Origin of the sequence: Nitratireductor aquibiodomus (assembly GCF_900105565.1) — a bacterium.
GTDB classification, from domain to species: domain Bacteria; phylum Pseudomonadota; class Alphaproteobacteria; order Rhizobiales; family Rhizobiaceae; genus Nitratireductor; species Nitratireductor aquibiodomus.
In genome coordinates this window covers 3,606,651-3,721,993 of record NZ_FNSL01000001.1, presented here as the reverse complement: position 1 = coordinate 3,721,993, position 115,343 = coordinate 3,606,651, and the positions used below count along the sequence as shown (strand labels likewise).

General features: G+C 61.7%; 98 protein-coding genes and 1 pseudogene (2 of these 99 cut by a window edge). 45 read left to right on the top strand and 54 right to left on the bottom strand.

Going from position 1 to position 115,343, the window contains the following annotated elements; genetic code table 11:
• Positions 1–1,246, bottom strand: the 5' portion of a protein-coding gene (glyS, locus tag BLW55_RS17540) for a glycine--tRNA ligase subunit beta (protein WP_090329647.1). It extends 956 nt beyond the left edge of the window; the window shows 1,246 of its 2,202 coding nt (coding positions 1–1,246); its start codon is at positions 1,244–1,246; the stop codon falls past the left edge of the window.
• A 142-nt stretch (positions 1,247–1,388) separates the two neighbouring features.
• Between glyS and BLW55_RS17535 the strand changes: the two genes are divergently transcribed.
• On the top strand, positions 1,389–1,634 hold the full coding sequence (locus BLW55_RS17535; RefSeq protein WP_090329646.1) for a hypothetical protein: 246 nt from the start codon (positions 1,389–1,391) through the stop codon (positions 1,632–1,634).
• A gap of 88 nt (positions 1,635–1,722) precedes the next feature.
• Here the strand turns inward: BLW55_RS17535 and BLW55_RS17530 are convergent, their stop codons facing one another.
• The 5 genes from BLW55_RS17530 to BLW55_RS17510 form a co-directional block, all read right to left on the bottom strand.
• Positions 1,723–2,106 (bottom strand): VOC family protein, encoded by a 384-nt coding sequence (locus BLW55_RS17530; protein WP_007006841.1) that lies wholly within the window; start codon positions 2,104–2,106, stop codon positions 1,723–1,725.
• Positions 2,107–2,192: 86 nt separating this feature from the next.
• Entirely contained in the window at positions 2,193–3,119 is a 927-nt protein-coding gene (locus tag BLW55_RS17525) for a glycine--tRNA ligase subunit alpha (protein WP_081784625.1), read from the bottom strand.
• 97 nt (positions 3,120–3,216) lie between these two features.
• Positions 3,217–3,855 (bottom strand): TylF/MycF/NovP-related O-methyltransferase, encoded by a 639-nt coding sequence (locus tag BLW55_RS17520; protein ID WP_177175103.1) that lies wholly within the window; start codon positions 3,853–3,855, stop codon positions 3,217–3,219.
• 139 nt (positions 3,856–3,994) lie between these two features.
• Positions 3,995–6,049: a tetratricopeptide repeat protein gene (locus BLW55_RS17515; protein WP_090329644.1), complete on the bottom strand. Its 2,055-nt coding sequence runs from the start codon at positions 6,047–6,049 to the stop codon at positions 3,995–3,997.
• Between the two features lie 134 nt (positions 6,050–6,183).
• On the bottom strand, positions 6,184–7,197 hold the full coding sequence (locus BLW55_RS17510; protein WP_090329643.1) for a polyprenyl synthetase family protein: 1,014 nt from the start codon (positions 7,195–7,197) through the stop codon (positions 6,184–6,186).
• A gap of 180 nt (positions 7,198–7,377) precedes the next feature.
• On the opposite strand from BLW55_RS17510, the gene BLW55_RS17505 reads away from it, so the two are divergent.
• The 8 genes from BLW55_RS17505 (at position 7,378) to BLW55_RS17470 (ending at position 13,387) form a co-directional block, all read left to right on the top strand.
• Positions 7,378–7,617, top strand: coding sequence for a putative signal transducing protein (locus BLW55_RS17505; protein ID WP_007006836.1), 240 nt, complete (start codon positions 7,378–7,380; stop codon positions 7,615–7,617).
• Complete coding sequence (locus BLW55_RS17500; protein WP_090329642.1) at positions 7,610–8,392, top strand: tRNA1(Val) (adenine(37)-N6)-methyltransferase; 783 nt, start codon at positions 7,610–7,612, stop codon at positions 8,390–8,392. The genes BLW55_RS17505 and BLW55_RS17500 overlap by 8 nt, the downstream gene beginning before the upstream one ends.
• A gap of 83 nt (positions 8,393–8,475) precedes the next feature.
• Positions 8,476–9,351 carry a S49 family peptidase gene (locus tag BLW55_RS17495; protein ID WP_090329641.1) on the top strand — a complete coding sequence of 292 codons (876 nt, stop codon included), beginning with the start codon at positions 8,476–8,478 and terminating at the stop codon, positions 9,349–9,351.
• 49 nt (positions 9,352–9,400) lie between these two features.
• A complete protein-coding gene (locus BLW55_RS17490; protein ID WP_007006833.1) occupies positions 9,401–9,586 on the top strand; it encodes a hypothetical protein in 186 nt (61 codons plus the stop codon).
• Between the two features lie 24 nt (positions 9,587–9,610).
• Positions 9,611–10,522, top strand: a complete 912-nt coding sequence (locus tag BLW55_RS17485; protein WP_090329640.1) for a 4-(cytidine 5'-diphospho)-2-C-methyl-D-erythritol kinase — start codon at positions 9,611–9,613, stop codon at positions 10,520–10,522.
• On the top strand, positions 10,500–11,054 hold the full coding sequence (gene moaB / locus BLW55_RS17480; protein ID WP_007006831.1) for a molybdenum cofactor biosynthesis protein B: 555 nt from the start codon (positions 10,500–10,502) through the stop codon (positions 11,052–11,054). The genes BLW55_RS17485 and moaB overlap by 23 nt, the downstream gene beginning before the upstream one ends.
• 221 nt (positions 11,055–11,275) lie before the next feature.
• Positions 11,276–12,430, top strand: coding sequence for a PA0069 family radical SAM protein (locus BLW55_RS17475; protein ID WP_090330047.1), 1,155 nt, complete (start codon positions 11,276–11,278; stop codon positions 12,428–12,430).
• A gap of 213 nt (positions 12,431–12,643) precedes the next feature.
• Positions 12,644–13,387: a ribonuclease HII gene (locus BLW55_RS17470; protein ID WP_090329639.1), complete on the top strand. Its 744-nt coding sequence runs from the start codon at positions 12,644–12,646 to the stop codon at positions 13,385–13,387.
• On the opposite strand, the gene BLW55_RS17465 is transcribed toward BLW55_RS17470, so the two are convergent.
• A complete protein-coding gene (locus BLW55_RS17465) occupies positions 13,313–13,882 on the bottom strand; it encodes an NnrU family protein (protein WP_090329638.1) in 570 nt (189 codons plus the stop codon). The two genes, BLW55_RS17470 and BLW55_RS17465, sit on opposite strands and share 75 nt — an antisense overlap.
• A 69-nt stretch (positions 13,883–13,951) precedes the next feature.
• Here BLW55_RS17465 and BLW55_RS17460 point away from each other — a divergent pair, with 69 nt between their 5' ends.
• Positions 13,952–14,689 carry a TetR/AcrR family transcriptional regulator gene (locus BLW55_RS17460; protein WP_244509122.1) on the top strand — a complete coding sequence of 246 codons (738 nt, stop codon included), beginning with the start codon at positions 13,952–13,954 and terminating at the stop codon, positions 14,687–14,689.
• 64 nt (positions 14,690–14,753) lie between these two features.
• On the opposite strand, the gene BLW55_RS17455 is transcribed toward BLW55_RS17460, so the two are convergent.
• From BLW55_RS17455 to BLW55_RS17420, 8 genes are all read right to left on the bottom strand, one after another.
• Entirely contained in the window at positions 14,754–15,233 is a 480-nt protein-coding gene (locus BLW55_RS17455) for a F0F1 ATP synthase subunit B (RefSeq protein WP_007006826.1), read from the bottom strand.
• A gap of 9 nt (positions 15,234–15,242) precedes the next feature.
• Positions 15,243–15,824, bottom strand: a complete 582-nt coding sequence (locus BLW55_RS17450; RefSeq protein WP_007006825.1) for a F0F1 ATP synthase subunit B — start codon at positions 15,822–15,824, stop codon at positions 15,243–15,245.
• Between the two features lie 65 nt (positions 15,825–15,889).
• The gene (locus BLW55_RS17445; RefSeq protein ID WP_065816112.1) at positions 15,890–16,114 is read right to left on the bottom strand and encodes a F0F1 ATP synthase subunit C; all 225 of its coding nucleotides are present in this window, start codon (positions 16,112–16,114) and stop codon (positions 15,890–15,892) included.
• A gap of 127 nt (positions 16,115–16,241) precedes the next feature.
• Positions 16,242–16,991, bottom strand: coding sequence for a F0F1 ATP synthase subunit A (locus BLW55_RS17440; protein ID WP_025029461.1), 750 nt, complete (start codon positions 16,989–16,991; stop codon positions 16,242–16,244).
• A 39-nt stretch (positions 16,992–17,030) separates the two neighbouring features.
• Positions 17,031–17,384 (bottom strand): AtpZ/AtpI family protein, encoded by a 354-nt coding sequence (locus tag BLW55_RS17435; protein ID WP_025029460.1) that lies wholly within the window; start codon positions 17,382–17,384, stop codon positions 17,031–17,033.
• Between the two features lie 244 nt (positions 17,385–17,628).
• Complete coding sequence (locus BLW55_RS17430; RefSeq protein WP_090329637.1) at positions 17,629–18,813, bottom strand: cell wall hydrolase; 1,185 nt, start codon at positions 18,811–18,813, stop codon at positions 17,629–17,631.
• Positions 18,814–18,982: 169 nt separating this feature from the next.
• Positions 18,983–20,413, bottom strand: a complete 1,431-nt coding sequence (der, locus tag BLW55_RS17425) for a ribosome biogenesis GTPase Der (protein ID WP_090329636.1) — start codon at positions 20,411–20,413, stop codon at positions 18,983–18,985.
• Positions 20,414–20,432: 19 nt separating this feature from the next.
• Positions 20,433–21,098: a tetratricopeptide repeat protein gene (locus tag BLW55_RS17420; RefSeq protein ID WP_025029458.1), complete on the bottom strand. Its 666-nt coding sequence runs from the start codon at positions 21,096–21,098 to the stop codon at positions 20,433–20,435.
• A gap of 215 nt (positions 21,099–21,313) precedes the next feature.
• Here BLW55_RS17420 and BLW55_RS17415 point away from each other — a divergent pair, with 215 nt between their 5' ends.
• Positions 21,314–22,303 carry a polysaccharide deacetylase family protein gene (locus tag BLW55_RS17415; RefSeq protein WP_244509181.1) on the top strand — a complete coding sequence of 330 codons (990 nt, stop codon included), beginning with the start codon at positions 21,314–21,316 and terminating at the stop codon, positions 22,301–22,303.
• Positions 22,304–22,473: 170 nt separating this feature from the next.
• On the opposite strand, the gene BLW55_RS17410 is transcribed toward BLW55_RS17415, so the two are convergent.
• The gene (locus tag BLW55_RS17410) at positions 22,474–24,063 is read right to left on the bottom strand and encodes a BCCT family transporter (RefSeq protein WP_007007870.1); all 1,590 of its coding nucleotides are present in this window, start codon (positions 24,061–24,063) and stop codon (positions 22,474–22,476) included.
• Between the two features lie 424 nt (positions 24,064–24,487).
• Between BLW55_RS17410 and BLW55_RS17405 the strand changes: the two genes are divergently transcribed.
• The 3 genes from BLW55_RS17405 (at position 24,488) to BLW55_RS17395 (ending at position 28,151) form a co-directional block, all read left to right on the top strand.
• Positions 24,488–24,757: a YMGG-like glycine zipper-containing protein gene (locus BLW55_RS17405; RefSeq protein WP_007007869.1), complete on the top strand. Its 270-nt coding sequence runs from the start codon at positions 24,488–24,490 to the stop codon at positions 24,755–24,757.
• A gap of 328 nt (positions 24,758–25,085) precedes the next feature.
• Positions 25,086–26,051 carry a sugar-binding transcriptional regulator gene (locus tag BLW55_RS17400; RefSeq protein WP_090329635.1) on the top strand — a complete coding sequence of 322 codons (966 nt, stop codon included), beginning with the start codon at positions 25,086–25,088 and terminating at the stop codon, positions 26,049–26,051.
• A 45-nt stretch (positions 26,052–26,096) separates the two neighbouring features.
• The gene (locus tag BLW55_RS17395; RefSeq protein ID WP_090329634.1) at positions 26,097–28,151 is read left to right on the top strand and encodes a bifunctional aldolase/short-chain dehydrogenase; all 2,055 of its coding nucleotides are present in this window, start codon (positions 26,097–26,099) and stop codon (positions 28,149–28,151) included.
• A 424-nt stretch (positions 28,152–28,575) separates the two neighbouring features.
• On the opposite strand, the gene BLW55_RS17390 is transcribed toward BLW55_RS17395, so the two are convergent.
• Genes BLW55_RS17390 through BLW55_RS17380 form a run of 3 tightly spaced genes read right to left on the bottom strand, consistent with a single transcriptional unit; the run spans position 28,576 to position 32,260 of the window.
• Positions 28,576–29,631 carry a substrate-binding domain-containing protein gene (locus BLW55_RS17390; RefSeq protein ID WP_090329633.1) on the bottom strand — a complete coding sequence of 352 codons (1,056 nt, stop codon included), beginning with the start codon at positions 29,629–29,631 and terminating at the stop codon, positions 28,576–28,578.
• A 40-nt stretch (positions 29,632–29,671) separates the two neighbouring features.
• Positions 29,672–30,739, bottom strand: coding sequence for an ABC transporter permease (locus BLW55_RS17385; protein WP_244509121.1), 1,068 nt, complete (start codon positions 30,737–30,739; stop codon positions 29,672–29,674).
• Between the two features lie 3 nt (positions 30,740–30,742).
• On the bottom strand, positions 30,743–32,260 hold the full coding sequence (locus BLW55_RS17380; protein ID WP_090329632.1) for a sugar ABC transporter ATP-binding protein: 1,518 nt from the start codon (positions 32,258–32,260) through the stop codon (positions 30,743–30,745).
• Positions 32,261–32,552: 292 nt separating this feature from the next.
• Between BLW55_RS17380 and mtnK the strand changes: the two genes are divergently transcribed.
• Positions 32,553–33,818 (top strand): S-methyl-5-thioribose kinase, encoded by a 1,266-nt coding sequence (gene mtnK, locus BLW55_RS17375; protein WP_090329631.1) that lies wholly within the window; start codon positions 32,553–32,555, stop codon positions 33,816–33,818.
• Positions 33,815–34,924 (top strand): S-methyl-5-thioribose-1-phosphate isomerase, encoded by a 1,110-nt coding sequence (gene mtnA, locus BLW55_RS17370; RefSeq protein WP_090329630.1) that lies wholly within the window; start codon positions 33,815–33,817, stop codon positions 34,922–34,924. The genes mtnK and mtnA overlap by 4 nt, the downstream gene beginning before the upstream one ends.
• Before the next feature lie 128 nt (positions 34,925–35,052).
• On the opposite strand, the gene BLW55_RS17365 is transcribed toward mtnA, so the two are convergent.
• The 8 genes from BLW55_RS17365 to BLW55_RS17330 all read right to left on the bottom strand — a co-directional run bounded on the left by BLW55_RS17365 (position 35,053) and on the right by BLW55_RS17330 (position 43,398).
• On the bottom strand, positions 35,053–35,820 hold the full coding sequence (locus BLW55_RS17365) for an SDR family NAD(P)-dependent oxidoreductase (RefSeq protein ID WP_090329629.1): 768 nt from the start codon (positions 35,818–35,820) through the stop codon (positions 35,053–35,055).
• Between the two features lie 83 nt (positions 35,821–35,903).
• Complete coding sequence (locus tag BLW55_RS17360; protein ID WP_090329628.1) at positions 35,904–36,686, bottom strand: SDR family NAD(P)-dependent oxidoreductase; 783 nt, start codon at positions 36,684–36,686, stop codon at positions 35,904–35,906.
• A gap of 2 nt (positions 36,687–36,688) precedes the next feature.
• Positions 36,689–37,525, bottom strand: a complete 837-nt coding sequence (locus tag BLW55_RS17355) for a purine-nucleoside phosphorylase (protein ID WP_007007857.1) — start codon at positions 37,523–37,525, stop codon at positions 36,689–36,691.
• A gap of 23 nt (positions 37,526–37,548) precedes the next feature.
• Positions 37,549–38,868, bottom strand: a complete 1,320-nt coding sequence (locus BLW55_RS17350) for an amidohydrolase family protein (protein ID WP_090329627.1) — start codon at positions 38,866–38,868, stop codon at positions 37,549–37,551.
• Positions 38,865–39,779: an ABC transporter permease gene (locus BLW55_RS17345; RefSeq protein ID WP_090329626.1), complete on the bottom strand. Its 915-nt coding sequence runs from the start codon at positions 39,777–39,779 to the stop codon at positions 38,865–38,867. Before BLW55_RS17345 ends, BLW55_RS17350 begins: the two co-directional genes overlap by 4 nt.
• A complete protein-coding gene (locus BLW55_RS17340) occupies positions 39,772–40,833 on the bottom strand; it encodes an ABC transporter permease (protein WP_090329625.1) in 1,062 nt (353 codons plus the stop codon). Before BLW55_RS17340 ends, BLW55_RS17345 begins: the two co-directional genes overlap by 8 nt.
• Complete coding sequence (locus BLW55_RS17335) at positions 40,830–42,365, bottom strand: ABC transporter ATP-binding protein (RefSeq protein ID WP_090329624.1); 1,536 nt, start codon at positions 42,363–42,365, stop codon at positions 40,830–40,832. Before BLW55_RS17335 ends, BLW55_RS17340 begins: the two co-directional genes overlap by 4 nt.
• Positions 42,366–42,387: 22 nt before the next feature.
• A complete protein-coding gene (locus tag BLW55_RS17330; RefSeq protein WP_007007851.1) occupies positions 42,388–43,398 on the bottom strand; it encodes a BMP family ABC transporter substrate-binding protein in 1,011 nt (336 codons plus the stop codon).
• Positions 43,399–43,610: 212 nt separating this feature from the next.
• Here BLW55_RS17330 and BLW55_RS17325 point away from each other — a divergent pair, with 212 nt between their 5' ends.
• Positions 43,611–43,979 (top strand): cupin domain-containing protein, encoded by a 369-nt coding sequence (locus tag BLW55_RS17325; protein ID WP_007007850.1) that lies wholly within the window; start codon positions 43,611–43,613, stop codon positions 43,977–43,979.
• 89 nt (positions 43,980–44,068) lie between these two features.
• Here BLW55_RS17325 and BLW55_RS17320 read toward each other — a convergent pair whose 3' ends face one another.
• The 4 genes from BLW55_RS17320 to BLW55_RS17305 all read right to left on the bottom strand — a co-directional run bounded on the left by BLW55_RS17320 (position 44,069) and on the right by BLW55_RS17305 (position 49,025).
• Positions 44,069–44,842 carry a response regulator transcription factor gene (locus BLW55_RS17320; protein ID WP_090329623.1) on the bottom strand — a complete coding sequence of 258 codons (774 nt, stop codon included), beginning with the start codon at positions 44,840–44,842 and terminating at the stop codon, positions 44,069–44,071.
• 482 nt (positions 44,843–45,324) lie between these two features.
• The gene (locus BLW55_RS17315) at positions 45,325–46,068 is read right to left on the bottom strand and encodes a Crp/Fnr family transcriptional regulator (protein ID WP_007007848.1); all 744 of its coding nucleotides are present in this window, start codon (positions 46,066–46,068) and stop codon (positions 45,325–45,327) included.
• 411 nt (positions 46,069–46,479) lie between these two features.
• Entirely contained in the window at positions 46,480–47,688 is a 1,209-nt protein-coding gene (locus BLW55_RS17310; protein WP_090329622.1) for a polysaccharide pyruvyl transferase family protein, read from the bottom strand.
• Positions 47,685–49,025, bottom strand: a complete 1,341-nt coding sequence (locus BLW55_RS17305) for a hypothetical protein (RefSeq protein WP_090329621.1) — start codon at positions 49,023–49,025, stop codon at positions 47,685–47,687. The genes BLW55_RS17310 and BLW55_RS17305 overlap by 4 nt, the downstream gene beginning before the upstream one ends.
• A gap of 241 nt (positions 49,026–49,266) precedes the next feature.
• Here BLW55_RS17305 and BLW55_RS17300 point away from each other — a divergent pair, with 241 nt between their 5' ends.
• The 5 genes from BLW55_RS17300 to BLW55_RS17280 all read left to right on the top strand — a co-directional run bounded on the left by BLW55_RS17300 (position 49,267) and on the right by BLW55_RS17280 (position 64,734).
• A complete protein-coding gene (locus tag BLW55_RS17300; RefSeq protein ID WP_244509120.1) occupies positions 49,267–50,121 on the top strand; it encodes a glycoside hydrolase family 16 protein in 855 nt (284 codons plus the stop codon).
• A 256-nt stretch (positions 50,122–50,377) separates the two neighbouring features.
• Entirely contained in the window at positions 50,378–52,315 is a 1,938-nt protein-coding gene (locus BLW55_RS17295) for a non-ribosomal peptide synthetase (protein ID WP_090329619.1), read from the top strand.
• The gene (locus tag BLW55_RS17290; protein WP_090329618.1) at positions 52,312–60,297 is read left to right on the top strand and encodes a hybrid non-ribosomal peptide synthetase/type I polyketide synthase; all 7,986 of its coding nucleotides are present in this window, start codon (positions 52,312–52,314) and stop codon (positions 60,295–60,297) included. The genes BLW55_RS17295 and BLW55_RS17290 overlap by 4 nt, the downstream gene beginning before the upstream one ends.
• Positions 60,294–63,101: a condensation domain-containing protein gene (locus tag BLW55_RS17285; protein WP_090329617.1), complete on the top strand. Its 2,808-nt coding sequence runs from the start codon at positions 60,294–60,296 to the stop codon at positions 63,099–63,101. Before BLW55_RS17290 ends, BLW55_RS17285 begins: the two co-directional genes overlap by 4 nt.
• On the top strand, positions 63,067–64,734 hold the full coding sequence (locus BLW55_RS17280; RefSeq protein WP_090329616.1) for a glucosamine inositolphosphorylceramide transferase family protein: 1,668 nt from the start codon (positions 63,067–63,069) through the stop codon (positions 64,732–64,734). The genes BLW55_RS17285 and BLW55_RS17280 overlap by 35 nt, the downstream gene beginning before the upstream one ends.
• On the opposite strand, the gene BLW55_RS17275 is transcribed toward BLW55_RS17280, so the two are convergent.
• Both BLW55_RS17275 and BLW55_RS17270 read right to left on the bottom strand, forming a co-directional pair.
• Entirely contained in the window at positions 64,704–65,510 is an 807-nt protein-coding gene (locus BLW55_RS17275; protein ID WP_090329615.1) for a 4'-phosphopantetheinyl transferase family protein, read from the bottom strand. The two genes, BLW55_RS17280 and BLW55_RS17275, sit on opposite strands and share 31 nt — an antisense overlap.
• Positions 65,500–66,678: a DegT/DnrJ/EryC1/StrS family aminotransferase gene (locus BLW55_RS17270; RefSeq protein ID WP_090330045.1), complete on the bottom strand. Its 1,179-nt coding sequence runs from the start codon at positions 66,676–66,678 to the stop codon at positions 65,500–65,502. Before BLW55_RS17270 ends, BLW55_RS17275 begins: the two co-directional genes overlap by 11 nt.
• A gap of 290 nt (positions 66,679–66,968) precedes the next feature.
• Here BLW55_RS17270 and BLW55_RS17265 point away from each other — a divergent pair, with 290 nt between their 5' ends.
• Positions 66,969–68,624 (top strand): GMC oxidoreductase, encoded by a 1,656-nt coding sequence (locus tag BLW55_RS17265; protein WP_090330044.1) that lies wholly within the window; start codon positions 66,969–66,971, stop codon positions 68,622–68,624.
• Between the two features lie 18 nt (positions 68,625–68,642).
• Here the strand turns inward: BLW55_RS17265 and BLW55_RS17260 are convergent, their stop codons facing one another.
• Positions 68,643–70,100 carry an oligosaccharide flippase family protein gene (locus tag BLW55_RS17260; RefSeq protein ID WP_244423403.1) on the bottom strand — a complete coding sequence of 486 codons (1,458 nt, stop codon included), beginning with the start codon at positions 70,098–70,100 and terminating at the stop codon, positions 68,643–68,645.
• 262 nt (positions 70,101–70,362) lie between these two features.
• Between BLW55_RS17260 and BLW55_RS20840 the strand changes: the two genes are divergently transcribed.
• The gene (locus tag BLW55_RS20840; protein WP_177175102.1) at positions 70,363–70,512 is read left to right on the top strand and encodes a hypothetical protein; all 150 of its coding nucleotides are present in this window, start codon (positions 70,363–70,365) and stop codon (positions 70,510–70,512) included.
• 48 nt (positions 70,513–70,560) lie between these two features.
• Here the strand turns inward: BLW55_RS20840 and BLW55_RS17255 are convergent, their stop codons facing one another.
• From BLW55_RS17255 to BLW55_RS17235, 5 genes are all read right to left on the bottom strand, one after another.
• Positions 70,561–71,238 (bottom strand): sugar transferase, encoded by a 678-nt coding sequence (locus BLW55_RS17255; protein ID WP_007007839.1) that lies wholly within the window; start codon positions 71,236–71,238, stop codon positions 70,561–70,563.
• A 154-nt stretch (positions 71,239–71,392) separates the two neighbouring features.
• Positions 71,393–72,745, bottom strand: a complete 1,353-nt coding sequence (locus BLW55_RS17250) for a glycosyltransferase family 4 protein (protein ID WP_090329614.1) — start codon at positions 72,743–72,745, stop codon at positions 71,393–71,395.
• Positions 72,746–72,754: 9 nt separating this feature from the next.
• On the bottom strand, positions 72,755–73,669 hold the full coding sequence (locus tag BLW55_RS17245; RefSeq protein WP_090329613.1) for a glycosyltransferase family 2 protein: 915 nt from the start codon (positions 73,667–73,669) through the stop codon (positions 72,755–72,757).
• Positions 73,659–75,926: a GumC family protein gene (locus tag BLW55_RS17240; RefSeq protein ID WP_244509119.1), complete on the bottom strand. Its 2,268-nt coding sequence runs from the start codon at positions 75,924–75,926 to the stop codon at positions 73,659–73,661. The genes BLW55_RS17245 and BLW55_RS17240 overlap by 11 nt, the downstream gene beginning before the upstream one ends.
• 215 nt (positions 75,927–76,141) lie before the next feature.
• On the bottom strand, positions 76,142–77,485 hold the full coding sequence (locus BLW55_RS17235; protein WP_090329611.1) for a polysaccharide biosynthesis/export family protein: 1,344 nt from the start codon (positions 77,483–77,485) through the stop codon (positions 76,142–76,144).
• Between the two features lie 324 nt (positions 77,486–77,809).
• On the opposite strand from BLW55_RS17235, the gene BLW55_RS17230 reads away from it, so the two are divergent.
• The 6 genes from BLW55_RS17230 (at position 77,810) to BLW55_RS17205 (ending at position 83,106) form a co-directional block, all read left to right on the top strand.
• Positions 77,810–79,006 (top strand): glycosyltransferase, encoded by a 1,197-nt coding sequence (locus tag BLW55_RS17230; RefSeq protein ID WP_090329610.1) that lies wholly within the window; start codon positions 77,810–77,812, stop codon positions 79,004–79,006.
• A 7-nt stretch (positions 79,007–79,013) separates the two neighbouring features.
• Positions 79,014–79,391 carry a hypothetical protein gene (locus tag BLW55_RS17225; RefSeq protein WP_090329609.1) on the top strand — a complete coding sequence of 126 codons (378 nt, stop codon included), beginning with the start codon at positions 79,014–79,016 and terminating at the stop codon, positions 79,389–79,391.
• A gap of 468 nt (positions 79,392–79,859) precedes the next feature.
• On the top strand, positions 79,860–80,849 hold the full coding sequence (locus BLW55_RS17220; RefSeq protein WP_090329608.1) for a hypothetical protein: 990 nt from the start codon (positions 79,860–79,862) through the stop codon (positions 80,847–80,849).
• Between the two features lie 100 nt (positions 80,850–80,949).
• The gene (gene panB / locus BLW55_RS17215) at positions 80,950–81,801 is read left to right on the top strand and encodes a 3-methyl-2-oxobutanoate hydroxymethyltransferase (protein ID WP_051556090.1); all 852 of its coding nucleotides are present in this window, start codon (positions 80,950–80,952) and stop codon (positions 81,799–81,801) included.
• Positions 81,798–82,655 carry a pantoate--beta-alanine ligase gene (gene panC / locus BLW55_RS17210; protein ID WP_090329607.1) on the top strand — a complete coding sequence of 286 codons (858 nt, stop codon included), beginning with the start codon at positions 81,798–81,800 and terminating at the stop codon, positions 82,653–82,655. The genes panB and panC overlap by 4 nt, the downstream gene beginning before the upstream one ends.
• 208 nt (positions 82,656–82,863) lie before the next feature.
• On the top strand, positions 82,864–83,106 hold the full coding sequence (locus BLW55_RS17205) for a hypothetical protein (protein WP_025029231.1): 243 nt from the start codon (positions 82,864–82,866) through the stop codon (positions 83,104–83,106).
• Positions 83,107–83,190: 84 nt separating this feature from the next.
• On the opposite strand, the gene BLW55_RS17200 is transcribed toward BLW55_RS17205, so the two are convergent.
• The 5 genes from BLW55_RS17200 to BLW55_RS17180 all read right to left on the bottom strand — a co-directional run bounded on the left by BLW55_RS17200 (position 83,191) and on the right by BLW55_RS17180 (position 87,214).
• A complete protein-coding gene (locus tag BLW55_RS17200; protein ID WP_090329606.1) occupies positions 83,191–84,273 on the bottom strand; it encodes an AI-2E family transporter in 1,083 nt (360 codons plus the stop codon).
• Complete coding sequence (locus BLW55_RS17195; protein ID WP_090329605.1) at positions 84,257–84,769, bottom strand: HdeD family acid-resistance protein; 513 nt, start codon at positions 84,767–84,769, stop codon at positions 84,257–84,259. Before BLW55_RS17195 ends, BLW55_RS17200 begins: the two co-directional genes overlap by 17 nt.
• A 41-nt stretch (positions 84,770–84,810) precedes the next feature.
• A complete protein-coding gene (locus tag BLW55_RS17190) occupies positions 84,811–86,364 on the bottom strand; it encodes a phospholipase D family protein (RefSeq protein WP_244509118.1) in 1,554 nt (517 codons plus the stop codon).
• Between the two features lie 117 nt (positions 86,365–86,481).
• Positions 86,482–86,847 carry an ArsC family reductase gene (locus BLW55_RS17185; RefSeq protein ID WP_090329603.1) on the bottom strand — a complete coding sequence of 122 codons (366 nt, stop codon included), beginning with the start codon at positions 86,845–86,847 and terminating at the stop codon, positions 86,482–86,484.
• Between the two features lie 181 nt (positions 86,848–87,028).
• Positions 87,029–87,214, bottom strand: coding sequence for an aldolase/citrate lyase family protein (locus BLW55_RS17180; RefSeq protein WP_244509117.1), 186 nt, complete (start codon positions 87,212–87,214; stop codon positions 87,029–87,031).
• Positions 87,215–87,453: 239 nt separating this feature from the next.
• Between BLW55_RS17180 and BLW55_RS17175 the strand changes: the two genes are divergently transcribed.
• The 7 genes and pseudogenes from BLW55_RS17175 (at position 87,454) to BLW55_RS17145 (ending at position 97,320) form a co-directional block, all read left to right on the top strand.
• Positions 87,454–88,776 carry an ABC transporter substrate-binding protein gene (locus BLW55_RS17175; protein ID WP_244509116.1) on the top strand — a complete coding sequence of 441 codons (1,323 nt, stop codon included), beginning with the start codon at positions 87,454–87,456 and terminating at the stop codon, positions 88,774–88,776.
• Positions 88,773–90,776, top strand: coding sequence for an ATP-binding protein (locus BLW55_RS17170; RefSeq protein WP_090329601.1), 2,004 nt, complete (start codon positions 88,773–88,775; stop codon positions 90,774–90,776). Before BLW55_RS17175 ends, BLW55_RS17170 begins: the two co-directional genes overlap by 4 nt.
• A complete protein-coding gene (locus tag BLW55_RS17165) occupies positions 90,773–92,134 on the top strand; it encodes a sigma-54-dependent transcriptional regulator (protein WP_090329600.1) in 1,362 nt (453 codons plus the stop codon). The genes BLW55_RS17170 and BLW55_RS17165 overlap by 4 nt, the downstream gene beginning before the upstream one ends.
• 172 nt (positions 92,135–92,306) lie before the next feature.
• A complete protein-coding gene (locus tag BLW55_RS17160; protein WP_007007819.1) occupies positions 92,307–93,659 on the top strand; it encodes an ABC transporter substrate-binding protein in 1,353 nt (450 codons plus the stop codon).
• Positions 93,660–93,764: 105 nt separating this feature from the next.
• Positions 93,765–95,468, top strand: a pseudogene (locus BLW55_RS17155) (ABC transporter permease); the annotation flags it as partial.
• 24 nt (positions 95,469–95,492) lie between these two features.
• Complete coding sequence (locus BLW55_RS17150) at positions 95,493–96,611, top strand: ABC transporter ATP-binding protein (RefSeq protein WP_210184120.1); 1,119 nt, start codon at positions 95,493–95,495, stop codon at positions 96,609–96,611.
• Positions 96,604–97,320, top strand: a complete 717-nt coding sequence (locus BLW55_RS17145) for a histidine phosphatase family protein (RefSeq protein WP_007007817.1) — start codon at positions 96,604–96,606, stop codon at positions 97,318–97,320. The genes BLW55_RS17150 and BLW55_RS17145 overlap by 8 nt, the downstream gene beginning before the upstream one ends.
• A 36-nt stretch (positions 97,321–97,356) precedes the next feature.
• On the opposite strand, the gene BLW55_RS17140 is transcribed toward BLW55_RS17145, so the two are convergent.
• The 3 genes from BLW55_RS17140 to BLW55_RS17130 all read right to left on the bottom strand — a co-directional run bounded on the left by BLW55_RS17140 (position 97,357) and on the right by BLW55_RS17130 (position 100,348).
• Complete coding sequence (locus tag BLW55_RS17140; protein WP_090329599.1) at positions 97,357–98,859, bottom strand: tripartite tricarboxylate transporter permease; 1,503 nt, start codon at positions 98,857–98,859, stop codon at positions 97,357–97,359.
• A gap of 7 nt (positions 98,860–98,866) precedes the next feature.
• On the bottom strand, positions 98,867–99,307 hold the full coding sequence (locus BLW55_RS17135; protein WP_040664955.1) for a tripartite tricarboxylate transporter TctB family protein: 441 nt from the start codon (positions 99,305–99,307) through the stop codon (positions 98,867–98,869).
• A gap of 72 nt (positions 99,308–99,379) precedes the next feature.
• Positions 99,380–100,348 carry a tripartite tricarboxylate transporter substrate binding protein gene (locus BLW55_RS17130; RefSeq protein ID WP_007007815.1) on the bottom strand — a complete coding sequence of 323 codons (969 nt, stop codon included), beginning with the start codon at positions 100,346–100,348 and terminating at the stop codon, positions 99,380–99,382.
• Positions 100,349–100,528: 180 nt separating this feature from the next.
• Between BLW55_RS17130 and BLW55_RS17125 the strand changes: the two genes are divergently transcribed.
• The 3 genes from BLW55_RS17125 to BLW55_RS17115 all read left to right on the top strand — a co-directional run bounded on the left by BLW55_RS17125 (position 100,529) and on the right by BLW55_RS17115 (position 103,681).
• Complete coding sequence (locus tag BLW55_RS17125) at positions 100,529–101,200, top strand: response regulator transcription factor (RefSeq protein WP_007007814.1); 672 nt, start codon at positions 100,529–100,531, stop codon at positions 101,198–101,200.
• A 73-nt stretch (positions 101,201–101,273) separates the two neighbouring features.
• Positions 101,274–102,635 carry a sensor histidine kinase gene (locus tag BLW55_RS17120; protein ID WP_177175101.1) on the top strand — a complete coding sequence of 454 codons (1,362 nt, stop codon included), beginning with the start codon at positions 101,274–101,276 and terminating at the stop codon, positions 102,633–102,635.
• Positions 102,632–103,681 carry an ABC transporter substrate-binding protein gene (locus tag BLW55_RS17115; RefSeq protein WP_007007812.1) on the top strand — a complete coding sequence of 350 codons (1,050 nt, stop codon included), beginning with the start codon at positions 102,632–102,634 and terminating at the stop codon, positions 103,679–103,681. Before BLW55_RS17120 ends, BLW55_RS17115 begins: the two co-directional genes overlap by 4 nt.
• A 73-nt stretch (positions 103,682–103,754) precedes the next feature.
• Here the strand turns inward: BLW55_RS17115 and BLW55_RS17110 are convergent, their stop codons facing one another.
• From BLW55_RS17110 to BLW55_RS17100, 3 genes are read right to left on the bottom strand one after another with little or no spacing between them, the layout of a single operon-like run.
• On the bottom strand, positions 103,755–104,627 hold the full coding sequence (locus BLW55_RS17110; RefSeq protein ID WP_090329597.1) for an isocitrate lyase/PEP mutase family protein: 873 nt from the start codon (positions 104,625–104,627) through the stop codon (positions 103,755–103,757).
• 49 nt (positions 104,628–104,676) lie between these two features.
• On the bottom strand, positions 104,677–105,813 hold the full coding sequence (locus BLW55_RS17105) for a PrpF domain-containing protein (protein WP_090329596.1): 1,137 nt from the start codon (positions 105,811–105,813) through the stop codon (positions 104,677–104,679).
• A complete protein-coding gene (locus tag BLW55_RS17100; protein ID WP_244509115.1) occupies positions 105,810–106,496 on the bottom strand; it encodes a GntR family transcriptional regulator in 687 nt (228 codons plus the stop codon). The genes BLW55_RS17105 and BLW55_RS17100 overlap by 4 nt, the downstream gene beginning before the upstream one ends.
• 191 nt (positions 106,497–106,687) lie before the next feature.
• Here BLW55_RS17100 and BLW55_RS17095 point away from each other — a divergent pair, with 191 nt between their 5' ends.
• The 5 genes from BLW55_RS17095 to BLW55_RS17075 all read left to right on the top strand — a co-directional run bounded on the left by BLW55_RS17095 (position 106,688) and on the right by BLW55_RS17075 (position 111,851).
• Entirely contained in the window at positions 106,688–107,677 is a 990-nt protein-coding gene (locus tag BLW55_RS17095) for a Bug family tripartite tricarboxylate transporter substrate binding protein (RefSeq protein ID WP_090329594.1), read from the top strand.
• A 62-nt stretch (positions 107,678–107,739) separates the two neighbouring features.
• Complete coding sequence (locus BLW55_RS17090; protein WP_040664954.1) at positions 107,740–108,174, top strand: tripartite tricarboxylate transporter TctB family protein; 435 nt, start codon at positions 107,740–107,742, stop codon at positions 108,172–108,174.
• A gap of 1 nt (position 108,175) precedes the next feature.
• Positions 108,176–109,690, top strand: coding sequence for a tripartite tricarboxylate transporter permease (locus BLW55_RS17085; protein WP_090329593.1), 1,515 nt, complete (start codon positions 108,176–108,178; stop codon positions 109,688–109,690).
• 2 nt (positions 109,691–109,692) lie between these two features.
• A complete protein-coding gene (locus BLW55_RS17080) occupies positions 109,693–110,754 on the top strand; it encodes an AbrB family transcriptional regulator (RefSeq protein ID WP_090329592.1) in 1,062 nt (353 codons plus the stop codon).
• A 176-nt stretch (positions 110,755–110,930) separates the two neighbouring features.
• Complete coding sequence (locus BLW55_RS17075; RefSeq protein ID WP_007007803.1) at positions 110,931–111,851, top strand: LysR family transcriptional regulator; 921 nt, start codon at positions 110,931–110,933, stop codon at positions 111,849–111,851.
• Between the two features lie 68 nt (positions 111,852–111,919).
• Here BLW55_RS17075 and BLW55_RS17070 read toward each other — a convergent pair whose 3' ends face one another.
• From BLW55_RS17070 to BLW55_RS17055, 4 genes are all read right to left on the bottom strand, one after another.
• Positions 111,920–113,350 carry an aminobutyraldehyde dehydrogenase gene (locus BLW55_RS17070; protein WP_177175099.1) on the bottom strand — a complete coding sequence of 477 codons (1,431 nt, stop codon included), beginning with the start codon at positions 113,348–113,350 and terminating at the stop codon, positions 111,920–111,922.
• A 78-nt stretch (positions 113,351–113,428) separates the two neighbouring features.
• Entirely contained in the window at positions 113,429–114,481 is a 1,053-nt protein-coding gene (locus BLW55_RS17065; protein ID WP_090329590.1) for an ABC transporter ATP-binding protein, read from the bottom strand.
• A 3-nt stretch (positions 114,482–114,484) separates the two neighbouring features.
• Entirely contained in the window at positions 114,485–115,288 is an 804-nt protein-coding gene (locus tag BLW55_RS17060) for an ABC transporter permease (protein ID WP_090329589.1), read from the bottom strand.
• A protein-coding gene (locus BLW55_RS17055) for an ABC transporter permease (protein ID WP_007009465.1) crosses the window boundary here: on the bottom strand, positions 115,281–115,343 show its 3' end. The gene runs 759 nt beyond the window's last position; the window shows 63 of its 822 coding nt (coding positions 760–822); its start codon lies beyond the right edge, outside the window; its stop codon occupies positions 115,281–115,283. The genes BLW55_RS17060 and BLW55_RS17055 overlap by 8 nt, the downstream gene beginning before the upstream one ends.

Genomic DNA, 115,343 nt, shown 5'->3' with positions numbered 1-115,343 from the left:
CGCGCACGGCCTCTGCCGGGTCCGCCCCCACCACAGGCGCAAGCTCCTTCGCCAGTGCCGCAATCCGCGCCACGCGCTCACCCTGCGTGCCAAGCTTGGCATGAAAGGTCACGCCCAGATGGTCGAGCCGCGCCATGCGCTGGTCGAGCGGCTTTGAAAGATCGAGCCCGAACGTCTTTGCCGAGCCCTCAAGCCTGCCGAGATCGGGCAGCGAGGCCTGGTCCGTCTTCCAGAAATAGAGCGCATCGGAAAGCCGCGCGCGCACCACCTTGCCATTGCCGTGGGCGATTTCCCTGCCGCCGTCCTTCGCCTCGATATTGGCGGTGATGACGAAGCGATTGGACAGCTTTTCCGTCTCGCCCTGCGGGCGGCAGACAAAGCACTTCTGGTTGGCGCGGATCGTCAGCCGGATCACCTCCGGCGGAATGGTCAGATAGTCTTCCTCGAACGCACCGAGCAGCACCACAGGCCATTCCACAAGGCCGGAGACCTCTTCCAGAAGCCCCTCGTCTTCCACCAGCTCCAGCCCGTTGGCGAAGGCCAGATTGCGCGCGTCATCGAGAATGATGCGCTTGCGGCGGTCGGGGTCGAGCACAACCTTCGCTGCTTCCAGCTTCTCCACATAATCGTCAAAACGCCGCACGGTGAGGGCGTCGGGCGCATGGAAGCGATGGCCGAAGGTGACATTGCCGGAGCGGATGCCGTCGATCTCGAAATCGACCACCACCGGCTCTTCAGTTTCGGGCCCGAAGGTGCACAGGATCGATTGCAGCGGGCGCACCCAGCGCAGGCTGCCGGGCTTTGCCGAGGCAGCGCCCCAGCGCATGGATTTCGGCCACGGGAAATTGCGGATGATGCCCGGCATGATCTCGGCAACGATCTCTTCGGCCGCCCGGCCGGGCTTTTCAATCAACGCCACATAGAAATCGCCCTTTTTCGGGTCGCTCTTCACCTCCGCCTCATCGATGGAGGAAAGCCCCGCCCCGCGCAAAAAGCCCTGAATGGCCTTTTCCGGCGCGTCGGTGCGCGGGCCCTTGCGCTCCTCGCGCACATCCCTGGAACGGGCGGTCACGCCGCGAATATCGAGCGCCAGCCGGCGTGGCGTCCAGTATTCGGTCGCCGCCTCATAGGTGAGCCCCGCATCCACCAGACCGTCCGTCACCAGCTTCTTCAGGTCGCCGGCAGCCTTGCGCTGCATGCGGGCGGGAATTTCCTCGGAGCGGAGTTCGAGAAGAAGATCGGGCATTGGGAGGTCTCTGAAAAGCGGACTATATCGCGCCCGGCAATAGCAACTCCGCCCGCCAATGTCACCCGCCACGCGGTGCGAATGAACCTTTTCAACGCCGGCTGCGACCAACAGGCATCAGATCACCACCCGGACGAGAACAATGACAGCCGCCCCCGCCCTTCTGCATTCCATCGCGCTCTGCGCCTGCCTGACCATCCAGGCCGTGCCGGGCAGCACCGAACGCCCCTCCGGCTTCCGCCGCGCTCTGCAGACGCTTTCGGCAGATCGAACACCAGCCACCGTCATCCCGGAAGCCCGAAGGGCTATCCGGGACCCATTGGAAGAACATCAAGAGGCGCGGCCCGGTTCTGTTTGGGCAACCCTTGGCGATGCTGGTATCTTCTGAGGAAACCGGCCCTGCTGCTGAATGGGTCCCGGCTCTCCCTTTGGTCGGCCGGGATGACGCGGATAAGGTCCGACCGAGAAACCAGAACCTACTCCTGCAGCGCAGGCGTCATCCAGCCGATCACGGCCCCACCCGGCTCGCGCAGAATGGCGATACGGCCCACGCCCGGCACATCGAAGGGTTCACGCAGAATTTCGCCTCCCTTGCCCTTCGCTTTCTCCAGCGCCGCATCGACATCGTCGACCGCCAGATAGGACATCCAGTGTTCGGGCACACCCTCGAATTCCGGCCCCGCCATGGTGAAGATGCCGCCAACTGGCGTTTCGCCCACCATCGCGACCCAGTAGGTCTGGCCATCCCCCATGTCCATGCCATCGAAGGTCCAGCCCACGGCTTCTCCATAAAAGGCTTTCGTTTTCTCCGCGTCACGCGTCTTCAGTTCGTTCCAGTGGAATTGGCCGTGCTGTGTCATGATCATCTCCCTTGGCCCCGCAGAACCAAGCAAAACGGGGCGCATCCATGATACGCCCCGCCGCCAGAATCACCAATGACGTTCGTTCAGGCTACTGCCATTTCCGCGCCGCCCGCATCCGTCTTCAAAAACGCCTCGCCGCAGGCTTTCGCCAGTTCGCGCACCCGCAGGATATAGCTCTGGCGTTCCGTCACCGAGATCACGCCGCGCGCATCGAGCAGGTTGAACACATGGCTCGCCTTGATGCACTGGTCATAGGCCGGGAACACGCATTTGTGCAGGTGCCCCTCATCCGCCGGTGCGCCGGCCGCGAGAATCGCCTGGCACTCGGCCTCGGCATCCTTGAAATGCTGGAACAGGATGTCCGTGTCGGCATATTCGAAATTGAAGCGCGAATATTCCTGCTCAGCCTGCAGGAAAACGTCGCCATAGGTCACCTTCGCGTCGCCTTCGAGACCGTTGAAGTTCAGGTCATAGACATTGTCGACGCCCTGCACATACATGGCCAGCCGCTCCAGACCATAGGTCAGCTCGCCCGCCACCGGCGCGCATTCGATACCGCAGACCTGCTGGAAATAGGTGAACTGCGAGACTTCCATCCCGTCGCACCAGCATTCCCAGCCAAGGCCCCAGGCGCCCAGCGTCGGGCTTTCCCAGTCGTCTTCCACGAAGCGCACATCATGCGTCGCCATATCGAGGCCGATGGCCTCCAGCGAGCCGAGATAAAGCTCCTGCAGGTTCGACGGGTTCGGCTTCAGGATCACCTGATACTGGTAATAGTGCTGCAACCGGTTCGGGTTTTCGCCATAGCGGCCATCGCTTGGCCGGCGTGAGGGCTGAACGTAAGCCGCGTTCCACGGTTTTGGCCCGAGCGAGCGCAGCGTCGTTGCCGGGTGAAACGTGCCCGCCCCCACTTCCATGTCATAGGGCTGCAGGATCACGCAGCCATGCGCGGCCCAGTAATTGTGCAGGGTCAGGATAAGTCCCTGAAACGAGCGCGTGGGGTGCGTGATGGGCAGATCGGTGCTTGGCGCGGTCACAATGCTTCTCCGGATGATGCCGGCACGTCCTATTCCGCGCCCCGGCAAGCGTCAAGGCGCGGGGCGCGTTTCATGACCGTAGCTTTCTGATAACGGCGTGCGGCAGCGTGCGCTCCAGCCGCAATGAGGCATCCTCGGCCAGCACTTTGTCCACCGCGTTTCGGCACCCCTCATAGTCGTTGTAATCGTCGACGATCACCACCCCGTCCGGGTTCAGGCAGCGGGATACCGACGTGAGGCAGAAGAGGACGGGGTCGTACCAGTCGCAATCAATATGCACCAGGCAGAAACGGTCGCTCTCTGAGGGTGCGAACGTGTCTTGAAACAAGCCTTTTCGGAGGATGATCGACTGGTTGTCGACGCGCAGCCCATACTTCTCGAATGAGGACACGACCCGGCCATACAGATCATCCATGTATCCGTAATATTCGCCATCTTGAATGCCGGTCGACTTTCCATCGGCAATCACCTTGAACCGATTGTGGGCGTCGGTCCCATCGTCGTCGGTGGGCGGGGGTATCTGGCCAAACACGTCGAAGCCGAGAAACCGGCGCCCGCCACGACGCTTGGCCAGCACAATGGCAGAGCCTCCCAGCGCCATACCAAACTCGGCGATATCTCCGGAAACGTCTTCTGCCACCACGCGCTCAAGTTCGGAATTGAGTGATGCCATGCGCTCGAGCGGCAGATAGGTCAGACCGTCTCTCATCACCTCCCGGGCAACGGGCGGTAAGGAGAGTTTAAGTCTGCGTTTCGTGAGCGATCGCCCCAGTTTCTGAAACATCCCCACGTTTAATCCGCCCGTTTTTATCGTGAAGGAAACCCGAAAACTCTAGCCGTTCACAGTCTCACTGATCCTGGGGAGGAAGCCGGATTTCCTGGCCTGCGCGAAGCAGGTCGGGATTGCGCCGGAGATCGGGATTGATCGCCAGAATTTCGCGGAACCGTTCGCCGTCGCCAAGCTGCCCGACAGCGATGGACCAGAGCGTCTCGCCGGGTTTTATCGTGTACATCGCATCGCCCATGGCGGCCTTTTCGGCTGCGTCGGGTGCCTTGGCTTCGCTCTTCGGCTCGTCTGCAGGCTCACCTGTCTCACCGACGGGTGTCGCTTCGGACACGCCCGTCTCATCAGAGACCACCGTCTCGGCCGGCGAAACCTCGGCCACCCGCTCTGGCTCCTTATCGGGCAGCCCTTCTTTCAGCTTCTTTTCCACCTCGGCCAGCAGTTCGGGCTCGGGATCGAGGTCGCGGGCATGCGACCATTGATAGGTGGCTTCCAGCCTGCGGCCCGTGCGCCAGTAAGCATCGCCCAGATGGTCGTTCAGAACCGGGTCTTCAGGACGAAGCGAAACGGCGCGCTCAAGCTCCTTCGCCGCTTCCTCGTAACGGCCAAGACGATAATGCGCCCAACCGAGCGAATCGACGATGTAACCGTCATTGGGGCGCAGTTCGACCGCACGGCCGATAAGTTCCAGCCCCTCCTCCAGCTTGATGTTCATGTCGACCCAGGAATAGCCCAGATAGTTCAGCACCTGAGGCTGATCGGGGTAAAGCTCCAGCGCCTTGAAGAAATTCGGCTCCGCCTTTTCCCACTCCTTCAGCCGCTCATAGGCGATGCCGCGCTGGTAAAAGAGGCTCCAGTCTTCGCGCTCCGGCTCTTTGATGCGCGCAACCGCGCGGTCATAGACCCCGGCGGCAGAGCGGAAATCCTTCTGCACCGCATAGACGCGGCCCAGAGAAAGATAGGCGCGGATATCGTCAGGGTCCTTTTCGATGGCGGCGTTCAGATAGGTCTCCGCCTCATCGTGCCGGTCGAGATCGGCAAGGTTCAGTCCCGTCTGCAGTTCGGCCAGACGGCGCCACGGCGAGCCCGGCTTGATCCGATCATAAAACCCAATGGCCTTTTCAGGCTCGCTCTGCTGCTCGGCGAGCGAGGCGAGCTGGATCAGGATGTCGTCATTGTCGGGGCTCAGCGCCAGCGCATAATTCAGGTAGAGCTTTACGAAAGGCTCGCCGCCACCGCGATTGAGCGCGGTGGCGATGTTGAGCAGGATTTCGGCAGCACCGGCGCGCGGATCAGGCACAGGAAACGCAACCGTTTCATCTGCCTCGATCTTTTCGCGCAGAATTGTCGTGGCAGCGCGGCCGGTGATGTAGGTTTCCCCCTTATCGAGCGCGGCAAGCGCCTTGTCCTTTTCGCCACGGCCGGCCAGCCAGGCCGCATAGGCTTCGGCCGCACGCATATAGGTGTCCGGGCCGGCCGATGCGGCTGACACGTCACCGAGCAGCGCGTCGAAAGCCTTCTCGGCTTCGGCATCCCTGCCGCTCTGCGCCAGCATGAGCGCGCGGTGATATGACTGGAACAGGCGGTACCAGTCGGGCCCTTCGAGGTCACCGAGGGTTTTGAGTGCCTCATCGGCCCGCCCCTGTCCCAGCTCCGTCCATGTGGACATGATGGACGTGATCAACCGGTCGAGATCCGATTCCAGAACGAGCTTCAGCCAGTTCTCGGCCTGCGCGTACTTCTCGTTGCGCAGCGCATCGACGGCGAGACCGAGCCGCGAAAAGCGTTCCATTTCGGGTACGGATTTCAGAGCCCTAGCATGCGGCAGCGCATCGTCGAACCGGCCCTCGGCGACCAGCGCCAGGAGCAGGCTTTGCTGGATGCCCTGATTGTCCGGCTCAAAGGCAAGCGCGCGCTCGTAATAATCGATGGCGCTCCCGAAATCATTGTCCGCCTCGGCAGCCCGCGCGGCAAGAAACGCGCCAGAGAACGAGGAAATCGCGATCAGGTCCCGATCGTCGGCACCTCCCTCCTTCGCCATGCCCGTTTGAGGAGCAAGCGCGAGGAACCCCGCGAGGCCAACCGTTGTCAACAGTCCCGAGTTGAAGCGCTTTCTCATTTACCGTCCCGCTGCATGCTGTCCTCATCTCTTCTTCCTCCGCCGAAGCGAAGAGGTTGGGAATCCCTTTTTCCCTCGCAGACAAGCATGGCCTTTTTGCGGAAACGCTTCAACGGGGACTGTCTCCCCTGATATCAGGTCACCCGGCTGATGCAGAAATCAATCACATCGAGAAGCGCATCTTTCTGCGGCGTCGGCCTGAGCGGTGCCAGCGCATCGCGGGCGATTTCGCCAAAGTGGCGCGCCCGTCCGATCGTGTCGCCAATTGCGCCATGCTTGTGCAAAAGCCCGATCGCCTTCTCAAGCGCCGCGTCGTCGCACTGATTGTCCTCGATGGCGCTTTTCCAGAATGCCCGTTCGTCTGGGCTGCCGCGGCGATAGCTCAGGATCACCGGCAGGGTCACTTTGCCCTCGCGGAAATCGTCGCCGACATTCTTGCCGAGGTCCGAGCTCTTGCCGCCATAGTCGAGTGCATCGTCGACAAGCTGGAACGCCAGGCCGAGATTGGTGCCGTAGGAGCGCAGCGCCGCGCGGTCGTTGCGGGTCGCGCCTGCCACAACGGGGCCGACTTCGGCAGCCGCAGAAAAGAGTGCGGCCGTCTTCGCCTTGATGACCGCCAGATACTCGTCTTCGGTCGTCTCGAGGTTCTTGGCGACGCTGAGCTGAAGCACTTCGCCTTCAGCGATGACAGAAGCAGCGGTTGACAGGATATCCAGCGCGTCGAGCGAGCCGACCTCGACCATCATGCGAAACGCCTGGCCGAGCAGGAAATCGCCCACCAGAACGCTTGCCTGATTGCCCCAGATCATGCGCGCTGTCTTGCGGCCACGGCGCAAATCGCTTTCATCCACCACATCATCATGCAGCAGCGTGGCCGTGTGCATGAACTCCACGCTGGTGGCGAGCTTCACATGCCCCTCACCCTCATAATCGAACATCTGGGCGGCGGCGAGCGTCACCATCGGGCGCAGGCGCTTGCCGCCGGAGTCGATGAGATGTTTTGCCAGTTCCGGGATAAGCTCGACGTCCGAGCCCGCCTTCGACAGGATCAGCTCGTTGACACGCGCCATTTCGTCAGCGGTCAGGTCCATGAGGCTTGCGACGGAGGCTGCGCCACGCTTGCCATCGAGATTCAACACTACACCCACAGATGGTCCTCCAATCACGACCGGAGACGGACCGGCACGGCCGGACCGAAACGTTCAAAACATTCCGGGCAATCTAGTGCCCTGCCCCCACGCGGGGCAAGCGGCGAATGCGCACGGGGCGTGCGCCCGTCAATCACGAAGTCGTTTACAGGGGTGGCGCAAACTGTCAACGTCACGCCCATGATAGAACTCATCCGCACCAATGATCCCGTGGTCATCTCCTTCGTGGAAAGCCTCCTGCGCGACGCCGGCATTGCCTTTTTCGTCGCCGACCAGAACATGAGCATCATGGAAGGCTCTCTCGGCATTCTGCCGCGACGCGTGATGATCGACGAGGATGACCGGGATGCAGCACGTCAATTGCTGAAAGACGCCGGCATCGAGCACGAAGCGCGCTCCGACGACAAGAAGAATGCCTGACACGAATACCCAGGCGCAGCACAGCGTCGATTCCTTCCATCGGGATGCGTTCCGGCTCGTCCAGCCCACGGGTCGCGGGCATCGCTCGGGCGTGGATGCCATGCTCGTGGCCTCTGCCCTGCCGGGCGGCCTTGAAGGAGTGGTCGCCGACCTTGGCGCGGGCGCGGGTGCTGCCGGTTTCGCCGTCGCCGCCCGTTGTCCCAAAACCTGTGTCACCCTTGTCGAGAATGCCCCGGAAATGGCCGAATGCGCCCGCCGCAGCATTGCGCTGCCGGAAAACGCCGCCTTTTCCGACCGTATGCGTCTGATCGAGGCCGATGTCACGCTTTCAGGCGATGCGCGCGAGGAGGCGGGCCTTTCGCGCAATGCCTATGCCGCCACCATCATGAACCCGCCCTTCAACAGCGCCAGCGACCGCGCCACGCCGGATGCGCTAAAACGGGCGGCCCATGTCATGGACGACACGCTTTTCGAAACATGGCTGCGCACGGCAGCCGCCATCACCATGCCCGGCGGGCTCTTGGCGCTGATCGCCCGCCCCGCTTCGCTGTCGCCCATTCTCGACGCGCTAAGGGGCCGTTTCGGCGGTGCGCGCATCGTGCCGGTGCATGGCCGCGCCGGCCACCCGGCCATCCGCATCCTCCTGCGTGCGCAAAAGGGCAATCGTGCCGGGCTGTCGCTCGAACCGCCCCTCATCCTGCGCGACGAGGACAACCGGGTAACAGAACGCGCCGAGGCGCTAACCAACGGGCAGGCGGCGCTTTTCGGCGATTGAACGAGCCCGGCCATTGCACGAACCGCGCAAATGCCTACATGCTCACGAGCAACACGTTCCTTTCTTCTGGAGTAAGCACGCCCTTGCGACGCCTTGTCAGCCGCCTCGTTCCCAAAAAGCTCCGTGGCGATGCCGTCACCATTCCGGTGATCCGGCTCTCCGGCGCGATCATGCCGTCCAACAGCCTGACGCGCCAGAATCTGTCGCTTGCCACCACCGCGACCGTGATCGAGAAGGCGTTTGCCGTGCCCGATGCGCCAGCCGTCGCCATCGCGCTCAATTCGCCGGGTGGCTCGCCCGTGCAGTCGCGCCTGATCTTCCGCCGCATCCGCGATCTGGCGGTGGAGAAAGACCGGAAGGTCTTCATCTTCGTCGAGGATGTGGCCGCTTCCGGCGGTTACATGATTGCCGCAGCGGGCGACGAGATCATCGCCGACCCCTCTTCCATCGTCGGCTCCATCGGCGTCGTGTCCGCCGGCTTCGGCTTTCAGGAGCTTATCAAGAAGATCGGCGTTGAGCGCCGCGTCCACACGGCCGGCCAGAACAAGGCGATCCTCGATCCCTTCCAGCCGGAAAAGAAGGAAGACGTCGAGCGCCTGAAAGCCCTGCAGCTCGAAATGCACGAGATGTTCATCAATCTCGTCAAGGAGCGGCGCGGTGCCAAACTCGCCGACGATCCGGAGCTTTTCACCGGCGCCTTCTGGACGGGCACCCGCGCGCTCGATCTAGGTCTGGTCGACGGTCTCGGCGACATGCGCTCCGTTCTCAAGGAACGCTATGGCAGGAAAACGCAACTCGCGCTCATCACCCAGCCGCGCGGCCTGTTCGGACGCAAGCTCGGTATTTCCAGCAGCGCCGGCAGCATTCCGGATCTCGGTGCTGCAATCGCCGGCAATGCCGCCACGGGTCTGATCGAGGCTGCCGAGGAACAGGCGCTCTGGCGCCGTTTTGGACTTTGACGAGGCGCGCCCGGGCGTTAAACTCGCGCGCGAAACCGGAGGATCGACAATGCCGCAACTGATCTTCTTTGCCGCGGTCGGCGTGGTGGCCTATGTCGGCTACCGCAAATTCGTCCGCGAGGCAGAGCGCGTCACTGCAAAGGCGCGGCGCGCACGCAGGGAAGCGGCGAATGGCAGCATGGGTACGCTCGTCTACGACCCGAAGACCGGCGAATACCGCGTCGCCAAAGACTGATACCTGAGTAGAAGCATGCAAAGCATGATCGCCCCCGCCAAGGTGAATCTGGCGCTGCACGTCACCGGACGGCGCGCCGACGGCTATCATCTGCTGGACAGTCTTGTCACCTTTTCCAGGCATGGCGACCTGCTCGAGGTGGAAGGCGGGGCGGAAGACGATTTCTTCGTTTCCGGCCACTTCGCCGCCCATGTCCCCATCGGCGAGACCAATCTGGTCACCCGCGCCCGCGATCTTCTGCGTGAAACATTCGGGGAGAGAGCCGGCGCACCCGTCCATCTGCACCTTGAAAAGAACCTGCCCGTCGCCTCCGGCATCGGTGGCGGTTCGGCCGATGCGGCTGCCGCGCTCAGACTTCTCGTCCGCCACTGGCAGATCGACGTCGACGAGGTCGCCCTGGCAGAGCTCGGCCTTCGCCTCGGTGCGGATGTCCCCATGTGCCTGTCATCGAAACCGCTTCTTGCGCGCGGCATCGGCGAAGCGCTTGAAGAACTGCCGCATTTCCCCGCGCTGCCGCTTGTTCTCGTGAACCCCAACATCCCGCTCTCCACGCCAGATGTCTTTTCAGGGCTTGAGCGGCGCGACAATGCTCCCCTGCCCGCCCTCGACACGTTCCCCGACGCCGCATCGGCCGCCAAATGGCTCGAAGCCGCTCGCAACGATCTGGAAGAACCGGCCTGCCGGCTCGTACCGCAGATCAGGGATGTGCTTGGCGCTCTCGGGGAAGCGGGCGCGCTTGCCGCCCGCATGTCCGGCTCCGGGGCCACCTGTTTCGGCGTCTTCGGCTCGCCGCACAAGGCGCGTCAGGCCGCATCCATTCTTGAAGCCCGTCATCCCGACTGGTTTGTCCTTGCCACCCAAACCACTGCCCCAGAGCACGGCCAGACCGAGCACAGCCAGATCGAGCATGACCATGCCCACTACGCCCGCGCGTGAGTTCATCCCCGTCCGCTTCGCGGTGCTGACCGTTTCCGACACGCGCGGCCTTGAGGACGACCGCTCCGGCCAGACGCTGGCCGAACGCATCGATGAGGCCGGCCACACGCTCGCCGACCGGAAAATCGTCGCAGACGATATCGAAGCCATCCGCATGGCTGTCAAACTGTGGTGCGCCGATCCAGGGGTCGATGCCGTCATCACCACGGGTGGCACCGGCTTCACCGGGCGCGACGTGACACCAGAGGCGCTGGAACCGCTGTTCGACAAGCGCATGGACGGGTTTTCGCAGGTCTTCCATCGCATCTCCTACGAAAAAATCGGCACCTCCACCGTCCAGTCGCGCGCCACCGCAGGGCTTATCGACCAGACCTTCGTCTTCGTATTGCCGGGCTCCACCGGCGCCTGCCGCGATGCCTGGGACGGTATCCTCAAAGACCAGTTCGACTACCGGCACATGCCGTGCAATTTCGTGGAAATCATGCCGCGCCTGGCCGAACATCTGAAGCGCGGCGGCGGCAAGTCCGCCTGATCCCTTCCTGACCTTGAAATCAAGTAGACTGCGGCACCGTCCCCGCGAACCCTTTTGCACGCCTGTGGAAAATTCGCGCGCCTCGATTCTGCCAAAAGTTCTTGCTTTGTTCTCATTCATCGAATAGGAATAGATTCATCGGCAGCGACGCTGATTCTGCTTTCCGCTTTAGTCCCCGCGTACTGGAAAGCCAGCGAAATCGCTCAGTCATGGAGCAAGCCATGGAACAGATTGTGAGAGCAGATGCAGCCGCCTTCGATGGCGGCGGGGCCGCGATGGCCAACACGGTGATCGACCGGTCGGGCATTCGCATCGATTCCGAGCGCCGGCGGGGCCGTGCTGCGGGCATCAATCCATCAGGCCGCTATGAGCCGGTCTCCCGTCATGTCTTTGACGATGGCTGGGGCTCGCTTGAGGAATTGCCCCCCTTCAAGACCGAGGTTCAGGTTGAAAGGCCGCGCACGATCATTACGCGCAACGCCTCGCCCGACATCTCCTTCGACCGTTCCATCAATCCCTATCGCGGCTGCGAACATGGCTGCGTCTACTGTTTTGCACGTCCCACCCATGCCTATATGGGCCTGTCGGCGGGGCTCGATTTCGAGGCGAAGCTCTTTGCCAAGCCGGATGCCGCCCGGCTTCTGGAACGCGAGATTTCCAAACCGGGTTATCAGCCGCGCACCATCGCCATCGGCACCAACACCGATCCCTATCAGCCCATCGAAAAGAAATACCGCATCATGCGCGAGATTCTCGAAGTGCTTGAGGCGCACGGGCACCCGGTCGGCATCGTCACCAAGTCGGCGCTCGTCATGCGCGACATGGATATCCTCTCCCGCATGGCCGAACAGGGTCTGGCGAAGGTGGCGCTTTCCATCACCACGCTCGACCGCAAGCTTGCCCGCACCATGGAGCCGCGCGCGGCAACGCCCCCGCGACGTCTGGAGACCGTGCGGGCGCTGAGTGAGGCCGGCATCCCCACATCGGTGATGATGGGGCCTGTCATTCCCGGCCTCAACGATTGCGAGATAGAGCGCATCCTGGAATCGGCGGCCACTGCCGGCGCGCGCGAGGCGGGCTATATCATCCTGCGCCTGCCGCTCGAGGTCAGCCCCATTTTCAAGGAGTGGCTTCTGCGCCATGCACCCGACCGTTATCGCCACGTCCTGTCCCTGATCCGCTCCATGCGCGGCGGCAAGGATTACGACGCCGAATGGGGCAAGCGGATGAAGGGCACCGGCCCCTATGCCTGGCAGATCGGCCGACGCTTCGAGATCGCGGCAAAGCGGCTCGGGCTCAACCAGGAAAAACGCAGGCTGAGAACGGACCTGTTCAGGCAGCCGCAGCCGGGAGGCGAACAGCTCATGCTGCTTTGACAGCGCCCTGCCCGACCCGCCTCCTGCTTCGGCATCGCAGATCAACGCATCAGAGCGGCACCCTGTTTCCGTAAAACGGCGCCGTTTCCGACAGCACACCCTTCCCGTCCGGCTTGCATCCCCGTAGCCGACGGAAGCTTCCCGGCCCATCCGCCCCCTCGTTGCCGGGAGGCCCTTGCGGAGAATCGGAAGCGATGCGAGCATCGCCGCATCATGGCTCGCACGCGTTCCGATTCTCCCACTCTTTTCGACCTGCCCGTTCGTCCCGACTTCCAGATGGAGGCCGGTCTTCTGCGCGAGGGGCTTGCCCCCGTTGCAGGGCTCGACGAGGCGGGACGCGGTCCGCTGGCAGGCCCTGTTGTCGCCGCCGCCGTTATTCTCGACGCAAACCGCCTTCCTGAAGGGCTGGACGATTCCAAGCGGCTTTCCGCAGAGGCGCGCGACAGGCTCTTCGAAGCCATCATCGAGATGGCCGTCAGCGTCTCCGTCGCGTCCCTCAGCGCTGCAAGCATCGACGGATCCGACATCCTGCGCGCCAGCCTTGAGGCCATGCGCCGCGCAGCAGCCGGGCTTTGTGTCACGCCGCTGTTTGCACTGGCCGATGGCCGCGATGTGCCGCCGGGGCTGTGCTGCCCGGCGCGTGCCGTGGTGAAGGGCGATCAGCGCAGCCAGTCCATCGCCGCTGCGTCCATCGTCGCCAAGGTGACGCGGGACCGCATGATGACGCGTGCGGGCGGTGTGACACCGGCCTACGGTTTCGAGACGCATATGGGCTACGGTACCAAGCGCCACCGCTCAGCCATAACGGAGCATGGCGCGGTGTCGCGCCTGCACAGGATGAGCTTCGCCCCGCTGCGCGATCTTGGACCGTCGCTACCCGCCTCAGACAGGCGAGACGCCGATCAGCCACTGGTGGAGGCCGGCGACAAACACGCCATAGATCGCCAGCCCGCCTAGAACGGCAATCGCATCCCCCGTCCAACCAACAGGCTGCCTGACCTTGCCCTTGCCGGGCTGGTTCGCAGCCGAAATCCAGTCGATTGCCGCCCAGACGGCGAAGCCGCCGAAAAGCGCTACGTCTGCCAGCGTTCCGTTCGCCATGAGATGAGCGAGGCCCCACAGAACGGTCGCCAGCAGCATGGGATGGCCGACAGTCATACAAATTCGGCTCGGCACATAAGCCGCGATGAGCAGCGGAAAGACGGGCAGAAGGAGAACAAGCGCCAGATGGCGCAGCGATAGGGGCGGTGCGTAAACCGGCGACGGGTCCATACGCGCCAGGCCATAACCCCAGACAATCAGCACCAACCCGACAAGCGAGACTCCGGTGTATGTGAGAAGCCACGCGCGTTCGCCATTGCTTGCCATCATCTGCGCGCGGAAGCCCGGCGCTACGATCCGCAAGGAATGGACCGCCAGGAAGAGGACAAGCCCGGTCACAAGTACCGACATGGAGTTCTCCGTTGCATATCGAATTTTAGTTAGATACTATAACTAAAATTAGAGACCGTAGCGATGCAAATGAAATCTGCAGAGAAATCCGGGGTGCCAAGCCGAAAAGAGGTTCAGCGTGCCGCCACGTTTCGTGAGATTAATTCCATCGCGCGAAATCTGCTTGTTGAAGACGGGAGCGGCGCCGTCACCATAAACGCCATCGCGCGTCGGATGGGCATGAGCGGTCCTGCGCTTTACCGCTACTATCCGAGCCAGTCAGCACTGATTGAAGCGCTGCGCGGTCAGTTCTTCGAAGAGTTGATCGCCTTCATGCGGGCTGCTGCGGCAGAGCCGGCAGCCAGCACGCCGGCCCGCCGCCTTGGCGCCATATGCCGGGCGCTGCGTCGCTGGGCCCTCGGCCATTCGGCCGAATTCGGCTGGCTGTTTGCCAGCCCCGTCGCATCGCCGTGCGAGACGGACCTTCCGTCCTATGGTGACGGAGCATCCTGCGGTGCCTTCGGAGAGGTGTTTCTGGAACAGGTGGCGGCGATCTGGCATGAACAGCGCTTCCCGATCCCGAATCTGGATGACATGCCGGCCTCGCAGGTCGAGCAGCTCATCGCTTTCAGCGAACGGATCAACGGCCTTCTGCCGCCCGATGCTGCCCATGTTTTCCTAAAATGCTGGATTCGCCTTTATGGGCATCTGTGCATGGAGGTCTTCCAGCAGGTCGCCTTCGCCTATACGGATATGGAGCCCTCTTTCGAAGAATGCCTGAGCGAGCTATGTGCGCTGCTTGATGTGCCCTACGAGCCGCCGGTCTGAGGCCCAATAAAAAACGCCGCCGGAAACCGGCGGCGTTTCAAAATGTTTCGCTTTCGAAAGCTCGTCAGTTCAGCTTTGTCTTCACGTCCTGAATCGAGGCCTTGAAAAGCTCTCCGCCGGTCTTGGCGTCGACCTTGTCAGCCAGAACGCTGCGGGCGGCCTCCACGGCGAGATCGACAGCACTTGCGCGCACCTCGTTCACCGCGTCCTGCTCTGCCTGCACAATTTTCTGTTCGGCAAGGGCCGTGCGACGGGCGACATACTCTTCCGTCTTCTGCTTGGCTTCCTTGACGAGCAGCTCGGCCTCGTGCTTGGCGGCGCTGACGATGTCCTGCGCTTCCTGCTCGGCTTCCTGCCGCTTGCGCTGATACTCGGCGAGCAGCTGCTGCGCGTCTTCACGCAGCTTGCGCGCTTCATCCAGCTCATTGCGGATGCGTTCGGCACGCCCGTCAAGCGCGCCGTTGATCATGCCCGGCACCTTGAAGTAGGCAAGGACACCCAGGAAGATGATCAGGGCAACAAACGCCCAGAATGTCGCGTCCATGGCCCTCTCCTACTGTTTGACGGACTTGACGGCGGCTTTCGCCGCGGTCTTGTCGAGCCGGCCGCCGACCAGTTCCTGAACGATGGATGCCGCCGTGTCCTCGGCGATCGTGCCAACGTCCTTCATGGCCGTTTCCTTGATCGAAGCAATGCGCTTTTCGGCCTCGTCGAGCTTGGCGTCGAGCTGCTTCTCGATCTCGCGACGTTCAGCGTCCGCTTCCGCCTTGGCGGCGTCGCGGGCTTCCTGGCCGATGACATTGGCCTTCTTGCGGGCGTCAGCCAGATCCTGCTCGTAAGCAGCAACCGCTTCGTCCGCCTCTTCCTTCATCCGCGCCGCCTGGTCGAGATCCTGCGCGATGCGGTCACGCCGCACTTCCAGGATACCGCCGATGCGCGGCAGCACGACGCGCTTCAGGAACAGGTAGAACAGCCCGAAGGTAATCGCCAGCCACAGGATCTGCGACGGAAATGTGGACGAATCGAAAGGCGGGAAGCCGGCCTCGTGTGCGCCGTCAGACGCAACGCCGGTTTCCGAATGGGTCGCTTCCGCGGCGTCTTGCGCCGAGGCTGCGAATGCCGATGCCACAAACATTGTCTACCTCTTTTAAAACCGGCCGGACGCCCGAGAGCGGCCGGCCACGCACACGAAAGGCGCGCTTAGGTGAAGAGGAGGAGCAGGGCGATGAGCAGCGAGAAGATGCCGAGAGCTTCCGTCACGGCGAAGCCGAAGATCAGGCGGCCGAACTGGCCGTCTGCTGCCGACGGGTTGCGCAGGGCGCCCGAAAGGTAGCTGCCGAAGATGTTGCCGAGGCCAAGTGCTGCACCGGCCATGCCGAAACAAGCGATACCGGCGCCGATGGCCTTTGCTGCTTCTACTTCCATTTTAAAACTCCTTGTGATCGCGGATTTGCGTGTTTTCTTCAGACTTGGCGGAAACCGCCGGTGAAACCTGTTTTCCTCTGACCGGCACTTCAGGCCGGAACGAAGCCGATCTTTTCAAACCTCTTGATCAGTGGCCGGGATGGACGGCGTCGTTCAGATACATGCAGGTGAGAACGGCAAAGACGTAGGCCTGCATGAAGGCGACGAGGAATTCGAGACCGGTGATCGCCACGGTCATGATCAGCGGCAGAACGGCACCGGCCACGCCGACCGCGCCAAGCGCGCTCATGGAAGTGACGAAGCCGGCAAAAACCTTGAGCGTGATGTGTCCGGCCAGCATGTTGGCGAAGAGACGAACCGAAAGGCTGACGGGACGCGACAGGAACGAGACGATCTCGATCAGCACAACCAGCGGCACCACGACACCGGGCACGCCCTGGGGAACGAAGAGCTTGAGAAAGCCGAAACCGTGCTTCCAGAAACCGTAGATGACCACCGTCCCAATCACCATCAGCGCAAGCGCGAAGGTGACGATGATGTGGCTGGTCACGGTGAAGAAGTAAGGAAACAGACCGAGGATGTTGGCCATCAGGACGAACGTGAAGATCGAGAATACGAACGGGAAAAAGCGCATTCCGTGCGAGCCCGCCGAATCTCTCAGCATGGAGGCCACGAACTCGTAGCTCATTTCCGAGATCGACTGCAGCCGGCCGGGAACCAGGCCGCGGCTCGACGTCGTCAGGAACAGGAAAGCACCGGCAGCCACCACGGTCGCAACCATGAAGGCGGACGAGTTCGTAAAGGAGAAATCCAGTCCGCCGACCTCAATCGGAATCCACTTGGAGATCTGGAACTGATGGATCGGATCGTTGGCCACCTGGCCCCCCTCACTTCTGGTCTGGCGCCCGGGCGCCGTTCACTTCTTCTCAGGACCCTGCCCATCATCGGATGAGCGGATCCCAAATTCAGCAATAAGTCCCGCCGAACGCAGGACATTGAGAACACCTGCCCCGAAACCCAGGAGCAGGAAAATGATCAGTCCCCAGGGAGACGTACCGGCAAAATGGTCGATGAACCATCCAAGAGCAGCGCCGACACCCACGCCGGCAATAAACTCGCTGGACAGTCTGAGCGCCTGCGCGGCGCCCGCCATATCGCCCTTCGTCTTCCCCTCACCGCCGTCCTGCTTCGCCGGTCGTTTTTGCGCGAGAGCCTTCTCCAGATCGGCGCGCCGGCGCTCCAGGTCGTCCGGCTGATCCTTGTCGGCCACCGCAATCTCCGTACCGGGTTTGCTGGTCAGCGGCTATCCGCTTGAAAGTCGCGCGCAACATAGTGAGCGCCCACGCCCCAGTCAAGCCGCTGTCGACGCCATTCACAAAGACGAAAATACGTTGAAAAACAACCATATAAGAAGATGCGACAATGCGCGCAGCGGCAAATGGCACGATGAAAACGGGAATCGCAGCAGGTCCTGCCGCTTTTCAACCCGTCATTTGCGCGATTTCGCCGCCCCGTCAGTTCCAGCCGCCGCCATAGGTGCGGTAGAAAATGTGCTGACCGATCTTCTTCATGCGCTGCATGGCGCCGGCCCAGCGCGGATGCACATAGGTCGCATGATAGTGCGTGGAGGAGCCCACCTCGGGCAGCCAGATCTTGCCGGCGGTCGTGGCCATAGCCACTTCCTGCGCGGTCTTGAAGTGACCCGGGCTCTTCACACGGTCGCGGATTCCGTCGCAGGCGAATGAAAACTGGCAGCGATTGCGCCACTTCTCATTCTGGTAGACGACGCCGCAGATGGTGTTCGGATAGGTGGGATTGCGCACGCGGTTCAGAATCACCTGTGCCACGGCGGCCTGCCCCTTCACGGATTCGCCGCGCGCTTCGAAATAGATGCCGGCTGCGAGGCACTGCTGCTCCCGGTCGGAGAAAACCGCCTCCGGAAGCGGCTCGCGCGCCCAGGGGTGATCCTTTGCGCCGACCGGCGGAATGAAACGGCCACCCGCCGGGTCTTCCTCGCGCAGGATGCTTGCGAACGGGGAGGCCTTTGCATAGTCGGGCTTCTGCGGCGCATAGGCCGTTGCAAGAACGTCCGGCTGATCATTGTTGACGAGTTCGGCAATCGCGCGCGGCAGGGCCGGATCGGCCTTCCTGTCCTTTTTCATGTAGAAAGCGGACGCGATGCGCACCTCCTCACCCTTGATGTCTGGATCGACAAAGGCCATCAGCTTCTGGTCGGGCTTCGGCTTTTCGAGAAGAAAGCTTGTTTTTTCAAAGATCGTGCCGGCTTCAAAGAGTTTGGGAGGCTGCACGGGTACGACCTGCACGAGACGCCCGGTCTTCTCTGCACGGTTGATGCGGGCTTCGTCCGGCGTTGTTCCGGTGAACCCTTTCTTGCCACGGAAGGCGATCTTCCCGATGCCGGGTGCAGCCATGCCTGAACCGGAGATGCTACCGGTCTTCAGGTCACCGTCGACAAAGGGCATTTCGGCCTGGTGGATCGAACCGGCGACCGATTTCTCCACGAAAGCCGCCCAGCGCGGCCCGCTGCCTTCTTCTCCTGAGACGAGCCCGGCCATGTCCTGATGCGCGACAATGCCCGGAAAACCGATCCAGAACCCCAGCGCCACCAAAGCTGGCGCCAGAAAGGAACGCGTATCATCATCCGCCTTGCGCGGCACCTTTCCAGTCCGACGAAGCACCCACACTCTCCGCTACGCAACTCAACCCAATTTCCAAAACCATATTTGGTTAACCTTGATTACTGGTTAACGGGCTGACCGGTCTCGCAGGCGCAACAGCGAACGCAAACGAAAACGGGCCTTGCGATGCAAAGCCCGTCATCTTCTGAACTCGTGGTGGATACTGCCGTCAGCGGCGTTTCTTCGCCCGCCCCGCATAGGGGTTGTCCGAGGTGCGCAGCGCCACGCGGATCGGCACGCCATAGAGATTAAACGTCTCGCGCAGGCCGTTCATGAGATAGCGCACATAGGATTGCGGCATAGCTTCAGGCCGCGAGCAGGAGACCACAAAACCCGGCGGCCGCGTCTTGATCTGCGTGATGTATTTCACCTTGAGCCGGCGTCCGGCCACGGCCGGAGGCGGATGCTGTCCCGTCGCGCCTTCCAGCCACCGGTTGAGGCGGCCCGTCGAGATACGGCTGTTCCAGGTACGGTGGGTCTTTTCCACCGCCTCCATGAGCTTGTCGAAGCCACGCCCGGTTTCCGCCGAGATGGGCACGGCCTGCAGCCCACGCACCTGCGGCAGAAGCCGCGCCGTCTTCTCATGCAGTTCGGCGAGCGTCTCCTGCCGATCCTCGATCAGATCCCATTTGTTGAAGGCAATGACCGGCGCCCTGCCCTCGCGGATGATCAGATCGGCGATCTGCAGGTCCTGCTTCTCAAACGGGATGGTCGCGTCGAAAACCACAATCACCACTTCGGCAAAACGCACGGCGCGCAGTCCGTCTGACACGGAAAGCTTTTCCAGCTTCTCCTGCACGCGGGCCTTGCGGCGCATGCCGGCCGTATCGAACAGCTTGATCTTGCGACCACGCCACTGCCAGTCGACGGAAATCGAATCGCGGGTGATGCCGGCCTCCGGCCCCGTCAGCATGCGCTCCTCACCAAGAAGCGCATTGATCAGAGTCGACTTGCCGACATTCGGACGCCCCACGATCGCGATCCGCAGCGGTTTGGACGAATCGTAGACCGCCTCTTCTTCCGAATCGGGCTCGATGTCCTCGCCGACAGTAATTTCGTCCGTGGTTACGACGGAGTCCTCCGGCTCCTCCGCCAGTGCCCGGTCCTCGCCGAGCGCCTCGACGATGGCGTCACGCAGGTCGGACATGCCGAGCCCGTGTTCCGCCGAAACCTCGACCGGATCGCCCAGCCCCAGTTCCCACGCGTCAAGAACGCCGCTGCGAGCCGCATTCACGTCCATCTTGTTGGCGACGAGGACGACCGGCTTGCCGCTGCGCCGAAGAAGATTGGCGAAGGTCGCATCGTCGGGCATCACCCCGGCACGGGCGTCGATCATGAAAAGCGCTATATCGGCCTCATCGATCGCCTGCTCCGTCTGGGCGCGCATGCGCCCTTCCAGCGTCGGTGCGGCGGCGCTTTCCAGACCGGCGGTGTCGATTACCTCGAATTTGAGGTCCTGAAGGCGGGCAGGATGCGAGCGGCGGTCGCGTGTCACGCCGGGCGTGTCATCGACAATCGCCAGGCGTCGGCCGGCAAGCCGGTTGAACAGGGTCGATTTGCCGACATTCGGCCGGCCGATGATTGCAAGCTTGAAGGCCATGGCGGCTTACCGGTTCCGGCTATTCGGCCGGGCTCGAGCCGAGAATCAGCTCGATCATCATCTCGGCACGCTGGCGCGTGTTGCGGGGTGCCTCGGCATCGCCGGAAATCTGCTGGAAGAGCTGCAGCGCGTCGTCACGCTTTCCCTCTTTCCATGCGGAGAGCCCGAGCGCTTCGCGCGCGGTGTGGCGCAGCGCGTTACCGTCAGCCGTCAGCGTTTCAACCCGCGCGGAAACATCCGTATAGGAACCGTGATCCACCAGCAGAAGCCCGGAGCGCAGACGGGCGATGTCGGCGATCACATCGGTCACGGACCTGTCAGCGGCAATCGCATCGAAGGCAGCGACAGCCCCTTCGGTATCGCCATCAGCGGCCAGAACCGTGGCGGCACGCATGCGCGCGAGGAGTGGATAGGAGCCGTAACCACCCTCTTCCAGTTCACTGAAGGCGGCCAGCGCTTCGTCGTTCTCGCCCTGCCGGGCCAGTTCCAGCGCCTGGGAGAAGGCATCGCCCGAAGCGTTTGCGCGCGAGGAGGTCCAGCGCTCATAACCGACATAGCCTGCGGTCGCGACGACGAGCAGCACGGCGGCACCAATGGCAATGGGGCCGAAACGACGCCAAAGAGATTTGAACTGATCCTGGCGGAGCTCTTCGTTGACTTCGCGAATGAAACTGTCGTCGGACATATGCGACCCATGTCTGGCGGGCATTTCCCGCGCTTTTCCGGTTCCGGGCTTTTTAGACGAAATTTGCCGCCATGGAAGGGGGGGCCGCCATTTCGTCCTGATTCTGTTGATTTGAAGTCAACATCAGCTGCGGCGCAACGGTGCTGCTTTCCAAACTCGGCCATATTTGGGCGGTAACGCTGCCCGCTTCGATTTGCATACTGGATTGCCCGATGATGCTCAAATTTCTCTGCGCCGGCGCGACCGCGCTGGCGTTGACAGGTTCCTGTTTTGCCGGCGACGCCGCGAAAGCGCAAAAGCCGCAATATGTGATCATCTCCTTCGATGGGGCGCTGCATCTGGAACAGTGGGAGCGCAGTCGCGCGCTCGGCCAGAAGACCGGTGCCAGCTTCACCTACTTTCTGTCCTGCGTTTATCTGCTCTCGCCCGAAACGCGCAAAGCCTACGAGGCCCCCGGCTTGCCGCGCGGTCGCTCGAATGTGGGGAGCGGCTATTCACGCGAAGATGTCGAGGGCCGTCTCGGCCAGATCTGGACCGCCCGTTCAGAAGGGCACGAAGTGGCAAGTCATGGCTGTGGACATTTCGACGGGAAGAACTGGAGCGCCAAGGACTGGGCGCAGGAGTTTGACCAGTTCACAACGATTGTCGCCGATGCCTGGAAACTGAACGGGATCGATGGAGAACCCCGGGGCTGGCAGGATTTCGCGCGCAGGGAGATTCGCGGTTTCAGGGCACCGTATCTGTCCACGAACAAGGGGCTTTTCAAGACACTCGAGAAAGCTGGCTTCGCCTATGACGCGAGCACCGTCTCACGCGGCCCTGCCCTGCCCAGAACACGCAACGGCGTCGCGCATTTCTCGCTTCCGCTGATACCGGAAGGGCCGCGCGACAGACAGATCATCGCCATGGATTACAATCTTTATGTGCGCCACTCCGGCGGCAAGGAAAAGCCGGAAGCTGCTGCCGCCTTTGAGCAGCGAACCTATGATGCCTTCATGGCCACCTTCGAGAAAGAGTATGCCGGACGCCGCACACCCTTCCAGCTCGGCTTTCATTTTACCCTGATGAACGACGGCGCCTACTGGAACGCGCTGGAGCGTTTCGCAGAAGACGTCTGTGTCATGGAAGATGTGAAATGTGTGAGCTATCGCGACTACCTGGCAGCAGTCTCCGAAGCCGGCACACCCGCCCAGGGGGGAACCTGACTGAATCAAAGAGCCCCGGCAGGTCCATGCCGGGGCTCATTGTACATTCAGATGGACGCACGGCGATCTAGAGCATCGGACCGAAAAGTGGAAACCGGTTTTCGGTTTATTCCGATGCTCCATCAATCGTCTAGATCGTCCTTTGTGCGTCCGGATGGACGCACGGCGATCTAGTTCCCGCTTGCCCTTTCATGCCGCAGCGCCTTGAAGGTGGCGTAGAGCATGACCATCAGAAGAATTGCGAACGGGAAGCCCGTTGCAATCGCACCGGCCTGAAGCGCGGCCAGTCCGCCACCGAGCAGAAGCACAATCGCGACCAGGCCCTCGAAGAGCGCCCAGAAGACACGCTGCGCCACCGGGGCGTCGATCTTGCCACCGGCGGTGATCGTATCGATGACCAGCGAACCGGAATCCGACGATGTCACGAAAAAAACGATGACCAGTATGATGCCGATCAGCGAGCTGATGCCGGCGAGCGGCAGGTCTGCCAGCATGGCAAACAGCGAAAGCTCGGGCACATAGTCCACCACCGTCTCCTGAACGCCCGTGTAACCCTCGGTCAGGAACTGCTCCATCGCGGTGCCGCCAAACGTGGTCATCCAGAGGATCGACACGAGTGTCGGGATGATCAGCACACAGGTGATGAACTCGCGCACGGTGCGCCCCTTGGAAACGCGGGCGATGAACATGCCCACGAAAGGCGACCAGGAGATCCACCAGGCCCAGTAGAACGTGGTCCAGCCATGCATGAAGCCCGTGTCTTCACGACCGATCCAGTTCGACAGTTCGGGCAGTTCCTTCACGTAGGACCATGTGTTGGAGAAAAAGCCGGTGATGATCGCCAGCGTCGGGCCAAAGATAATGACGAACAGCAGAAGAAGGATGGCGAGCACCATGTTGATCTCGGAAAGACGCTTCACGCCGGCATCCAGCCCCGCCACAACTGAAACCAGTGCAACACAGGTAATGCCCATGATGAGCAGAACCTTGACCGTGTCCGTGTTCGGAACACCATAAAGCTCATTCAGCCCGGCAAGAGCCTGCGAGGCGCCGAAACCGAGGGAAGTTGCAAGACCAAAGAGCGTTGCGAAGACCGCCATAATGTCGATCAAGTGACCGGGCCAGCCGCGCACCCGTTCGCCCAGAATCGGGTAGAACGCCGAACGGATGGAAAGCGGAAGCCCCTTGTTGTAGGCGGCAAGCGACAGCGAAAGCGCCAGCACGGCATAGATCGCCCAGGGATGCAGTCCCCAATGGAAGATGGTCGCCGCCATGCCCATTTCACGGGCCGCCGGCACGGCGCTCGCGACGAGCTCGCCATCGGCAAGCGGCGCTTCAAGGCCGAGCGGCGGGTTGTTGAAATGGTACATCGGTTCGAGAACGCCGAAGAACATCAGACCAATGCCCATGCCGGCGGCGAACAGCATGGCAAACCAGCCGGAATAGGAATACTCGGGCACCGCATCCTTGCCGCCCAGGCGAACCTTGCCAAGGGGTGTCAGCGCGACCACGATGCAGAACAGCACAAACAGATTGGCCGACAGCATGAACACCCAGTCGAAGGTCGACGTCAGCCAGACCCGAAGACCGCCCAGAACATCGCCCGCTGCGTCGCGAAAAATCAGTGTGACGATTACGAAAGCGACAATCAACACGGCGGAAACGAAGAAAACAGGGTTGTGAACGTCGAGACCCAGCAGACGAATATTGTCCTGGCCCGGTTCAAGCCCGTGGTCCTCCTCAATGATTTCATTTGACATGTCTCACTCCATTTCTGTCCGAGAGCTGGAAGCGAACGACAGAATGGCCACCCGTCCCCGGAACACTCCTCCACACATTGAAGGGTGGCCCAAAAACGCCATCGCACATTGTCTGTATGCGACCTCGACCGTGTGGATTGAGACCAAGGTCGGGCAAATAGAAGGCAGATGGAACCCCATGAGGCCAAATTTTTGCCCCAGAAAAGCCAAAATCTGCACTTCGCAACGGAATTCGCGTTTATTTCAGTGGCCTAACTCACACAAGAAGACGAGAAATAGACACAAACTGCGCTTGTCTAACGGAGTTTTGCCGGATTTCATGTCCATGCTATATCGCTATAGGGACATCATTATTCGGACAGCTACAGACGGAACCAAATCAATGTCTGCGGCTTATGAACAAGGAACCAATTGGAGAGGATCCATGAAAAAGTCACTGCTTCTCGTACCAGCACTGCTTCTCGGTGTCGCGGCCTGCACGCCCACCGAACAGGGCGCTGCTTTCGGTGGCGCCAGCGGCGCGGCCATCGGCGCGCTCGCCTCGGGCAACAAGGTTGAAGGTGCCATCATCGGCGGCGCCATCGGCACCGTGGCCGGTGCCCTCGTCGGCCGCGCATCGGAAAACAGCAACCGCTGTGTCTACCGCGACGAATACGGTCGTCGCTACGAGGCACGCTGCCCGCGCGGTTATTGACCAGTCGGCAACACCGGCCGCGCTGCCTGGCAACACACAACATGGCGAAGGCCGGGATGCATCGCGCATCCCGGCCTTTCTCTTGCCCGCATCCCGTGCGATCCGGCCAGCCACGTCATCCCGGACACGCGAACCGCGCCACAACGGCACCGCCGATCCCACCTCTCACGTCTTCCGCTCCCGCCATTTCCCGATCCCGCCACTTCCCGGTCTCGCCACGTCCTAGTCTCGCCACTTCCCAGTCTCCCGCTCCCCGAGCCCGCCCTTCTTCCCGACTGCGAATTGACTTTTGTCAATCACCGTGAATAATGTCGAAAGGAGGCGTGGAATGGCTTATCGTCCAGCAGAGCAGATCATACACAAGGCCGCATGGCTTTATTATACGCATGGCCTGCGTCAGGACGAAGTCGCGCGACGACTGAACATTTCGCGCGCGTCGGTGGCGCTTTATCTGCGCAAGGCGCGCGAGGCCGGCATCGTCAACATCTCCACGTCCACGCATCTTTTCAGCGGTGAGCGCCTTGCACGCCAGATGGAGGATGCGTTCGGGCTGGAGACCGTGTGGCTTGTGGGCGAGGATTCTTTCTCACCCTCACCTGCCTCTGAAATTCCGACACTGGCCGCCAATGTGTTTCTCGAAATGGTCGAGAACGGCAATCAGGTCTGCGTCGCCTGGGGCCGCACCGTCTACGACATCGCCGATGCGATGAGTTACGCCGATCGCGAGGGCGTCACGGTCGTTGAGATGTGCGGCAATCTCGGCTCGCCCTATGCCTACCGTCCCGACCAGTGCACCATGGAGATCGCCCGCCGGCTGAACGCCAAGGGCCTGAACTTCTATGCGCCCCTCGTGCTCCGCACCGAGGAACTGGCGCGCGCTCTGCGCGAGGAGCCCGTCATCCGCGAACAGCTCGACGGCATCGGCGCCTGCGATCTGGCGTTGTTCACGGTCGGCGCGCTCGACACCGACAGCCATGTCATCAAATGCGGCGCGCTCAGCGTGGCCGAGCTTGAGCGGCTGAAAGCGATGGGGGCCACCGGCGTCATTGCCGGGCAGATCATCACCGCCGACGGCACGCTGCTCGACTGCGATTACAACCGGCGCATGATTTCGGCCGATTTCGACGCCATCCGCACCATCCCCAAACGGCTGATGGTGGTGCAGGAGGACGAGAAGTTCGAGCCCCTGCAAGCCGCCATCGCCGGCCGTTTCTTCACCCATCTGGTGACCACCTCTTCCATGGCGACGAAGCTTCTGAAGCATCACACCGCCCATGAACCGACGCCGGCCTGATCCACGCCGGCAAGCGCAACCCTTCAAGATACTTACGGGACAGACATGCAGAACCTCTGGAAAGACAGCGAAGCCGAAAAGCTTGTCGAGCACTATGCGCAAAAGGGCGTCGCGCGCGATCTGGCGCTGCGCGTCTACACGACCCGCCTTCTGGGCGGCGAGCCGCGCCTTGTCCTGCATGGCGGCGGCAACACCTCGCTCAAGAGCAAGGCCACAGACATTCTGGGCCGCGAATATGATGTGCTCTGCGTCAAGGGCAGCGGCTGGGACATGGGCGTGATCGAGCCGCAGGGCCTGCCGGCGGTGAAGATGGATGCGCTTCTGGCCGCCCGCGCGCTGCCCTCCCTGGCCGACGAAGACATGGTCGCCATGCAGCGCGCCAACCTCATCGATCCGGGTTCCCCGAACCCCTCCATCGAGACGCTGCTGCACGCCTTCCTGCCGCACACATTCGTCGACCACACGCATTCCACCGCCATCCTCGCCCTGGTCGATCAGGAGGATTCCGAAGCGCTCTGTAAAAAAGTGTTCGGCGATCGGCTGGGCTTCGTCCCCTACATCAAGCCGGGCTTCGACCTCGCCAAGGAAGCCGCCGACATCTACGACAAGAACCCATCCGTGGAAGGCCTGATCCTCGACAAGCACGGCATCTTCACCTTCGCCGAAGACGCGAAGACCGCCTACGATCTCATGATCGAGTTCGTCACCATGGCCGAGGATTACGTGGTCGAAAACGGCAAAACGCCCTTCAAGCCGGTGGCGCTGCCGAAGGAGTTGGCCACCCCGTCCGAGATCATGCCCTATCTGCGCGGCGCCATCGCCATCGACGAAGGGGAAGGCAGATATGGCCGCATGGTCTGCGACTTCCGCACCTCGCCAAAAATCCTCGACTATGTGAACGCCGACACGGCCGAAGATCTCGCCACCCGCGGCGTCTCGACGCCTGATCTGTCGATCCGCATCAAGACCGGCCCCATGGTGCTGCCCGCCCCGGAGGCCGGCAAGCTCGATGAATATGGCAAGGTCGTCCGCGAAAAAGTCGCGGAGTTCTCCGACCGCTACAAGGATTATTTCGAGACCAACAACGCTGCCGACGATGTGGAGCGCACCATGCTCGACACCATGCCGCGCCTCACACTGGTGCGCGGGCTCGGCCTCATCGGCCATGGCCGCAGCATGAAGGAGGCGAAGATCGCCGCCGATGTGGGTGAGATGCTGGTGGAAGCCGTCACTGGCGCCGAAGCCATCGGCTCCTTCCATCCGCTCGCGCTCTCCGATCTCTTCGAGCTCGAATACTGGTCTCTCGAACAGGCCAAGCTCGCCTCAAACAAGCCCAAGCCGCTGTCTGGTCAGGTCACGCTGGTCACCGGCGGCGCTGGCGCCATCGGCGCCGCCACGGCAAAGCTCTTCGCCGCACAGGGCGCGCATGTGGTCGTCGTCGACCTGCACGCCGACAAGGCCGAAGAGGTCGCGAAGAACATTGGCAACGCCGCCATCGGCATCGGTGCGGACGTGACCGACGCGGCAGCCGTTCGCGCCGCCTTCGACAAGGCGCGCGATGTGTTCGGCGGTATCGATATCGTCGTTTCCAATGCGGGCGCTGCGTGGGAAGGCAAAATCGGCGATCTGGAAGACGCCACGCTGCGCCAGAGCTTCGAGCTCAACTTCTTCGCGCATCAGAGCGTTGCGCAGAATGCGGTGCGCCTCTTCAAGCAGCAGGGCACCGGCGGCGTGCTCCTCTTCAACGCCTCCAAGCAGGCGGTCAATCCGGGCGCGAATTTCGGCGCTTACGGCCTGCCCAAAGCGGCAACGCTGTTCCTCTCGCGCCAATATGCGCTGGATTACGGCTCCATCGGCGTGCGCTCCAACGCGGTCAATGCCGACCGCATCCGTTCCGGCCTGTTGACCAACGAGATGATCGCCAACCGCTCCACCGCGCGCGGCGTTTCGGAGAAGGATTATATGGGCGGCAATCTTCTCGGCCTCGAGGTGCGTGCCGAGGACGTGGCGCAGGCCTTCCTCAACCACGCCCTCGCCGAGCGCACCACCGCCGACGTCACAACCGTCGACGGCGGCAACATCGCGGCAGCGCTGCGCTGATACAGAGAAACTCGGCAGGCCCCTCATCCGCCTGCCGGCACCTTCTCCCCGTGAACGGGGAGAAGGAGGAAGCTTCGATTTTCACGCCTTCAAGTGCAACGTTGATAAAGCTCCACCGTCATCTCCGCGCTTTCCTTCTCCCCGCCAGCGGGGAGAAGGTGCCGGCAGGCGGATGAGGGGCGCGCGCCAGCGCTGCAAAGGTCGCCCCTCCATTCCGCCCTGGCCCTTCGACAAGCTCAGGATGAGGGCTTTCGTTGCCACTTCACCGCGAGCCACGTATCCCGTTCAAGCGCCCCGTGTCCCTGCCCTTTCCCTCATCCTGAGCTTGTCGAAGGGCCAAGGGAAAGGGCACGCACCATCATCTCCGCGCAAAACAAAAAGGGCGACCCGAAAGCCGCCCTCGTCGATCCATTCTAGCGCTGCCTCAGTCCCGCGCAGGCAGCGGCATCCAGTCCGGCACGGCCACATCGGCATGGGCAAACTGCGGCATCTTCGCCGAGAGATCGTCCATGTTCTTGATGTCGCCGTCGTTCAGCGCCTGCTGGGTGATCAGCGTCGGCGGAACGATGACGCTCTTGCCCGGCTCCTCGCCGGCCAGAAGCATCGCAAGCGCGCGCACCGAAACCTCGCCCACGACGGCAGGGTTCGTGGCCGCCGTCGCCACCCAAGCGCTGCCCGGCTCGCGCATGGCGGAAATGTCAGCCGTCGAAACGTCAGCCGAATAGATCTTGATGCTGTCGGAAAGGCCGGCCTCGTCCACGGCGATCTTCACGCCCTTGGCGAATTCGTCATAGGGCGCGAACATGACCTGGATGTCCGGGTTTGCCGTCACCACCGAGCGCGCCTGGTTGGCCACCGAATTGGCGATCGGATTGTCGAGCGTGCCGAACTGCGCCACTTCCTCAATGCCCGAATATTTTTCCTTGAATTCACGCCAGGTCTCGTCGCGGCGGTCGAGCGGCGCAATGCCGGCCACATAGACATAGCCCGCCTTCCACGCTTCGCCATTGTCGGCAATGGCCTGTTCCAGCGCCAGACGCGCCAGATCCCGGTCGGACTGCTCGATCTGCGGGATCGCATCGTTCTCGACATTCACGTCAAAGGCCACGACCTTGATGCCCGCATCGACGGCGCGCTGTGCGGCTTCCTTCATGGATTCGGTCAGGCCGTGCTGGATGATGATGCCATCAACGCCAAGCGCAATCGCCTGATCCACCATGTCGGCCTGAAGGGCGGCGTCCTGCCGGCTGTCGAGCACGCGCAGGTTCACGCCCAGCGCCTCAGCCTGCTTTTCCACGCCCGAAAGATAGGCCTGAAAGAAATCGCCCGTGGAAAGATAACGCACCAGCGCGATCTCCACATCGCCCGGATTGTCGAATGGCGCGGGTTTGTCCTGCGCGCCGGCGGCTGCCGGCAGAAGCATGGTGGCGCCGGCCAGTGCCGCGGCCATCTTGCCCAGAAGTCTGCGTGAAATTTCCATACTCTTACTCCTCCACTGCCTGTTTTCTCTTGAACGGGCGCTACCGGGCATTCCTCCCCAGAAGCGCAAAGGTGAAGATCAGAGCGATGACGAGCACCGCGCCCTTGACGAAATCCTGCGTGTAATACGGCACGTTCATCATGGTGAGCCCCTGCAGGAGCACGCCCACGAACAGCGCCCCGATGGCCGTTCCAAACGCGTTCGGTTTGGCAGCGCCCAGCACCGCAAAACCGATGAGTGCGGCCGCCACCGCATCCAGAAGCAGGTTGTTGCCCGATGCAATGTCGCCGCGCCCAAGGCGCGCGGCCAGAAGAATGCCGCCGATGGAAGCGAAGACACCGGAAATCACATAGGCCCAGATGCGATAGGCCTTGACCGGCGCGCCGGCGAATTCCGCAGCGCGCGCATTCGATCCCACCGCATACATCATGCGGCCGAACCGCGTGTATTCGAGGAAGAACCAGATCAGGATCGCCAGCACGATCAGCACCACCACCGACGCCGGCACGAGGTTTTCGATAAACAGATCGAACCGGTGCCGCCCAAGCGCCAGAAAGGCCTGGCTGAACGTGCCTTCAGCCGTCGAGCCGTCGGGCAGCGTCATGCCGGTGGCGATGGAGCGTCCTTCGGTCGGGATGCGCTGCAGACCGATCAGCAGAAACATCATGCCGAGCGTGGCCAAAAGATCGGGCACGCGCATGTAGCAGATGATGAGACCGTTTATCAGCCCGACCAGCGCGCCGATGGCGAGACACACCAGAACCGCGACGAGCGCGTTCTGCTCCAGCACCACCATCACATAGGCCGCCGCCATCATGGAGCTTGTGGCGATGGAGCCGATGGAAAGGTCGAAGCCGCCCACCACCAGCGTCGCCGTCACGCCGAGCGCCAGAATGCCGGTGATCGAAACCGATTGCAGAATGAACACCGCCGCCTGCGGCGAGGTGAAACCGCGCGTGGCAAGCGAGAAGAAGACGATCAGGCCCACCAGCAGGCTCAGAAAGCCATAGCGGATTGCCAGCTCGCGCAGCGAGCGGCCGTCTTTCGGCTGCACCAGCGCCTCAGCCGGGGTTTCAACCGGGGTCTTGTCCGCCGTACGGCTGTCCATTCTCTAAACGCTCCCTGCGGGTTCCAGACGCTGGCCGGCCACTTCGGCCAACAGCCGGTCCATATCCACGTCGGCATTGCGATGCTCGCCGACAATCGTGTTCTCGGACATGACGAGGATGCGGTCCGCCGTCTCCAGCGCCTCGTCCAGTTCGGTCAGAAAGACCAGTGTCGCGCGGTCGCCCGCACTTTCGCGCAGCTTGGCCGCGATGTCATGGCGCGCGGCAATGTCCACGCCCTGAAACGGTTCGTCGAGGATGAGCAACCGCGAAGGTTGCGTCAGCCAGCGCGCCACCGTCACCTTCTGCTGGTTGCCGCCTGAAAGCGTTGCCAGATCGTCGCGCTCGGAGCGGCACACGATCTTGAGGTCCGCAATCTGCTCGCGCGCGGTCTGCCGCTCGGCCCGCCGCCGCGTCACGCTCATGTTCGAGAAGCGCGGCAGAAACGGCAGGCTCATATTCTCATAGATGTTGAACTCCGGCACGATGCCGGTGGACGCGCGGTCCTTGGCGACAAGGAAAACGCCGTCCCTGACCGCGCTCGCCGGCGTTTTGGGCGCATAGGCCCTGCCATCGAGCTGCATGGAGCCGGCGAGCGGCGTATGAATGCCGAACAGCGTTTCGGCAAGCCGCGTCTTGCCGACGCCCACAAGCCCCGTCACCGCCACAACCTCGCCAGCGCCGAGTTCCATGGAAAGCGATTTCGCGCCCGGTGCGATGCGCAGATCGCGGACCGAGAAAACCGGCGCGCCGGCAGCGCGCGCATCGATGCTGTGAAGGCCGAGATTCTGGCCCAGCATGGCGTTCACCGCGCCTTCATAGTCGAGCGGCTTCTCGTCGAACTGTCCGACGATGGCCCCGTCGCGCAGGCTGACAATGCGATCGGCCAGACGGCGAATGTCCGACATGCGATGCGAAATGTAGAGAATGGCGACGCCGCGCGCCCGAAGCCGCTCGATCAGCGCAAAAAGCCGTTCGGCCTCATGGCTCGAAAGCGAAGAGGTGGGCTCGTCGAGGATCATCACCTGCGGTTCATGCGCCATGGCGCGTGCGATGGCCACCATCTGCCGGTCGGCGAGCGGCAGGTCGGTCACCTCGGCGCTGAGGTCGATCCCGAGCCCCATGCGCTCGGCCACCTCGCGCGCCTCGCGCCGCACCTTTCGTGGATTGAAGAAAAAGCCGCTACCAGCGCCATTCAGCCGGTCGAGCACCAGATTGCTGGCCACGTCGAGCGCGCCCACCACACCGTCATTGATGTTCTGGTGCACCGTCACCACGCCAGCGCGCATCGCTTCTGCCGGGGTAGCGGGAGAGAAGGGTTTGTCGCCCAGCATCATCATGCCACGGTCAGCGCGATGAACGCCGCTCATGACCTTGACCAGCGTCGACTTGCCGGCACCGTTGGCACCCATCAGAACCGTCACCTCGCCGGCGCGCAGGTCGAGCCCCACTCCACGCAACACAGCGTTGGGTCCAAATGCCTTTGTCAGGCCGGCAATGCGAAAGATGGCGTTGTCGCCCATGCTCTCCTCCCAATGTGACGCTAACAGGTAACAAGCATTTGTCAACATGATTGACAAATGACAGAGCCTTGGTAGCGTATCGCCTGAACTGACGGCATGAGAGGGTGGTGGTCACCAGTCTCGGTCTGCGCCTTTCACGCTTCCCCTTTCTGCAGGATCGGGGAGCACGATGAACAGGTTGGGCTCGTGCTTCTTCTCCCTTCCGGAGAGAAAATTTGTGCGGGAACACTGGCAGATACAGGACGCGCGCCATCCATCGCCGGTTCAGGCGCGAAAGGGAGGAGTTGGAGAGATGAAAGAGAACGCCTTCGAGGCCCTGACGGTGGAGACCCTGCCGGAGCGCCTTGGCAACATTCCGGAGATTGCCGGCCGCCTCGGCGGCGCACCGGCGGGCTGGAAGGTCCGCGAGGTGGGAGACGGCAATCTCAATCTCGTCTTCATCGTCGAGGGCGGCAGCGAAACGCTCATCATCAAGCAGGCGCTGCCCTATGTCCGCTTGGTCGGCGATAGCTGGCCGCTTCCGCTGAAGCGCTCCTTCTTCGAATATCACGCGCTGACCCGCCAGGAAGAGCGCGCGCCGGGAACCGTGCCTGCCGTGCATTATTTCGATGAAACGCAGGCGCTGATTGCGATGGAGTTTCTTTCACCGCACATCATTCTCCGCCGCGCCCTCATCGAAGGGCAGGAACTGCCGAAGATCGGCCGCGATCTCGGCCTGTTCATGGCGCGCACCCTCTTCCGAGGGTCCGACCTTTCCATGAAAGCGGCAGACCGCAAGGCCGATCTCGCCCTCTTCGCGGACAATATCGACCTATGCGACATCACGGAAAATCTCGTCTTTTCCGATCCCTATTTCGAAGCGCCGATGAACCGGCACACACCGGGTCTCGACGCGCTGGTGAAGGAACTGCGTTCAGACCGCGATCTGAAGGTCGAAGCGCAGCGCATGAAGCACCTCTTCGTATCGAAAGCCGAGACCATGGTGCATGGCGACCTGCATTCGGGCTCCGTCATGGTCACGCCGGACGACACGCGCATCATCGACCCCGAATTCGCCTTCTACGGCCCCATGGCCTTCGATGTCGGCATGCTCATCGCCAATTACTGGATGGCCTATTTCTCGCAGCGCGGCCATGAAGAGAATGGCAGCCGCGCCTCTATGCGCGCCTATCTTCTGCGCGTTATCGAGGAAACGTGGAGTACTTTCCGCGACGAGTTCGCCCATCTGTGGCGCACCGAGCGCAGCGGGATTCTCTATCAGGCCGCCCTATATGAAGATCAGGATGACGGGCTTGCCTCCGAACAGGCGCTCAACCACGTGATCCACGATCTGTGGACCGACATGCTTGGCTTTGCCGGCATCGAGATGCACCGCCGCATTCTGGGCCTCGCCCACAATGCCGACTTCGAGGACATCGCCGACGAGAGCCTGCGCGCTTCGTGTGAAGCACCGGCGCTGAAATTCGGTCGCCACATCGTCGTCAATCGCAACAAGATTCAATCGCTCGCCGAGCTCGACCGGCTGGCGGAAGCACTCGATCAGGGGAAATTGTCATGAAGGTTGGAGACAGGCACTACCGCACCATCTGGGTGAACGAGGATGGCTGGTCTGTCGATCTCATCGACCAGCGCTGGCTGCCGCACGAGTTGCGCATCGAAAACGTGCGCACCGTCGAAGGCATCGCCACGGCCATTCGCGATATGTGGGTGCGCGGCGCGCCGCTGATCGGCGTCACCGCCGCCTATGGCGTTGCCATGCGCATGCGCGAGGATGCTTCCGATGCCGCACTCGATGCGGTGTGGGAACAGCTCCACGAGACACGCCCCACCGCGATCAATCTGCGCTGGGCGCTGGATGAAATGCGCGGCCTCCTGCGCGACATTCCCGAGGCCGACCGCGCCGCGGCGGCCTACAAGCGCGCCGCCGAGATCGCCGATGAGGATGTGGAATTGAACCGCAGCATCGGCCGGAACGGGCTGGAAATCATTCGCGAGATCGCCGCCCGCAAGAAGCCCGGCGAGCCGGTCAACATTCTCACCCACTGCAATGCCGGCTGGCTGGCCACCGTCGATTTCGGCACCGCCACCTCGCCCATCTACCACGCGGTGGAAGAAGGCATTGCCGTTCATGTCTATGTGGACGAAACCCGCCCACGCAATCAGGGCGCCCAACTCACCGCGTGGGAGATGGCCGGTCACGGCGTGCCGCACACGCTGGTGGTGGACAATGCCGGCGGGCACCTGATGCAGCATGGCATGGTCGACATGGTGATCGTCGGCACCGACCGCACCACCGCCGATGGCGATGTGTGCAACAAGATCGGCACCTATCTGAAGGCGCTGGCGGCAAAAGACAACAACGTCCCCTTCTATGTCGCACTGCCCTCGCCCACCATCGACTGGACGGTGCATGACGGCGTGAAGGAGATTCCCATCGAGGAACGTTCGGGCGACGAAGTCTCGCTGGTCTGGGGCAAGGATGAGGACGGCAAGGTTCGGCAGGTGCGGATTTCGCCCGAGGCATCGCCTGCCGGAAATCCCGCCTTCGACGTGACGCCGGCACGGCTTGTCACCGGTCTCATCACCGAGCGCGGCATCGCCGATGCCTCACCAGAAGGGCTCGCCAAGCTCTTCCCCGACCGGGCGAAATCGGACGCTGCGTGAATTTCAGAAAACGATTCAGAAATCCGGGAAAATCGCCTGTTTCTGAATCGTTTTCGGGAATTATCAGGCGTTTTCCGGAAAACTGAAAACCGCCGCTTTGGCACTAACCAAAGCGGCGGTTTTTTACATCAATAAGGCGTGTCGCCACCATCAATGGTGATGGACTGTCCGCGGATGATCGTTGCCGCATCCGACAACAGGAAGACAATCACACGTCCCACCTCGACCGGCTGGATGTGACGGCCAAGCTGTGCGGGAACCATCTGCTTCATCATCTCTTCCGACTTCGCCGCATCGCCACCGACGATGAAGTCAGCCACGGTCTTGAGCATGTCGGTTGCCACGCCGCCCGGGCACACGGCATTGACGTTGATGCCGCGTGCTGCCCATTCGAGCGAGAGCGAGCGGGTCAGGTTGATCACCGCCGCCTTGGAGGCGTTGTAGCCGGCCATATTGGGATAGCCGACCTTGCCGGCATTGGAGGCGATGTTGACGATCGCGCCGCCCTTTTCCATCTGGCGCGCGGCTGCCTGCGAGGCGAGCAGAACCCCCTTCACATTGACCGCCATTTCGAGATCGACATCGTCTCCGGTGAGCTTGTCTGCTGCCCCAAGCCGCACAACGCCGGCATTGTTGACGAGCCCGTCGAGCCTGCCCATGTGGGCGACCACCTCGGCGAATGCGGCCTCCATGCTGGCGCTGTCGGTCACGTCGCTTGCAGCCGCGATGACATTGGGTTCGCCGCCAAGATCCTTGAGTGCCGCTTCGAGTTTTGGCCCCGGCAGATCGAGCAGCGCCACGCGCCCGCCCGCCTCGATGATTGCCTGAGCGATGCCACGTCCAATGCCGCCGGCTGCCCCGGTAACCGCGATGACCTTGCCTTCAAGTGCCTTCATTCCAAGCCCCTGTCATTCTTCGGAACCCACCTCACGGTCTGATTCCGATTCTTGTTGTAATTGTCTGTTTCAGCTTTGTTTTCTCACCAGGTCGAGCGGGCGCTGACGCCACCATCGACCGTGATGTTCGTCCCGCTCACCCAGCGCGAAGCCTCGGAGAGAAGGAAGAGCGCAGCGTCGCCGATATCCTCCGGCTGGCCGAGCCGGCCAAGCGGTGCCGCTTCCTTCCAGCGGTTCACACCTTCGGGCCATCCTTCCTCGATGCCGTCGCGGTGGATCAGGCCGGGCGAGACGGAATTGACGCGAATGCCAAGCCCGCCAAGCTCCAGCGCTGCCGCCTTGGTGAACATCAAGAGCGCTGCCTTGGAGGCCGCATAATGGGCATGGCCGGGGGCCGGCTGATGCCCTTCGATGGAGGCAATGTTGACGACCGCACCACCGCCACCGCGCGTCTCCACATGGTCGGCAAAAGCGCGCGTCAGGAGAAACGGCGCGCCGGTGTTGATCGCCATCATCTGCGCCCAGCCGGCCTCGTCAATCTCCCGCAAAGCCTCGACTGGCTGGAAGCCGGCATTGTTGACCACGCCGTGAACAGCTCCGAATTTTTCAAGCGCCGCTTTCATGAGAGAGGCCGCTTCGGCTTCCTTCGAAAGGTCACCGCCGGCAGCAAACGCCCGCGCGCCAAGTTCGCCGGCAAGCGCCTCGGCGGCGCTTTTGTTGCCATTGTAATGACACACCACATTCGCACCCGCCTCATGCAGCCGCCGTGCGATGCCGCCGCCAACGCCGCCGCTGGCGCCAGTGACGATGATCGTGCGACCGGCGAGATCAAGCAGGGATGCGACGGGTGGGATGGTTGCAGCCATGATCAGGCTCCTTTCAGGTTGGGCAGAAGCTTGGCCAGGATCGCCTCGATTTTGCGCCCGGCAATTTCGGCATTGGCAAACACGTCTTCGATCGTGTCCGGCTGCTGGTCGGGACCGCCGGTCGCCTTGTTGGTGATGGCCGAAAGCCCGATGACGGGCAGCGATGCGTGGCCGGCGGCAATCACCTCGGTGACCGTCGACATGCCGACGGCATCCGAGCCGGAAGCGCGGTAATAGCGACGCTCCGCCGAGGTTTCGAGGGACGGCCCCAGAACGCCCGCATAGATGCCCTGCCGCACGGCAATGCCAGCCGCATCCGCCGCTTTGCGCGTGAGCTCGAGCAGGTCAGGATCATAGGCGCGCGACATATCGGGAAAGCGCAGGCCGATGGCGTCGTCATTGGGGCCGACCAGCGGGTTCAGCCCCGTGAAATTCATGTGATCCTCGATGAGCATCACGTCTCCGGGATCGTAATCGGGATTGAGCGAGCCGGCGGCATTGGTGACGATGAGCGTTTCGGCACCGAGGCGCTTGAGCAGATAGACGGCAAGAGCGATGTCGCGCGGCGACCAGCCTTCGTAAAGATGCAGCCGGCCCTGCATCATGATCACGCGCTGGCCCTCCAGGTTGCCGATCACGAAAGCGCCCTTGTGGCCGGGTGCGGTGGAGACCGGAAAGCCCTCGACCTCTCCGTAAGGGATCGTGACGGCATCCTCCACCCGGTCGGCAAGCTGGCCGAGCCCCGAACCCAGCATGATGGCGATGGGTGCTGGCGCGCCTGCCCGCTTGGCGATGGATGCATGGGCGCGCTCAAGACGCGCGAGTTGGCTTTCGCTCATTTCATTCTCCCAGGGTTTTACTGTCAGGCCACGGTGGCGGCGATGCGCGGCGCGAGCTCTGCCACTGCGTCCAGCGTGTCGTCGATCGTGTGGCGGGTGAGCACGCCATCGCGCACCACCTGCTCGCCACCGACGAACACATGGCGCACGTCGGATTTGGCGGTGGAATAAACGAGATGGGTGACGGGATCGAACATCGGCACCGCATGCGGGCGCTTCACATCGATCAGGATCATGTCGGCGAGCTTGCCCTTCTCCAGACTGCCCAGCCTGTCGGCCGCGCCCAGCGCCCGCGCGCCGGAGCGTGTCGCCATCCCGAGCGCCTCATGGGTGGAGACGGCATCGGCCCGCTGGCTCGCGCCCTTGTGTAGCGTGGCCGCCAGCCGCAACGCCATCCACATGTCGAGGTCATTGCCGCTGATCGCACCATCGGTTCCGAGTGCGACATGGACACCGGCTGCCAGCATGTCGGGTATGCGGGCAATGCCGGAGGCGAGCTTCAGGTTGGACATGGGATTGTGGGAGACGGTCGTGCCCGTGCGCGCCAGAATGGCGATTTCCTCATCGTCCAGATGGACGCAATGGGCGAGCGTCGTACGCTCATCAAGGAGATCAAGATGATCAAGATGGCGGATGACGGAACTGCCATAGCGGCCTTCCACATCGGCCTGTTCAGCCTTGGTTTCCGCCGCATGCGTGCTGAAGAGCCCACCGTGTTTGTTTGTGATGTCTCTGGCCGTCTTCAGGTTTTCGGGCCCCACCGTATAGGCTCCGTGGGGCATGGTTGCCGGGAAGACATCGTCTGCACTCGCAAACGCTTCAAAGAACGCCTCGGCGCTGGCAATGCGGTCATCGAGTGTTGCGCCGTCCACACCCGGCCCATCGAAGAAGATGCCCCCTGTCGACACCCGCATGCCCACTTCGCGCGCGGCGCGAACCGTCTCTACCGGATACCAGAACATGTCCATCGTGCTGGTGACACCGGAAAGAAGCAGTTCGGAAAAGCCCAGAAGGCTGCCGAGATGCGAAGTCTGCGGGTTGAGGATCGCGCCTTCGGCGGTCCACACCTTCTGCAGCCACGGCTCCAGCGGCAGATCCTCCACCAGACCGCGAAACAGGCTGTCGGCGGCATGGCAATGGCTGTTGATCAGCCCCGGCATCAGGATGTGTCCGCTTCCGTCAATGACATTGCTGGCGTTTTGCGCGGCCTGTTCAAGTGCTGTGCTCTCGCCAATCTGCGTGATGCGGCCATTTGAGACCGCAACGCCGCCATTTTGGATCACCGTCTGCTTTTCATCGCAGGTCACGACAATGGCGTTTTTGACAACCAGATCGACGGTCATGAAGCATCTCCTTTTGCGCGTCTTGCCCGCCACCATGACAGGGCAACCAGCACGATAAGGGTCGCCAGATACGGCATCATGTCGGTGAACTGCTGGGCAAGCCCCAGACCTTGCACGCGGAAGGACAGGCTGTCGACGGCACCGAACAGAAGCGCGATGAAGAAGAGCGGCCACGGGCGGCCACGGGTCAAGAGCACCGCGACAACGGCGATCCAGCCGCGCCCGGCGCTCATGTTCTCAACGAAGAGATTGACATTGGCGATGGAAAGCTGCGCCCCGCCCAGACCGCAGAGCGCGCCACAGGCAATGAGCGCCAGAAGCTGAACCCGTTTTGGACTGACGCCGCCGGCCCGCAGCGCCTGAGGGTTTTCACCCGCCGCGCGAATGCGCAGGCCAAGGCGGTGACGGGCGAGAAACACATGCAGGAACGGAACGCTGAGAAGCGCCAGATAGAAGGGTAACGCCTGGCCGCTCAGGATCGGGCCAAGGAGCGGCACATTTTCGATGAAAGGCAGGCGAATGGGCGAAAACCCGGCAATCGCCGGGTCGCTGAAGGCGCCCGTGACATCAAAAATAGCGCGCAGGAAGAAGGTGGTGAGACCCGCTGCCAGAAGGTTGATGGCGATGGAAACGACGATGGAATCGCCGCCGCGCCGCACATTGAACTCGGCGAAAACAACCCCAAGCGCCATGCCGGCCACCATGGCGGTGAGAGCGCCGATATAGGGCGTGCCGGAGAAATAGGCCCCCAGCACCGCCGCGAACGCGCCCACGAGCAAAAAACCTTCCAGCGCGATGTTGAAGACACCGGCCCGCTCGCACAGCGCACCACCAAGAGCGGCCAGAAGGATGGGCGTGACAAAGCGTGGAATGGAGGCGGCGAAGGAGGGATCGGCGATCAGCTCAAACATGGCCGTCTCCATCGCCCCGTGAGGCCGTCAGCGCGCCGGAAACGCGGCTCGCGACAAAGAGGATGATGACCGCCTGCACCACCAGCGCGATCTCCTTGGGAACGCCTGCCGCCCGCTCCATGCCGGCGGCACCCGTCTGAACGGCGGCAAAGAAGAAGCCGGAAATCGGCACCGCCCAGGGCACCATGCCAACCAGCAGCACTGCGATGATGCCGGTCCACGCATAGAGCGGCTGCACCAGCATGCCGTCGATATAGCGGTGGTGAATGCCGAACACGGCGATTGCGCCAACCATGCCCGCAATCGCACCGCTGAGCGCCAGTGTCTGCAGGGTGAGCCTTCGCACCGGCAGGCCGACCGTGCGGGCGAAATCGGGTGAAAGCCCGTTGAGCCGCGTGTGATAGCCGTGGACGGTCCAATAGCTGTAGATCAGCGCAAAGGCTGCCGCCACTGCCGTGAAGAGGATGCCTATGTCGAGCCGGGTTCCCGGAAAATAGGCAAACCAGGTTTCCTGCGGCACGAGATGCGACTGCACCATGCCCGACTGCACGTCGCGATAAGGATGGGCCACCAGATAGGAGGCAATGTAGCGGATCGGATAATTGAGGAGAAGCGAACCGACAAGGAGCGGCACGCCCATGAAGAGCTGGAGCACACCGGCAAGCAGCGCCCACAAGGCGCCGGCCAGCATGGCAGCCAGGATCGCCACGACAAGCACAAGCAGCGGCGGCCCCGGCAGGAGCACGCCAACCAGCGCTGCCACCAGCCCGCCGGCGACAAGCTGCCCCTCGCCGCCAATGTTGAACAGCCCTGCCCGAAAGCTCAGCATGACCGAAAGCGCCATGCCGACAATCAGCGCCGAGCGGCTGAGCGTCGCCATAAGATAGGCGTTTCTGCGCCCGCCGAAAGCGCCGTTCCAGAAACCCGAAAGCGCCTCGCCCACCGGCGCACCGACAAAGAGCAGCAGCGCCAGAATGATCGCGGCGATCCACAGGAAGGTGAAGAGCCATGGCAGCGCGCTGCGGGTGGCCTTGCCGGCATCGAAAGCCATCATGCAGCAGCTCCCGGCGAAGCCGCGCCCAGCGCATCGGCGGCGCGCGATGTCATCAAAGCGCCGACGCGGTCGCGGCTGGCTTCGCCGCCATCCACCTCTCCGGCGATGGCGCCGTCATACATGACCAGAATGCGGTCGGACAATGCGATCACCTCGTCGAGCTCGGTGGAAACCAGAAGAATGGCGTGGCCCGCATCGCGCATGCGCATCAACTCGCCATGGATGAAATCGATGGCGCCGATATCGACACCCCATGTGGGATTTTCGGCGATCACCAGCGGCGTGTTGCGCGAAAGTTCGCGCCCGACCACGAGCTTCTGCTTGTTGCCGCCCGACATGGTGGAGGCGGAAGCGCGCGGACCGGCCACGCGAATGCGATAGCGCTCGATCAGGGAGCGCGCATATTGGGCCATGGCCCCGTGTTTCAGGAACGGCCCGACGGTGAAAGCGCCCGCATCGTCGCGGCCCGCATTGGCGTTTTCACTGACGGAGGCGCGAAGGGCGAGCCCCATGCGCTGCCGGTCTTCGGGGATGTAGCTCATGCCGCCCTGCCGGCGCGCCTCCACATCCAGTTTTTGTATCTCGTTTCCGCACAGGGTGATGGAGCCAGAACGCACGAGCTCAAGCCCTGTCAGCGCGCGGATGAGCTCGGCCTGGCCATTGCCGCTGACGCCGGCAATTCCGACAATCTCGCCTGCCCGAAGGTCGAACGAAACCGGGCCGACGTCACGGCCCCGCCGCGCGACGGTGAGGCCATCGACGGCAAGCACCGTTTCGCCGGGCGAAAGCTGCTTGCGGGTTCTGGCCGCCGGGAGATCGCCGCCGACAATGCCGCGGGCAATCTCTTCCTTCGAGGTTTCGGCAAGCGATGAGGAGGCGACAAGACGCCCTGCCCGCATCACGCTCACCCGGTCGGCGATCTCCATCACCTCATCAAGCTTGTGGGTGATCAAGACAATCGCCTTGCCCGCCTCGCGGAAGCTCTTGAGCGTTGCGAAAAGCCGGTCCTTCTCCTGCGGGGTGAGCACGGCGGTCGGCTCGTCGAGGATCAAGACTTCGGCCTCGCGGTAGAGAACTTTGAGGATCTCCACCGCCTGCCGCTCGCCAACGGAAAGGCGGCCGACGCGCCGGTCGAGATCGATGGCGACACCATGGGTTTTGGCGATTTCATCGAGGCGCGACCGCGCGCGGGCGAAATCGACAAAGCCGAAGCGACCCACCGGCTCTGCGCACAAGACGATGTTTTCAAGCACCGTCATCTCTTCCTGCAGCATGAAGTGCTGATGCACCATGCCCAGCCCATGGGCTATGGCATCCTGCGGCGAGGCCCAGCGGTGCGCCTTACCATCCAGACTGATCGTGCCGCTTGCCGGCGTGACCAGACCGAACAGCGCGTTCATCAGGGTGGATTTGCCAGCGCCGTTTTCGCCGAGAAGCGCGTGGATTTCGCCCGGCTTGATGCCGAGCGAAACGCTGTCCACGGCCGTGACCGGGCCAAAGCGGACGGTGACGTCCTGCAGGTCGATGCGCATGATGCGTGCTGCTCTGGCGCGCTTATTTGGCGAACATCGGGTCTTCGAGTTTTAGCGAGCCATCCTCGATCTGGCCTGCAACCTCACGCATCTTGGCCGCCACCTCCGGATGGTCTGCAATGAGACAGCCACTGTCGGCCAGTTCGTCTTCCTCAAGCGCGATGGTCGATACGCCCCCTTCCTTGAGGCCGAGCGCCATGGTGAGCTTCTTCTCGCCTTCGAGGATTGCGCCGATGGCCTGAACCATGGCGTTGTCGACGCGCTTCAGCGTGACATCGACCACGTGGCCGGGCGCATTGGGGCACTGGTTCACGTCGACGGAATAGACGTCGAAATCCTTTTCCTTCGCCGCCTCGAAGACCCCGAAATCACCGCCCGATGTGGCTGTAAAAATCTGGTCGGCGCCGGCAGCGTTCATGGCCACGGCCTGTTCCTTGGCGCGCACCGGGTCGGCAAACGGGTTCTCGCCACCCACCCAGCGAATATCGACAGAGGCGTCGGCATTCACCGACTTTACGCCATCGGCATAGGCATCCGTGTAGCGATGCAGGAAGGGAATATCGAGCGCGCCGACCACGCCGACCTTGTTGCTCTCGGTCAGCATGCCGGCGGCAACACCCACGAGATAGCTCGCCTCATATTCGCGGAAGACCGCGCAATGCACATTGTCCGGCCGGTCGTCGATGCACTGGTCGACGATCAGGAACTGCGTGTCGGGCGCGGTGGGCGCGACCTGTTTGACGATGTCGTTGAACTCGAAACCGAGGAGCACGACAATGTCTGCGCCTTCGTTGACGGCGGCATTGACGTTTTCGAGACGGTCGGCCGCCGTGCGGCTCTCATAGGTTTCGACATCCGCACCGTATTTCTCGCCCGCCTCCTCAATGCCGGCCTGGCCAAGCTTCAGGAACGCGTTGACGCCGATCTGGTCGGGGGAGACATAGACGAAGAACTTGTCCGCTGCAGAAGCAGGCACAGTGAATGCCGCCGTCGCCAGAAGCCCCACTGCCAACCAGTTTTTCAAACCCCTCATGACCACTCCTCCCTGTTTGGCCTTTAGATCGCCATGCGTCCAAATGGACGCATGGCGATCTAAACTATCAATGGAGCATCGGAACAATCCGAAAACCGGATTCCACTTTTCGGTCCGATGCTTTAGTCGAATGCATACTGACGCACCGACAGGGCTTTGACAATTGTCAAGCTGACTGATCATTGTGGAAGTTTGCTCGAGAGAGGTTTGTCATGCCCCCTTTATGGTTCGTCGAAAACGCCGGTCAGGCAGAGTTCTGGACAGAGGAACGGTGCTACATCACCGAGTTGATGAACACGCCGGCCTCGCCCGAAACCTCGCTGGCGATCGCCCGTGTGGAGCCCGGCGTGACGACACAGCTGCACAGTCTGACAGGAGTCTGTGAGCGCTATGTGGTGCGCAGGGGCGAAGGCGTGGTGGAAATCGGGGGTGTGCGGCAGGCCCTTGCGGTCGGGGACCAGGCGATCATTCCGGCGGGCGCGGCGCAGCGCATCGCCAATACGGGGACGGAGGATCTGGAGTTCTACTGCGTCTGCACCCCGCGCTTTAAGCCTGAGACCTATGTGAATCTCGAAGACTGAAAGAAAAAAGGTCGATCTTTCGACCGACCCGAAAAACGTTTGCTGGCCTGAGTGTTTCGCTAGACCGTTATGGTCGTGCTTCGTGGCCGTCAGGACTGCATTTCACGAATTTTGTAGGCGACCTCGGTTCTGTTGGTCGCGTTCAGCTTTTTCATGATGTTGCGAATGTGCACCTTCACGGTGCTCTCGCATAGCTGCAGTTCATAGGCGATGATCTTGTTGGCCTTGCCGCGCCGGAGCGCCTCGGCGACCTCCGCCTCGCGGGCGGTGAAGAGATTGCCAAGCCCGACCACGCGGCTGCTGTTCGAATTGATGACGTCGCGCATGGCCAGAACACCGCTGGCGGGAACGAACACACCGCCGGCGCGGGCCAGAAGAATGGCTTCTGCGGCGACATCAACGCCGACATTGCTGGGAATGTATCCCTTTGCGCCGGCTTCCAGCGCTTTCAGTATCTGCCCAAGATCGTCCGTATCGGCGATGACGGCGATGACGATGACCGGCTGCTCTTCGAACTCTTCGGCAAGATCGTGGATTTCGTTGCAGATGCCCTGTTCGGTGATCTTACGACTGCCTACAATCAGAAGCACTGCCTCGGGCTGGCGCCCTTCGGCGATCTTGTGCCATTCCTCCGAAGAGCCGACAGCGAAAATGTCGAGAGAGGGATTCTGCGTTTCCAGACTGCGTGCCAGACATTCCCGGTCCAGCACTCTGGGATCGATCAGAAGCACAAGCTCCCGATCCGTATCCTCCTGCGCCTGGTCCCAGTCTTTCGGACCGGTCGCGGCGAGTGCGCCACCCGGCGCTTTCATGATGCCGTGTAGATTGCTGCTGCTGCTCTGCCCTATCTTTGCATGTTCCATGACCAATGCTCCCCAACACTCACCCAAAACAAACCCCAGTGATATTGGAGAAGCGCATTTTTGTTTTTATTGCACGCCCCACCCTCCGCCGAACAGAGTATCGGCGGCGCGAACCCCTCAGAGAGGCCCCCAAACAGAATTATCACTTGGAGATTTATTATCCTCACGATTAGGGAGTTTGTGCATTAACATGGATCAATTTTATGCAAGAATCATTCAATATGATTATAATCACGAAATACTTTGTTAAAGTTGTGCACTCGCTCAGAGCACTAGAAGAAATTGAAAAAATCGGACTTATCGAGCCATTTTCGACGTGAAATAAGCGAATTGGCTATGTCTGCCGCCCTCAAGAGGGATGTGCTTAAAAATCATGAGTGCATTGTACCGGAGGCAGGCACAGGTCTGGCAAGCACCCAAAAGCTGTAACCACAGTCTTTTGATCTATGAGTGATATAACAGGTTATACAAATCCGAAAAAGCTACGGAGAGACCGGCTCGGCAAGTGCGAGGTAAGACCCTTCAAAGCCCGTAGCCTCGATCAATCCCGCACGGTTCTGAAACGTCACCACACCACTGCGGAAAGACACGTAACCACTTTCACGCAGTTTTCTCAAAACACGATTGACGTGAACGACCGACAGGCCGAGGGCATCGCCCAGATCCACCTGGGTGAGCGGGCAGGCAAAGGAACTCGCCCCCTGCCCTTCATAGACACCAACGCGGAATGACAGCTCGAGCAGAAGATGCGCGACCCGCTCAAATGCGCCCCGACGGCTGATGTTGACGAAATGCTCGGCCGCGCGCGCATAGCGTCGCGCCATCCCTTTGAGAATGAACTCGCGCACGTGACGCGGATAGGTCGACAGATTTTCGTAGATCGCGCCAGGAAACTCAAACAGTGTGACAGCCGTGAGCGCCCGCACCTCTTCGCGCGCCCACTCGGTGGTTCCCACGGTGATGACATCGCCGGTCAGGGAAAAATCGACCACCGTGCGCGACCCGTCTTCAAGTTCTTTGCCATTGGAAACCCAGCCCGAGACAACCAGAAGGACGGCGCGCTTCTGGCCATCCATATCCGCAATCGTGTCGCCGCTGGAATATATGCGCTTGCGCAGCCCGGTATGGTTCGACTTGCTCGCCGCCATGCCGAACAGTCCGCGAGCCGTTTCAGCCTCCAGATAGTGTAGAATTTCCCTGTAATTTTCGGTGCCCCGAACCGGCATGCTACCCCGCATCCTGCGCTCCCGATCGTCCGCAGATCGACCACTATAGCGATCTGCAGTACTCATGGAGCAAATACCCGAGTTTTAAACGCCCCATCCATAGCCCCGGTTCCACTTATAGTCGTCAGCCGGCAGTTAAACGCGCCAGAAATACGACCATCTGACCTTGGAAAGACTAGAGCATCGGACCGAAAAGTGGAATCCGGTTTTCGGGTCATTCCGATGCTCCATCAATCGTTTAGATCGTCCTTTGTGCGTCCGGATGGACGCACAAAGGTCTAGACAAGAAGGCTCCACGCCCAAATCACAAAATCGTTAGCTGGCATAAAGTGCAGCCAGGGCCATGGTGGCTGCCGAACCGGTCTCCAAATCTTCGCGGCATCATCCAGCGCGAATTCTTTGACGTCACTATCATGCGGTCTCGCGTTCCGATCCACGGATCGTCATCTTCAACCCCGCAGCCAGACCCTCAATTGCCTTCTCCGCCTTTTCAATGCACCGGCGGCGATCATCAAGGTCAAGTCCTTCTCCAAGCGTCGTCACAATCCGTTCTCCAATAATCTCCGCGTTTCCTTTGTGCGCGGAAACGAAGAATGGTTCACGGCCGATCATCTGGAAGAAGGACTCCATCTTCTGATCCCAGCCGAGACCGACCGGAGGGACCCCGAGCGCATAGGCCGTAATGCAGGCGTGCAGGCGATGCGCTGCCACGGCGTCGAACGTGCCGAGCAATGCAATCAGCTCCTGCGGAGTGTTTGGCCGAGCGGCAAAGCTGCAGCGGTCCGGCGCCCGGTTTTTTGCCCTGAAGAGCGTATTCCGGATATGTTCCAGACAGGCCTGATCTTCCACCGCACCATTGGTGAAGAAGACAATATCGCACCCTGCGTCCAATAGGCATTCAGCCAATGCGCCATACCCCTGCACGGTCCCGAGCGGAATATTCTCCCTGCTCGCACCGGCATGCCGCCTGAGAATGAGCGGATGTGTCACGCATAGACCGACCAGCGGGCGGGTGCGGTCCCGCCTCCCGTGCATTTCCACCTGCAAGGTCAGGGCCGGGTCGGGCGCGATGCCCGGACTCGGCCAATCGGGAAAATGCTGCTCCCAGTTCTGCCGTGCCCCGTGATCGCGCACCGAAACCCCAAGGACATTGCAGGTGCGAAGCGTATCGAACAGCTTCGCAGCACGCCGCGACCAGTGCCGCCCCACACCAACGGCGTGGATCGCCACGGGGCAGCTTTCCTCACGGCAGAGCTCGAGGACCTGCGCGATCTTCAACGGGAAATTCAGGTCGTCATCCTGAAAAAGATTGCCGCCGCCGATGACCACCGCATCGGCCCCGGCGATTTTCCCTCGCCACTGAGCGCGTAATGCGGCCAGTCTTGAACCGAGCACACGCGCGACCAGCATGCGGCGTGCGGGCGGCGGCATGACCTGCAAAAGGCGCAGGGCACCTGAACGCCGCGAATCCGCAATGCCATAGGCAGTGCGGCCAGCCAGGTCCAGGGTTTCGATCTCCGCGCCTGGCAGCGACACGCCAAGCCGGCGCTCGAGACATTCGGCAAGTACGCCGTCCCCCAGATTGGGGCTGTAACGGACGTTGAAGATGACGATCTTCATTGAACCGTCTCCGCTTGCTGCGGCCTGTATGCCCCGGCCTGAGCAGGAACCCACCGCAGCGCAGCCGCGCTTCCCGCCAGTATGAAAAAGAGTAGCCCCAGATCGTAGACCGTTCCGGAGATCATCGCTTCACCAAGGCCTGCAAGAACGCCTGCCCTGGCCGCCCGCATCGTCGCGTGCTCGTGGAACCCGCCGGCGCTCTTCATCATCAGCGTGTTGCCGACAAACAGCAGGAACAGAACCGTGCCGATAAGGCCGACATTGGACAGGAGCACAAGCGCATAGCTGGAAGCTCGCGCGCTGCCCAGACCAGCGCCCCACCCCCAGGTATCGAGGAACACCTGGAAGGCCACGGCGTTCCATTGCATGCGTTCGCGCGCCGACTGACTGTTCAGCTTGGAATAGAGCGTTTCATCCAGAAAATCCTGCACGGCCTTTGCGAACTCCGGAATCAGCACAAGGACCAGCATGAAGCAGAGCGGGACAGCAAGAAGAGCGAGCGCAATGGCAGCAGGCCGCCCCGTGGCTCGCCTGCCGTAGGAAGCCGGCAATGCCCGCCACAGAAGAAAGACCATCACCATCGCAAGGCTGACCAGCGCCGTTGTCGATGTCGACAGGAGAAGAGCAAGCAATAGCAGGCCGGCGATCCCCCCGGTCGCAACGGTTCGCACGCGGTCGATCCACAGACTGGCAGTGAACGCAAACAGCACGATTGTGTAGCCGGCGAAGGCTGAAGCCTCGGGAAAAGTGCCCGAAATGCGTTTGAAGCCGGCCTTCTCCGATCCGGTCAGAAGCGCGTAATTCGCAGTGCGAATGAAGTCGAAAAGGTGCGCCGTACCCGTACGGTATGTGATCACGTCCAGAAGCGCGAAGACCAGATTGGCGACGGCAAGAACCAGCATAGCGTTGATCACGTCGCGGGCGGTGCCGCCGCATTTGATATAGGCGTACGTGAAGGCGAAGCAGAAGAGCCCGCCCACTGCATAGACCGTCTGGGTGATATTGTTGCTTGAAAATGACAACGGCGTCAGATCGATGATGCGATGCCCCGCGGAGGAGCGCAGCACGATCATCGTTTCCGTCACCCCTTCCAGAAGACGGGGAAGGAAGAGCGCGGAGAAGACGCCATAGACCGTTAGCAGGAGAAGCCAGATGCCCGGCGACGAGGAAGACACTGCCGCCAGAACAGGCCTTTCGCCAAAGGCCATGAAAAGGCGCAGGCAATAAAAGGCAAGCAGGAGACTGGGAACCAGCACTGAAGCCCCGCCCAGCCCCGGTACACCGAATGCAGCTGCAGCGCCGAAAAGTGTCGACATGACAATGACATAAAAGGCCATACGGGGCGGCGCCAACAAAACAGCCACCCCCAGCACCAGCGATAGGACTCCCAATAATTCGATGCGCATGGTGCGCCCCGTCCTTTAGCCGAAAAAGCGGCGTAAACCCGACTAAGAGTACCATGCGAGCGATTGAGCGTCCCGCTTCGCCGGGTACCACTTATGGCCAGTGACGCGGCGATTGGCTGAGTTTCTGAGCAAAGCGCAGCGGTGATATTCTGCCCGACGGGAGGTAACCGCATTGCCGTTCGCCTCGAGCATGTTGCGACATCTGAGACGCCGCCGCTTACTTGGTGCCGGCACGGCGGGCCTTATTGCAGCGCTCGCGACGGCCTTTGGCCCACCTCCCGCGCCAGCCGGAGATCAACTCGCAACCGAAGCCGACGCGCTGGATGTCGATGCGATGCGGCTTTCCTTCGACGAGGATTTCTCCACACTCGACGTTTCGGCCTGGGGTCCCGGTACACGCTGGATCGCGCACACGCCCTGGTCGGGAGATTTTGGCGGCGCGCGCTTTGCCAATCCCGGTGAACGGTCGCCGTTCCGCATCGAAGACGGCACTCTGCGCGTTGAGGCAAAGCGAGATCCGGAGGGCGACTGGCAATCGGGACTACTTGCCTCGGTCGACCCCGATGGCAACGGATTCTCACAGCAGTATGGCTATTTCGAAATGCGTGCGCAGTTGCCGGAGGGGCCCGGTGTGTGGCCCGCCTTCTGGCTGATCGGCAAGGATCGCTCGAAGGCTACGGCCGAAATCGACGTGATCGAATTCTACGGGGACAAGCCGGACGGCTATTCCTCCGTGGTCCATGTCTGGCATCGCGATGGGCGCCACTACTCGCGCTTTCATCGCAACGCGGTTTTCGTGGAAGCAAGCCCCGGTGCGTTTCACACCTACGGCGTGAAGGTGGACCGCAACTGGATCCGGTTCTATTTCGACCGCGAGTTCATCTGGAAAACCGAAACGCAACCGGAGCACCGGCAGCCACTCTACATTCTGGTCAATCTCGCCCTCGTCGACGGACCGACCAGGGATGCGACCCCGGACCCTTCCTACATGATCGTCGACCATGTTCGGGCCTACCGCCTGGACTGACATTCTAATGCTTTGGGATAGGCTTTCTCCTCCACCCAACGGTGACATCACCGAATGGTCTATATCCGTGAAACCCTAAGACCTCCGGTCGGTTCGCGGGTCATCCAGATAGCTATCTGTCTCTTTGCCGGCCTGCATGAAATTCTTTCCCTCGAAGGCATGAGAACCATTTTTCTCCCGCGCCTCAACTATAAATAATAAGCGTTTTCGGATGCTTGAAATATAGGCGCGGGCTTTTTTCGGGCGGGGCGTCTACATGCATCAGAAAAAGCAATACGCGGAGCGATCCAGCCTCAACAGTTCTGTTGCAGCCAGACACTCCTCACATCGACGCGCCTATGACCGCAATGCGACCGTCCACGGCATCGTGACCGGCATCGCGCGCGCTCGACCGGATGCGACAGCCATCTCCTTCGATGACGCTCGCCTGTCTTATGGCGAACTCGACCAGACGGCGTCGAAACTCGCCGCGCGTCTCATCTCCATGGGCATCCGCAAGGGTGACATTGTCGGCCTGCTCTTGCCGCGCGCGCTGAAAACGCTGATCGCCAAGCTGGCGATCCTTAAGGCAGGGGCGGCCTATGCCCCCTTTGACCCCGCCTATCCGGTGGAGCATCTCTCCTACATGACCCGGGACTGCGCGCCGCGTGCGCTCATGATCGACCGGGAAAGTGCCGCGCTTGCAGCGGGTCTGCCGATGGCAGCCGACCGGCTTGTCGACATAGACGACGCGCTCGCCACACTGGCAGGGCGTGAAATGGCGGCAACGTTTCCGGCCGTTGGCGGCGGCGATGCAGCCTATGTGATGTACACGTCTGGCTCGACGGGGCGTCCGAAGGGTGTCGTCATTCCCCATCGCGGCATCCAGCGGCTTGTGTGCGACCAGAATTTTGTCGATTTCCGCCCGAACGACGTGGTGCTGCATACGGCGACGATTTCATTCGATGCCGCCACATTCGAGATCTGGGGCACGCTTCTCAACGGGGCGCGGCTGGCGGGCATTGGCGACCGCACGCTCTCCATGCCGCGCATCGCCGGCACGATCGACGAAGAGCAAGTCTCGGTGATGCTGCTCACCACCGGGCTCTTCAACCTTCTGGTCGATCATTCCGGCGGCAGGCTCAACTCGTTGCGGCATGTCCTGTTCGGAGGTGAAGTGGCGTCCGCCGATCATGCGCGGAGATTTCTCGCCGCTCATCCGACATGCCGCCTGACCAATGCCTATGGGCCGACGGAAGTTACCGTCATTGCCTCGACCTTCGACATTCCGACCGACCTCCAGGACGACACGGTGCCCATTGGTTATTCCATCGCCAATAACGGCCTTCACATTCTCGACGATGATCTCACCGAGCTTCCGCCGGGACGGGAAGGCCAGCTTGCGGTTTCCGGTGACGGGCTCGCCATCGGCTATCTGAACCGGCCGGAGCTGACGCGAGAACGCTTCGTCACGATCACCGCAAAGAATGGCGAGAGCCTGCGCTGCTATCTGACGGGCGACATGGCGGTGATGGACCCTGACGGGCTCCTGCATTTTCGCGGCCGCCGCGACCGGCAGGTGAAGATCGACGGCAAGCGTATCGAGCTCGATGAGATCGAGACAGCGCTGCGCCGCGACGGCCACCTGGCCGATGCCGTGGTGGAGTGTCATCAGGCCGGATCGGCAAAGCGACTGGTGGCCTATCTGCGCCCGCACACCATGAACGGGCATGACGAAGGGGACTTTGCCGCCACCGTTCTCGGGCGGCTGAAGGGCGTATTGCCGGCGCATATGGTGCCGGGCCGGGCCATCGTTCTGGAAGAATTTCCCATGAACCGCGCGGGCAAGGTCGACCGCTCCCGCCTGCCGGCCCCGACAGAAGCGCAGGCGCCCGCGGCGACGCCGGCAGAAGGAATGGAAGCCATCATCGCGCGGCACTGGCGCAGGGTGCTTGGCACCGAAAGTTTCGGCACGGATCAGAATTTCTTCGATCTGGGCGGAACGTCGATGCAGCTCATGCGCGTCCACGCGGCGCTGGAACAGGAGCTTGGCCGCAGCATCGACGTGGTGAGCGTGTTCGAGCATCCAAAAATCCGCAGTCTGGCGCGCTTCCTCGAGAAAGCGCCGGACAGTCTCCAGAAGACCGCCACAGCACAAAGCCGCGCCGCGCGACAGAAAGAGGTCATGTCTCAATTTCGTCGGAGCAGACGATGAACGACCATATTCCGATGAAACCCGAAACGGGACTGGATGAGGGCATCGGTAGCATTGCCATCATCGGCATGGCCGGGCGGTTTCCCGGTGCACCCTCGGTGGATGCGCTGTGGCAAATGGTGCGCGAGGGACGTCACGCCTTCCGCACTTTTGCAGCCGATGAAATCGAGGACGCCTATGACGAGGCGACGCGTGCCTCGCCGGACTATGTGCCCTCCCGCCCCTATCTGGACGATGTCGGCATGTTCGATGCGGAATTCTTCGGCATGTATCCGCGCGAGGCAGCGATGCTCGACCCGCAGTTCCGCCTGTTTCTGGAAATCTGCTGGGAAGCGCTGGAAAGTGCGGGCTGCGATCCCTTTACCGCGAAACATTCGATCGGCGTCTTCGCCGGCTCGGCGATGAGCACCTATCTCATCAACAACATCCTGTCCGACCGGAAAAAGGCCGAAGCCTTCACCTCCGGCTATCAGGTCGACATGTTCAACGAACTGGTGGGCGCGATCAACGACACGCTGGCGACGCGCGTTGCCTACAAGCTCGACCTGAAAGGGCCGGCCTTCACCATCCAGTCGGCGTGTTCCACATCGCTCCTGGCGGTGACGCAGGCCTGCCAGAACCTTTTGACCTATGGCTGCGACATGGCGCTGGCCGGCGGTGTGTCGATCTCGGTGCCGCAAAAGCGCGGCTACATCCACATGGAAGGCGGCATGGTTTCGCCGGACGGTTTCTGCCGGCCCTTCGATGCGCAGGCAGGCGGCACGGTGTTCGGCAGCGGCGGCGGCGTGGTGCTTCTGAAACGGCTCGAAGACGCCATCGACGATGGCGACACGATCCATGCCGTCATTCGCGGCTATGGCGTCAACAATGACGGCGCGGACAAGGTGGGCTACACCGCACCCAGCGTTTCGGGACAGGCCGACGCGATTGCGGCAGCCCTTGCCAGTGGCAGCATCGACCCCGAAAGCATCGGTTATGTGGAGTGCCACGGCACTGCCACGCCGCTCGGCGATCCCATCGAGTTCAACGGTCTGATGAACGCTTTTGGCGGCGATGGCGCTGAAGGCCACTGCGCGCTCGGGTCCGTGAAGGGGAATATCGGCCATCTGGACGCCGCTGCAGGCGTCACCGGTCTCATCAAGGCGGCACTCGTGGTGCGCGACGGCGAGATCCCGCCGGTGGCGAATTTCGTGTCGCTTAACCCGCATATGGCACTGGAAAACAGTCCGTTCCGCATTCCAACGGAACTCGTAGCGTGGGAAGCGGTGGGCGCAAAGCGACGCGCCGGCGTCAGCTCGTTCGGGGTGGGCGGCACCAATGCACATGTGGTGCTCGAACAGGCGCCCGACAGAGACGTTCTTTCGGAGACATCGCCCGACCGCACGTTCATTCTCCCGCTTTCGGCGCGGAACGAGGCGGCGCTCGCCACGATGCGCAAGAATTTGGCCGGGGCACTGCGCGAGAGCACAGAGCCGCTCGCCACCGTGGCGCACACTCTCCAGCAGGGGCGGCATGCTTTTTCGCACCGAACGGCGATCATTGCCCGCACGCGCGACGAGGCGATTACCGGGCTCGTGGCTGAGCGTTCGATTAGCGGCGAGGCAACACAGGATGCCCCGCCCGTGGTCTTCATGTTTCCGGGACAAGGCGCCCAGCATGTGGGCATGGGCGGCGCGCTTTATGGAACCGAACCGGTCTTTGCCCAATGGATCGACAAGGGCGCTGATCTTCTTGAGCCTCTGATTGGCCGTGACATTCGCGATTTCATCCGATTGCCCGATGGCGAGGTGCCGCAAGAGCTTTCCGAAGCACTGCGCGACACGCAGATCGCCCAGCCTGCCCTCTTTCTCGTCGAATATGCGACGGCAAAACTCTGGATGAGCCGTGGCCTGATACCCGAAGCCATGATCGGCCACAGCGTGGGTGAATTCGTTGCCGCCACACTTTCAGGCACGATGCGTTTCGAGGATGCGCTCGGGCTGGTCGCAGCACGCGGGCGGCTGATGCAGAGCCAGTCCACAGGAGCCATGGTTTCCGTGCGGTCGGATGCGGAAACGGTCGAAGCGCATCTTTGCGACGGGGTGGAGATCGCAGCCCTCAATGCACCGAAGCTCAGCGTCATCTCCGGCACGTTCGAGGCGATGGATGAGACTTGCGCAGCGCTTGACGCTGCAGGCATCGCCTATAGCCGGTTGCACACCTCGCATGCCTTCCATTCGGCCATGATGGACGAGGCTGCCAGGGCGCTCGAAGAAGAGACTGCAAAGGCCGAATACGGCCCATCCACCATTCCCTATATTTCCTGTGTGAGCGGCGACTGGCAGACGGACGCGCAGGGCGCTTCGCCCGCATACTGGGCGCGCCATTGCCGCGATGCGGTGCGCTTTGCCGACGGCATCAAGACCGTTGCGCGCGAGCGCAGGCCCGTTTTCATCGAGGTCGGTCCCGGCCGCACGCTTTCGGTTTTCACCGCGCAGACGCTGAAGCGCGATGACATCGCCGCCATTATCCAGTCCCTGCCCGAACACGACCGCGCATCCTTTGGTGAGGACGTTTTTGCCGAAGCCCATGCGCGGTCGTGGATCGCCGGCTGCGGGCTCGACTGGCCGGCCCTGCCAGAGACGGCGCGGCGGAAAATCCCGCTGCCGACCTATCCCTTCCAGCGCCAGATGCACTGGATCGACGCACCGACGCCGGAAAACCGGGCACATGCGGCACTTGCCCATACGCTGCCCGAAACACCGGTACAAGCAATCCCGATAGACGGAATGAGCCCAATGACCACCGCACCTGCGACAACCGACCGGCGCGCCACGCTGGAACGCGCCCTGACCGCCCTGCTCTCAGACCTTTCAGGCGAAGACCTGCCAGACGATGCAGCCGGGGCGACCTTTCTGGAGCTTGGCTTCGATTCCCTCTTCATCGGCCAGTTCGCGCAGAAGGTGGAGAAGGAATACAGGATCAAGCTCTCCTTCCGCGAGCTGCTCGGCAACATTCCGACCATTCATGATTTGGCGCGACACCTCGACACCGAACTGCCGGCAGATGCCGTGCAGGCGGTGTCTCCCTCTCCGGTGGCTCAGGTCCCCCCCACGCCGGACGTCGCGTCTGCTGCGCCATCTTCAGTGGCGAATGGAACTCCACAGGCACCTCAAGGGCTCGAGGCGCTTTTCCAGTCCCAGTTGCAGATGGCGCAGCAACTTTTTGCGCAGCAGTTCGCAGCTATCCAGTCGCTTGGCGGCTCCGTGCCGGCGGCCGCGCCTTCAGGCGCGCCGCAGGTTGCACCGGCTCCAGCCGCCGCGCCTGCGCCTGCGCCGGACACGAGCGGTGACGAGAGTGAGATCGGCGGCGGCCGCATCCGCGTGTACAAGCCCGGCGCGCAGGCTGGCGAAAAGGCGCTCACGGAGGAAAAACGCGCCTTCATCAAAGATCTGGTTGCCCGCTATTGCGCGAAAAACGCCAGCTCCAAAGCGTTCACGCAGGAACACCGGGCCCATCTGGCCGATCCGCGCGCGGCCTCCGGCTTTCGCGCCGACTGGAAGGAACTGGTCTTTCCGATCGTTTCCGACCGCTCAAAGGGGTCACGCATCTGGGACATAGACGGCAATGAATATATCGATCTCGTGAACGGCATGGGGCAAACCGCCTTCGGCCACGCCCCCGACTTCGTGGTCGAGGCGATCCGCGCCCAGACCGACAGAGGCTTTGCCATTGGCCCGCAGACACCGCTCGCCGGCGAGGTGGCGGAGCTGATCAGCGAACTGACCGGGCACAGCCGCGTCACCTTCTGCAACACGGGATCGGAAGCCGTGATGGCCGCCATGCGGGTGGCCCGCACCGTGACGGGCCGCGACCGCATCGTCGTTTTCGGCAACGACTATCACGGCCAGTTCGACGAGGTTCTGGTCAAGGGCCGCAGCCGTTCGGGGCAGCATCGCACGCTGCCCATTGCCGCCGGCATTCCCGCAGATTCCCTGTCGAACATCACGGTTCTGCCCTATGGCGCGCCCGAGAGCCTCGACTGGATCCGCGCCAATGCGGACGAGCTTGCGGCCGTCATCATCGAGCCGGTGCAGAGCCGCCATCCGGAGCTGCAGCCGATCGAATTCGTGCGTACGCTGCGCGCGCTCGCAACAGAACGCGATTTCGCACTGGTGTTTGACGAGGTGGTGACGGGCTTCCGCGTCGACCCCGGTGGCATGCAGGCCGTGTGGGGCATACGCGGCGACCTCGCCACCTATGGCAAGGTGCTGGGCGGCGGAATGCCTATCGGCGTTCTGGCCGGTGACAGCCGGTATATGGATGCGCTCGATGGCGGTCACTGGGATTATGGCGATGACAGCGTGCCAATGGTCGCGCCGACTTTCTTTGCAGGCACATTCGTGCGCCATCCTGTCGTGCTGGCGGCGACACGCGCCGTGCTCGAGCACATCAAGGGCGAAGGCCGCGCACTCTACGACCGGGTGGCCACCCGCACGGAAGCGCTTGTCACGGAACTGAACGGCCAGCTTTCGGATCGCGGGATTGCGACGCAGATTCATGGCTACAAGAGCTGGTTCGTGACAGATTTCGGCAATGCCGACCCGCTCGGCACGCTGTTTTATCCCTATGCGCGGATGCAGGGCCTGCATGTCCAGGACGGCTATCCCTGTTTCCTGACGACCGCGCATTCGGAAGAAGACTTTTCGCGCATTGCAACGGTCTTCGGCGAGACGCTCGACGCGCTTCACGGTGCCGGCATTCTGACCGCCGATGACGGACGGGCCGAGCGACCCATCGCGAAGCCCGTGCAGGAGACGCCGCAACAGGCACCGTTGACCGAGGCGCAGAAGGAAATCTGGCTTGCAGCCCAGGCCGGTGACGAAGCCTCCTGCTCCTTCAACGAATCCTTCAATCTCACGCTCGATGGCGTGCTGGACGAAGCCACGTTCCGCAAGGCGTTTGATCTTATCGTTGCGCGACACAATGCGCTTCACATCCGTTTTGCGCGCAGCGGTGAGCATTTCGAGGTGACACCCGACTTCCGCATCGACATGCCGTTGACGGAGGTTTCGGATAGCGAAGCGCTAGCAAAGATCGTCGAGCGCGAAGCGCGTACCCCGTTCGATCTCGTCAATGGTCCGCTGGCGCGCGCAGAACTCGTTCGGCTTTCAAACGACCGGCACGTGCTTGTCTTCACGGCCCATCATATCGTTTGCGACGGCTGGTCGGCGAATGTCCTGATCGATGAACTGGCAACGGCCTATAGCGCGCTTGCTCGGGGCGACACACCTGACCTGCCGTCGGCACTGGCTTTTTCCACCTATGCGCAGACGCGCGCGAGCCGGACGGAAGACAATCAAGAAACGGAGCGGTTCTGGCTCTCGCAATTCGAGACCGTGCCGGACCTGCCGGACATGCCGACAGACCGACCGCGCCCCGAACAGCGCAGCTTTGCCGGCGGCACCGTGACCGCGCATATCGACAGCGACGTCTACAGGCGGCTTAAAAAGGCCGGCGCGAAGAACGGTGCGACGCTGTTTTCCACCCTGCTCGCAGCCATGCAGGTGATGATCGCGCGGCTTTCGGGCAGCGACGACATCGTGATCGCCGTGCCTTCGGCAGCCCAGAGTCTGCTTGATGACGAAACGCTGGTCGGCCATTGCGTCAATCTTCTGCCTCTGCGGCAGACGCTTGATGAAGAACGGTCCTTCGCCGAGCATCTGAAGGACACGCAGCAGCTGGTTCTTCAGGCTTTCGAGCATCAGGACTTTACCTATGGAACGCTGGTGCGGAAGCTTGGCCTGAAGCGCGATCCGAGCCGCCTGCCCCTGACCGAAATCCAGTTCAACCTCGAGCGGACGGCGAAGGGAATGGATTTTGGCGGACTTTCCGCGGATGTCGTCCCCAATCCCAAGGCGTTTTCGAATTTCGACATGTTCGCCAACATGATCGAGAGCGAGGACGGCATCCGCATCGATGTCGACTACAATGGCGACGTGTTCGATCCCGAGACCATCGAACGCTGGCTCGGCCATTTCGCTACGCTCGTCGAAGCTCTTGCGAAGGATATGAGCACGCCCATCGAACGCCTGCCACTCATGACGCAGGACGAGATGGACTGGCTTGCCTATGAGCTCAACCAGACGCAGGCGGCCTATGACGACGAGCGCTTTGCCTTCGAGCTGTTTGGCGACCGCGCGGCGGAAACGCCCGACGCCATTGCCGCCACTCATGGCAAGGAAAGCATCACCTATGGCGAACTCGATGCGCGAAGCTGGCAGATGGCACGGCTGCTCCAGGAAAAGCTGCTCGTGCCCGGCTGCCGTGTCGCGGTGGCGCTCGACCGCTCCATAGACATGCTGGTGACGCTGCTGGCGATCATGAAGGCCGACCACATCTATGTGCCGCTCGATCCGGATCATCCCGAAGCGCGGCTGCGGCAGACCATGGAGGCGGCGCAGATTTCCGCCGTTGTCTGCAACAGTGACAGGGTTGCCGCTCTTGCCGGCGAAGACGTGTTGCCGATCATGCTCGACGATGTGCGGAAAGCGATAGCCGCCATGGATGCGGCACCGCTCGACGCGCGCGTTCACGGTACCGCCACAGCGGCCTACATCATCTTCACTTCAGGTTCGACCGGTGTGCCGAAGGGCGTGGAGGTTCCGCACAACGCGCTGGTCAACTTCCTCACCTCCATGGCGAAGGAGCCCGGCTTTGCGGCGGACGACACACTGCTTGCCGTCACCACCATTTCCTTCGACATCGCCGCGCTGGAACTCTACCTGCCGCTGATCTGCGGTGGCCGCGTGGTGATCGCCGACAGGATCGAGGTGCAGGACGGGTTCCGGCTCATGCAACGTCTCGACGAATGCGGCGCTACGGTTTTGCAGGCCACACCAACCCTCTGGCAGATGCTTGTCGAAGCGGGGCTGGGCGAGAGGAAATCGCTCAAGATGCTGTGCGGGGGCGAACCGCTGCCCGCAACGCTGGCGCAGAGCCTGTGTGCGCTGGGCGGCGAATTGTGGAACATGTACGGGCCGACCGAAACCACGATCTGGTCGTCGGTCGCGAGGATCGACGATCCGGATGCGCCGATCACCATCGGCCAGCCCATCGCCAACACGCAGCTCTACATTCTGGACGCGCGCAACCGGCTTGCACCCGTGGGCGTGACAGCTGAACTGAACATTGGCGGCGACGGGCTCGCCATCGGCTATTTCAAGAACGCCGAGCAAACCCATGCCGCTTTCCGCAATGTGTCGATTGGCGGTGTCCCGCAGCGGCTCTACAAGACGGGAGATGTGGGACGGCGCCTGGCCGATGGCTCGCTCCAGCTTCTGGGGCGCCGCGACAACCAGATCAAGCTGCGCGGCTTCCGCATCGAGCTCGGAGACATCGAGGCGGTTGTCTCGAAGTCAGAGGGCGTGCGCCAGTGCGCCGTTGTCGCCCCCGTGAACCGCAATGGCGACCGGCAGCTCGTGTGTCACACCGTGCCTGACGATCCGGCGAGCCCGCCAGACCCAAAGACGCTCAGCGCCCATGCCAAGGCGCATCTTCCCGGCCACATGGTGCCCGCCTTCTGGCTCAATACCGAAGCGCTGCCCCAGACGGCCAATGGCAAGCTCGACCGCAAGACGCTCGAAAAGCAGGGCATCCCGCGCCAAAAGTCGGCCATCATCCGCACCGCGCCGCGCACGCCCATGGAAGAGAAACTCTCGGCCATCTGGCGCGACGTGCTCAACATTCCCGAAATCGGGGTGGAGGAGAACATCTACGCGCTGGGGGCGGATTCGCTCAGCATCTTCCGCATCGCAGCCCGGATGATCGATGCCGGCCTGCCGCTGGAGGCGCGGCACCTCCTGCAACACCCCACGATCGGGGAGCTGGCGCTGATCGCCGATGAAGCGGACAGCCAGCCGGTGAACGGGATCAAGCCGCATGTCCCCTCGCTGAAAGATTTCCGGCATGGCGCGCGGCGCCGCATGGAGGCACACGGATGAGCGACATTGAACACCGCCTGATGGCCTCCGGTTCGGACGACATCATTGGAGAATTTCCCTGCACGCAGACGCAGATGCGTTGCTGGTTCCTGGATCGTCTGAATCCGGGAAACCCCGCGCTCAACGTCGCCGTGCGGTGGGAGATTCGCGGGAATTTCAGGACCGAGAGCATTGAGGAGGCTTTCCGGCAGATCATCAAGCGACACGAGATCCTGCGAACCCGTTTTGTGGAGACGGACGGGCAACCCATGCAGCAGGTGGTGCGCGGGGTCGAGTTTCGTATGCCGGTCATCGACCTGCGTCACGTGCCGGAAGACCAGCGCGAGGCGCGCATCCAATCGATCAGCAAGGAGACGGCGGCAGCGCCGTTCGACCTCGGCCAGCCGGGGCTCTTCCGCGTCACGCTCCTGATGGTGGAGAACCGGCGCGGTTTCATACTCATCACCGCGCATCAAAGCTGCTTCGACGGCTGGTCGATCCGCGTTCTGGGGCGCGAAGTGGGAGAACTCGCAGCGGCGATCGACGCGAAACGCGCGCCGCACCTGCCGGAGCTGGCGCTGCAATATGGCGACTTCGCGCTGTGGCAGGACGAATACCGCAACAGCTATGGTTTCGAAACAGAGAAGACCTATTGGCGCGAACAGTTGCGCGATGCGCCCTATTTCGAGATCAGGCCGGACCGGCCCCGTGGCCGCGTTAAAACCAGCCGCGGGGAGATCCTTTCCGCCGCGCTGCCGCTAGAATTCGGCGAGCGGATCGAGGCGGCGGCGCGGGCGCATCACGTATCGCTGTTCAGCTATGGCGCGGCGGTCATCAGTGCTGCACTTCACCACTATTCGGGCGAACATGAAGTGCTGTTCGGGACTCAGATCGCCGGGCGCGACGATGTGGATCTGGAGAGCCTGATCGGCGTGTTCATCAACAATCTCGTTCTGCGTTTCAATATTGCCGACGAGTTGAGCTTCGCCGATCACCTCTCAAGAGTCAGCGCAACGGTGGGGGCGGCGCTCAACCACCAGAAAATGCCGTTCAACAATCTTGTCGAACTGATCAATCCTGCGCGCGATCCTTCCCGCAATCCACTTGTTTCGGTGAACTTCAACCAGCAAAAGGCATTTCTGGAAGATACGCGCTATGGTGATTTCGAGCTGATCAGCGCCCCGTCGCAATCGCCGGGCGTGATCTATGATCTCAACTTCATCATGATCGGCCGGCCGACCGGCTGGCGCATGTCAGTGGAATACAACACCGATCTGTTCGACGAAGCGACCGCGCGGGAACTGCTCGATCTGTGGCAGAAGGCCTATGCCTTCGCGCTTGACGATCCGCAGGCGCAGATCGGCGCGATGGCGGGGCCGGTTCGTGCCGGCACATTGCCGAAGGAAGCGCAGCCGAAACCGGCATCGCGGCTGGAAGCGCTGCTTCTCGCGCAACCGGATGTCGCCGATGTCGCGGTCCGGCGAGACGGACCGGCCGGCCGACCCCACGCCTTCGTGGTGCCGACTGCAGGGCTCATGGTGCCGCTCGAAACCCTTCCTGCACAACTGAACGCCTATCTGGCAGAACGGCTGCCAGAGGAAGAGGTACCCGCCGCAATCAGCGTTCTTCTTTCCCTGCCGAGACGGGCGGACGGCGCAGTGGAGTTGCCGGCAGTGCCGCCACCCACGGCCAATGTCCCTGCCCCGGTTCCAGCGAAAGACCCGGCCCCGCCGGCGGACAGGCAGGCGGAGCTTGGCCGGATATGGGCTCGTGTGCTTGACGTGCCGCGGGTGAATGCAAACGACGATTTCTTTGCGCTTGGCGGTCATTCACTTCTGGCTCTCAGAATGTTCTCCGGCGTGCGCGAGGCCTTCGGCATTCAGCCTGACCTCGCTCTCCTGTTCAGGGAGCCGACGCTCTCGGGCTTCGCGTCCGCGATTTTCGGCACACAGCCCGCCCCTGCCGCAGAACCGGCGGAAGAACCGGACACCCCGTCACCGGTTACCGTCGAATGGGAAACAACGACCTACCGGCAAGGCAGCGGAGATTGCGCGGTCTATACGCTCAACCATCCCTTCCTCTATTACAGGATGGCCAAGTCGCTTCCCGGCCATGCCTCCGTCGTCAATCTTCACATGTTCAATGCGAGGATCGATGAAGTGACCGAAGGCTTTTCGCTGGAAAAGATCGCTGGCGATGCAGTGGATGCCATGCAGCTTGGCGACACACCAAAAACCGTCGCGCTTGTGGGGCTTTGCGTCAACGGCATTCTGGCCGCCGAGATGACCCGGCAATTGCGGGCGCTGGATCATGAGGTGAGTTTCGTTGCGCTGATCGACAGCTGGGCGCCCGGTTATGTGCGTTCACAGCCGGCCCTGACCCGCTGGCGCTGGAATACCGAGAAACGGGCAAAACGTCTCGTCTATTTCACTGGCAAGCTTCTGCGCGGGCGCATGTCGCTGATCACCTATCTGAAGGAGTTCAGCCTTTCGCTGAAGCTTGTCGAGCGCTTCGCGCCTGCCCGTGCAATGAACGAGGAAGAGGAAACCACCGAAGCGGTTACCCAGTATCTCGTTCGTGCGGCCCGGCGTTACAGTCCGCGTGCGCTTTCCGGCGAAACCGTGCTCTTCTTCCGCAGCCAGGCCACGCATCGGCGAGCAAAGCAGCTTCTGTTCGGGTGGCGTGGTTTCGTGCCGGATGAATCGCCGGTTTTCGATCTCAACGGGTGGCACGAGGATTCGCTCAGCGAAATGGGGATCGACAAGCTTTCATCTGTGCTGGGCGAGCGTCTTGAACTGGGAGGCTCCGCTGACCGCCGCTCCTGATAAGCAAGGCAAGCGCAGCCAGTCGACCACGCCCCTGCGCATCGGCATCATGCGGCAGGCAGGCCTTCCATTCGAGAACTGGGAATTGCAGCTCATCGAAAGGCTGCTTGCGGACCGGCGTTTCCGGCTCATCGCGTTTTTGAACGTTTCGAAACAGGGCGGACAAAACCACGCCGACATGCTGACCAGATTGGTCGCACAGCTTGACGGCGCACTTTTCGCACGACAATCCCACTACGGCGCAAAACGGTTCGAGCGCGCTCGAAAAACCATACTGAACATCCCGCTGGACAATGCCGTGGAGGATTGGGCCGTGGAGGATTGGGCCGTGGAGGATGGCGACCGGCACAGGCTGCAACTCGATATGCTCCTGCGTCACTGCGATGCAAAACTGCCCGAGCCCGTCCTTCGGGACCTTCCGCTCGGCGCCTGGTCGCTCAGTCATGTTTTCACGCAGTCGGGCTCGGCGAGTTGGGACGGCATCGCCGATATGGCGGCCGGTACTCCGACAAGCCAGCTCTCGCTCTTTCTGGAAACGGCACGGCACCCGGAAAGGCGCGTCATCGCGCAGGCCGAATTCAATGTGAAATTCAGTGCGGCGCGCAATGCCGCCTTCATCAAGGAAAAGTCGGTTCTGCTTTTAATGCGTGAACTCAGGCGCGTCGCGGGCACCGGCAAACTGCCAAAGCCGCTCAAAGCCCCCGATGCCGTCCAGGCGCTCAGGCCGCCCGGCGTTTTCAGGACAGGCCGCTATGCAGCGGCACTCACAAAAAACATCGCGCAGCGCGTGCTCAAAAGCGTGCGCCGCGCCTCCCATCAGGAAACCGCCGTCTGGACGCTTTTCAGCGGGCGCGGTGCCATTGACGATTTCGATCCCAGAGAAGCCATCGAGATTCCGCCAACGGACACGGCGATCAAGGCCGATCCCTTCCTGTTTCATCACGAGGGGCGGACCTATCTGTTCTACGAGAACTATGGACTGGGCGATACCAAAGCGCACATCGCCGTGGGCGAGATCACCCGCAGCGGCTTTGAACCGATCGGCATAGCGCTGGGCGGGAGCGAACACCTCTCGTTTCCTTTCGTTTTCCGCGAGGGGGACGAGATTTTCCTCATGCCGGAGACGCATCAGAGGAAGCGCATCGAAATCTGGCGCGCGGTGAGTTTTCCGTTGATCTGGGAGCCCTATTCCCGGGCCTTTGAAGGATGGTCAACCGCCGACAGCACACTTTTCAAACATCGCGGCCAGTGGTGGCTTTTCACCAATCTTTCAGAACATCACGCATTCGAGGATCACTGCTCCGCGCTATACGCATTCCAGGTGGACGGGCCGGAACTGAAGCGGATCGTCCCCCATCGCACGAATCCAGTGGTGGTGGGCAGCGCCACGGCACGCAATGCCGGCCGCATCTTCTCGCGTCATCGCCGGCTCTACCGGCCCGCGCAGTACAATGCGCACGGCATTTACGGCTACGGTCTCAACATCATGGAGATCGAGCATCTTGATTTAGATGATTATCGGGAAACATGTGTGCGCCGCATCCTGCCCGATTTCAAACCGGGCCTGACCGGCTGCCATCATTTCGATGCGAGCGGCTCACGCTATATTCTGGATGCGCGGCTCAACGCCTGATGACGTTCGATCCGTGCTGCGGGCCGCCAGGCCCCGCGCCTTTCTCGCCGGGCAGGCTGAAGCGTGCCGCCGCGATAGTTCAGCGAAACGGCGTTGCCTGCCGTCAGCGCCGCGACCGCGCCGACATAGCCGCGCGGCAGGGTCAGATTCAAAAACTGCCACTGGGCCGGCGCATCGTCCACGCCATCGAGCCGCAGCAGTCGCGGCTCACCGACGGGATCGATGGTGACATCAAAGGATTCAAGCGGCAGCGAAAGCCCCGCTCCATGCGCCTTCACGAACGCTTCCTTGCGTGTCCAGCAGCGGAAAAACGCTCCAAGATAATCCTGCGCCGGCACCACCTTAAGCGCTTCGTTCTCAGCCCCGGAGAAAAAGTGTTCTGCGAGATTTTCCCGGAACGGAAGAACGCGCTCGATATCTATGCCGAGCTGATAGCGGTCGGAAACGGCGAGAACCGCCGTCGGGCCGCTGTGACTGAGATTGAAATGAAGCGGTGGTTCACCGCGCCCGGCAAGCCGGGGTTTGCCAAAGGCATTGTATGAAAAAGCGAGACGGTTTGCCGCGACGTCGAGATAGGATCCGAGGATCGCCCTCAGCCGGCCCCGCCCGGCGATGAAACGCAGCCGATGCTGCTCATGCACGAAGCGAGAGGCACGTGCGAACTCCGCCTCGTTGAGTGCCGAGACGAGCGGCGGAAGCGCCTCCAGGGGTACATCGAGGGACCACTGCCAGACATCGATCGTGCCGGCGCCGATGCTTACGGGTTTAAGCTGCATAGGAAAACCGCCTTTCCGGCGTCTTGCGACCTGCCATGCGGCGGGCAAGATAGGCCATGAGTGCCGTCGGATAGTTTTCACCGATGCTGATGCGGCAGGTGCGCTTGAGAATATCCAGCGAGCGGGCACACATATCTGGCCCGTACTCCACATCGGCCGAAGCCCAGCCATAGGGGTTCATGGCGGGATGGAAAGCCCGCTTCTCCAGGATCGGAGTCCAGTGAGTGCACACATGGCGGCTTGAATCGAAAACACGGTAGACGCCGCGCCTGTTCCGGGCGGCAAAGGCCTTGGCCTCGCCTTCCGTCTCGAACAAAACATGGAGGCCGACAGCGTTTTGCGGGTCGTTGTGCGACCCCAGCCGGAAGGCGTCGCTGCCCGACAGGATGTGCGACATAACCTGATGACGCCTGCGCATGCGGCGCAGCATTGGATCCAGCTTTCCAAGCTGCACATTGAGCATTGCACCCTGGATCTGGCTTGCCTTGAAGTTCACGCCGAAAAAACTCGGCTCGTTGTAATTGTCGAGATGCCCGCGAAAGAGTTCGCCCACATCATGATACATGCGCGCGCGGGCGAAGAAGCGGTCGCTCTGCGAGGCCACCGCGCCACCCTCGCCGATATTGATGTTCTTGAACTGGTTGAAGCTGAATGCGCCAATGTCGCCAATCGTGCCGACACGCTGCCCCCGGTAACGCACGCCCACCGCCTGGCAGGCATCCTCGATCACCATGAGGCCGTTCTGGCGGGCGAGCGTCGTGATCGCCTCCATGTCGCAGACCATATTGGCCATATGCACCGGCAGGATCGCACGAGTGCGCGGCGTGATCCTGCGCGCAATGTCCTCGGGATCCATAGTCAGCGTTTCGTCGATGTCGACGATGACCGGGACGGCGCCCACCGCGAGCACCGAGGCGGCCGTGGCGATCCAGGTATAGGCAGGCACAAGCACCTCGTCGCCGGGCCCCACACCCGATGCTGCCAGCGCACTGATCAACGCGCCTGTGCCGCTGCTGACTGTCAACACATGTTTGACGCCGAACTTTTCGGCAAATGCCTTTTCGAACCGGTCAAGCGGCCCCTCGCCGGGACCGCCATATCGGGCAAGACGCCCCGAGGCGATGACCCCGCCGATCGCCAGCCACTCACGCAAACCAACCTTTGCCATGGTGTTTTCCCGCTTGGCCGACGGGCGAACCATGCCCGCGGCGCCCCAATTGTTCTTCAAGCGTATGCCCGGGCCATGGGGTTTTCAAATAATCCAATAATGTAGCGACGCGGCGTTGCGCACTACTTCGCAGTGGCCAAAACCCTTAGCAAGTCGCCCCTTCTATGCAATTTGGATGAGTTCGGCCAAGCCTGGGATTTTGCTAGCCTGCTTAAGGGTCAATCGCGATGCGGCGAACCGCTTTCATGGGCGGCTGGCGTGCTGTTCTGATGGCCCGCTCAGGGGGCAACGTGTCCACTCTAGACTTGCGCAACGTGCCTTCGGGCACACAGCTTGACGCCGATCTCGCCCTTGTCGGAGCGGGACCGACCGGGCTGGCGCTGGCGCGGGAGTTTTCCGGTACGCGCCTCAGGATTCTCCTTGTCGAAAGCGGCGGCGTGGACTTCGATCCCGAAGTACAAACCCTCAATCGGGTGGAGAATATCGGCGATCCCAACGCGCGTGACGCCATGCCCCTCCAGCGAGGCTATACGGGCGATCTCGCCTGGCTCAACGACATCCCCGCCTTCGAGCTTCGCAACCGCATGGTCGGCGGCAGCACGCACACATGGGTCGGCAAATGTGCAGCGTTCGACGATATCGACTTCGACGCCCGCAAATGGGTTCCTGATTCCGGCTGGCCGCTGCAGCGGCGCGATCTCACGGATGCGCTCGACCGCGCAGCGGCGCTGCTCAATCTCGGCCCCAACATCTACGACAGGGCGCTCTATCACCGGCTTGCCTCACCGCCCGCCGATATCGACCTGAATGACGATCTGATGCGCACCTTCTTCTGGCAGTTCAGCCACAGGATCAATGGCAGCGAGCCGCTAAGGTTTGCAGACATTGCGAGGGGACTGACGGCAGGGAACATCGACATTCTGACCCATGCGACCGTCACCCGCATCGGGCTCTCCGAGAATGGAAGAAGGGTCGAAGCACTCAATGTCAAAAGCCTTTCGGGGAAGGAAGCGGTGATCCGGGCGCCAGTGATCGTGCTGTGCGGCGGGGGGATTGAGAACGCGCGCATCCTTCTGGCCTCCAGCGATGTAGCGGCAAAGGGCATCGGCAACGATCATGACTGCGTCGGCCGCTACCTGGCCGACCATCCGCGCACGGTGATCGCACGGTTCGGGAAGGAGACGCTGCAGGACGTTGCCGAGCATTTCGGCTTTTACGGGCTCAGCCACAACCGCCGCACGCATTTTTATCTGCGAGGGCTGGCGCTCAGCCCGCGCCTGCAGGCGCGCGAGGGGCTGCTCAACTGCGCCACCTATCCGGTACAGGTGTTGGCGCCGAACGACCCGTGGCTGGCGCTCAAACGGTTCTACTCCGGCAACCGGAGGTTCCGGCTCGACGATCTGAGGACGGCGCTTGCGGCCCCCGGCGGGCTGGCAGCCGGCCTGCACCGGCGGCTCATCATGAAACGGGGCCTGCCGCGCCAGCTCACCGAACTGCGCTTCGACGCCATGGCCGAACAGAGGCCCAACCGCGACAGCCGCGTGACGCTCTCCTCCCTCCGCGATCAGCTTGGCATCCCGCTCGCGCGTGTGGACTGGAAGATCGGCTGGGCGGAAACCGCCAGTGTCGCGCGGCTTGCCGAACTCATCTCGGCCGAATTCTGGCGGGTCGGCCTGCCCCAGCCCAAACTCGAACCCTGGATTCTCGATGAGGATTTCAGGAACGCACCCTTTAGCGACATGGCCCACCCGGCCTGCACCACGCGCATGGGCGATGATCCGGCGACAAGTGTTGTCGACCGGAACGCCAGGGTTCATGATGTCGAGGGCCTTTACGTGGCGGGCAGTTCGGTGTTTCCAACGGCAGGCCATGCCAATCCGACGCTGATGATCATCGCCATGACCCTGCGCCTTGCCGACCATCTCAAGTCGCGGCTTCTTTCCTGAACACACGGACACACAGGGTCAGTGCCCGGATTTCAGCCAGCCTGTCCATTTCCAGCTTGCATAGAGAACGGCCAGATAGATGGTGGCCCCCACCAGAACCTGCATCGCCATTTGCGAATAGGGCGGCATGTGGGTTTCGGCGGGCCAGTGGGCAAGCGACGACACGCCAACGAACATCACCGCAGCGGCGAGCGCTATCAGCCCGCTATTGGCGGTGATGCGTGGCCAGTCAAGCTTTCCGTAGCGGGACTGGAACCAGATGGCGAGAACGCCCGCGAAGCCCGCTGCAACGCATTGTCCAATGGCTGCATAGACGAGGCCGAACGGTGCCAGAACCACCATCATGCCAATGGATGCGATGCTGATCATGAGCGAGAGCGGCCATAGGCGTCGCACCTCACCGCGAACCGAAAGCAGCGGCTCGGTCACATATCCCTGGAAGGACAGAAGCTGCCGCACGGCGAGGATTTTTACGACCAGAGCCACGGGAGCCCAGGTGGCGCCAAGCGCGATGTCCACCAGATTGGGTGCCACGAGTATGAGACCGACATAGACGGGCGCGGCGACGGCAAACAGCGCCGGCAGAAACAGGTTTCCGGCGCGACTGATCGGGTCTGCCGTCTGATCATCGGCGGACTGGCCGCCTGCCCGACGGAAAATCACCCAGGCCAGCATCCGCGCGGGCTCCCCGACCAGCTCCGAAAAAGCAGCAACAATGCGTTCGGCGGCCCGGTAATAGCCGGCATCCGCCAGCCCCAGCAGGCCACCCACGGCCAGCGTGCCCGAATAGGAGCGCCCGAAAACGATGATGCGGACGCTGACGATATAGCGCGCGAAATGAAGTACCTCGCCCAGCACCGAGCGGTCGGGCCAGGCGGGCACGATCCAGCCGAGAACGAGAACGCCGCCAGCCACTGCCAGAAAGTTCGTGACGAGACGTCCAAGCACCAGCGCGACGATATTCCATCCGGCCCAGAGACCAAACAGCGTTACAGCCAGTCCTGCCGCCTCGGCGACGATCCGGATGACCGCCTGCCTGTTGAGCCGGTTCCGATGTACCAGCGTTCCGTCATAGACCGTGTTGAGTGCAGCCGGGATGAACCACAGGGAAAACAGCAGGAAAAGCCAGGTCTGCCAGGCTGAGAACCACAGCCCGCCGATCAACAGTGAAACCAGGAAGCCCATCAGGGTGAAACAGCAGCCGCTCACCAGCGCGATGGAAGCGAGCTGCGGCAAATGCTCTTCGCCGTGGTCGGCGCGCATGATGTACTCCGCCCACCCTCCTTCGCTGACCACGACAAAAAGGAAGGCGATGGCGGAGACGAAAGCGAAGAAGCCGAACTCGGCGGGAGAGAGAACCCGCGCGGCAGCGACGAAGGCGACCAGTTGCGCGACCTGCGAGAACAGTCGCGCGACCATGACCCACACGCCGCCACCGAGGATAGTCGAGACGGACAAGCCAAGGAATCCGCTCACCTGTGTATCATCCTGCCGTGGTTTGTGATCCGGTTTCACGTCGCATTCCCCCTGCCGCTATTCACCTGTGCAAGCGCTTCCGCTACGATTTCCGTGGGAACACTGATGATTCGTCGTCCCTGGCGATGAAATTTTCAGACGTGCAGCCGCATGGGTTTCGATGTTCGATGCGGCCTGGCGTTCAGTATGGGAACCGGAGCGTTTGCGGTTCCCCATGTGTGGTTTCCAGTTTTGATGCTTTGCGGCGGACAATGAGCAGCCAGTGCGAGATGCAAGTAAAGAAAACCAGCTGAACCACGGCTTCCTGGCGCGGCCGTTCAAGGCCATCAGCGCCAAGGTCACCATTCGCTGGCTCGTTGTCGGTTTATGCCTCATCGTCTGGCTGGCCGTTCTGTTTCTCTTCCTCCTCTAGAGCGCTTCCCTTTCCTGGAGTTTCTCCGGAGAGGTAACCTCTCTGCCGCTAGCAGCCATTGTGATCGAACAGGAAGACGCCGACCGTGCGCCAGACGATCTTCAGATCGAGCCTGATCGTACGGTTCTGGAAATATTGAACGTCAAGATCGACCCGCTCGGCATAGGACGTATCGCTGCGGCCTGACACCTGCCACAGACCGGTAATGCCCGGCTTCATCATGAGATAGTCGTTTATGCGCTCGCCATAGCGCGCCATCTCGTCCTCGACGATCGGGCGGGGACCGACAACACTCATCTCACCGCGCAGCACATTCAGGAACTGAGGCAACTCATCCAGGCTCGATACGCGAAGGAAATGTCCGATGGGATGAATGCGTGGATCGTTACGCAGCTTCTGGCAGGCGCGCCACTCCTGCAGGAGGACGGGATTCTGGTCCAGAAGCTCCTTGAGCAGACGGTCGGCGTCGCGGCGCATCGTGCGGAATTTCAGGCAGTCGAACACTCGGCCATCCCGACCGATCCGCTTCTGTCTGTAAAAGACAGGCCGCCCGTCGCTGATCAGAATACAAAGAGAAATCAATGCGATGGCAGGGAGAAGAAAAACGATGACGAGAACGCTGAAAGTGACATCGAACAGTCTCTTCACAACGAAATACGAGCGGAGATGCCTGACTTTCCGCAGCTCCAATCCCTGCTTTACGGAATCATCATATGCGTACAGCATGAACCCGCCCCTGGGTGTTTTTGTTTGCCTCGCCGTCGATCATTATAAGGCCCTGCAGACCCCGTGATATAACTCCATCGGGGTATTGGGCGGGGCAATTTAGGTGCAATCCACCGCACAATCGAACCATCCCTACCCCTGCAGCACCACCGGACTAATCGGCTTCATTTGACTGGCTGGCTGCGTGGCCAAAAGCATTAGCTCCCGGTGCATTTCCGCGGGTGCCGACAGCTTGCCCCGCCGTGATTCCCGTTCGGTGGTTCGCCCGCCCTCTCCCTGGTGCCCGCCCCCTGATCACGCGGTCCAGGATGCCTGCATAGAGAGCAAGGAGCGCCGCCAGCCAGCTTTCCGTCGTGTTGGAGAACTGCGGCGCGCATTGAAGGGCGTTTTCGCTCATCGCCGAAATCAGGTCATCGTCATCGGCCAGCCGGCGCAGAGTAGCGGCAAGCGCCTCAATGCCGCCGGTGGGGAAGGTGAAAGCCGCGCCGGCCTCCGTCAGCTCGCCGCCCAGCAATGCATGTGATGGAAGCACGACGGGGATGCCGCTTCCCACGGCCTCAAGGGCGGCGAGGCCGAACGGTTCAGGAACCCTCGAGGAGATGACGACACAGCGTGCATTGCCGATCAGGCCGGCAATCTGCGCGCGATCGCACCAGCCATGAAGGGTCACCTGCGGGTAGCGAGCCTCAAGGAGCGCGCGCCCGGCACCCTCGCCAATGACATGCAGGGGAACACCGGCAAGATGTGCTGCCCGTGCGGCGTCTTCAAACCCCTTTTCAGGCTCCAGACGTCCTATGAAAAAGAAATCGCACTTCTCCTGCGGACGGGCCCCGGAAGGCAGAAATGGCGCAACGGGGTTGCGAATGGTCACCATCCGGCTGTCATCGATGCCGGCACGGTTGAAAAAGCGCCGCATCCCCTCGTGCACGAGCACGATGTTGGCAGGCTGTCTTTGCAAGGCAGAGAAACGCTGCATCAGAAGGTGTCGCGTGGAACGCCAGGCCTTCTGGTGAAAGCCCCGCTTGTCGCACTGCGTTGCGAGGCAGCGCAGCGACATGGGATCGAGGCCGCATATGGATGCTGTCGGGTAGTTGATAAAGCCGCCATTGGGGCAGGCGAGAAAATAGTCGTGTGCATGCAGGACCACCCGCTCGCGTACCGGTGCGAGTGCCCGGAAGATGGACGGGGACAGAATCTTTGACCATCCATGGACATGATAGATTGTCGAGGGCCTGTCGTGCCTGGCAATCCAGCCACTCAGGGCGCTGTAGGCGTTCCGATTGTAGAGCCCGCCGGCCAAGGCAGAAAGACGCCCGCGCTCGACAAGCGGCTTTCCGTTGACGTGAACGGTCTCAGGCTGCGCCGTCCGGGCGGGTTCATCGCCGGCAAAAAAGGTCACGGGCACGCCTGCCTCTCGCAGGAGCCGGGCAGCCAGGCAGGACAGGTTCGAGGCGCCGCCGATCTCCGCCGACCGATCGTTGATGATGACAACCCGCCCCGGACGCATGATCGCCCCCTATTCCAGAACTGTCACGTTCCGGGGGGAGAGCCGGCCGCGCACCAGATCCGCCATGGCGCGCATATTGCCCAGCAGCCGGCCGCGCCGGTCCACCCATGGCTCGGGCCGGAAAACCTTCACCGCATTGGCGGCAAGGTTGCGCATGATCTGCGGCGCCGCATGACGCGGGCTCATGGTCTTTTTGCCCATGAGATAGACCGGATTGGCAATCTGCGAATATCCCAGCCGGAGGCCCGAAGTGCGTCCTGTCTTGGTGCCGAGATGCACGCCATGGAGACGCGTTGAACTCACTATGCGCCCGTGCCGTGCCAGCTGCCGGCTGAAATCCACATCCTCGAGCCAGCCATAAAGCGGGAGATTTTCGTCAAAGCGGAGGCCATACCCGCGGACGGTCGACATGCGGACCGCCATGTTGCACCCATAGCCGCTGTAGACGGGGTGTTCGCCACCGGCCGGCTCCGCATCCGACTGCGAGCGGATGATGCGCAAACCATCTTCAAGTGGAATTCCCGGCCCGAGAATGCCGTCCGCGTCCACCGTTCCCGTGCTCATGACCACGTCGGGGTAGCGCTGGAAGATTCGCACCGTCTCTTCCAAATAGGACGGCGTGACAAGGAAATCGTCGTCAAGGAACAGGAGGATGTCGGCATCTTCCACACTCTCCAGAATGCGGTTTCGCTGCCGGCAGAGCCCCCGTTCGGCAAACACGACGCTGGTCCGTTGAAAGAGTGCGGCCATGGCATCGGCATCCACATCATCCTTCTCTGCCGCACATATGACGATCCGGTCCACCGACCGCGACTGCTCCAGCAGATGCGGCACGACGGCGTGGAGAATTTTCCTGCGTCCGGTGGTGGCGATGCCGACAGCGATCCGAAGACCCATCCGTCCGGGGTAGCGTTCAAACTGCATGGCGGCCTCCCGTATCGAGTGTGTTTCTGGCGATCGGGCGCCACCATTGCCGGGTTTTGCGCTTGTTGAAGACGACACCCAGAATGCCGACGCGGGACTTGCCGAATGTGGCCAGTGCGCTGGCCAGCCATTCGACGGTCATCTTGCGCCGGTTCCCGAGCATGAGGAGGATGCCGTCGAGATAGGCGCTGGCCGCACGCGTGTCCGCCGAGGACGCAAAGGTGGAGAGATCCACGATGATCACATCGTAATCCTGACGGAGCTCTTCGAGCTTCTTCTTGAGTGCGGGCAGGTGCCCGAAGCGGTGACCCGGATGCGCCGCCTTTCGAATCTGCTCGACGGTGAGCACGGGGAGGATCGGCACTTCCTCCAGTTGGGCGCGCTTTTCGCCCTTATGCTTTTCCTCAGTCGCACCATCGGCGTCCACAGTGCCACGATAGACGGAAAGGCCCGCTTTCGGTCCTGTGTTGACCGCCTGAATGCTGAGAAACGGGTTCTTGAAGTTGGCATCGACCAGCACCACCCGCAGGCCTTCATTGGCGTAGAGCTGTCCCAGATTGGCTGCGATGGTGCTTTTTCCTTCGCCTCCGCCGACCGAGGTCAATCCCACAACAATCGGCCCGCCCGAAGGGAACGCGGCGTCAATGGAACTTTTCACGCCACGGAGCGCTTCGGAGAAGCCGGAGTAAGGCGCATCCAGAACGAAACGGAGTGCACCCTTGGCACCCGGTGCCTGAAAACGCGTAAAGGGAACGTGGCCGAGTGTGGGCAGGCCGAGCTCACGGCTGAGGCGCTCGCCGGAGCTGATGCGGCGGTCGAGCACATCGCGCAGGCCTGCAAGCCCCAGACCGCCGGCAAAGCCGAGCATCAGGGCCATCGGAATGATGAGTGTCGTTTTCGGCCAGTTCTTTGCAAGCGGCGGGGTTGCCGCCGTCACCATACGCGCATCGCCGATGGGGAAGGACTGCTTCTGCAGCGTCGTGATCAATTGCTGCAAGACGCTTTCATACATGCGCCGATAGGTGGTCGCCCGGCTTTCAAGCTCGGTCAGCTGGACACGCGCCAGATTTTTCTCCGTAACACTGCCCTTGATCGCGTCGAGCTGCTCCTTGAGCAATTCTTCGCGGGCCTGCGCAGTGTCGAGATTTGATCTGTAGACACCCTGAATGCGCACGAGCTCGGTGTTGATCTGCGTTTCAAGCCGCGCAATCTCGGACTTTGCAGCCAAAGTCGGCTCGCTGTCGGCTCCATAGCGGGTCTGCAACGCCTCGAGCCGTGTGCGGGCCGCTCCAAGATCCGCTCTCAGACGGTTGATCTCGGTGTTGCTCAGCGCCTCGCCGACATAGCTGTCGGGCAGTTCCCCCGCCAGCATGCGGTTGATGGTCGCCAGCCGCGCCGCTTCGCCTGCGGTCGCCGCCTGCGCTGACAGCAACTGGCTGCTGATCTCGGCAAGCTGCTGCTGGTCCAGTCCGGAGGGGCCAACCTGCGCGATATCATTGCTGTTCCGGTATTCCTCCGCACTCAAAGCGGCTTCCTGCGCCTGCCGGCCAATCTCCACCAGCCGGTCTTCGATCCACTGCGCGCCACGCGCAATGATCTGCGATTTCGCATCGAGGCTCGACTGCATGTAGGTGTTGGCGATGGCATTGGCGGCCCGCGCCGCCTTGACGGGGTCCGTGGACGTGTAGCCGATCTCCAGAACATAGGACTGGCCCACGCGGCGAACCGACACACGGCCGAGAAAGCCCGCCATGGTGCGGCGCATGATCTCTTCTTCATTCGGCTTGCCGGCTGCTTCGGCATCCTCCCCGGTCGCTGGATCGAACACGGAGAGCATCGTAACGACCGCACCACGCACGGCCGATCTCCATGAACTGCTCGTCTGGATTTCCGGGTCTTCAGTCAGATTGAGCTGCTTGATGACGGAACGGGCAATCGCCTCGGATTTGACGATCTCCACCTCGCTCGCAATTTCTGCAGTCTCGATGATGATGGTGCCGGTGGAAGCGTCCTGCGAGGCGATGCGCGCCTGTTCACGGTCGATGACGATGCGTGCGATGGAGGTGTAGGTGGGTTCCGTATTGGCGATATAGAGCGCGCCGAGCGCCACGCCCGCAGCGGAAGCCAGGGCAAGAATCAGAAAATGCCTTTGCAGGAAGGCCCAGATGTCGCGGAAGGAGATGTAGTCCTGCTGCCGCCCGCTCTCCTTCGACGCCATCTCCGTTCCGGTCAGCTTCCTGATTTCCTGCACCACCATGTTCGGCCCCACCCGTCTTGCAGGCTACGCGTCCTTCCGAACGCAAGCGCTCCATCTCATTGTTTTCCGCATTGACGCGGACGCCAGGTGAGCCCACCTGGCTGCAGAATTTTCTAATCATCGGACCGAAAAATAGAATCCGGTTTTCGGGTCATTCCGATGCTCCATCATCAGTCTAGATCGTCCTTTGTGCGTCCGGATGGACGCACGGCGATCTAGCGCGACTGCGCCTGCATGACCCCGTTTTCGAGGGAAGCGCGGGGCATTGAGGCGCGCAGCAGATCGAGCTGCACGTCCAGAACGTCGCCCGGTTCCAGCCCGGTCGTTTCAACGGCGTCCACACGCTGTTTCTCATCACCGCCGCGCAGGATGCTGAACCGCAGCGGCTGCTGCTCGAACGCCCTGTCCTCACGACGCAGGATCGACGCCCCGGTCGCCTGAAGAAGCTGCTCCGTCATTCCGCGGCGCAGTTCCAGGTCGTCGATTTCCAGATTGACCCTTTGCAGTTCGGCGCCGATTTCCGTGCGCCTTGTGCCCTCGAGGCTGAGCGCATCGCGCTCGGTCTCACTCAGCCGCTGCCGGGCGCGCATGGAGGCAACCGCAAGATCGAGACGACTCGACTGGAGGTCGGCAACAATGCGCTCGAGCCCTGTCTCGCGCGATTTTGTGACCGTGCCCTTTTTGACCAGCTGCGCGACATTGCCGAGCTCTTCCTCGGCGATTTTGATCTGACGGTCCTGTGCCACCATCTTTTCGCCGAGAATCCTGATTTCCTCGCGGAACAGTGTGCCGAGTTCATCGAGCGCACTGCGCTGGCGCTGATAGGCGTTGCGGCGAGCTTCGAATATGGCCTTCTCGTCCCGCACGAACTGGGCTGCGTGCCCGGCCAGAGGTCGTCCCTGAAGAGCGGCGTCGAAATCGACACTCTCGCCCTCGACAAGCTCCGCTTCGAGCCGCGCCCGCCGGGTCGCAAGCTGCAGAAGCTGGAGATCAATACGGCCGATCTCGCCCGCATAGCGGATCTGTTCGAGTTCTGAATAACCGCCCGCCTGATCGGACCGGCGCACACGCCCGCCGGCCATGGCGAGCGCCTGCAGGACGCTGAGCCCTGGATTGAACTCGAACTCACCCGGACGCTCCACGCTGCCGGTGACAAATACGGACGGGTAACGCACCACTTCCACCGTGGTAGCGGGCGGCGAGATGAGGCCTGTCTTCTTTTGAAGTGCCGCGGCTATTTCGCCGGCCAGCGCCTGGCTGGTCCTGCCATCAGCCGCGATTTGCCCCACCAGCGGGAGGGCGATCATGCCTGCGGGAGAAACGGTATATTCGCCGTTCAAGGCCGTCCATTCCCGGTATTCGCCCTGGGCCTCCACCCATTCGACCACGGCGATTTTCACCCGCGTCTGCGGCAGGAGCTGAAAATCGCCCTGGGCGCGGGCGGCATCATTGCCGGCAAAGATGCTCAGGATGAACACAAGCGCCGTAAAGGCCGCCGTGAGGACGAACGATCCTGCGCTGCGGAAAGAAATGGTGGGATCAGTTGTACCCTGCTTCATCCTACCCGTTCCGGAGATATCCATGGCGTTCGGGAAGGACGCAGAACCGCCTCCCCCACCGTCGATCATCGGGCGAAACGGCGCGAGGTAAATTCGGTTGAAATGGTGTGCGGCTAGTTCCTTTCGGCTAGGGCGCCTAAGCCCATTGGGCTTTTGACGCAGAACAGACACCCCACGCGGAGCCTCAACGTCCGATCGGATGATGACCTAGCCCGTTTGAGCGCGCCGCTCCATCGTTCAGACACGCGTTCAACCGTATTGTCGGCGTGCCCCCACGTGCCGTTTCAAAGCAATATCCCGGAGGGCAAATCCGGGAGAACCATCTTGCGTGTCGCCATCGTTCACTACTGGCTGGTCTCCATGCGTGGGGGCGAAAAGGTCGTCGAAGCCCTGTGCGACATGTATCCGGACGCCGATATCTTCACGCTGGTTTATGATGAAAAACGGGTTTCGGAGAAAATCCGCCGGCACCGTGTCACCCCCTCTTTTCTACAGAAGATACCAGGTGCGAAACGGCACTATCAGTCGCTCCTGCCGCTGATGCCCTTCGCGCTGGAGAGCCTGGACGTCTCCGGATATGACCTCGTGATCTCCAGCGAATCCGGACCGGCCAAGGGCATTACGCCCGGACCCCAGGCAACCCATGTCTGTTATTGTCACTCACCCATGCGCTATGTGTGGGACCACTATCACTTCTACCGGGCCAATGCCGGCCTGCCGGCGCGGCTGCTTATGCCGTGGATCGCGCCAGCCCTGCGCACCTGGGACGTGACCACCGCTGCGCGCGTCGATGCCTTTGTCGCCAATTCGCGCCATGTGGCGGACCGGATCAGCAAATATTACCGCCGTCGTGCGACCGTGCTCAATCCTCCGGTGAGCGTCGATGATTTCGCGCCCGTGAGCGACCCCGGCGACCACTATCTCGTCGCCGGCCAGCTGGTCGGCTACAAGCGGGTCGACCTGGCCGTGCGCGCGTTCACACGTATGGACCGCAAGCTCGTCGTAATCGGCGAAGGACCGGAGATGGCGACGCTGAAGCGGCTCGCCGGGCCCAGCGTGACGTTTCTGGGCCGAACCCCCTTCCCGCAGCTCAAAGACATGCTTGCCCGCTGCCGGGCACTCATTTTTCCCGGCACCGAGGACTTCGGGATCGTGCCGGTGGAGGCGATGGCGAGCGGGCGGCCGGTCATCGCCCATGCGAGCGGTGGCGTGCTCGATTCGGTCGTTCCCGACCATACGGGGCTTCTCTTCGACGAGCAGTCGGAAGCAGGCCTGATTGATGCCGTGCGCCGCTTCGAGGCCATGGAAGGAACCTTCCATCCCGAGATTATCCGCCAGCATGCGCAGCAGTTCAGCGATGTTCACTTCAGGCAGCGCATGCAGCAGATCATCGATGACGAGATTGCCAGGCGAAAGCCGATGCCGGTTTCGCTCTCGCAGACGGTGCGCAAGCAACCGTCCCTCCGCGCCCGGGTCGCCAGGGTAAAGCTCCCCGACACACATTTGAGAAACGGAGCGTGACAGAGCCATGTTTTCAGTCCTGCGTATAAGGAGCACGGCACGTGACCAGGAAACCGATACACTGCGTTTCAAAACGCTTCTGCACACGCTCGACCTTCTCGACAGGGAGTTGCGGGCTGAACGACGGGGCCTGAAGGAGCGCTGCGAGCGGATCGCGGCAACCGCCGCCTTCGCGCAGGAGCGCTTTGAAAGCAACGACCATGAGAACGCGCTCTCGACGCGGATCGACGAGATGACCCGCTCGATGAAGAACTACACGCGACGGATGAATGCACTTCAGCGCCAGATCGACCTTGTCGGTAAGCTGCGCGCGACCGCGTCGACCTTCACGGCGGACCACCATTTACTCCCGGAACCGCGGGAGGCTCCCGGCTTGCGGCACTAACCCGCGTCGGAACGGGAAGCGTGGGATCGATGCCTTTCAAAATGATTAGAGGAGACCCGCCGATACGCTGACAAGATGAACGCCGTAACACCTAAGCGCAGGGGATTTGCACCAACGTTCTATCTGCACGACGCGCCTGGGCTTTTATGATTTCCAGCAGTTGAGAAGATTGAGAATCGTCGAATATGAAACGCTAAGCTACCGCCTTTATTGAGGTTTCGGAACTTGGCGCAGCGCAGAAACGAGGCTCCGGATCGCCAGTGCGAAGGCATGGCGAGGGATGTCTCCCGGTTCAAACGGAGAGGAGCGAACCGGGAGCGGGGGAGGACACGCGAACGATGGACACGTCTCGTGCGGAGAGACTTCGCACCGGGCGGTAGACCAGGAAAGGTCGGCGAACCGGGCAGAACTCTGATGGCAAGCAGTGGCAGTTCAGAACGAGCAATTCATTACACAGACACAACCGGGATGCTCGCGCTCATCGAAGAGGACATTCGAGCCTTCGACCTGAGCCTTTCGGGACTGCGCGTCGTGGTTCCCGTCGATAGCCGATTTCTGGCAGCAACCGCAGCAACCGCCCTCATGGCGGGTGCCGCTGCCGTGACCGCCGTCACACCGACGGCCACCCGGTTCCAGTCAGCCGAAGAAGCGGCGGAGGCGACGCGTACACTGGTCGGGGCCGCCGGGCTCCTGGAAAATCTGTCGATCGACGAACGAATCGACCACGAAACCTGCCGGGCGACCAATGTTCTTCTCAACGGCCCATCCATCCGTCCGATCACGCGCTCGCTGATCGAGCGCCTGCCCGACCACTCGGTCGTGGCACTGATGCACGAAGCCTGGATGACACTGACGGGAGAGGTGGACATTGAGGCCAGCCTTGAGCACGACATCCCGATCTCCGCCGTCAACGAATCTCATCCGCTGGTGGGCGCCAGGGACTACCACCCGGCCCTCTGCCTCGAATTGCTCAAGGATGCGGAAATCCCCGTGGAGGGGGCGGATATCGCGCTGATCTGCGACAATCCCCTCTCTGACACACTGGAAAGGGGCCTGAGACGAGCCGGTGCGCAGGTGGCCGTCGTCGCGCATGCCAATCAGATCTTCGAGCATGACTGGCGCGCCATCCTTCTCGCCAAGCGTCCCCGCGAGGAGCCACGCCTCGGGATTCAGGATCTCGGCTGGATCGCCAAGAGCGCGCCCGACGCGACGGTGGTTCAGTACTGGGGAGATGTAGACCGGAAGGCGGCACGGTATTTCGAACTGAAGGTGTGGCCGCAGCGCACACCCGGCAAGGGCCAGTGGGGAATACCGCTGGATACGCTGGGGCCCGGCCCGATATTGCAGCGCATCACGGGCGGCCTCAAGGCCGCGCAGTCCGTGCTTGCCGGAACGCCGACCGCACCCGACAGCCTAGCACAAACCCTTACATCCACTGACATTTTCAACGGCGATTGACATTCGGCAATCTGCGCCGTGAGTCTTCGCATCTGCAAAAAACTGTGTCATATCCCTGTCGCAATCGTTCCGGCGCGGCACGTTCCGCATCAGTGGCGATATGCGAAGGGAGGACAGTTTGAGCGCAAACGCACGGATTACGGCACTGACGCCGCCCGACATCCTGGCGCGGAAGGGCGGCGATCCGCTCGTCTGCCTGACCGCCTACACCACCCCGCTTGCCCGCCTCGTGGACCGGCACTGCGACATAATCCTCGTCGGCGACAGTGTCGGTATGGTTCTGCATGGCCTGCCGAGCACACTCGGCGTTTCGCTCGACATGATGATCATGCATGGTCAGGCTGTTCGGCGTGGCGTGGAACGCGCCCTGCTCGTCGTCGACATGCCCTTTGGAAGCTATGAGGAAACGCCGGAGCAGGCTTTTCGCAATGCCGCCCGCATCATGGCCGAGACCGGATGTGCGGCCGTCAAGCTCGAAGGTGGCGAGACGATGGAAAAGACCATCCGCTTTCTAACCCGGCACGGCATTCCGGTCATGGCGCATATCGGCCTCACGCCCCAGGCGGTCAACAGTTTTGGCGGCTACAAGGTGCAGGGGCGCGGCGACGACGCATTCCACATCCTGCGGGATGCGGAAGCGGTGGCCGATGCAGGTGCATTCTCCATCGTGCTCGAGAAGGTTCCGGCCACGCTCGCCGATCGCATCACCGAGACAGTTGTCATTCCCACCATCGGCATCGGCGCATCGCCGGCCTGCGACGGGCAGATACTCGTGGTTGATGACATGCTGGGCATGTTCGACGCGTTCAGGCCGAAATTCGTCAAGCGCTTCGCCGAGCTTGGCGAGGCCGCGGATGCGGCCATCGCGGCCTATGCGCAGGAGGTCCGCTCCCGGAAATTTCCGAGCGACGCCCATGTCTTCACCGATGGCAGGAAGGGAAAGACCGAATGAGCCCCAGCATCCTCCGCACGGTTGCGGAACTGCGTGAGCGCGTTCGCACATGGCGGTGCGCCGGCGAGCGGGTTGCCGTCGTGCCCACCATGGGCGCGCTCCACGAAGGGCATCTGAGCCTCGTGGAAGCAGCAAAGGCGCGCGCCGAGCGGGTGATCGTCACACTGTTCGTCAATCCCAGACAGTTCAACAACGCGTCCGATCTCGCCGCCTATCCACGCACGGAAGCAGACGATGCGGCCAAACTCGCGCCATTGGCTGTCGATGTCCTGTTCGCCCCTGCGGTAGAGGAGATGTACGGCTCCGGTTTCTCAACCACCGTTTCCGTCACGGGTGTGAGCGATGGGCTGTGCGGAGCGCACCGGCCCGGCCATTTCGACGGCGTTGCGACCGTCGTCAGCAAGCTCCTACTGCAGAGCGAAGCCGATATAGCCTGCTTTGGTGAGAAAGATTTCCAGCAGCTTCTGGTGGTGCGTCGGCTTGCCGCCGACCTGAACATTCCGGTCGAAATCGTCGGTTGTCCGACAGTGCGAGAGGCCGACAATCTGGCGCTCTCATCCCGCAATATGCGCCTCACGACCGCGCAGCGGCGCATTGCACCCGCCATTGCAGATGTGTTGCTGAAAAGTGCGGCGCACCTTGCCACCGGTGGTGACGCTGCTTCCGTTCTGGAAGCGGCGCGGAACGCCCTGCAAAAAGCAGGGTTTGACCGGGTGGAGTATTTCGAACTGCGGGATGCAGAAACCCTCGAGCCTCTCCAGCACGCCGACCGTCCTGCAAGGCTTCTTGCCGCGGCCTGGCTCGGAGAAACACGGCTGATCGATAATGTGCCTGTAGTTCCCCCCAACCTCTGAACCCCATGGGTGTTCCCTTCGAGGTTTTCAATGAGAATCGCGTAACGCCCGCGTGAGTATTCTTCCCAATGGCTTGATCGAAAGTGGCCGCGATTTTCGCCAGCACTTGATTTCTCGGTGATCGCCTATCCTGCGATGGTCCCGGCATCGGCGCTTGCAATGTCTCGCCGAGACTACAAAGCAAACCAGATGCTACACGGAGATCATCATGAAAACCGCAGTTCTTGCAGCACTCGCCACACTCATCCTCGCCGCGCCGGCAGCGGCGCTCGAGCCGATCAAAGGGAGCCTAAACTACAATGCCGATCAGACCGCTCTGAGCAAGACGCCCGTCGGTTCGGTAACCTTCAACGAATTCCACAACGGCGGCAATCGCTACCGTGAGGTCTATGTGGTCGATACTGATCGTCGGTTGAAAATCGTCAACCGCTCTGTGGTCGACAACTCCTAAATCCAGTCCCAATCGCGTTCAAACGGCCCCGGTTTGCGGGGCCGTTTTTCGTTTTCGGCAGCAAGAAGGGATTCAGGAGCACCTTCACTCATCATCACCATTGCGAAAAACAGCCTGCACATCGTCTGCAAGAAGCAGCGCAATCGGCCGCGTGCTCTCGAAGTTGGCCATGATGATTGCGATGATCGAGGTCAGGGGGATGGCAAGGATGGCCCCGGGAATGCCCCATAGCGACGACCAGACCGCCAGAGACACAAGAACGACGAATGGTGACATGTTGATCCTACGGCCGATCATGCGCGGCTCAAGGGCATTGCCCACCCACATCTGTGCCGAGGTCAGCAAGACCGCGACCAGAAGCGTGGTCTGGAGCGAGCCGTACTGCGCCAGTGTGAGAAGCACGGGAAACATCACCCCCATGAGTGATCCGACATAGGGAATGTAGTTCAAGAGCCCGATCAGAACCGCCCAGAAAAGCGCGAAATCGACACCGAAGAGCTTGAGCACGACAAAGGAAAGGAGGCCAAGAATGATGTTCACAAACGTCTTGACGGCCAGATACTCTCCAATGCTGCGGTTGATGTCGCGCACAATCGTGTGGGTCTGGCTTGCCCTGTCTCTTGGAAGGGCAGCCGCAATCTTTCTTGCAAAGCCGCCGCGCTCGGCCATCAAAAATGTCGAATAAACCACCGCCATGAAGATGATGCCGGCCAGAGAACCGACAGAGCCAAGCCCGACAGCGGCAAGGCGCTGAAGGTTGATGCGTCCCCATAGTGTTTCAATGAGGGTTGAGAGATTGGGGATCTCTTCGATATCAAATTGGGAAAGGATGCCAGTGAGCATGTCCGTCAGGTTCTTTTGATACACCGGCAAACGCGCGATCACCTGTTCGGCGGTGCCGACCATCACACTGGCCAGCATGACCAGGGCCAGAACGAATATCGCCAAAACGAGGCCGCGCCGCATCCACTCGGGAAGACGGCCGAGCACGGGCAGACGCCCCAGAGCTTCAGACGCGGTCAAGAGAACATAGACCGAGATCACCGCAATGAAGATCGGCATCAGGACCGAGCGCCCGACCACCAGTATCCACCCGATCAGGACCGTGAGAATGACGGCAAGAACCAGAGTGATAAATGCGCGAAGCGGGTCAGTTTTCTCCAGCATGTCTCTTCAATCGCAATGACAGGAGCACCAGCGCGACGCCGCTGGCCAACAGTTCCAGAGCCACAACCAGGCCGAAATTGATCGTCACGCCGAGAAGGACCATCACGCCGAGGATTGCGGAAACGCCACCTGCGCCGAGAAGTACGGGAAACACACGATCGCCCCGCAGGCTGCGTCCCACCCAGAGTTTTGCCGCACCCGATGCTATCAAGAGTGCTCCAAGGAGAAACTGCAACATGCGACCATCACCGAATGGACCGAACAGAAGAGACAGGCCGAGAAAGATGCCGGCGAGCGCCAGCAGTCCGGCACCGATCATCGTGGGGGCACTGGGCGCCTTATAGGCTGCCCATCCCTGCAAAGCGCCGACGATGATCAAAGCCCAGCCGCCCAATGTCAGTGTCAGACTGGAAGCAGAGCCGAGGTTGAAAAGAGAGGCAAGACCACCGAGCAGAGCAACAATCCCGGCAAGCAGCCACAACATCCAGTGCTTCATCTTCCCCTCCGTTCGGTCTCAAATGCCAATTGGGATTCTCGCTAGAGCAACCATTCCACTGGAAGCCAGCCGACCACCACCGTTGCGATCTGCCGGAACCAGGTCGCTCCGGGCTCTTCCTGATAAATGACCGGATCCTGCTGTCGCCGTTCCTCCACCCAAACCATTTTGCTCTCGGGGGTCAATCGAGGTTGATAGCTGACCAGCCCCAGCCTTTCGTCGAATCCCTCGCTGATCTTCCGGGCCATGCTCTCGCTGTCAATCAGGAAGCCCATCTCGCAGTTCAGGATCGCGGATCGTGGGTCGAAATTGAATGAACCGATGAAAATGCGTTCGCCGTCAACGGCGAAGGTCTTTGCGTGCAGGCTGGCGCCTGAAAGACCGAATGGCCTTAGCTGAATCTCGGAGCCCTGCGTCACGCCGCCACGCAGTTTCAGCTCGTAGAGCTTTACCCCTGCCTCGAGGAGCCCTCGCCGATATTTAGCGTAGCCGCTGTGCACCAGAAGCACATCCGTCGTGTTAAGTGCGTTGGTCAAAATGCGCACCTGCCTGCCGGCCTTTGCCAGATCGCTGAAATAGCTGCTTCCGATCTTGCCAGGAACGAAGTAGGCCGAGATCAGATCGAGCCGTTCCTGCGCCTCACCAAGGATCGCGCCGAGCCGCATGATCATTAGCTGATCGCGCGTGGCGATCCCCTCCCCCTTTACCGGGTCATCGGCAACGAGTTGGACATCCGTCCATTCCAGCGCCTCACCACCCCCGGCATAGCGTTCGGCACTGCTTTCAAGCTCGGCCAGAACCGCGTGCGCTTCATCGCTTGAGCGCACCTGCGCGACACGGGCCTCAAATGCCGACAAGTCTCCTGAGCCAGGGATGATCGTCTCGACGTCATAGACCGAGGCGCTGTTCCAGTATTCGTCGAACACCGCAGCTGTTTCGGGAAGAATCGCGCCTGTCGCCAGCACATCCATGTCGACGTAGAACGCCTCGCCGATCTGGAAATACTCGTCGCCGATGTTGCGGCCGCCGACGATCGCCGCAGCACCGTCGACGATAAACGACTTGTTGTGCATACGCCGGTTCATGCGGAAGAAATCGAATGCATAGCCTAGAAGCTTCGGCTGGCGGACCGTCGACGGATTGAACAGGCGAATGTGGAAATTCGGCAGGCCGTTGAGGGCAGCCATGTGGGCATCGAGCCCCGGCACCCCGTTGTCATCAAGCAGAAGCCGCACCCGCACACCGCGCGCCGCCGCCTCGCGCAGCGCAGCCAGCAGAAGGATACCCGACGTATCGTCGTGCCAGATGTAGTACTGTGCATCGATGGAGCTTTGCGCGTGCTCGATCAGGGCCAGCCGGCTCGCCAGCGCGTCCTTGCCATCGGCAAGCGGCAGAACGCCTGTCTTGCCTGGATGCGCCGCCTCGCCCGCCTGCAGCAGCCGGCCAAGTTGCGTCGCAGGGTCGGCGGCGATCGCGTTCTGCGGTTCCCGGTCCGAGATATCGGGCAATGGAAAAACAAACCGGAGAACGACAACCGCCAGCACAACCGCAAGGGCTATGGAGATCAGACCGAACATAACCTGCTTTATACGCACGAAGCCCCCTTCCCGCACGGATGGAATGCCAATTTATCCCAACTGTGGGAAAGCAAGGCAAGGAAGGGTTTCACTGGCCAGGCATCGCGCACCGACGGCACTGGTCTCGGCCTGCGCTCAGGCAGAGAACGCAGCTTCGTAGATTTCCGGCTTGAACCCGACCACCCGCCGGTCTCCGAGATCGAGCACCGGGCGCTTGATCATGGCTGGCTGCTCTTCCATCAGGCGAACCGCCTTCCCGGCGTCCATGTCGATCTTATCAGCGTCGGAAAGCTTGCGGAAAGTGGTGCCGGCGCGGTTGAGAAGCTTCTCCCAGCCGACCTCCTCCACCCACGCCTCCAACCGCGCGCGCTCAATGCCGGTGGCCCTGTAATCGTGAAACGCATAGGCGATGTCATGCGCCTCAAGCCAGGCCCGCGCCTTCTTCATCGTGTCGCAGTTCTTGATGCCGTAGATCACGGGGGTCGTTGATTCTGTCACCACCGGTTCGCTCCCATTCCATTATGCCATGACCGCACAGCCACCTGATTTCGCTCATGGATTTCAGATGGCGGGAATCACGTATCGACAAAATAGCCTCAGTACGCAGGCTCTTGAAAGCGCTGTCCTTCCCACACTTCCGCGGGTTGTGCAATTTGCCGGACACGGGGCTCAAGTGGCCTCTTCAGGCCATTTGTTCGGAAAGACGATCTGCAGCCTTCACCAACAGTCCCAGATCCACGCCGGCGGCAACGAACTGATAGCCCCAGTCGCGGTAGCGCCGCGCATCTTCGGGACTGGTTGCAAGGATGCCGACTGGCTTGCCGAGCAGCCTGAGCTGATCCGCCGCCCGCCGCAGAGCCTTCTGCACGTCTTCATGGCCGGGTGGCTCGACAGGAATTCGCCCGTGCTGCCGCAGGCCGCAGCCTGGTTTATTGACGGGCTTCGCCCGGATGAGGCAGGAATGGCGCTGGCGTCAAGTTGGGATGTCGTGCCGGAACTGGCGAAGTGGCGGGGCCTTGAGGGCTGCGCTATCGTGACAGGGGGAGGTTGATGCGCCGAGGAGGCGCGGCGATGCCGTGCGGCCTGGCCTCCCTGGGAGGAGAGCCTTTGCGCAGATTGTTACATTGCTGGGTGGTGTCGGCCTGCGTCTGGATATCAGGGGCGGCGTTCGCTCAGGCCGCCGACACGGGATGCCGGCTCCAGATCATCACGTCATATCCCGAGAGCTTTTACCGGCCTTTCGTGGAGCGGTTCTCCAGCGATCATGGCCGCACCTGCGTGACCAACAAGAACACGATCGCACTGATGCGACACATGCGGGAAGGCCGCCGACCGGTCGCCGATGTGGTCTGGACAAGCTCACCCGTTGCCTTTGCTGCGCTCGACGCCGAAGGCCTGCTCGATCACCGGCCGGAGCTTTCTTTCGACCCGTCGCATTTCGGCGGGCTTGTGGTGGATGACGCCAGCGGCGCGCGTTTTGGCTTTGCCCTGTCGCAGATCGGCCTGATGTGGAAGCCCGATGGCGAGACGATAGGGCCAACCGCCGAGGTGGAGCTTCTGGCACAGGATCGCTACCGCAACCGCATCGGAATGACATCGCCGGCGCGCAGCGGCACCACGCACCTGTTCATCGAGACCGTTCTGCAAAATCAGGGCTGGGATGAAGGGTGGGCGCTCCTGTCGCGCATCGGAAGCAATCTGGCCACTGTCACGGCGCGCAGTTTCGGTGTGCGCGAGGGCATCGCCCGTAACCGGTTCGTGCTGGGCATCGGCATCGACTTTCTTGCCAAGGCGGCCAATGAAACGCAGCCGCGTATCGCCTTTGCCCCGCTGCGCGACAGTGCGGTCTTCCCGGCCAGTGTCGGCATCGCCCGCACCGGCGCGGAGAACCCGCTGGCGGTGAATTTCGTTGAGTTCCTGCGCTCCGATACGGGGCAGAACCTGCTGTTGCGCCCGGCCATTGCGCGCATTCCCGTCAATCCGGACCTCTGGGGGCAGGTGGGGTTCGAGCCCGAGCAAAGCGCCGGTGCGGCCTTCGATGCGGCGCTTGCCGCGCGCCGGCTTCCCATCGTCAATGCGCTGTTCGACGAGATGATCACCTATCGTTATCTGGAGCTTGCCGAAATCCGGGCCGGCATAGACCGCCTCATGGCGGCCCCGGAAGCCGCTGACGATCCGCAATTGCGCAATCTCATCGCCGAGGCGCGCGACCGGGTGGAGACCGTGCCGGTCGCCTCCTTCATGTCGGATGCCGCAGAGCTGATTTCGCAGCTTGAAGGAAGCGATCTGGTCGATCTTTCCGCCAATGGCGAAGGCACGCTGCGGGACAGCTGGTCGCGCGACTTTTCAGGCCGCTTCAGCCGTGCGCGTGAACTGATCGCGCGTGGAGACGCCCGGCTTGCCGAACTCACATCCGAGCGCGCGCCGTGAGCGGTCATTCCACCTCCCTGCGCAGCAAGCTTCTGGTCGCCATGGCGACGATTGCCGGTTTCGCCATTGTGGCGATGCTGGTGGCGAATTTCACGCTCGGCAATGTCGGCAACACCATTTCCAATCTGGCGTCGGACAATCTCAAGACGGCGGCGGCCAGCGCCCGACTGGCCGAAATCGGTCAGGCCATTCGCGTGGATGTGCCTATGCTTGGCAGTGCACGCACGCGGTTCGAAAGGGAATCCGCGCTGGAGCGACTCGACGACCATTTCGAGCAGCTTCGCCAGCTTCTGGCGACAGGCATGGGAAACGATGAGGCGTTTAGCGGGCTGGGTGGCGTACTGGCCGAAGTGGAGGCCAATGTGCTGGCGCTCGACCGCAATGTGGCACGGCGCTTCGCTCTCGCCAAACAGCGGGAGGAGGAGACGGCGCGTCTCAACCGCCTGCACGGCGATTTTCTGCTGGAGGTCGACCCGCTTCTGGTGGACGCCAAGTTCAACGTGGAATCGGCGCTTGAGGCGCGTGCTGGCGAAGGCATCGCCGACAATGCGCGGCGCAGTCTCGTTGAGCGTGAGGTGCGTCTGACGGAGGCGCTTGGCCGTCTGCACGCCAGCACCAATCTGGCAGTCGGGATGATCTTGCGCGGCGCGAGCGAGACCGATTTCCGCCTGATCGAACAGTTGCAGGGGCGGCTTGCGGAAACGGTCGATGAAGGCAACGCCAATGCGGCGCTGATCGCGAGCAATGCAAGCGCCATCACGCTGCGCCAGATCTGGGACGACATCGCGCTTTTCGCCACCGAGCCCGACAATCTGCTGGATCGCCGGCTGAACGAAAGCGGGCTTCTGGCTGAAAATGCACAGTTGCAGGAAATGAACGCCTCGCTGCTTGAAGAGCTTGGCAATGTGGTTGCCGGCGCGGTGCGCGAAAGCGGCCTTAGGTCGAGCCTTGCCTCAGTGGAAATCAACGATGTCCTGTCGGGCTGGCGCGTGTTCAACGCGTTCAGCACCGCCATTCTTCTGCTCCTCCTGCTCGCCTTCTCCTATTTCTTCGTGCGCGGGCACCTGTTCCAGCGTCTGATGAAGGTGCTGGAGGCGATGGGCCGCATTGCGGGTGGCGAGAAAGGCATTCAGGTGGGCGTGTCCGGCTCCGACGAAATCGGCCAGCTTGCGGATGCGGTTCGCCTTTTCCACGACAAGTCCGAAGCGCTCGACCAGCGGGCGCGCGAACTGCGGCAGGCCAATGTCAGCCTGACATCGGAGATCGAGCGGCGCAGGCAGGTGGAGACCGAGCTGCGCGAAACGCAGGCAGAACTGGTGCAGGCGGCAAAGCTCGCCGCTCTTGGGCAGCTTTCGGCGGGCATTGCGCATGAGTTCAACCAGCCGCTGACGGCGATGGGGTCCTATACGCACAATGCGCTGCGCTATCTGGAGCGCGGCGACATCGACAAGGGCAGGGAGAAGCTGGGCGACATCGAAAGGTTGATCAAACGTCTGGCGAAAACCTCCAATCACCTAAAGACCTTCGCCCGCAGGCCGCAGGATGTGCTGGTCCGCAATGATGTGACGGAAGTGGTCGCCAACGCGCTGACCCTGTTCAAGGAGCGGATCGAGCGGCAGGGCGTCGCGCTTGTCATGGAGCACCCACCGCACCCGGTTCACGTGATGACGGAGCCCGCACTTCTGGAACAGGTGCTCGTCAATCTCGTTTCCAATGCGCTCGACGCAACCGAGCCGGTTCACCCGGCACGGCTTACCATTCGCATCAGCGAGACCGAAATGCTGGCGCGCATCGAGGTGGAGGACAATGGCGAGGGCATTGCCGAGGAGCTTGAAGGAAAGCTGTTCGATCCGTTCTTCACGACAAAGCCACCCGGCGAGGGACTCGGGCTGGGCCTCTCCATATCGTACAATGTCATCCGCGATCTGGGCGGTCGTCTGGAACTGAAGCGCAGGGAGGAAGGCGGCGTGATCGCAACCGTGGAGCTGTTCAAGACATGAATGCGATACCGGTAATTCTGGTGGATGACGACATGGAAATCCGTGACGCGTGGGCGGAAACGCTGGCGCTGGAGGTCTACGAACCCTCCACCTTTGCCGCTGGGCGGGAGGCGCTGCGCGTGCTTGACCGGGACTGGCCGGGCGTCGTCGTCTCGGATCTCAGAATGCCCGGCATGGATGGCATCGCGCTTCTGGAGGCCGTTCAGGAAATCGACCGCGACATCCCCGTCATCATCATCACGGGTCATGGCGATGTGCCCATGGCGGTGTCGGCGCTTCGCAACGGGGCCTATGATTTTATCGAGAAACCGGCGGAGCCGGAGGTGCTTCTTGCCGCTGTGGAACGCGGCGCCAGAATGCGCCAGCTCATTCTGCAGAACCGCCAATTGCTCAGTGGCGCGGGCGCGCCTTACGCGCTGGAAAAACAGCTCATCGGCAACAGCGAGGCCATTCAGCGCTTGCGCAAGCGCATCGCCGCAGTTGCGCTGGCCGACGTCAACACCGTCATCTATGGCGAAACCGGGTCGGGCAAGGAAGTGGTGGCCAATGCGCTGCATTCGCTCGGCCAGCGCAGCGATGGGCCTTTCGTCGCGCTCAATTGCGGAGCGCTGCCCGACACGCTGATCGCCAGCGAACTGTTCGGCCACGAGCCCGGCGCGTTTACCGGGGCGGACCGCCGGCGCATCGGCAGGCTGGAACAAGCAAGCGGTGGAACGCTGTTTCTCGACGAGATCGAGAGCATGCCGCTCGCGCATCAGACCCAACTCCTGCGCGCGCTCCAGTCGCAGACCATCACGCGGCTTGGCGGCAAGGACGAGATCGGCATCGATGTGCGGGTGGTTGCAGCCGCGAAGAAGGATCTCGAAAAGGCGTCCGAGGAAGGCACGTTCCGCGCCGATCTCTACTATCGCATCGCCGTGGCGACACTTTCCATTCCGCCGCTCAGGGAACGTCCGGAAGATGTGCCGCTTCTTTTCATGCATTATGTGCAGCAGGCCGGCCAGCGCGTTCAGCGCGGCTCGTTCGAACCGGACCAGAACCTGCTGGAAGAGCTGAGCCGCCGGCCATGGAGGGGCAATGTCCGCGAACTGATCAATGTCGCAGAGCGTCATGCGCTGGGCATTGACGGCGAGACGCAGGGCACCGCCATTGGCGGAACGGATCCCGGCCTTTCCGACCAGCTCGACGCATTCGAAAAGCGGGTTCTTGCCGCAGCGCTGCGCCGGACCGGCGGACGGGTGCAGATGGCCGCCGATCATCTGCGTATCCCGCGCAAGAAGCTCTACCTCAGAATGCAGCGCCACGGCCTCTTGCGGGAGGATTTCATGAAGGTTGAACGTGTCGAAAATGACACGTGATTGTGCCTGATGGGTCAAAAGCGACCCGCATCCACACCAGTCATGGACCCTTGTTCTCCCTTATATTTCAATGGACTGTCGAAAAATCTCCCCCGACGCGCTAACTGGCACGCCAGTTGCTTCCTGTTTGATGCGATGAAAAAGATCGCAGTAAATTTCTGGGAGGAATTTTATGCCTGACTTCAAACGCAAGCCGCTTCGCGTGTTCGGACTTGGGGTTGCCGCTGCGGCGCTCCTGGCGGCATCGCCGCTTCATGCGGCCGACGACAAGCTCGTCATCGTCACATCTTTTCCGTCCGATCTGACGGATGTCTTCAAGACCGCCTTCATGAAGGAGAACCCATCGATCGCCGTCGAGGTGGTGAACAAGAGCACGTCTTCGGGCGTGAAGTATCTGATCGAGACGGCGCAGAACAACCAGTCGGACATTTTCTGGGCGTCCGCGCCGGATGCATTCGAGGTGCTAAAGGGCGAGAATCTTCTCGGCAGCTATTCCAGGGAAGTGGAAGGCATCCCATCCGACCTCAATGGCTATCCGATCAACGATCCGGGCGGCCAGTATCTGGGCTTCGCGCTCTCCGGCTACGGCTTTATGTGGAACACCCGCTACATGGACGCCTATGAATTGCCGGCGCCCAAGGAATGGGACGATCTGGAAAAGCCGATCTATCATGGACATGTGGGGCTTTCTTCGCCCTCGCGTTCGGGCACGACGCATCTGACGATTGAAACCATTCTTCAGGGCGAGGGATGGGAAGAAGGCTGGAAGACGCTGAAGGCCATTTCCGGCAATGCGAAAACCATCACGGAGCGCAGCTTCGGTGTCCCGGATGGTGTCAACAGCGGTTCCTTCGGCATCGGTATCGTGATCGACTTCTTCGGCTTCTCGTCCAAGGCGTCCGGCTTCCCGGTCGAATTCCACTATCCGAGCGTGACAGCACTCGTACCAGCAAATATCGGTGTCGTGGCCAATGCGCCCAATGAGGGACCGGCGCAGAAGTTCATCGACTTCCTTCTGTCGGAAAAGGGACAGGCCCTGCTCTTCGACCCGAAGATCATGCGCTTGCCAGTCAACGAGAATGCCTATGGGGAAGCACCCGAGGGCCTGCCCAACCCGTTCGACGGTTCCATCGAGACAAAGGTCAATTTCGACAGTGACGTCTCGAAACAGCGCTACAACGTGGTGAACTCCCTGTTCGACGTGATGATCACCTACCGGCTCGACGATCTGCGCAACGCAACCGCTGCGGTACAGACCGCCGAGACCGCGCTTGCCGAAGCCGGCTCCAATGCCGACGCTTCCAAACTGATCGAAGAAGCCAGAGCCCTGCTCTACGCCCTTCCGGTGAGTGCCGAAGAGGCATCGGATCCAGACTTCAACGCGATCTTCACCGTCAAGCGCAAGAAGGCCGACACGCAGGTCGAGGGTCGTCAGGCCGAGATCGAGCAGAAGTGGGATGCCATGGTGGTAGAAAACTACCGCAAGGCGACCGAGCTGGCTCAAAAAGCCAAGTCGCTGCTCTAGCACTAATGCCGCCCGCCGGGCCGCGCTCTTTCTGAGCAACGCTCCCCAAAGCCGGTTCCCGGCGGGCCGGTCATTCAAGACTTCCCGTTCCAACGGAGCATATCCATGCCCACTGCAGCCCTTCGGCGGCCGGCACTCAACGTGCCTGTCGGACCCTATCTGGCGGCTGGACTTGTCGTTCTGTTTCTCGGCGCGTTTCTTGTCGTGCCGGTGCTGAAAGTCATCCAGGTTGCGTTTCAGGACCCGGCCACAGGCGGTTTCACACTGGTGAACTTTCAGGACTTTTTCGCCAGCACGCTGTTTCGCCAGTCCTTCTACAATTCCGTCTATGTGGCGGGCATGTCGGTGGTGATCGCCTCGGCCATCGCCCTGCCGCTTGCCTATTTCACCACGCGGTTCAACTTTTCAGGTTCCGTCATTATCCAGACCCTGGCCTTCGTGCCGCTCATCATGCCGCCCTTCATTGGCGCGGTGGCGATGCAGCTTCTGTTTGGCGCCAATGGCAGCGTGAACCTCATCCTGCGTGACTATTTCGGCATCACGATCCCTTTCATGAAAGGGCTGAACGGTGTGATCTTCGTGCAGAGCCTGCACTATTTCCCCTTCATCCTGATCAATCTGTCAGCCAGCCTGCGCAACATCGACCGCTCCATGGAAGAAGCGGCCCAGATGCTCGGCTCCAGCGGCGTGCGCATGTTTCGGCGCATCGTCTTTCCGCTGGCCATGCCCGGCTATATCGCCGGTGCCTCGCTGGTTTTCGTGAAAGTCTTCGACGATCTGGGCACCCCGTTGCTGCTCAACGTCAACACCATGCTGGCACCACAGGCCTATCTGCGCATTTCCTCGGTCGGCATCTCCGATCCGATGGGCTATGTGATTTCCTGCATCCTGATCGTTTTCTCGATCTTCGCCATGTGGGTGTCGTTCCTGGGCATGCGCGGCAAGGATTATTCGACCACACAGAAAGGCGGAGGCGGCCTTTCCAAGCGCGACCTGACGCGGCGCGAAGCGATCCTTTGCTACATTGTCGTACTCCTTATCCTCGCGCTCGTCCTGGCGCCACATCTGGGGCTTCTGCTCCTGTCCTTCGGCACGGTCTGGTCCTTCGGCGTCCTGCCCGACGGCTTTACCGTGGAGCACTATGAAACCGCCCTCACCTCGGCATGGGGCTTCATCCAGAACACGCTACTTTACGCCGGGCTGGCAGGCCTGATCGACATCATCATCGGCACGGCGATCGCCTATCTGGTTCTGCGCACCAACATCATCGGGCGCAAATGGCTGGACTATATGGCCGTCTCCGCCCTTGCCGTTCCCGGCGTGGTGCTCGGCATCGGCTATCTGCGGGTCTTCTACGGTGTCGAAATGCCCATTACCGGCCAACCACTGGCCACCTGGTGGGGCATCATCGTCATCGCGCTTGCCGTACGGCGTCTGCCTTATGCGCTGCGCTCCTGCACCGCAGCCCTTCAGCAGATTTCCCCATCGCTCGAAGAGGCCGCCGAAAACCTCGGGGCCTCGAAGCTGCGCACGGTTCGCCGTGTCGTCGTGCCGCTTATGGTCAGCGGTCTGGTCGCCGGTTTCGTGACCAGCTTTGCCACCGCAGCCGTAGAACTTTCGGCCACCATCATGCTGGTCGCCAGCGAGAAAGACGCACCGCTTGCCTACGGACTTTACCTTTTCATGCAGTCGGCCGCAGGCCGTGGCCCCGGTGCAGCCCTTGGCATCATGGCGGTGATCATTGTCGGACTGGCGACCTACCTGTCGCATCGTCTGGTCGAGAACACGCGCCGCAGCCAGGCCGCTGCCGCCACCCAGGGGGAGAACATTGAGATGAACATGCCCATGAAATCCGCAACCACGCACCCATCATCGCAGCCCATGCAAACCGGTCGGGTGGAACCCGTCGAGATCGACATTCGCAATGTGTCCCTTTCCTTCGGCTCGACGGAAGTGCTCAAAGGCATCGATCTGAAGATCGAACCCGGTGAGTTCTTCGCCTTCCTTGGCCCGTCGGGGTCAGGCAAATCCACGCTCCTGCGTGCCATTGCCGGCTTTGGCCCGACACCAAAAGGGGAAATCCTGCTCGGAGAGCAGGATGTCGTCGGCACCGCGCCGTGGAAACGCAATGTCGGCATGGTGTTCCAGAGCTATGCGCTGTGGCCGCATATGAGCGTTGCCCGCAATGTCGCCTTCGGCCTCGATGAACGTCGTGTGCCAAAGGCGGAAACGGAAAAGCGCGTCAATGCGGCGCTGGAGATGGTCGGCATGAGCCAGTATGCCGACCGTTACCCCTCGCAGCTTTCGGGTGGCCAGCAGCAGCGCGTGGCGCTGGCCCGCACCATCGTGGTGGAACCGCGCGTGCTGCTACTCGATGAACCGCTTTCCAATCTGGACGCCAATCTTCGCGTGCAGATGCGGCAGGATCTCCTGAAACTGCAAAGGCGGCTCGGCATCACCACCATTTTCGTGACCCATGATCAGGAAGAAGCCAACACGATCTGCGACCGCATCGCTGTCATGGCAGACGGGGTGGTGCAGCAGGTCGGGCGACCGGATGATGTCTATGACACACCGGCCAATGCCTTCGTGGCCAACTTCCTTGGCACGGCCAACGTGCTGGAAGGCACCGTCAAGCGGGAAGCGGGCGGCAATGTTTTCGTGCTGCCTTCCGGCATAGCGCTGCCCTGTGCGGAAAACGCCCGCCCGGGCGCTGTCAAGCTCGTGCTCAGACCGCAGAGCATTTCATTCGGCGGAAGCAGCGAAGACGGCCTCAGGGGGACCGTTCTGTCGGCAGAGTTTCTCGGCGGCATGATCCGCTACGCAGTCGATGTTGCCGGCCAGACGCTGCTTGTCGACGAGGTTCACACAAGAGGGCATGGGCGACGAGAAGCGGGCGAACAGGTCAACGTGACAGTGCGCCATCAGGAAGGAGTTCTGATCCATGGCTGATGATGTGTTCGCCGCCGCATCCTGCGCGTCGGCTCCCCCTTCCGTTGCGGAAAGCACATTCCCGCCAATCCTGCTCATTCGCCACGGCGAAACACAGTGGAACCGGCAGGGTCGGCTTCAGGGGCGCATGGACGCGCCCCTGACACTCAACGGCATGCGGCAGTGCCTTGCCGTCGCCACGGCAGTCGAGACACATCTTGAAACTCTGCCCGGTGCTGCGCGTTTCTGGGTCAGCCCCCTGGGACGGGCCCGACAGACCGCTTCCATACTCGCTGACTGCTGGAATATCGATTTCGAGCGTTTCGTCGAGGCGCCACAAATCGTCGAGCGTGCCTATGGAGCCTGGGAGGGAAGCACGCTGAGCGAAGTGAAGGCGGAGCGAGCGCAGGAGTTCGACGCCCATCAGTCAGATGCCTGGGGGTATCGGGTGCCGGGCGGCGAAAGCAAGGACGAACTCTTCGCACGGATAAAAGCCTGGCTCGACGGTCTGGACAGAGAGCATGCGCATGTCGTCGTCACCCACAGCGGCTGTTTCCGCGCTCTGCGCGCCCTTTACACGGGCGCGTCGCGCAGCGTCATCGAAGCCTATCGCGAGCCGCAGACCACGGCCTTCCTTCTGAACACCGAGGAGGAGACGGAGATCGCCCCCTCGGCCGCGCTTCTTGCGACCTGCGGAGTTGCAGGCTCCGGACGCACTGTGGAGATTTGAAGGAACCGGCAGCATTCCGCCAATGCCGCCGATCTTTCACCTTCCCTGCGCCGGTCGCCTGCGTCGTGCTGCCCAGACCGGCAGCACGACAACCGCAGTGGCCAGTGCATACAGGATGATGCTGTTCCAGGACTGCAACAGGATGCCCCAGTCTCCGGCAGAGATGGACAGCGCCCTGCGCAGATTGTTCTCAAACAGGCTGCCGAGCACAAAACCCAGTATGACGGGCGCCAACGAAAACTGCAGCTTGCGCAGAATCCATCCGAACACGCCAAGCAGCGTGATCATGTAGAGATCATGCGGGTTGCTGACGACAGAATACACGCCGATGAAAGCGAGGACAGCGATCAGCGGCGTCAGATATTGCTGTGGGATGGTGAGCATGCGGGCGAACAATCCCACCAGCGGCAGGTTGATCACCAGAAGGGCCAGGTTGCCGATATACATGGATGCAATCAGGCCCCACGCGATCTCCGGCCTCTGCTCGAACATCAGCGGGCCCGGCGCGACATTGAACAGCAGCAGGGCCCCAAGCAGAATGGCCGTCGTGCCCGAGCCGGGAATGCCCAGTGTAAGCATGGGCACCATGGCACCACCTGCCGCAGCATTGTTGGCTGCTTCCGGTGCTGCCAGCCCGCGCGGGTCGCCCGTGCCGAGCGTCTCGGAATTCTTCGCGACCCGCTTTTCCGTGCCATAGGCAACCGCCGAAGCCACTGAAGCGCCCGTGCCCGGCAGGATGCCAATGAAGAATCCGATTATCGACGAGCGCAAAATGGTCCATTTCGTCATGGCGAGATCCGCCCACGACACAAAGCTCTTGTCGATGGCCAGCGGCTTCAGCCGCCCGGTGATCTGCTGTTCGACCAGATGGATCAGTTCCGCCATGCCGAAGAGGCCGATGACCACGACCAGAAAATCGATCCCCGCCAGAATGTCGGGAATGCCGAACGTATAGCGTGGTACGCCGGTATTGGCGTCGATCCCGATCGAGGCCAGCATCAGCCCCATCAATGCAGCAAGAAGTGTCTTGACCGGGTTGCTGCCCACCAGAGAGGCGAGGCTTGCAAAGGCAAACACCATGAGCGCCACATAATCCGACGGCGAGAAGGTCACTGCATAGGATGCCAGAAGCGGACCGAAGACCGACATGAGAATGACCGCAAAAGTGCCGCCTATGAAGGAGGCGACCGCCGAAAGCGACAAAGCGCGCCCGGCCTCGCCCCGTTTGGCCATTGGGTTGCCGTCAAGCGTCGTCATCACCGCGCCGGCGTCACCGGGCACATTCAACAGGATGGACGATATGCGCCCGCCATATTCGGCGCCGTAATAGATGCCGGCAAGCAGGATGAGAGCGGATTCGGGCGGGAAACCCAGCCCGTAGGCAATGGGCAGAAGGATCGCCACGCCATTGATGGGGCCTATGCCCGGAAGAGCACCGATCAGCGTTCCCGCGAAACAGCCGGCAAGAACCAGAAAGAAATTGAAGGGTTGAAGCGCGACGGAAAAGCCCGCCGACAGACCTGAAATGACGCTGTCCATGGGTTCCTCACAGCAAGGATTTAAGAAGGCCGTCCGGCAAATTGAGCTCAAGCAGGATCGTGCAGACGAAATAGCCGACAATGCCCGTAGCGGCACCGAAGATCAGTGCCCGCACAATGGTCGCGCCAAGCAGAAGGGAGAACGCAGCGGCAAATACCCATGTGGCGATCACGAAGCCCAGCGGCTGATAAAGCCACGCATAGGCAAACAGCATCAGCACCACGATCGCCAGACGACCGAGCGTGCTGGTCTTGGTGTCCAGCTTCGCCACATCCGGCCTGACGATGAGCCAGAGACAGCACAGGCACGCCAGAACGCCCAGAATTTGCGGCCAGCTTTCAGGCCCGAGCGGGTCGTATTGAAATGGTGCCCGGATGATCGTGAAAGCGATGATGGTATAGGCAAGCGCGATAGCCAGGATCGCAGCCGCAAAGATGCGGTCAGCCATGATGTCCTCCCGAAGCATGAGCAGGTAGCGGGCCACCCCCGGCCCGCCACCTCGATCAGCTTTGCTGACGCGTTACTCGATAAGACCGGCTTCACGCGCGATATCGCGCAGCCCGGCAATCTGCTTCTTGATCGAAGCGTCAAGTTCGGCACCGGCCTTGTTCAGCGGCATCAGGCCCTTTTCCTTCTGGAGCTTGGCGAACTCCTCTGTTTCATAGGCCGCCTTGAATTTCTCCACCCATGCATCATAGGCGGCATCCGGCACGTTCTTGCCCATGTAGAAACCGCGCATGATGGTCCACTCGACATCATAACCAAGTTCCATTGCCGTGGGATATTCGGCAAAGGGCTCCGGCAGGCGCTCCGGCGACATGACCGCAAGGATACGCATCTTGCCGGCGTCGAGATGCGGCACCATTTCGCCGACATCGCCCATATAGATCTCAATGCTGCCACCAAGTAGCGCGGCGATGGCCTCGCCGCCGCCATCAAAGGCCACATAGCGCATCTTCTTCGGATCCTGCTCGACAGCACGCAGCAGCAGCGCGCCCTTCATCCAGTCCTGCGACCCGACAGACCCACCGGCTCCGAAGACGATCGAAGCGACATCCTCTTTGGCTGCATTCAGCAGATCATCGAGGGATTTGTAGGGGCTGTCCTCACGCACGATGACTGCACCGAAATCCGCCCCTGCCGTTGCGAGAAAACGGGCATCATTCTCTGTCCACTCGCCATATTTTCCCGTCGCGATATTGAGGAGCGAGCCCGTGGAGAAGGCAACAATCGCATTGGGATCGTCGGTGCGCGTCGTGTTGAAGAGATTGAACGCCACCGCGCCGATGCCGCCGGGCATGAAGGTGACCTGTATGGGCGTGGAAAGCTGATCCTTGAGGCCGGTCTGGGCCACGCGGCAGGTCAGGTCGAAGCCGCCGCCCGGATTGGCCGGTGCAATGCATTCCGGCTTGTCGATATCCTGCGCCAGTGCCGCAGAGCCGAGCCCCGCCGCCAGAACAAACGCAGTCGCAAATTTCACAAATGTCATGTCGTCCTCCCATTGCATCCTGAAAGCCCGCTTCCCCTCACGGCAGGCGAGCCTTCAGACCGTGAAGGCTATGGGAGGAGACTGACCACCGCATGACCCGCTTCTGACCCCAGACTGACATGGCGGTCTGAACGGCCAATCCGGCTTTCCGTAGCCCCTGGTGTGTTTTAGAAAGTTCTCATGCGAATTGTGCTTGTCGAAGACAATGACGAACTTGCGGAAGCGATCATGGACCGCTTTCGCAGCGAAGGGCACGCGATCGATCGGGAGGCCGACGGCGCACAGGCCTACGAGCTGCTTCAATACAAGCAGTTCGACATGATCCTTCTCGATGTGAACCTGCCGGGGCGAAATGGCTATGAAATTCTTCGCCTGCTTCGTCTGCAGGGGAACTCGACCCCGGTCATCCTTTTGACCGCGCGCTCGGAAATCGACGATCGCGTGATCGGCCTCGATGCCGGAGCAGACGATTATGTCGTAAAACCCTTCGACCTGCGCGAGCTGGCTGCCCGGTGCCGGGCTCTTGCGCGACGGCGCTGCGGAGAGGCCCGCAACATCTTCATCGCCGGCAATTTCACCTTTGATCGAGCGGCCAAAAGAGCCACCGTAAACGGGATCGATGTCGATCTGCGCTATCGGGAGGTTCAGCTTCTCGAGCTCATGATCGGCAACATCGACCGCGTCCTTTCAAAAGAAGAGGTCGCAGACAAGCTCTATACGTTTGAGGAGGCCCCTACCCTTAACGCCGTCGAGCAGGTGATGACACGGTTGCGCAGGAAACTGAACGATGCAGCTTTGACGATCCGCACAATTCGCGGCCTCGGCTACATTGCCAGCGTGCGCATAAAATAGTGCGGAGCGCTTCCTGAACATGCCCAGTCTCCGTGCCGCGCCATATTCGCTTCGCAGAAGGCTGACGACGGGAATGGTGGCAGGATTCTTCGTGATCGTCACGGTGTTGTCCCTCGGTCTGTTGACCTATGCCCGCGATTCCGCAAACCGCACCTATGACCTGCTTCTGGCCGGATCTGCCATTGCCATTCTCGAACGTATTTCTCCAAAGCCCGAGGGATTGACCGTCGACATTCCCTCTTCCGCCCTCGAAATCGTGGGGCTGGCAGAAACCGATCGGGTATTTTACCGGATATTCCGCCAGAGCGGTGAGACCCTCACCGGGGAGTCATCCCTGCCTCTTCCCGATCATCTCGACATACCGGCCGACCCGGTTTTCTTTGATGCGCCCCACAGCGGCGAGAAGGTGCGCTTCGTGCTGCAGGGAAAGCTGGTGATCGGCGCATCCGGGCCGGAGTGGCTGCTTGTGCAGCTCGGGCAGACGCGCATCGCGCGCGACGCCTTGCAGTTCGACCTGTTTTCCAAGGGACTCGCCGGCCTTGTGGCAATCGCGGTGATCGGTCTCTTCTTCATGCGCTACAGCATCAACCGTGCCATGGCCCCTCTTGCCGGGATCGAAGCCGACATACGCAGGCGCCAGCCCACGGACATGACACCTCTCGATGCCCTGCCTCCGCGCGAGGTCGAGGGGCTGATCGGAGCCATCAACGATTTCATGACCAGGCTGGAAACAAGCAAGGAGAACGCCCAGTCCTTCATCGCTGACGTTGCTCATCAAATGCGCACTTCCCTGGCGGCCCTTCAGGGCCAGCTACAGATGGCAACCGAGCAGCAGGATCAACTGGAAATGCAGCAGCGTCTCGAGCGTGCCTATGAGCAGTCCACGCGCACCATCAGGATGACAAACCAGCTGCTTTCCCATGCCATGGTCATCCATCGAGGAGTGGATGGCACCACAGAAACGGTCGACATGCTGTCCCTCGTGCGGTCATGTGTGGAAGAACTCCTGCGGGATCCCGCTGCAAGCGACATTGAGATCACGCTCGAGAAAGACGGGCTCGGCCCGTCCGGAGCCCAGATCACTGGCGACCCGATCTCCCTTCGTGAGGCGCTCCGAAACATTTTGGACAATGCGTTACGCCATGGCCCGCCGGAGAACCATGTCGAGATCGCAATGGAGACGGTCTGCATCGATGGACGGTGCAGCCTGCGAGTATCGGTGGAGGATGCGGGCCCGGGCATCCCGGCGGTCGAGCGAGACGCCGTTCTGGAGCGGTTTTATTCACTGAACAGGAACGGAGGCGGGTCAGGAATCGGGCTGAGCATCGTCAGCGCCGTGGCCAAGAGCCAGAGTGGTATTCTCACCCTGTCGGATAGCCGTTGGGGCGGGCTGAGGGTGCAACTCGATCTACCGGTGGAAGGACATGCTGCATGAGATGTTTCGTGTACGTTTGCGCTGTCACGCTTCTGGGATTGGTCAGTCCGTCGAAAGCGGAGTCCATCCTTCGCGTTTACAGCGCGACGGATACGAGCGCCGTCATGCAGCTTATTCGCCGATTTGAAGTCAGCACGCCGGGCGTGCGTGTCGAATATACCGAGTTCAACACAAGCGAACTCTACGCGGAAATTCGCAGGGGAGATTCGCCTGCCGATGTGGTCATCAGTTCCGCCATGGATTTGCAGGCCAAGCTCGTCAACAGCGGTCTGGCCCATGCCTTCAAGCCAACCAACGCCAGGAATGTTCCCGCCTGGGCGCAATGGCGCGACGAGCTTTACGGATTTACTTTTGAGCCCGTCGCCATGGTCTACAATCGCGCGGCATTTGCTCAAAGAGAACTGCCGCGCTCGCGTTCGGAACTCGCCGGGGTGATCCGCGATGACCCCGGATTTTTCAATGGGCGGGTGGGGACCTACGACATTCATCGTTCAGGTGTGGGCTATCTGTTCGCGACTCAGGATGCCCAGCGCGGCTATCAGTTCTCGAGGCTTACGGAATCCTTCGGACGCGCGCGCACGAAAACGTTTTGCTGCACGCTCGACATCCTCAACGGCGTTGCAAGCGGCGAGCTGGTCTTCGGCTACAATGTCATAGGCTCCTACGCTCTCAGCCGCGCAAACAGCGATCCGCGCGTCGGCGTCTATCTGCTGGACGACTACACCAATGTCATGACCCGAACGGCGTTCGTTCCCAAAACCGCGCGAAACAAGGCCCCGGCAACCGCCTTTATCGACTTTCTGCTCTCGCCGGCGGGACAGTCCACAATCGCCCGACACTCGTCCCTGTTACCACTACATTTTAGCGCATCAGATCAGGAGGCCCCATCTCCCGAAATGGCCACTGAAGGGCGTTCTGCCCTGCCCATACGTCTGGGCATCGGGCTTCTGACTTATCTGGACCGTCTCAAGAAGAAAGCATTCCTGGCAGACTGGGAAGCAGCGATGCAGCCGGGATTCAATGCCGGGCAGCAGACACGCGATTAAATCGGGCGGACTGCATGTCCGCCCATCGCATCAACTGTCCAGTCAGGTCGTTGCGCGCTGATTGAAAACCACTCTAAATCGCGTAACGCTTTTCGAGTTCGTCGAACAGATCCTTGCGGACCATTCTCTGGCGTTCAACAAAGCTTGCCACGGGCCCGCTCTCGTCCATTCGGCCCGTTTCCCGGAGCTGGCCCAGCGCCATCTGCATGCCGTAAACGGCTGACTGCAGGGCGACATTGGCGTAAAGCACAAGCGAGAAGCCCATATCGCCCAACTCATCAAGATCGAGGATCGGCGTCTTGCCGCCTACGACCAGATTCACGAGCTGCGGCGTGCCTTTAAGAGCTGCGGGAATGCCGCGCATCTCTTCTTTTGACTGCGGCGCTTCAACGAAAGTGATGTCGGCGCCGTCCTCGATGAAGGCAGCGGCGCGCTCCAGCGCTTCATCGTACCCGTCCGTGGCGCGGGCATCGGTGCGCGCAACGATGAGTGTGTTCTCATCCTGGCGGGCATCGACCGCTGCGCGAATGCGCGAACGGGCCTCGTCCAGCGGCACCACTTCCTTGCCCGAAAAGTGCCCGCAGCGTTTGGGTGTCTTCTGGTCTTCGAGCTGCACGGCGCTCGCGCCTGCGCGCTCCAGAGTGCGAATGGTGTGGCGCACATTGAGCGCATTGCCAAAACCGTTATCGGCATCCACCACGATGGGAAGTTCGGTCGCGTCACGAATGGTGGAGGTGTGCTGCGCAATCTCGTTCAGCCCGACGAAACCCATGTCCGGCATGCCGAGATAAGTGTTTGTAAGGCCTGCCCCCGACAGGTAAATCGCCTCGAACCCCTGATCTTCGATGACCCGCGCCGCAAGCGCATTGGCCGCACCGGGCATGAGTACGGGACCGCCCTTCAGGATACGCTGCTTAAAGGCGCGGTTGATTTCGTGGTTGAGCATGAAACGTGTCTCTTTCTTCAGTCCTGTTGGGCGAGGGTTTGTGTTCCGGTCAGGGTATGTAGACATGCCCGTCCATCAGACGCCGCTGGGTGCGAACGATGCGTGCGGCGCTGATCACGCCGCTTTCACCATCGCGTGTCGCGCCCACCGTGACGATGCCGCTCGGCGTAGCGATGCGCAGATTCAGCGGGTCTGCTCCCTGCGAGAGGCAGGCGCTCACGACCGAGCCGTTGACCACCGCAGCGCATGCGAGTGCCAGCGCACCGGTGACCGGAACCGCACGATGCGCCTGCCCTGCGGAAATCATGCGGATCTGCAGATCCTGTGCTTCAGCCGAATGCTTGATGCCCGCGATATCCCTGTATTCGGCAGCGGGGCCCACCATGGCGACTTTCGGTGTGGCGATGCGCTGTTCTGCAGCCTGGAGATCAGAGCTCAAGCCCATCATCACGGAAGCCTGCCGGCGGATGTCTTCAAGGCGATCCATCAGCGCAACATCCTCATCGATCGCGCCGGGGTGGCTGCGCGTGTCGCCAGCGACATCCCCTGCCGCCACGAAGACCGAGGGAACGGCTGCATCGATCATCGTGACGCGAACCCCGCGGCCATCGGCGAGCGTCAGTTCGCGACGTGCGCTGCCACCCGGCAGCGTGCCCCGGCCGAATGTGTCGGAAGGATCGAGAAAATCCAGCGTGACCGGTGCGCCGGTGCCATGCACACCGGGAATGGCCGTATCGCCCGTCACCACCGCATGGCCTTCGGATACGCCGAAGCGGGCAACAATCACTTTGCCCGAATTCGTGTTGTGGATGCGCACGACGGCTTCGCCATCGCGCGGCCCCTCGACCAACCCTTCATCATAGGCAAAGGGCCCCATGGCAGAGCTCATATTGCCGCAATTGCCGCTGAAGTCGACGCTGTCACTGTCCACGCCAATCTGGGCAAAGGTATAGTCGATATCGGCGTCATCGCGGGTCGCAGGACCGACAACACACACCTTGCTCAGGGAGGAAATCCCGCCGCCCATGCCGTCAAGCTGCCGTTTGCCGGGATCGGGACTGCCCATCAGCCGCGCAAAAAGCTGCGGCCATGCGGCTTCGTCTTCAGGCAGGTCCGCGTGTTTCAGCACCACGGCCTTGGAGGTGCCCCCGCGAATGAAAGCTGCGGGAATGCGTCTCTGGCTCATTCCATCTCCTTGGCGGTCTCGGAAAGCTGCGCTTCAAGCGCAGTCCAGCTGTTGCGAATATGACGGCGCATGAGGAGGCCGGCGACTTCCGCATCGCCATCGGCAATCGCCGTTGCGATCCGTTTGTGTTCGTTCAGCGCCTTTGCGCCACGCCCCGTCACATTGCGGTGCTTGACGCGCAAAAGCGAAAGCTGCGGATAAAGCTCGCGCGCCAGATAGCGCAGAATGATCGGATTGTCGGCCATGCGCGCGATGACCATATGGAAATCGCGATCCCCCGCCCCCTGCAGATAGGCACCCTCGGGATGCGCCGCGATCTCCCCGGCATGCTGGTCCAGGAGATCGCCAAACAGGGCGGCGGTTTCCGGCCCGGCCCTGGCGGCAGCAAGCATGGCCGCTTCTGCTTCAAGCGCTGCGCGCACCTCATAAAGCGCACGCGCATCCGCACGGCCCAGCTCGCGCACCCGCGCACCACTGTTGGGAACGATGGTCACAATGCCGGCTTCATTGAGAAGATTGAGCGCCGCACGCACAGGCCCCCGGCTCACTTCAAACCGTTCCGCCAGCGCCACCTCTCCCAGCCGTTCACCGGAAGCGATCCGGCCAGACAGAATATCTTCGCGCAGAACATCGGCCAGCCGCTCGGCAGCCAGTCCGCGAGATTTCATCAAGATTGTTGACAATTCTCTCTCCACTGAACACGCGACCGGAATTGCAGAACTGAAACTTCTTCCCAAGAAATCACGGAAAACAACGTTTATGTCAACATTTATTCCCTCTCTTGACACGAAGAGCTGACGAGCGATAACTGTCTGGATCGAAAGATTGCACTACAATCTTGCAACCAACCGCGTCAGGGGAGGAAAGTCTGACCATGAAAACATTCGCTATTGCAGCAGCTGCGCTCGGTATGTCGCTGGCCGCTGCCTTGCAGCCAGCCACCGCTAAAGCCGAAGAGAGCTGGCCCCCTCGCAAGATCACCTTCGTTGTCGCGCTTGGGCCAGGTGGCTCGGCGGACCGCACCGCCCGTGCGCTCGCACAACGCCTTCAGGACGAACTTGAAACACCGATCTCCGTGATCAATCAGGAAGGCGGCGGCGGCCATGTCGGCCACACCTATTTCTCCCAGATGCCAAAAGACGGCAGCTATTTCCTGGCCACTTCGATCCACCCGTATATTTCCAATGCGATGCTGCGTTTCGACGCTGATTACACGCTTGACGACTTCGCCTTCATCAACGGCCAGTGGAACGATCACGATCTCTTCGCGGTCAATGCCGAAACACCCTACAAGACGCTCGCAGAATTCATGGAAGCGGCCAAGGCAGAGCCCGGCAAGCTCAAAGTCTCCGTGGTTCCCGGTTCCACCGGCGCCATCAATCTGGAACTTGCCCTTGAAGCCTTCGGCGTCGACAAATCCGCCGTCAACATCGTGACCTATCAGTCCGGTGGCAAGGCACGCACGGCCGTGGCCGGCGGACAGGTCGACATGACCGTTCTGGCAGCAGATGGCACGCTCTCCATCGCAGAATATGTGCGCCCGCTTGCGCTGGCCGCTGATGAGCCGAGCGAAGACTGGGATGCCCCAACGCTCAACCAGGCTCTGGAAAAGAACGGCCTCGAAGCCGTCCCCGTTCTTGCCGGCTCCATGCGCGGGCTTGCAGCGCATGCGGAATTCAAGAAGAACCATCCCGAGGCTTTCCAGAAGATGGTCGATGCCTACAAGGCCGTTCTTGAAGATGAGGCGTTTGTAAAAAGCCTCAAGGAACAGAAGATCGGCGCGGAATGGCTCGGGCCGGAGCGCACGACCGAGATCATCAACTCGAATTTCGAAGTCCTGAAACGCTTCGACACCGAGGAATAGTGACGAGAACGCGGGGGCACAGCTCCCGCTTTCTTTCGATCAAGCACAGGCGAGGGATGGACATGACCACGAGATTCCCGGCCACACATGCCGCCCTGCTCGGCATCGTGTTTGCCACATCAGGCTTCATACTCTGGAGTTCCGTCTCCGCCTCCTCTTCCCTCAACAATCTGGTGGTGGCTGTTCCGGTCGCCGCCGTGCTCGGTATTCTCGTGCTGCTCGTCATCACCGGCACAATCCGCAAGCCGGTGGACGAAAGCGCAAAAACCGGCGTCTGGGGCGACCTCTTTTTGCTCGCGGGCTTTGCCGCCTTCTGTTTCGCGCTTACCCATATCGGCTTCGATGTCGCGACCTTCGTCTTTGTCTGGGCCGGCGTGGTGATGAGCGGCGGGCGCGGTCTTTGGCAACCACCCCTTTATGCGGCGCTCTTCACCGTGCTTCTGGTCAAGGGGTTCGGCTCACTCTTCCCATACCCGATGCTGACGCTGGTGCTCTGAAATGATCGACCATTTCGCCCTTTCACAGGCCTTCGGCCTGCTCTTCACCAGCATCGAGCCCTGGCTTTGGGTCATTCCCGGCCTGCTGATCGGCCTGATTTTCGGCTCTATTCCCGGCCTTCAGATATCGATGGCCATGGCTGTTTTCCTGCCGGTGACATTCGGCATGGATTTTCTGCAGGCCATGCTGTTTCTCACCGCAATCTTCACCGGCGGCGCCTATGGCGGCGGGGTGACCGCGATCCTGATGAACATTCCAGGCTCTTCCTCCTCCATCGCCACCGCCTTCGATGGCTACCCCATGGCGAGACAGGGAAAGCACAACGAGGCGCTGGGCCTCGGGCTTGCCGCTTCGGTCATCGGTGCATTCGTCGGCTATATTCTCCTGCTGCTGCTCATCAATCCCCTGGCCACACTGGTGCTGAAAATCGGTCCCATGGAGATGGTCGTGGTGGTGCTGTGGGGCCTGACCCTGATTGCAACACTCAACGACGGCAGTCTTTCGAAGGGTCTGCTTGCTGGCTTTTTCGGACTGATGCTCAGCCAGATCGGCATGTCGACCACAGGCGTCATGCGCACCACCGTCGGCAACCCGCATTTGCTCGACGGCATTCCCGTTGTCCCGGCCATGATCGGCATCTTCGCCGCCTCGGAGCTTCTGCGACTAAGGGGCAACTCCTATCTTGTGCAGGACGAAGCGCAGCGCGACATTTCGTTTGGTCGCATATTGCGCGGCGTGGGCGAAACCTTCCGCTATCCGGGCGTCCTCATCCGCGGCAGCCTTATCGGAGCGGTGATCGGGGCAATCCCCGGCGTCGGCTCGTCGGTCGCCAATCTGGTGTCTTACGGCGAAGCCAAGAGAACATCCCGGACGCCGGAAACCTTCGGCAAGGGTGCGCCGGAGGGCGTTATCGCGGCAGAATCCGCCAACAGCAGTTCCGAGGGCGGCTCCATGACCGCGCTTCTGGCGCTCGGCATTCCCGGTGGCGCTGCAACGGCTGTTCTCCTCGCAGCCTTCTCCTTTCACAACATCATCGGCGGCCCCTCCTTCATCCGCAATCAGACCGATGTCGTGTACTCAATCATTCTGGGCAATCTGGGACAGGTCGTGCTTCTGGCCGTAATCGGCCTCATGATGCTTCGGGTTCTGGGCATGGTGGTGCGGGTGCCGCTTGCCTACCTCGTGCCCAGCGTTCTGGCCATGTGCGCCTGGGGCGGGTACGGCATCACGGGCACGATTGCGGGCCCGCTGACCGTTGCCGCATTCGCCGCTCTTGGCTGGCTCATGCGGCGCAACGACTATCCGGTCGCTGCCACCGTCATCGGTCTGCTCCTCGGCCGCATGATGGAGGGCGAGCTGGTGCGCACCCTCCAGATATCCAACGGGCAGCCGCTGAACTATCTGCTTGAACGGCCCATGGCGCTTGGTCTTTTCGTGTTCATGGTGATTGTGCTGGTTGGCGCGCCGCTTCTCAAAACATTGCGCCAGCGCAAGGTTCAGCAGGTCGAAAATTGACCATGCTGGCTTCTGCCGTCACCCGGGGCGCTGTAACCATCGGTGTCGGTGCCGCAGGTGGTCTGACATTCTTTCTGCTCAATCTCCCACTGCCTTGGGTACTCGGCAGTGTTACGGCCTCCGCGCTGATCACACAGCTTTCACCATTTCGTCCTGAGTTGCCGGTGACATGGCGCAGCTATGCGATGGTTGCCATCGGCACAATGCTCGGCACCGGGTTCACACCCGACGTGATCGCCCGGGCCGGAACATGGGCTGTCAGCCTCCTTGCCATGGCGCTTCTGTCGCTCTGCTTCGGCCTTTTTGCCTATATGGTTTTCCGGCGCTGGGGAGACATGAACCGCGAGACAGCTCTTTTTGCGGCGATGCCTGGCGGTCTCTCCGTGGTTACGATGCTGGCAGAGCAATACGAAACCGAGACGAACCGTGTGGTCCTCTGCCACACGGCGCGTCTGGTGGTGTTGCTCATATCCGCACCGCTCCTCATCCAGTGGATAGCCGGCATCGACCTCTCCGCTGCAAACCGTACGGCCTTCTCAACCCCCGAAGCGTTCGACCTCACCGAACACGGCAAGCTCGCACTCGTCGCCATCGCCAGCTGGTACGCTGCCACGCGTATCCGCTTTCCCTCGGTCATGCTTCTCCTGCCGCTTTTGAGTTCTGCGGTTCTTCACGCGACCGGTCTGGTCACGGTCCACGTGCCCGCGCCTCTCTCCATTCTTGCGCAGATCGTCATCGGGTCCGGTGTCGGCGCGCGATTTGCCAGCTACACCCTGCGCCAGATCGTCCGCGATGGCTGGCTGGCGGCACTGGTGGGAGTGGTTCTGGCCGCCGACTCTCTCGTGGCGGCTTTTCTCGTCGCCCCCTTCGCCGGTGGCGATGTGGCTCCGCTGTTCCTTGCCTATCTGCCCGGAGGCGCGCCGGAACTCGGCGTCGTCGCGCTGGCCCTCATGATCGATCCCGCAATGGTCGCCGCGCATCACGTGTTGAGGGTATGCCTCATCGTCGCGATACTGCCCTATGCAGCGCATCGTGTGGGGACACCGCGAACCGGCTCCCCGTGACGGAAAAACACTCCGATATCCGGGATCGGCCTGGGAAATACTGAAGAAAAAGTCGTCATTCCGGCGCCAATCCGGCGAACGTTTCGTCTAAAATCACATCCATGGATCAGCAAGTTTGGCAGCGGCGCGATGATTGCGGATGCGGTCGCTGCCGAAGCCGTTTATAGAATGGCCACATGCGCATTCTCGATATCAAGACATTCGTGGCACTCGCCCGCAACCGGCATTTCGGCCGCACGGCGGAAGAGCTGAACACGACACAGCCGGCGATTTCGAGCCGGCTTGCGGCCATTGAAGCCGAACTGGAAAGCCGGTTGATCAACCGCGGCGATGGTAGCTTTGCGCTGACCGCCGATGGCGAGCGCGTGCTGCAGAGCTTTGAGGCGATCCTCGGCGATATCGACCAGTTGCGGGGCACGCTTCAGGGGGACGCCGTGCCGGCGCTGGAGCCGCTGCGGATCGGGGCGATCGATTCCGTTTCATCCACCTGGATGCCGCATCTGATCGACTCGCTGCACCGCAGCTTTCCGAACCTGAAGATTGAGCTGACTGTCGACGGCACGAAACATCTCATCCAGGGCATGACCAAGGGCGAGTTCGACGTGATCTTCTCGCTGCACCCGGTGCTGGACGACGGTTTCCGCAGCTTCACCTCCTGCGTGCTGCAGATGGTGTGGGCTGGCTCACCCAAGCTGATCGACCCGGACAGAACCTACAGCGTGGCGGAACTGGCGAGCCTGCCGATCATCAGCTTTCCAAAAAATTCGCCGCCCTACCAGATGATCGCGCCCTATTTTCACGACGAGCAGGCGCTGGCCTCGAAGCTGACAAGCTGCAACTCCCTCTACGCGATCATCAACCTGATCATTGACGGGTTCGGCGTGGGCGCGATCCCCGCCGTGACCATAAGGCGTGAGTTGAGCATGGGGCTCCTGCATCAGGTGCAGGTGTCGAAGCGTTTTCCGCCCATGCACATCGTGGCCAGCTATCAGGCCTCGACCCATCAAGACTTCATCCGCAAGGTCATCAGCCAGGCGCGCATCAGCGCCGCGCGGTTCTGCGCCAGCGTGGAACCCGACATGGCCTGGATCGACTGATCCCGGCAGGGAACACAAAAAAAGCCCGGCATCTCTGCCGGGCTTTTTCATATCCTTGCCGTTGTGGTTCAGGCCACCATGATGTGGCGGGCCTGCGTGTATTCCAGTAGCGACTGCATAGAGAGATCCGAGCCATAGCCGGAGTTCTTCATGCCGCCATGCGGCATCTCGGTGGCGAAGACGCCATGGGTGTTGACCCAGGTGACGCCGTATTCGAGATCGTTGGCAAGACGCAGCGCAGCGCTGGTGTCACGCGACCAGACCGACGAGGCAAGGCCGTATTCCGAAGCGTTCGCCCAGCTGAGCGCCGTGTCGGGTTCATCGAACTCGGTGAGCGTGACGACGGGGCCGAACACCTCTTTCTGGACGATCTCGGCGCCGATGGGCGCACGCACCAGCGTCGGCTCGTGGAAGAAGCCAGCACCATCCGGCTTGTTGCCGCCAGCGACGATGTCTGCACCCGATGCGCGGGCGCGCTCGACGAAGCCTGCAACGCGCTCCTGCTGGGCGGCGCTGATCAGCGGACCGAACTCCACATCATCACGCTCCGGCGCGCCGTAGACGAGGCTGCCGATCATGGCGGAGAGCTTGTCCGTCAGTTCATCGGCAATCGCCTTGTCGGCGAAGACGCGGCAGGCTGCGGTGCAATCCTGACCGGCATTGTAGAAGCTGGCCTCGCGCATCGTATCGACAACGCTGTCGAGATCGGCGTCCTTCATCACGATGACCGGGGCCTTGCCGCCAAGCTCGAGATGGGTGCGCTTGATCTGCTCTCCGGCAGCCGCCTTGAGGATGGCGCGGCCGGTGCGCACGTCGCCGGTCAGCGAGATCATGCGCACGAGCGGATGAGTGATGAGCGGCTGGCCGACATCCGGGCCGTTGCCGCAGATGACATTGACGACGCCGGCAGGCAGGACCTCGTTGAGGATGGCGGCCAGACGCAGAAGGCTGAGCGGCGTGTTTTCCGATGGCTTGATGACCACGGTGTTGCCCGCGCCGATGGCCGGGGCAAGCTTCCACGCGGCCATGAGCAGCGGATAGTTCCACGGCGCGATGGACGCGATGACGCCAAGCGGATCACGACGCAGCATGCTCGTCATGGTGTGGGCGCGGTAGCCGTCTGCGGCGACGCCCGGCATGTTGCGTACGGCGGTCGCGTAGAAGCGGAAGACGTCGGCCACATTGGCAAGCTCACCGGCTTCGACGAAGCGTCGCGGCTTGCCGGCATTCAGCGATTCAACCTCGGCGAGACGGGCTGCGTTTTCCTCGATCTTGTCGGCGACAGCCCACAGCATTCGGCTGCGTTCCTTCGGCGTCGTGCGGCGCCAGCGCTGGAACGCGCGATAGGCGGACTGCACGGCGGTGTCGATCTGGCCTTCGCTGGCCGAGGCGACACGGGCGAGCTCGGTCCCGCGTGCGGGATCGAATGCGGTTTCCTCCGCGCCCTCACCGGCGACGAACTCACCATCGATGAAAAGACGTGTTTCAAGGCTGCTCATGCGTGTCTCCATTCGCTCAAGGGCGATCGGTTTTCAAAACTGTATGTGAATGCGTCCGGCAGAACGCGGCCGAAGCCGCTATTCCCCTTCGGACAGAACGCGCAGGCGCGCCGGATCGATGGCCAGGCCAACCGTCTCGCCGCGCTCGAAATCGAGATCGTGCGGGGCCAGAACGCGGATTTCTTCCTTGCCGATCTGGATCACGTAGCGATTGCGCGCGCCAAGATAGACGCGGGTGCGCACCTTGCCCTCGATGACGCCCTCGCCCTTCGGCTTGATGGCCACATCTTCCTGACGCAGTGCGACGACCGCCGGGCCACGACGCGTCTCGTCCTTGCCGACCGGCAGGGTCTGCCCGTCGGCAAGTGTCGCCACCGGCCCGCCAGCTTCTTCGGTGATGTTGGCCGACACGAGGTTGGCCGCACCAAGGAAGCTCGAAGCGTAGCCGGTGGCAGGTTGGGCGTAGATCTCGCGGGGAGCCCCCTCCTGCTCAATCTTGCCCTTGTTCAGGAGAATGATGCGGTCCGACAGGCTGAGCGCCTCTTCCTGATCGTGCGTGACGAACAGGGTGGTGAGGCCGAGGCGCTTGTGGATCTCGATGAGCTCGACCTGCATGTCTTCGCGAAGCCGCGCGTCGAGATTGGACAGCGGCTCGTCGAGAAGCAGGATCTGCGGACGCGAGACGATGGCGCGGGCAAGCGCCACGCGCTGCTGCTGGCCACCGGAGAGCTGGTTGGGCCGGCGGTCGGCCAGATGGCCGAGCTGCACGGTCTCCAGCGCATCGCGCACCTTGTCGCGCTGCTCGTCCAGCGTGCCGATGCGGCGCATGCGCAGCGGGAAGCGGACATTCTCGGCGACGCTCAGATGCGGCAGAAGCGCGTAGGACTGGAACATCATGGCGATGTCGCGCTTCTCGGGCGGCAGGTCGGTGACGTCGCGCCCGCCGATCTCGACGGAGCCGGAGGTAACGCTTTCGAGACCCGCAACGATGCGCAGAAGCGTGGTCTTGCCGCAGCCGGAGGAGCCCAGAAGGCTGACGAACTCGCCGGATGCGATATCGATGGAGATGCCGTGAAGAACCTCGACGGGACCGAAGGCTTTCTTGATGGCGTTGAGACGGACTTCAGCCATGGATCAGGTGCTCGCGAAACGGTGCAGGCCAAGCATCCGGTCGATCACGAAGATCAGAAGGACGGTCAGGCCGATCATGATGGAGGAAACGGCAGCCACCGACGGGTCGGGGCTGAATTCGAGCTGGCCGTAGATCTGCACGGGCAGCGTGGTCATGCCGGGCTTGCGCAGGAACAGCGCCAGAACGGCCTCATCGAAGGAGATGTTGAAGGCGAAGAAGGTGCCTGCCGCAAGGCCGGGAAGGCACTGCGGAAGAACCACCAGCCGCAGTCGCTGAAAGCGGCTCGCGCCCATGGTCTGCGCCGCTTCCTCAAGGAAGGGGTCAGATTCCGAAAGGACCGCCAGCGTGGTGCGGATCACATAAGGTGTGGTGATGATCGTGTGGCTGACCCACAGGGTGACCACGGAGACCGGCCCGAAGATTGCGCTCCACAGCATCAGCATTCCGATGGCGTAGATGATGGTGGGCAGAACCAGCGGCGACAGGAACAGCGTCGAAAGCAGACCCGAGAAGGGCAGCTTGCGCCGGTGGAGCGCGATGGCCGCCGCACCGCCGACGAAACAGGAGGTGACGGTGACCAGAAGCGCCACCTGGATGCTGATCCAGGCCGCATTGAGATAGGCGTCGGACGACAGAACCGCCTCGTACCAGCGCAGCGAGAAGCCCGTTGGCGGGAACGAGATGAACTGGCTTTCCGAAACGGACACGCCGACGATTACGAACAGCGGCGCGAGGAGGAAGATGCCCGTCAGGACGACGAAGGCGACAGCGCCGATGCGCAGCGGAGTGGAAACGGCTCTAACCATTGGAGCGCCCCGAAAGTCTGGCGTAGGGCATCAGGAGAACGATGATGCCCAGGAA

Bases quoted from the DNA above. Each gene is read 5' to 3' on its own strand.
- BLW55_RS17535 (WP_090329646.1), top strand. From the start codon at position 1,389: ATGACAGCCGCCCCCGCCCTTCTGCATTCCATCGCGCTCTGCGCCTGC.
- BLW55_RS17530 (WP_007006841.1), bottom strand. From the start codon at position 2,106: ATGACACAGCACGGCCAATTCCACTGGAACGAACTGAAGACGCGTGAC.
- BLW55_RS17520 (WP_177175103.1), bottom strand. From the start codon at position 3,855: ATGAGAGACGGTCTGACCTATCTGCCGCTCGAGCGCATGGCATCACTC.
- BLW55_RS17515 (WP_090329644.1), bottom strand. From the start codon at position 6,049: ATGAGAAAGCGCTTCAACTCGGGACTGTTGACAACGGTTGGCCTCGCG.
- BLW55_RS17505 (WP_007006836.1), top strand. From the start codon at position 7,378: ATGATAGAACTCATCCGCACCAATGATCCCGTGGTCATCTCCTTCGTG.
- BLW55_RS17500 (WP_090329642.1), top strand. From the start codon at position 7,610: ATGCCTGACACGAATACCCAGGCGCAGCACAGCGTCGATTCCTTCCAT.
- BLW55_RS17490 (WP_007006833.1), top strand. From the start codon at position 9,401: ATGCCGCAACTGATCTTCTTTGCCGCGGTCGGCGTGGTGGCCTATGTC.
- BLW55_RS17485 (WP_090329640.1), top strand. From the start codon at position 9,611: ATGATCGCCCCCGCCAAGGTGAATCTGGCGCTGCACGTCACCGGACGG.
- moaB (WP_007006831.1), top strand. From the start codon at position 10,500: ATGCCCACTACGCCCGCGCGTGAGTTCATCCCCGTCCGCTTCGCGGTG.
- BLW55_RS17475 (WP_090330047.1), top strand. From the start codon at position 11,276: ATGGAACAGATTGTGAGAGCAGATGCAGCCGCCTTCGATGGCGGCGGG.
- BLW55_RS17470 (WP_090329639.1), top strand. From the start codon at position 12,644: ATGGCTCGCACGCGTTCCGATTCTCCCACTCTTTTCGACCTGCCCGTT.
- BLW55_RS17465 (WP_090329638.1), bottom strand. From the start codon at position 13,882: ATGTCGGTACTTGTGACCGGGCTTGTCCTCTTCCTGGCGGTCCATTCC.
- BLW55_RS17460 (WP_244509122.1), top strand. From the start codon at position 13,952: ATGAAATCTGCAGAGAAATCCGGGGTGCCAAGCCGAAAAGAGGTTCAG.
- BLW55_RS17455 (WP_007006826.1), bottom strand. From the start codon at position 15,233: ATGGACGCGACATTCTGGGCGTTTGTTGCCCTGATCATCTTCCTGGGT.
- BLW55_RS17450 (WP_007006825.1), bottom strand. From the start codon at position 15,824: ATGTTTGTGGCATCGGCATTCGCAGCCTCGGCGCAAGACGCCGCGGAA.
- BLW55_RS17445 (WP_065816112.1), bottom strand. From the start codon at position 16,114: ATGGAAGTAGAAGCAGCAAAGGCCATCGGCGCCGGTATCGCTTGTTTC.
- der (WP_090329636.1), bottom strand. From the start codon at position 20,413: ATGGCCTTCAAGCTTGCAATCATCGGCCGGCCGAATGTCGGCAAATCG.
- BLW55_RS17420 (WP_025029458.1), bottom strand. From the start codon at position 21,098: ATGTCCGACGACAGTTTCATTCGCGAAGTCAACGAAGAGCTCCGCCAG.
- BLW55_RS17415 (WP_244509181.1), top strand. From the start codon at position 21,314: ATGCTCAAATTTCTCTGCGCCGGCGCGACCGCGCTGGCGTTGACAGGT.
- BLW55_RS17410 (WP_007007870.1), bottom strand. From the start codon at position 24,063: ATGTCAAATGAAATCATTGAGGAGGACCACGGGCTTGAACCGGGCCAG.
- BLW55_RS17405 (WP_007007869.1), top strand. From the start codon at position 24,488: ATGAAAAAGTCACTGCTTCTCGTACCAGCACTGCTTCTCGGTGTCGCG.
- BLW55_RS17400 (WP_090329635.1), top strand. From the start codon at position 25,086: ATGGCTTATCGTCCAGCAGAGCAGATCATACACAAGGCCGCATGGCTT.
- BLW55_RS17395 (WP_090329634.1), top strand. From the start codon at position 26,097: ATGCAGAACCTCTGGAAAGACAGCGAAGCCGAAAAGCTTGTCGAGCAC.
- BLW55_RS17390 (WP_090329633.1), bottom strand. From the start codon at position 29,631: ATGGAAATTTCACGCAGACTTCTGGGCAAGATGGCCGCGGCACTGGCC.
- BLW55_RS17385 (WP_244509121.1), bottom strand. From the start codon at position 30,739: ATGGACAGCCGTACGGCGGACAAGACCCCGGTTGAAACCCCGGCTGAG.
- BLW55_RS17380 (WP_090329632.1), bottom strand. From the start codon at position 32,260: ATGGGCGACAACGCCATCTTTCGCATTGCCGGCCTGACAAAGGCATTT.
- mtnK (WP_090329631.1), top strand. From the start codon at position 32,553: ATGAAAGAGAACGCCTTCGAGGCCCTGACGGTGGAGACCCTGCCGGAG.
- mtnA (WP_090329630.1), top strand. From the start codon at position 33,815: ATGAAGGTTGGAGACAGGCACTACCGCACCATCTGGGTGAACGAGGAT.
- BLW55_RS17365 (WP_090329629.1), bottom strand. From the start codon at position 35,820: ATGAAGGCACTTGAAGGCAAGGTCATCGCGGTTACCGGGGCAGCCGGC.
- BLW55_RS17360 (WP_090329628.1), bottom strand. From the start codon at position 36,686: ATGGCTGCAACCATCCCACCCGTCGCATCCCTGCTTGATCTCGCCGGT.
- BLW55_RS17355 (WP_007007857.1), bottom strand. From the start codon at position 37,525: ATGAGCGAAAGCCAACTCGCGCGTCTTGAGCGCGCCCATGCATCCATC.
- BLW55_RS17350 (WP_090329627.1), bottom strand. From the start codon at position 38,868: ATGACCGTCGATCTGGTTGTCAAAAACGCCATTGTCGTGACCTGCGAT.
- BLW55_RS17345 (WP_090329626.1), bottom strand. From the start codon at position 39,779: ATGTTTGAGCTGATCGCCGATCCCTCCTTCGCCGCCTCCATTCCACGC.
- BLW55_RS17340 (WP_090329625.1), bottom strand. From the start codon at position 40,833: ATGATGGCTTTCGATGCCGGCAAGGCCACCCGCAGCGCGCTGCCATGG.
- BLW55_RS17335 (WP_090329624.1), bottom strand. From the start codon at position 42,365: ATGCGCATCGACCTGCAGGACGTCACCGTCCGCTTTGGCCCGGTCACG.
- BLW55_RS17330 (WP_007007851.1), bottom strand. From the start codon at position 43,398: ATGAGGGGTTTGAAAAACTGGTTGGCAGTGGGGCTTCTGGCGACGGCG.
- BLW55_RS17325 (WP_007007850.1), top strand. From the start codon at position 43,611: ATGCCCCCTTTATGGTTCGTCGAAAACGCCGGTCAGGCAGAGTTCTGG.
- BLW55_RS17320 (WP_090329623.1), bottom strand. From the start codon at position 44,842: ATGGAACATGCAAAGATAGGGCAGAGCAGCAGCAGCAATCTACACGGC.
- BLW55_RS17315 (WP_007007848.1), bottom strand. From the start codon at position 46,068: ATGCCGGTTCGGGGCACCGAAAATTACAGGGAAATTCTACACTATCTG.
- BLW55_RS17310 (WP_090329622.1), bottom strand. From the start codon at position 47,688: ATGAAGATCGTCATCTTCAACGTCCGTTACAGCCCCAATCTGGGGGAC.
- BLW55_RS17305 (WP_090329621.1), bottom strand. From the start codon at position 49,025: ATGGCCTTTTATGTCATTGTCATGTCGACACTTTTCGGCGCTGCAGCT.
- BLW55_RS17295 (WP_090329619.1), top strand. From the start codon at position 50,378: ATGCATCAGAAAAAGCAATACGCGGAGCGATCCAGCCTCAACAGTTCT.
- BLW55_RS17290 (WP_090329618.1), top strand. From the start codon at position 52,312: ATGAACGACCATATTCCGATGAAACCCGAAACGGGACTGGATGAGGGC.
- BLW55_RS17285 (WP_090329617.1), top strand. From the start codon at position 60,294: ATGAGCGACATTGAACACCGCCTGATGGCCTCCGGTTCGGACGACATC.
- BLW55_RS17275 (WP_090329615.1), bottom strand. From the start codon at position 65,510: ATGCAGCTTAAACCCGTAAGCATCGGCGCCGGCACGATCGATGTCTGG.
- BLW55_RS17270 (WP_090330045.1), bottom strand. From the start codon at position 66,678: ATGGCAAAGGTTGGTTTGCGTGAGTGGCTGGCGATCGGCGGGGTCATC.
- BLW55_RS17255 (WP_007007839.1), bottom strand. From the start codon at position 71,238: ATGCTGTACGCATATGATGATTCCGTAAAGCAGGGATTGGAGCTGCGG.
- BLW55_RS17250 (WP_090329614.1), bottom strand. From the start codon at position 72,745: ATGCGTCCGGGGCGGGTTGTCATCATCAACGATCGGTCGGCGGAGATC.
- BLW55_RS17245 (WP_090329613.1), bottom strand. From the start codon at position 73,669: ATGCAGTTTGAACGCTACCCCGGACGGATGGGTCTTCGGATCGCTGTC.
- BLW55_RS17240 (WP_244509119.1), bottom strand. From the start codon at position 75,926: ATGGTGGTGCAGGAAATCAGGAAGCTGACCGGAACGGAGATGGCGTCG.
- BLW55_RS17235 (WP_090329611.1), bottom strand. From the start codon at position 77,485: ATGAAGCAGGGTACAACTGATCCCACCATTTCTTTCCGCAGCGCAGGA.
- BLW55_RS17225 (WP_090329609.1), top strand. From the start codon at position 79,014: ATGTTTTCAGTCCTGCGTATAAGGAGCACGGCACGTGACCAGGAAACC.
- BLW55_RS17220 (WP_090329608.1), top strand. From the start codon at position 79,860: ATGCTCGCGCTCATCGAAGAGGACATTCGAGCCTTCGACCTGAGCCTT.
- panB (WP_051556090.1), top strand. From the start codon at position 80,950: ATGCGAAGGGAGGACAGTTTGAGCGCAAACGCACGGATTACGGCACTG.
- panC (WP_090329607.1), top strand. From the start codon at position 81,798: ATGAGCCCCAGCATCCTCCGCACGGTTGCGGAACTGCGTGAGCGCGTT.
- BLW55_RS17205 (WP_025029231.1), top strand. From the start codon at position 82,864: ATGAAAACCGCAGTTCTTGCAGCACTCGCCACACTCATCCTCGCCGCG.
- BLW55_RS17200 (WP_090329606.1), bottom strand. From the start codon at position 84,273: ATGCTGGAGAAAACTGACCCGCTTCGCGCATTTATCACTCTGGTTCTT.
- BLW55_RS17195 (WP_090329605.1), bottom strand. From the start codon at position 84,769: ATGAAGCACTGGATGTTGTGGCTGCTTGCCGGGATTGTTGCTCTGCTC.
- BLW55_RS17165 (WP_090329600.1), top strand. From the start codon at position 90,773: ATGAATGCGATACCGGTAATTCTGGTGGATGACGACATGGAAATCCGT.
- BLW55_RS17160 (WP_007007819.1), top strand. From the start codon at position 92,307: ATGCCTGACTTCAAACGCAAGCCGCTTCGCGTGTTCGGACTTGGGGTT.
- BLW55_RS17150 (WP_210184120.1), top strand. From the start codon at position 95,493: ATGAACATGCCCATGAAATCCGCAACCACGCACCCATCATCGCAGCCC.
- BLW55_RS17145 (WP_007007817.1), top strand. From the start codon at position 96,604: ATGGCTGATGATGTGTTCGCCGCCGCATCCTGCGCGTCGGCTCCCCCT.
- BLW55_RS17140 (WP_090329599.1), bottom strand. From the start codon at position 98,859: ATGGACAGCGTCATTTCAGGTCTGTCGGCGGGCTTTTCCGTCGCGCTT.
- BLW55_RS17135 (WP_040664955.1), bottom strand. From the start codon at position 99,307: ATGGCTGACCGCATCTTTGCGGCTGCGATCCTGGCTATCGCGCTTGCC.
- BLW55_RS17130 (WP_007007815.1), bottom strand. From the start codon at position 100,348: ATGACATTTGTGAAATTTGCGACTGCGTTTGTTCTGGCGGCGGGGCTC.
- BLW55_RS17125 (WP_007007814.1), top strand. From the start codon at position 100,529: ATGCGAATTGTGCTTGTCGAAGACAATGACGAACTTGCGGAAGCGATC.
- BLW55_RS17120 (WP_177175101.1), top strand. From the start codon at position 101,274: ATGGTGGCAGGATTCTTCGTGATCGTCACGGTGTTGTCCCTCGGTCTG.
- BLW55_RS17115 (WP_007007812.1), top strand. From the start codon at position 102,632: ATGAGATGTTTCGTGTACGTTTGCGCTGTCACGCTTCTGGGATTGGTC.
- BLW55_RS17110 (WP_090329597.1), bottom strand. From the start codon at position 104,627: ATGCTCAACCACGAAATCAACCGCGCCTTTAAGCAGCGTATCCTGAAG.
- BLW55_RS17105 (WP_090329596.1), bottom strand. From the start codon at position 105,813: ATGAGCCAGAGACGCATTCCCGCAGCTTTCATTCGCGGGGGCACCTCC.
- BLW55_RS17095 (WP_090329594.1), top strand. From the start codon at position 106,688: ATGAAAACATTCGCTATTGCAGCAGCTGCGCTCGGTATGTCGCTGGCC.
- BLW55_RS17090 (WP_040664954.1), top strand. From the start codon at position 107,740: ATGACCACGAGATTCCCGGCCACACATGCCGCCCTGCTCGGCATCGTG.
- BLW55_RS17085 (WP_090329593.1), top strand. From the start codon at position 108,176: ATGATCGACCATTTCGCCCTTTCACAGGCCTTCGGCCTGCTCTTCACC.
- BLW55_RS17080 (WP_090329592.1), top strand. From the start codon at position 109,693: ATGCTGGCTTCTGCCGTCACCCGGGGCGCTGTAACCATCGGTGTCGGT.
- BLW55_RS17075 (WP_007007803.1), top strand. From the start codon at position 110,931: ATGCGCATTCTCGATATCAAGACATTCGTGGCACTCGCCCGCAACCGG.
- BLW55_RS17070 (WP_177175099.1), bottom strand. From the start codon at position 113,350: ATGAGCAGCCTTGAAACACGTCTTTTCATCGATGGTGAGTTCGTCGCC.
- BLW55_RS17065 (WP_090329590.1), bottom strand. From the start codon at position 114,481: ATGGCTGAAGTCCGTCTCAACGCCATCAAGAAAGCCTTCGGTCCCGTC.
- BLW55_RS17060 (WP_090329589.1), bottom strand. From the start codon at position 115,288: ATGGTTAGAGCCGTTTCCACTCCGCTGCGCATCGGCGCTGTCGCCTTC.